Genomic DNA, 115,343 nt, shown 5'->3' on the forward strand with positions numbered 1-115,343 from the left:
TTTAAAACAACCCCGCTCGACTTGCATGTATTAGGCACGCCGCCAGCGTTCGTCCTGAGCCAGGATCAAACTCTCCATTAAAGACCAACCGAAGCTGGTTTATAGAAAGAGCGATATGCTCATTTTGAAACTGACGAGATAAAATATCTCATTGTTCGCTTCCATTTTATACAGCCTGACGGCATGTACCAAAATCTCAGCGTTGGATTTTGCAAGCAAAATCCGTACTCACTCGTTGTTCAGTTTTCAAAGATCAAACCTGCATCATGTCTTGCGTTTGTTTTTACTTTCTTTCACCACCGCAACTCAGCGGCGACTTAAATAATATATCATGTTTTCTAAGGCTTTGCAACACTTTTTTTTAAGATAATTTTTCGAGCATTTTCATTCTGCTTTGTGTTGCTAACTATCTCAGAAAAGACAGCTATAAGAATATATCATATTCTCCTGTTACTTAGCAACATTTTTTTTGATTGATTTTCTATGTCCTCACCTCTAATCGAAAAGAGAAGACTGTCATTCCGTTTTCGAGGAATAACAGCCTTTCTATTTTACATTTCACTCTTTTGGGTCAATCATAAGCTGAACTCACTTTCATGGAGTTTACCTTCACTTTTAATCCCCTTTTGTCAGTCCTTAATCCAGGGATTTTTGCGAGAGCGGGAACTACGGGCAGTGGAATGGGAAGCTGTTGCTACCGTCTTGCGGGAATTTTGATTTTTAGCAGTACTATTTTTACCTGAAACCTTGGCTTTGGATGTCTCTTCTTTGGCTGTATTGCCTGAGGTATCTTTCCCCTTGCCTTTACGCACGTTGCTATCTTTATGTTTGGGAGAAGAGTTAACTTCGTTTTGGGATCCAATATTCAGATTTTCGCCATTTCCCTGCGTTCCGGAGAAATCTGGTACTGACTCCACGTTCCCCTCCCGGCAGCCGCAGTCAGGCAAAAACATATAGGGAGTGGTATACCCCTCTAATGGATTCACAGGTGCATTCTCATGGGCGAACGGGTGATGCGGGAGATTCGCGGATTGTTGCCCTTGTAACTGGCTATAGTCCGATACATACCCGCCCATAGGCAAGCTGTGATGGGGGGATCCCCATTCATGACCCCACTGACTGCCTTGGACTGCACTCTCAGGATGTTGCGGGTAACCTTGATGGATAAATGGAGGATAGACAGGATAGGATGTATTCTCAGCCGCTTCATAGCTTGGATGATACCCCGGGCACATGCAGTCCGGATAGACAGGATATGGTGTCGGTTGAACATTTATAGGCGCTGTTTGTACAGCTCCCCAACTCCATGGGTGCTCACAGTCTTGCTGATATCCCTGGTTGGGGGCTACCGAAGGAGCCCATTGCTCTGCAAAGGAAGTATTTACTGGCGCATTCCCCCATGGCTGGGCAACCCCGATGCCTGGGTACCATGAGTTTGGTCCCGTATTTGTTGGTGAGTTGTAATCATGCGTTGGCTGCTGCATCGGCCATTGGGAATTTGTCGCTGGCTCCGAGTTCGTGCAACCGCAAAATTTCTCCGTTACAGGCTTCAGTTCAACATTTGCAGGCAGCTGCGGTTTTGGTTGAACTGGTTGCGAAGCTATAGGTTGAGGAGCAGGGTTTACGGGCGCCATCGGAATTTCGGGCAGTTTCAATTCAGGCAGCTTGGGAACGTTCACTATTTCCTTAGGCTGGTTCACCTGCTCTTTAGGGATAGGTGTGTTGTCTGGCTTGGGCTGAGTTAGCTCCGCTTTAGGTTGAGTCTGTTCCGCCTTGGTCTGGGGTAGGTTTTCGTTTTCATTATTTGCAGTTGGTGCTGGTGACTCTGATTCAGGCTGTGTTGGCTCTTGTTTGACACCTGTGTTCTTCTTTTGATCCGAAGCAGGATTGTTCGCCTCGCCTTTGTATTGAGGAATATTGACGGTTTCCCCGACCAGTAGAGCGTTCGGGTTTTTAAGTTGGGAATTGGCATCAATAATTAGCTTGAGCGGGACTCCCCATGCCTTGGACAACTTCCACAATGAATCACCCTGCTTGACTTTGTGCTGATAAACCGTTGATGGCTGTTCTTGCATCGCAACAGGGTCTGCCGGAATTTTGATTTTCTCGCCGATACTTAACTGATTCGGGTCAGCCAATTGGGGATTGGCCGCAATAACTTTTTCCAGTGACACATTATATTTCTGAGCAAGCAAATACAGTGTGTCGCCTTTCTTGACGATGTGTATTTTCACAGGTCACAAACCTCCTAGACATTCGTTCGGGCAGGATAGGGTAAACGCCCGGCTTCTGTTATTACATCCTATGCACTTCCCGGGCGAATGACCCCATACAAACAAAAAAATCCTCTCAACCGAATCCCCTTGCGGGCATCCAGTCAAAAGGATTCATATTTTTAGTCCTGCCACACTTTATAGCCGTCTTGATCCACGATCTTACGGAACTCGGCCAGTAACTCCAAAGTCACCGGACCCGCAACTCCAGAACCAATCGTACGACCATCTACTTCATAAGCAGCAATAACTTCTGCTGCAGTTCCCGTAAAGAACACCTCATCAGCGACATACACATCATGCAGCGTAAAAGGCTGCTCCTTGAGCGCATAACCGAGCTCGGCGCACAAGTCGATAATAGCATTACGCGTGATACCCTCAAGCGCTCCCAGATAGCAAGGCGGCGTATACAACACTCCGTTTTTGACGATAAAAATATTGTCCGCGGAACCTTCCGTCACATATCCTTGGGAATTTAGCATAATAGCCTCGCCCACACCAGCATAGTTAGACTGGATTTTCACCAGGATGTTGTTGAGGTAGTTCAACGATTTGATTTTCGGATTCAAAGCATCTGGAATGTTACGACGCTGAGAGACGGAAATCGTCTTAAGCCCAGTCAGATAAGCTTCCTCGGGATAGATGGCGAGTTGCTCCACGATAATGATAATACTTGCTTTCGGACAGCGAAGAGGATCAAGCCCAAGATTTCCAGCACCACGCGATACAACCAGACGAATGTATCCATTACGCATCTCGTTAAGACGGATCGTTTCCGCCATCGCTTCCAGCATTTCATCAGGAGACAGCGGAATGTTTAACTGAATTGATTTTGCAGAATCGTACAGACGGTCCAAGTGCTCTTTGCATTTAAAAATATTACCGTTGTAAATTCGAATGCCTTCAAATATCCCGTCCCCGTACAAAAAACCATGATCATATACGGAAACCTTTGCATTTTCCTTAGTTACATGCTGTCCATCTAGATAAATCCATTGCTCTGCCATTAAGAACCGCACCTCCGATTATTGTTCTTCTAAAATAGGTTCTACTACTTCAACATACTTGTAGCTTGGATAGGAACCAAGGATACGCACGTGGCATCCCAAAGCCTCAATCTCTGCAAATGCTGCGGGAAGCAGGACGGATTCCAAAGATTCCAAAATTTCAATGTAAAAATAGTAGTTCCCCAGTTGCTTTTTGGTCGGACGCGATTCAATCCGTGACAGATTCAACCTGCGCCACGCAAATGCAGATAATACCTGATGCAACGCCCCCGGAAAATCCTGCGGAGGTGTCACCAAAATACTGGTCCGTTGACCTTCAGGTTTACGCGGGAGGCTGATAGGCTGATGGCCGATCAGGACAAAGCGGGTAAAGTTATTATCGTGATCCGTCACCTTGCTGGCCAAAATATCCAGTCCGTGCTTGGAAGCCGCAAGCTTGGTTCCCAAAGCAGTCCAGCCTTTGCCCGGGTTATGTTTAACAATTTCGACGGCTTCCGCCGTACTTCCTGCACTCTCCAGCTCAGCCTGAGCAGCCGTAGTCTGTATGAACTCCTTACACTGCGGAAGTGCTACGGGATGAGACATAATTTTGACCACATTGCTCAAATCCAGCTCGCCCCGGTCATTAGTAAATTCATTGCGATATCCAATGAGGTTTTGAATAGAAGGGTACACCCATTCCGCCTGCATCTGAATGTCCACTTCATGTACAAGCCAATCCATATGCAGACTTACAGAGCCATCAATTGTATTCTCAATCGGAATTACACTGTAGTCAGCCTTTCCCTTGTCCACAGCCTGAAATACATCTGCTATATACTTATAAAACAGCAATTCACAGGGCGTATCCCCTATCAAATACCGAATCGCTTCATGGGAAACGGTCCCCTCCGGAAGAAGTGCAATTCGTTTCATATCGTAATTTCCCCTTTAACCAAGTCCATAAAAGGAATCTCTTTCTTATCAGTATATACTTTAACGCCTTCGCTCTCTGGGCGCAATTTTAAAACAGATGCAGTGATTCCTTCCTTGCTCATCGTTTCGGTTAAATACTGTTCCAGTTCATCTCTCCGGTTTTCCCGGCGATCCGCCAATGCCAGCAATGTCGGTCCAGCTCCGCTGAGAGCCACCCCCAAAGCACCATAATGGTGCGCTTCCTGCAAAATCTCCGCCATACCCGGCACAAGCGCCGCCCGATAAGGCTGGTGAAGCCGATCCTGCATCGCCTCAGCGATCAAATCGGTTTGGCCTGATGCCAATGCCGCTACGAGCATCGAAGCATGGCTCACATTATATACGGCATCTTTCAAGGATACATGCGCGGGTAGAACCTCTCTGGCCTTGGAGGTAGACAATTGGAAATCTGGAATGACTACCAAAACCTCCAGATTTGCATCCGGCTCAAGCCGTAAATGCTTGGCATGTTTGCCATCCCACATCGCTGTAATAATGCCACCAAACAAGGAGGCTCCCACATTGTCAGGATGCTTTTCAATAGCACTTGCCATGTCAAACAGCTTGGAATCAGACAGAGGTGAGCCGATCAGCGCATTTGCAGCCACAAGCGCACCCACAATCGCTGAAGCACTACTGCCTAAACCACGGGTAAGTGGAATATCCGAATACATTGAAATATCCAACTCAGGAACTGGTACTCCAGCCTCCTGAAAAACCATTTGTGCTACTTTATAAATCAGATTCGTTTTATCCTGGGGAATGCCGTTCATTTCGTCCCCGTATAAATGGAAAGCCGTCTGTCCGGCTTCTTTCAATTCAACCCATGCATACAAGGACAACGCCATGCCCAGTGTATCAAAACCGGGGCCTAAATTGGCGGTACTTGCAGGCACACGCACTCTTGCTGTTTTTAAAACAGTCATACAAACAATTCCTCCTGCTTTTTTTGAACTATCCCTCAACCCGATACACACTCTTGATACGGCGAATGACATCCAGAGATTCAAAATGCTCCAGAACCTTTTTCATACTCGCCTTACTAGCCAAATGGGTTACGATAATAATTTCAGCATCTGGATTGACCTCATTTGGTTGCTGCACCACAGATGCCAAACTGACGTCGAATTCAGCAAATACCTGTGTGATCTGCGCCAATACTCCGGCCTTATCATCTACATGCAGAAGTACGAAGTTTTTGAAATACACGTCCTCGTCACTGCTGATTTTTTTAGGGTTATAAGGTACGATGGCCTTAAGCCCATTCACGCCGAGCTTAAGGTTCTTCACTACAGCCACCAGATCGGCCACAACCGATGTAGCTGTCGGCATTTCTCCTGCACCCGCACCGTAGAACATGGTTTCACCCACGGCTTCACCGTGTACATAAACTGCGTTGAATACCCCGTTCACCGAGGCCAAAGGATGCTGCTTGCGTACCATCGTCGGCTGAACATTGATCGTAAATTCATCACCCTGACGCTCCGCAATGCCAAGCAGCTTCATTTCATAGCCCAGTGTTTTGGCAAAAGCGATATCTTCACTGGATACCTTTGTAATACCAGTAACGCTTACGTCCTTAAGCTCTACATCCGAACGGAAGCCGAGCGTACCGAGGATAGCCATTTTACGGGCAGCATCCAGTCCCTCCACGTCTGAAGTCGGATCAGATTCCGCGTATCCAAGCTCCTGCGCTTCCTTGAGAACTTCCTCGTAAGAAGCCCCCTCCTGACTCATTTTGGTTAAAATGAAATTGGTTGTACCGTTCACAATCCCCATAATACGAGTAATGCGATCGGAGGAGAAGCCTTCAATCAGCGTACGAATAATCGGAATACCGCCCGCTACACTTGCTTCATAAAAAATATCACACTGCTTTTCCTGCGCCTTCGCCAGTACTTCAGAGCCGTGCAGAGCCATTAAGTCCTTGTTCGCTGTTACGATATGCTTGCCGCGCTCCAGCGCTTCCAGAATGTACTTCTTCGTCTGATCCACGCCACCCATGACTTCGATAATAACATCAATCTCTGGATCACGGATGACCTCCCACGGGTCCTCTGTAAGCTTGGCGGGATCGACTTCAATGGAACGATATTTCTCTATATTTTTAACAGCTATTTTTTCAATAATGATCGGCGAACCGACTTGCCTGCTCAAATCTTCTTGATTTCCTTCCACGATTCGAACGACTCCCGTTCCTACCGTTCCTAATCCTAACAATCCTACTTTGACCGGTTTCATCCATTCCCCTCCTGCTAACTTATATCTGATGAGCTTTATAGCTCTTAACCTTGCCCGATCAGGCGAACGCGCTTCACACCGGAGATGGTTTCCAGGCCCTCCAGCAGAACCCCAAGCTCTTCACTGAGTCTGGACATTTCTACCGAAATGACTACATTGGCTCTGCCTTGCAGCGGGATGCTCTGCTGGATCGTTAGCACATTGCCTCCGTAATCTGCCACCCTGCCGAGAACTCTGGACAGCATGCCGGATTGATGCTCCAGATCAATGGAGATATTGACAATTCGCTCACGCTCCAACTGGTTGACCAAATGAATGCCATCCTTATATTTATAAAAGGCACTTCGACTTAGCCCAACTTGCTCCACGGCGTCATGCACGGTTTTAACATCTCCCGAAGCAAGCAGCAGCTTGACCTGGATCGTCTTAACGATAGCTTCAGGCAAAATATCTTCCCGTACCAAGTAATAGCGCTCTTTCACGAACGTCCTCTCCTCAAAGACTTATGTTTTTGTATAGAGGACATTATATCGAAACTCCTGACAATCGGCAAGCTAACTGTAAAAAAAACGGCTACTGCCGTCTATAGGGTTTCCTATAGCGTAGTAACCGTCCATACTTCAGACAAGTATTTCATTTTTAATAATAGCTGCTGCCTTCTACGAATTCAAACTCGAAATCGGCAATGCGTACAGGCGTTCCATCAACGGCACCACGCTTGCGCAGCTCAGCATCCACACCCATGTGGCGCAATGTTCTTGCTAACTTTAGAATCGCATCGTGCGAATTCAGCTGCATACGCTTCATCATGCGCTCGATTTTGACACTGTGCACCACGAATGTATCGTTTTCACGTACAATGGTGAAACCTTCATCCTCTGCCTTATCCAGCTTAAACACCTTACGTTCATTCACTTCCGCTACTTCCTCAACAACTGGCTCGTCCGGTATTTGATCCAACAGATCAGCAGCTCGATAGAGCAATTCCTTTACGCCTTGGCGTGTCAACGAGGAAATGGGCATAATTTCGAGATCTGGACGAACTGAAGCGATTTGCTCCTTGAATTGAGCCAGATTTTCTTCCGATTCCGGCATATCCATTTTATTCGCCGCCACAATTTGTGGACGCTCGGCTAATGTCGCGTTATATTGCTTTAATTCGTCGTTGATTTTAGTCCAATCCTCAAACGGATCACGACCCTCAGAACCCGCCATATCCACGACGTGAATAATAATACGTGTCCGTTCAATATGCCTCAGGAATTCATGTCCCAGTCCTATGCCTTCATGAGCTCCTTCAATCAATCCAGGCAGATCGGCCATAACAAAGTTGCGATGGTCGCCTACATCCACAACCCCCAAATTCGGGGTAATCGTTGTAAAGTGGTACGCGCCAATCTTTGGTTTTGCGGAGGAGACAACTGACAGCAATGTAGATTTCCCTACGCTAGGGAAACCAACCAAGCCTACGTCGGCCATTACTTTAAGCTCAAGGGTAATATAACGTTCCTGTCCCTCTCCGCCGTTCTCAGCCAGCTCAGGCGCTGGATTGTTTGGTGTGGCAAAACGGATATTTCCGCGCCCCCCACGTCCGCCTTTGGCCACGATGACCTGCTGACCATGACGTGTCATATCTGCCACTACTTCACCCGTATCATCATCCATGATGACTGTACCCGGAGGTATGCGTACGATCATATGATCCGCATTGGCTCCATGCTGGCTTTTGTTGCGGCCTTTTTCTCCACGTTTAGCTTTAAAATGCCGCTGGTACCGAAAATCCATTAAGGTACGCAAGCCTTCATCGACGCGGAAGATCACGTCTCCACCGTTACCTCCATCACCGCCACCAGGGCCGCCTTCAGGAACGTATTTCTCACGGCGAAACGCAATCAGCCCGTCTCCACCGTCGCCGCCCTTAACAAAAATCTTCGCTTTATCTACAAACATGGTTACACCTTCCTTATGTCTGACACTGCATCCGAATTTGAAGCATTTCTCCCGTAGGAAGCTTCTCTGTTCGAATGCGTTCACTTCCGTGTCCGGATCTGACCTGCTTTAACAAATTCAAATCAGCAGGTACGTCACTGCCTTCAAACCGGACGATAACATCATTCTGATCCATACCGAAATAAAGTGTCAATCTGCGCACTTCTCCCCAGGACGACCGGCCCCCGCCATATTGATACGCACGTACCGTTTCTATGACGGCCGAGGCAAGCGACTCGCCGTCTTCGGGAGACATGACAGCGTCCAACTTTAAATGCTCCTCAACCTGAACCATCAACTGTAAATTTCCGGCGTTCACGCGAAAAGATTGCAAATAAAACACCAACGAGGGAATACCCAGCTTTGATATTTTACTGTCCTCTGCCACGCGCCCTTTTATTGTTTCCACATAAGCAGCCGATTTATCATGCTTATTCATACGAATATAGCCATAAAGCACCTGCAAGTCATTCATCCAGTCATGCCGGTGATGATTGAGAGCTGCGATAGCTGTACGCTCCAAAGAACGCAAAGCAGCTTTCCGCTCAGCTTCAACCTGTCTCTGTATATACCACATGCTAAAACAGGCGGCAATAACGGACCACGCGGCTAATATGATAATCGTTAGTGCTGCAGGATAGAGCAGTGAAAAAACCAAAGGAATCAGAATGGAACCCAACGCCAGATGAGGCGCTCTTATCCGCTGGAACATGGCTTCTCTCCGTTCTGCGATAATTAAAATGGATTAATAAAGAACCTTAATCCAGTATAGCACAGACTGACTTTCCAGTTCATTACCATCATACAAAAAAGCCTCCGACAAAATTGCCGGAGGCTTTTCAGCGTGTCTAAGCCGCTATTAAGCTTCTACAGTAGCTGCTACTGGAGCAACGTCGATCGGGTAGATGCTCACCTTTTTGCGATCACGGCCCCAACGTTCGAACTTCACAACGCCGTCCACTTTCGCGAACAGAGTGTCGTCCTTACCGATACCCACGTTCGTACCCGGGTGAATTTTCGTTCCGCGTTGACGAACCAGGATGCTACCGCCGGTAACTGCTTGACCGTCAGCACGTTTCACGCCAAGACGTTTCGATTGACTGTCACGTCCGTTTTTCGTGGAACCTACACCTTTTTTCGATGCGAATAATTGAAGATCCAATGTCAATTTCAACATGATGTCTACCTCCTTCTTTGTTTATTTTCTATTTGAATATACTTACCGTATGATTCAGCAATACTTGTCAACATAATCACCATGGATTCCAGCAACAGTTGTACCTGTGCGTTCACATCATGATGAACTTCAGGGGGAAGATACGCGCTCAAAAAGCCGTTTTCCATTTCCGATTCCATATCAACGTTTGTAAGAGCTTCAATCGAATTGACAGTTCCTACAGTTACCGCTGATACGCCGGCACATACGATATCCTCGCCAGATTTGGCATAATTCGCATGACCTTTAATGGAAAATCCCTGTATGCTGCCATCCTCCAGTCGTGTAATATGCACGATAATCACTTATCGCACCCTCTTACGCTTGGATTTTTCCAATCGTCACTTTCGTGTACGGTTGACGATGACCTTGCTTCACATGGTAGTTCTTTTTAGGTTTGTATTTGTATACAATGACCTTTTGGCCTTGACCATGTTTCTCAACTGTAGCTGTTACAGTAGCTCCGGAAAGAAGCGGTGTACCTGTTGTCAAGCCATTGTCGCTAGATACTGCCAGAACACGGTTGAACGTTACAGTTTCACCATCGGTAGCTTCCAACTTCTCGATGAACAATACATCGCCCTCTTGAACTTTGTATTGCTTACCACCTGTTTCAATAATTGCGTACATTTGCTTGCACCTCCTTATGTCTCAGACTCGCCTAATCGCAGGTGACAACATCCCTGAGGATGCTGTACTTCAGTACCTGATTGGAGCGGTTACAGCATGTGCAGCCAATCTTACGCATGACACATACTAAAAGATTGTAGCATAAGCTTCGTCCACATTCAACCTCTAGTTTAAAATGATTTTGGAAACGCATTGCCTTATAAAATCGTCTTTTCCTCACGCACCTTTTTTCGGGTCATTTCCAGAAGACCTAGCCGTGTCCAGCCAACGACATATGATTTGGTTCGGTCTTTTTTCAGCCTAGACTCCAGCACAGAGGACACTTCACGGCGGTTCTCCTCTTGTTCCATGTCAATAAAATCAATGATGATAATGCCCCCGATATCACGCACACGCACCAGTCGGGCAATCTCTTCAGCCGCTTCGATGTTAGTCCGGGTCACCGTCTCTTCCAGATTGCTGCCCCCCGTAAATTTCCCTGTGTTCACATCAATGACAGTCAGTGCCTCTGTATGGTCGATGATGATATATCCGCCGCCCTGAAGCCATACTTTTCGCGCAAAATCACGTTCCAGTTGCTCATGGATGCCATAGGCTTTAAATATGGTCTCTTCTGCACCACGAAATATGCGCACATGAGCTTTCTGCGGACTGATTTGACGTAGTAATATCTCCGCTTCCTTTGCCTGTTCCTCACTGTCAATAATCAGCTCATCCTGCTCCGGTGTAAACACATCCCGAATCAAACGCTGGACGATGCTCAAATCCCGGTGCAGCTCACATGGAGCCGAGTGTTCAGTAGCTTTACGCTGAATGGCTTTCCATTGCTGACGCAACTGGTTCAGGTCATTTTCAATCGCTTCTCTGCTCATTTCCTCCGAAACTGTACGGATAATGACTCCTTCTTCACCTGTTCGAAGCTGCTCTCCCATCGCTTTCAGACGAGCCCGTTCTCCCTCACGCTCGATCTTTTTGGATACAGCCACATAATCGGCGCGAGGCATGTATACAATCCAGCGACCCGGAAGTGAAAAATGAGTGGTTACTCTGGCCCCTTTGCTACCCACGGCCTCTTTCAACACCTGTACTACAATTTCCTGTCCCACCTTCAACAGCTCGGAAATGGACGGCTTCACCTCAGGTTGCTTTTCCAAATGGGCGTGAAGTACGTCATCCACATATAAAAAGGCATTCTTTCGCTGTCCAATGTCAACAAAGGCGGCTTGCATTCCCGGCAGTACATTGACGACTCTGGCTTTGAAAAAGGAACCCAGAATTCCCCGCTTTCGTGGCAATTCAGCTGCATATTCTACCAATCGTCCCTCTTCCAACAGTGCCATTTGGGTCATCTGTTGCTGGCATTGTACAATCATTTGCTTCATGGTTTTTCAACCTCTCTGGATACAGCCTCTTTCCTCAACTCCATAAAAACTTCTAACTTTTCTATTTAGGTTTAGTTTTTCCGCCCTCCGGCGGGCGCGCTGCAAAATAAGAGCGAATAAGGCGTTGCTCAGGCAATACAGCTACTATCCGTCCCTGCTCATTCATGACATAAATCATATGGTATCGGTCCCTTTTGAAAAGACGCAAAACAGGCTCCAAATGTTTCATAGGCAAGGATACAATTGGCAAGGCAATACTTCCCTTGGCCGCCTCGCGGTAAAAGAGCTCGTCCCTTCCCAGCAAAAAACGTATAAAACGATAGGGGATATTACGATAATCCACAATATTAGAATAAAGCAAAAAAATCCCTACCGCCAGCAGATTTAAATGCACAGGTCCATTTTGCCTTAATAACGGCGAAATACCATAGATACAAAATAGCAGGCTGGTCACGATGCTGGCTCGAAAAGTCCAAACTAGAGTACGGTGATACGGGATGAATAAGCTCATCAGCGCCTGCATTATTTTCCCGCCGTCCAGTGGTAAAATCGGGAGCAGATTGAACAGTGCAATGACGGCATTTCCCTGAATCATATAATTTATATATTCATGCTCCACCCCGCTCACATTTCTGAGCAATAGAAGGATGACAATCATAATTCCGTTTTGCAGAGGACCCGCCAGCGCAATGACAATCTCCTTCCACGCGTTGAGCTTCCCCTGATCGTCAATGACGGCCACCCCTCCAAAGGGTAGCATCTGTATGGTCAGCACCCGCGCCCCCAACAACGTGGCTGCTGTCGCATGCCCCAGCTCATGAATGAACACCAGCGTAAACAAAGTCATGATCTCGATAAAATGTCCTGTCAACACAGAGGTTAGCATCACCAGTACGAACAGTGGATGCAGAGACAAAGTCACACCCCGGACATTAATCAAGGGCTACCACTTCCGCCGGATCAATATACTGATTTCCTCTCTGCACCGCAAAAAACAGAGTCGCCGCCTCACTGCCACTATGGCCTGCTGGCAGCACACCGACCTCGTCCCCCTCCTGGACCCAATCATTCACCTTTAAGGTAGAGCGGGATAGACGTCCGTACGTTACCGTAATACCTCCAGTGTGACGAATCGTAATTGTAATTCCACTTTCCGGGTGATTAAATATGTCCAGCACACGTCCCGCATCTATACTTTTGACAGCGATTGCCTCATTACCAGCAGCATTGGGTGCAATTTCCACTCCTTTGAGACTTAGCGCAAATGGCTGTGTTATATTTCCTTGAATTGGCGGAGAGCCTTTGCGGACTGCGTTTACCTTGTGTGTCTCAGGCTCCTCTCCAAAGATCGGTAAAAAGGACGGGGCCCCATCAAAATAAGTTTCATACCATTGTCCGGCGGCTGCAAAATCCATATCCTTATTTAAGGCATCTGCGATAAACATTCTCAAATTGACGGCATAGGGAACATCCCAGCGAAATAATCCCCACACCAACCCAAATAGCATTGTAGCGAACACAGACCTGCGCCAAAAAGAAACCCAAAAAGACGGACGCCGGTTCTCCCCAAAAGATTGCTGCCAGCGTTGTCGTTCATTTTTCCATTCGGTTTCCGGGTCTCTGGGTCCGTTAGTACTGACTGCTGGCATCGGCTTCATTTCCTTGTTCCTGTACCTGTCCTGATTCATGCCTGAGGAATACTCTTCCGCTTTGTTTCTCGCGATCAGCTGCTGTATGCGTTCTTCTCTGCGCTGCTTGATTCCGGAGTTTTTATTCATCCTGTTCCAGCCCCCCAGCGAGGTATGTTTGGTACATCTTATGAGGACGGGCTTCAACTTATGTTGTCCGGTTCGGGATTACGTATCTGAAAATGAAAAAATCCGACGCAAGCGCACCGGATGTGATTGAATATATAGCAGCTATGTAGTGAGCCTTATATTAAGAACTAGGAATTATAGAAGTTAAAAAGACAAACCAAAAACACTTAAATAAGTTTATTACTTATTTAAGTGTTAGTTATTAAGATGAAAGGACTACGCGGCTTAAAAAAGCCTGTAATTCTTCGTACGTATCTTTCCTCTACATCCATACTCTTACTTAAAACAGTGTAGGAATTTTGCAGGCAGTAGCGAAGCGGGTGATTTGAATCTGAAGAAGCGAAGCGTTCGCCTTTGCCATGGGATTCTTACCACTAAACGTTTTACAAATAAAAGAATCCCGTGGCAACAGCGATCGTAAGATCAAATCACACGCGGAGCCGTCTCCAGCCATAACTCACTGTTTTCTTCATCCACCCATACCAAAAAATTTTTTAAAGCGAGTCATCACGCTTTTCTTCTGATCCAGCTGCATGAGCGGCACTGTGTCACCCAAAATCCGTCTAGCAATGTTACGGTAGGCAATCGCTGCCTGTGAATCCGGATTCATGACGGTAGGCTCTCCTGTATTGGCTGACTTGATTACCATTTCATCATCCGGCACAATCCCAATGAGGTCTATGCTAAGCACTTGTAAAATGCCGTCAATATCCAGCATATCCCCGGATTTGACCATGCTGTTACGGATACGGTTAACCACCAGTTTTGGTGAGATCACATGCGAGCTTTCCAGCAATCCGATAACCCGGTCAGCATCACGCACAGCAGCGTTTTCCGGTGTCGTTACGACAATGGCCTGATCCGCTCCGGCAATAGCATTTTTGAAGCCTTGCTCAATACCCGCAGGACAGTCAATCAATATATATTCAAAATCCTTTTTAAGCTCCAAAATAATATCCTTAACCTGCTCCGGCGTTACGGCACTCTTGTCCTTAGTTTGAGCAGCAGGCAGCATATACAGCTCCTCAAAGCGCTTATCCTTGACCAGAGCCTGATTTAAACGGCAACGACCTTCCGCTACATCGACCAGATCATAAATAATCCGGTTTTCCAGACCCATAACAACATCCAGATTACGCAAGCCGATATCCGTATCCACCAAGCACACCTTTTTGCCGAGCAGTGCCAGCGCTGTTCCTATATTGGCTGACGTCGTCGTTTTGCCGACGCCGCCTTTTCCTGAAGTGACGACGATAGCCTCTCCCATGTGCTACACCCCTTTGAACACGTTAAAATCGCGGCCCAGACGCACAATATTACTCATTTTATCTATTTGCATGGCGCCGTCCTTGAGATACGCAAATTCCATTCCGGATTCACGCGTCTCCCATTCATCGGGTGGACGACTGATCATTTCGGAAATTCGCAGCTGTGTTGGTGCAAAATAGGAGGCTGCGATAATTGCCTCGCCATTCCCCTCCATCCCCGCATGTGCCATACCTCGCAGGGCACCGAGGACATAGATATCACCAGTACACGTTATAATTCCACCGGGGTTCACATCTCCCAAAAAGAGCAAATTCCCGTTATGATGAAGCACCTGGCCTGAACGGATAATCCCTGTCACGGTGTGGATGGGAGCTTTCCCCTGCACTTCTGAAGGCAGCCCGGGTGATTCGACAGACCGTATGAGCAGATTCCCCTTCTGTCTCAAAATCTCCAGAATGCTTTCCTTCTGTTCCTCCGTCACTTCCCGGCTTCCCAGCTTAATGTCTACATGAATAATCGGGCCGGTTAAAATATTTTGATGACTGTGCTCCAGCTTGAAACGCAGCTCACCCAGCAAATCCTCAAACTCGCATTGATCGTCCAGAAGGAATACCAGGCCGTCTTTGATGCCTTTAATCGTGACATGATTCGATTTCACCGCCATTAGCCTGTCCCTCCTATCTCAATCATTTCGTCCCCGGAACGTGAAATCCCTGCTAACCCGGACAAAATGTGTGTAAAAAGACCTAGACCTTCTCTTCCTTTTTCACACGGATATCCAAACGCTGCAATTGCTTGCGGACTGGGACGTAAATGATGAGGGCGAACAGAAAATGGATAAATAAATCAGGAATCATATATTGTGCCAGCGCCCAATCAAAAGTCTGATGATTCAACTGGAACAGATGATCAATGGCAAAAAGCATGGAGTCCAGCAGAAAACTGCCGATCAGCACAGCTCCCATCATAATAGGCATTGGCGCACGTCGAGCTGTAAATACCAGCCCCAGCAAATAAGCCGACAATCCCATTGCAAAAGAGTAAGGTCCGATAATAAACCCGTAATACACAACGTCATGAATAAGCCCAAAAACAATACCCAGTACCAATGCCGTATGGCGACTATAATATACGGATACGAACAAAATGACAACATACACGAAATTCGGAACCATTCTCGGATGCCAACTATCCGGAAGAAGCCACGGAAGAATCGTTCCTTCAGCTATAAACAGTACAAACAGCAGCAGTATTAAAACCTGACCGCGTATCTTCATTATTCCGGTACCTCAGGAGTGTAAAGAACGAGCAATTCTTTCCAATCCACGAAGCTGGCTGCCGGTTTGATAATCGCTGTACGTGTTTGTCCGAACTCGCCAACCTGGATTTTTTCTACCGTGCCGATCAACAGATTTTTACGGAACTTCCCGCCTGCTCCGGACGTAATGATCTGATCACCTTTTGCGATTGGATCATTTTCCTCAATGCGAGTCATTTGAAATCTGTTCGTAGCCGGATCATAACTTTCAATCATACCAAACGAATTATTTTCCTTGCCCAGTGCTGTCGCCGCAATAGCATAAGAATTTGGATTTTTAGGGTCTAATGTAGTCAATAGCGTAACTGTAGAAGTGAAATTCGCTGTGCGACTAATAACCCCTACAAACCCCTCAAGTGATCTGACTTCCTGACCAACCTTGGCCCCATCCTTTTCACCAATATCAATGACAAGCGTTTTGGAATCATTACTGACGCTATTTACCTGTGCAATCCGATAATCATATTGATTTTTGGACTTTTGCGTTTGGGTGAATTTCAGTTCTTGCTCAAGTCTGGCGTTTGTCTCTTTCAAGTTAGAAGTCTGAATCTGCTCGGCGGTTAACTGCGCTACAGCAATTTTCAACCGTTCATTTTCGCTATAAATGCTCCGCATATTCCCGATATCTTCAAAGAAGCCCGCTATTGCTGAAGCGGGCCTGTAAAAGATACCTTGCACAAAGCCAATTGAATCTCTGGCGAACTTTTCCGGCCAGGTTAAGGAATTTCTCTGTCCAAGTGTAATCCCCATAAGGGCAATAAACAGAACGATTCCGATCAATAGAATAAATAGTCTTTTATTGCCAAACAGCTTAAACAGTTCCTACACCCCCGATTCAACGTTTGGAACGGACGGCGGAACTGCTGCGCGATTTGAACAAATGAATATTTTCCAGCGCTCTGCCTGTACCGATTGCCACGCAATCCAGAGGATTTTCCGCTACGATAACCGGCATCCCAGTTTCAGCCGCCAACAACTTGTCCAAGTTACGCAAAAGTGCTCCGCCACCAGTCAATACGATACCTCTGTCCATAATGTCCGCCGCCAGCTCGGGAGGGCATTTTTCCAGTGTCACTTTGACTGCTTCCACAATTGCATTCACTGTATCGGACAACGCTTCACTGATTTCATCCGAAGTAATCGTAATCGTCTTCGGCAAACCTGTTACCAGATCACGTCCACGAATTTCCGACGTCTCCACTTGTTCCAGCGGCATTGCGGACCCGACTTCCATTTTCAACTGTTCTGAAGTCCGCTCACCAATCATCAGATTATATTGACGCTTCACGTATTGGATGATGGACTCGTCCATTTCATCACCAGCCACACGCACGGAACGGCTCGTCACAATCCCGCCCAGAGAAATAACCGCTACCTCGGTTGTACCTCCGCCGATATCAACAACCATACTACCCGTTGGCTCCCATACGGGAAGATCAGCGCCGATTGCAGCTGCAAACGGCTCCTCAATCGTGTACGCTTCCCGCGCGCCCGCTTGCTTCGTTGCATCTTCAACAGCACGCTGCTCCACCGCAGTAATGCCTGAAGGCACACAAACCATCACGTTCGGATGACGTGGAAACAAAGAACGTTGGGCTTGCGCCTGACGAATAAAATATTTGATCATCGTTGCAGTCGTGTCAAAATCCGCAATAACGCCATCCTTCATCGGACGGATCGCACGGATATTCCCCGGTGTACGACCAATCATTTTTTTTGCAGATTCACCAACCGCTTCAATGGTTTTTGTGTCTGTACGTAATGCGACTACAGAAGGTTCACGAACCACAATCCCTTTTCCTCTTACGTATACCAGCGTGTTTGCCGTCCCCAAGTCAATTCCTAAATCTTTTGTAAAGCCACCCAGCATGATGTTAATCTCCTTTTCTCTTCCCTGAAATCTGTTATCCATGTATAAACGGTTTATTCAGGCCGGCCTAGCCGGTCGGATTTAAATGTTTGATTTAAATAGTATATTATATCAGACCTTGTTCCTTCAAACTTACGAAGGTTCCGTCCCCGATCACGATATGATCGAGCACGTCGATGCCCACGATGTTGCCCGCTTCCATCAGGCGACGGGTCAACTGGACATCCTCCGGGCTTGGCTTCGGATCACCGCTCGGATGGTTATGAGCGCAAATAATCGAAGCACTGCTGCATTTGATCGCTGCCCGAAATACTTCACGAGGATGTACGATGGCGGCATTCAGGCTGCCCATGGATAGCGTTTCCTGGGCAATGACATGATTTTTAGTATTCAGGAACAGGCATACAAAATGCTCCTTCTGCAAATAACGAAGCTGCTCAAACAGCAAATCTGCCACGTCCCGTGGGCAACTGATCACCGGGGTCTCCAAATGGCGTGACAATGCCAACCGTCGCCCCAGTTCGATACCCGCTTTGAGCTGTATCGCCTTGGCATTGCCAATGCCTTTAATCTGGGTCAATTCGGTCATACTCATATCCACCAGTTGGCGCAAGTTCCCCGCCTGCTGCAAAATACGCTGCGCTAAATGCACCGATGACTCATTTTGTGTTCCCGTACGCAGCAATATTGCCAGCAACTCCGCGTTGCTTAAAGCTTCCGCCCCATATGTCATCATGCGCTCTCTTGGTCGTTCTTCATGAGGGAGGTCGCGAAGCATCAGTGTTGGCGACTCTAACATATGTTTATCCCCTTTAAGGTTGCAACACGCTCACTCCGAATTCGGACAACATGTCCGACAGCAGGGAAAGCGGCAATCCTACGACGTTAAAATAACAACCCTGAATAGATTCCACCAGCGTAGCACCCAAACCCTGAATGCCGTACGCTCCCGCTTTGTCAGACGGTTCGCCCGTATTCACATATGCCACAATTTGCTCATGGCTCAAAGGCTTCATCGTAACCTCCGTTTGGCGGTGTCTGACAAGCGTTTTGCCGGTTACGGTATGTATGCAGGCCACCCCAGTGAATACAAGGTGGGTTCTTCCCTGCAATGCTGTCAGCATGCGAACCGCGTCCGCATGGTCGGCAGGCTTACCCAGTACCAAACCATCCAGCACGACTATGGTATCACTGCCAATTACTAATCCACCTTCTTCGGATTGGCTGGCAATGTTCACGACCACTTCGGCTTTGCGTACCGCAAGGGTCTCCACAATTTGCTGAGGCGTCCAGCTCTCAGGCGTGCTTTCATCCGCATGACTCGGCATCACGTCAAAGGGTAGTCTAAGAAATGAAAGCAATTCCTTCCTTCTCGGTGAAGTCGATGCCAGAATAATGCGGGGCGTAATTTTCCCGTCCATAAGGGAAGCTCCTTTTCATCAGTTAGAGCCTGCGGTACAGCCAGAACGCGGCGATGATGCCGATCAGACTAAGCAGGCTCAATTCAAAATTTATCGTTATATTGTAGCTGATAATATCCAGATCCGCTCTCGGCGACCAGGATATCGTAGTGGGGTGGGTCAGAAAGGAAAGGAATTTGATCGATTGAAGGGCTTTGGCAATCCATGCACCCAAGAGCCAACCGAGCAACAAAAACAGTATAAGCATTCCTACATTTTTTTTCATCCTGATCTTCCCTCGCCATTTTTTGACACCTTCATTATTATACGGTGATTTCAACTGCAATACAAACAGAAATCCGGCATGGGGAACTATTTCCAGTTCCTTGCCGGAAAACATTGAGAATCTATTGTTTTATAAATTGTATAAATTCCTTCTCATGCAAAACATATTCCATCATCGAAGACTGAATTTCCCAAATGTGCTCCTTGGCTGTGTTCTTGTTATATTCTCCAAGTGCCGAGACTGCACTGTTCATCGCCTTTTCCAGCGTGGATGCGGAAGCAGCCGCTTCCTTCGGCAGACCGGAGGGAAGCGCAGCGATATTTTGTGTCCACTGCTGATGCAGATCGTTCAGTTCCTTCATTTCGGTGGCATTTGCCTTACCTGATCCGCCTGCTTCAAGCAAGGATGAGGAAAGCCCGCTCAGCTTGCCGACCAAAGTGCTGCTTAGCTGAAAAAAGATAGTGAGCTTTTCACCATCGCCCCCATAAGCTGCTTTTTCGAATCCAGGCAGTTGAAGCTCACGGACATACAGCTCAACTCCTTGTGTTTTCAGTTGATTGCTGAGCAGCTTGGCCTGTTCCCTGTCTGGCGATATTCCTGCATAGACTCGGTTCTGATCCTCGGTGTCCCCACCGGCGGCAATGCCTGCCTTCAACAGCTCTTCCTTTGCTTGCAAAGCCCGTTCAGGGGTGCTGAATACTCCGTATTGCAGCAGGTAATAGGTTTGTGGGGGGACCTGAGCCGATACAACTGTAACAGGAGCGGAATTCTCTTTTACAGATGGTGTATGTGTACTAACTGATTCTTTAAAAACCGGTATAGCCTCCTCTGTTGACGGATCTGATCCAGGAACAGCTCCACCTCCGTTAAAAAGCAGCAACATGATGTATCCAAACATCCCCCCGGTCATCAACGCACTGGCTACTGAGCCAATCAGCTTCCATCTGGAGGGATGGGGCGGACGCTTTCGGTACTCTTGACTGGAACGATGAGTTTCTTCTTCATCCTCTTCCGTACGATCTGGCAGAAAATCCGTATCTGACCAGGAAGCTGCTGATCGCCCAAACGGATCATCCCATCCTTCCTTCACGATGGGGGCAGGAGCAAAACGCCGCCTCGTACTAGGTCTATTCACGCCCGAAGGCTCGTTAATTTCTGAAATTCGTTCAGTCCCGTTGTTTGCACCTATGCCGCTAATTCTTTCCATTCTTTCATGCTGGTTAGCAGCTTGATACTGTTTCTCGCTTTCAGACCGTTCTGCTTCTTTATTTGTTTCACGCTGCTGGCTAGTTATCGGCCTGTTTTTGTATGGAAGCACCTGTAGCTTTTCCTCACGGCTTGTCTCCGGCGTCTGTTGCTCAAACCGGAATGTCATCTTTGCCTTGTTCACGGATGCACTCCCTCCTTGTCCCATACTTCCTCATAGTCTGTTGTATGAGTCAGGAAGAGAAAATATGCCCTGGACATTACAAAAAAGGGTATCCCGAAGACACGTTTCGTGTTCGGAATACCCTTGATGGTAGTATTTCATCAGCGTAACACTTTATGCATCTTGTTACACTTGCTGCTCGCGCAGATGACGTGCTAGCGCGTCGCCTGCTTTCCAGATATCTCCCGCGCCCATTGTCAGCACAAGATCGCCCGGCTGAAGACGATCCTTCAACTCGTCGATAACAGCTTCCTTGGTTGGCAGATAGATGGCATTCGCGTTGCTGTTCTGGACGATTAAATCCACGAGTTTCGAAGAATGCACACCTTCAATTTGTTTTTCTCCCGCTGGAGAATAAATGTCGGTAATAATGACTTCATTCGCCTCACTGAACGCACGACTGAACGCATCCAGCAGGAAAAAAGTACGGCTGTAGCGTTGCGGCTGGAACACAGCAATAATACGCTTACCAGTCACTGTAGCTGCACTAATCGTAGCCTCAATCTCTGTTGGATGATGAGCATAGTCATCAATAACAAGAATGTCATTGCTTTCGCCTAGCACCTGAAAACGACGCTTCGCTCCGTGAAACTCCACAATAGCCGCAGCAATTTGCTCAAATGGGATGCCTGCTTCCAAGCAAGAAATTACACTAGCCATAGCGTTGTACAGATTATGTTTACCCGGTACAGACAATTCGATGGTTCCAAGCGCCGTCCCTTTGCGATTCATGGTAAAGCTTAAACGACGGTCACCCAACTGGATATCCGTTGCCGTATAATCTGCTTCATGCTCGACTCCATAGGTAATGACTCGAGTCTGAATCTGAGGCAGCATTTCCCGTACGTTCTGATCATCAGCACATACGATAGCCGCGCCATCCGGCCGGATTTGACCCAAGAACTGTACGTAGGCACTTTTCAGACGATTAAAGTCGCCATCATAATTTTCCAAATGATCGGCTTCAATGTTGGTTACGATACCTTGCCAAGGATGATATTGCAGAAAAGAACCATCGCTCTCATCCGCCTCGGCAACGACAAACTCGCTTTTGCCTGCTTTGGCATTCGTCCCCAAATTCGTGATTTCGCCGCCAATAATGTATGTTGGATCGACATTACATCTCTCCATAACCAGAGCGATCATCGAGGAGGTTGTCGTTTTGCCGTGCGCTCCCGCAACAGCTACTCCCTTACGCTCGTTAAGCAACCGTGCGAGCATCTGGGAACGATGCAGGGTCGGAATATTCAATTCCTCTGCTGCCACCCGCTCCACATTGTCACGGGACAGTGCCGTCGAATAAACGACAATGTCCGCGCCTGTAACGTGCTCAGGCGTGTGCCCGAGATATATTTTTGCGCCTTTCGCCGCCAGTTTTTCTGTCAGCTCCTGTGATGCCACATCTGAGCCTGTCACGGTATATCCCATCTCCAGCATGACCCGAGCAATCGCGCTCATCCCGTAACCGCCGATACCGATAAAATGAACATGTTCCGAAGTAATCAACAAATTTCACCAACCTTTTTCCGAATCGGTTTGATACATAAGGGTAGCCCGTACATCCGCAATGAGATACAGTGTTCCGGACACCACCCCCAGATCCTCCGCTTCCGTATGTGACTGAAGCAAGCGAAGAGCCTTTTTCCAGTCACCTTCTACAATAATTTTCAAATCCGTTTTGGCATAGGACGGCCGCAGCTTCTCCACGAGATGAGCCAGTTCAGCGGCATTCATTTTGCGGCGGAAATCGGGCTCGGTCAGGATAAGCGTATCCACTAGTGGCAGTATATGCTGCAAGTATGCTTCATGATGCTTGTTTGACAGCATACCCATCATTAAAACCATTTTTCGGTACGAATACAGTTGGGGAAGACTCTTTGCCAGCGTCTGCGCCCCTTCTGGATTATGAGCACCGTCAATAACAATTCGCGGCGAACTGCTGACCTGTTCCAGACGACCTGCCCAGGCTGCTTCTCTAAAGCCCTCCAGTAGTTCAGCGTCATCCAGCACAAAAGCCATATACTGACGAAGCACCTCAAGCGTCATCAAAGCTCCTGCCGCATTAGCACATTGATGCTCGCCTAACAACGTGATGCCGATTTCCATGTGTCGGAAGGGTCCCGCAAACGAAAAAGTCTGTCCTGTTTCGTCCCCATTCAGCCGTTCATACGTAAACTGTTCTCCTGCTAGATACAAGGTAGCTCCCTGCATTGCCGCCGTTTCCCGTATAACCTGAATAGCCTCTGGCTGAGATACACAACTAACAACAGGTACGCCTGGCTTGATAATTCCAGCCTTTTCGCCTGCGATCTGTTCGAGTGTATCCCCTAAAATATCCGTATGGTCATAGCCTACATTCGTAATGACCGAGACGATAGGACTCACGATATTAGTTACATCCATCCTTCCCCCGAGGCCCGTCTCCCATACCACAACATCTGGAAAAGTCACCGTTGCATAATATAAAATAGCCAACGCTGTCGATACCTCAAACATCGTGGGTGATCCCAAATCACTGGCCGCGATTTCCTTGACCAACGGATACAAACGATTGGCAAGCAAGACCAGTGTATCATCGGGAATATCCGTCCCGTTGAATTGGAATCGGTTCGTAAACCGGGTGATATACGGAGACGTAAAGGTTCCCACATCATAACCGCATTTCAGCAGAACAGAGGTTAAGAAAGCACAGGTCGAGCCCTTGCCGTTGGTTCCCGCAATATGCACAAATTTAAGATGCCGTTGCGGATCCCCCAACATGCTCATTAACTTCTCAATCCGTTCCAGTCCGGGTCTGATTCCGAACGGAATCAAACCGTTAATCCATTCCACTGCTTCATCATAGCTTTGTAAAGGAGCCACTCCCCCGCCCCTGATTGTATCTGACATCCTCTTCACCTTCAGGTCATTTTATAGTTAGTGGAATTATCCCTTGAGTTCTTCAATCCGTGCGATAACTTTGGCGCGCTTATCCGAATAATCGGCTTTCTTGGCCTTCTCTTCCTCGATGACTTTGGCTGGTGCCTTCGCCACGAAGCCTTGGTTGGACAGCTTTTTCTCCACGCGCTCCACTTCACTGTTCAAATGCTGAAGCTCTTTTTCCAGTCTGCTAATTTCCTGGGCAATATCAAGCAGCCCGGCTAACGGCAGGTATAGCTCTGCTCCGCTGACTACAGAAGTCATGGCTTTATCTGGAACAGAGAGTTCCAATCCCGTGTCGAATTCAGACGTATTACAGAATCGACGTACATATTCCCCATTGCGGTTAATGATATCGAGAACGGCTTGATCGCCGGGTTTTACGAGCAATTCGATCTTTTTACTCATCGGCACGTTCACTTCAGAACGGATATTCCGCACTGCGCGAATCACGTCGATCAGCAAATTCATTTCAGCTACCGCATCCTTGTCCTCGAAAGCCGAATCGTAAACAGGCCAAGCGGCCAGTGTAATCGTTTCGCCTTCATGCGGAAGATGCTGCCATATTTCCTCGGAGATAAACGGCATGAACGGATGAATCATGCGCAGTGTCCGATCCAGCACATACGCCAGTACGGACTGTGTTTTCTTTTTCGCCTCTGCATTCTCGCCATACAGGGAAAGCTTCGCAAACTCGATGTACCAGTCGCACAAGTCATCCCAAATAAAGTTGTACAGAAGGCGGCCTGTCTCGCCAAATTCATAAGCATCTATTAGACGCGTGATATCGCGTGAAGTTTCGTTCAAACGGTGAAGGATCCAGCGATCCGCTGTGCTCAAATCACCGGTAATGTCGATATCGGCCGCAGTGACCCCTTCCAGATTCATCAGCGCAAAGCGTGACGCATTCCAGATTTTATTGGCAAAGTTACGTGCCTGCTCTACCCGTTCCCAACGGAAGCGAAGGTCCTGTCCAGGCGTGCTGCTGGTAGAAATCATATACCGCATGGCATCCGTGCCATATTGGTCGATTACGTCGAGCGGATCAACACCATTGCCAAGGGATTTGGACATTTTTCTACCTTCCGCATCACGAACCAGTCCGTGCATAAGCACGTCCTTGAACGGAATCTCTTCCGTAAACTCCAGTGCGGTAAAGATCATCCGCGACACCCAGAAATAGATAATGTCATACCCTGTAACCAGAACATTGGTCGGGTAGTAGCGTTGGAGATCCTCAGTCTGCTCAGGCCAACCCAATGTCGAAAACGGCCACAAACCAGAGCTGAACCATGTATCCAGCACGTCCTCATCCTGTTTCAGCTTTCTGCCAGCATATTCAGGCAAGGTTGTAGGATCCTCTGCCGATACAATAACTTCTCCGGTTTCTTCATCGTACCAAGCCGGAATACGGTGTCCCCACCACAATTGACGGGAAATACACCAGTCACGCACATTTTCAATCCAGTGCAGATAAGTACGCTCAAAGCGATCCGGGACAAAGTTTACACCATTGCCAGCCTTCTGCACTTCAATCGCTTTGGCTGCCAGAGGCTTCATTTCCACGAACCATTGTGTAGACAGATAAGGTTCTACAACCGCACCTGTACGCTCGCTGTGGCCCACCTGATGCACATGCTCCTCGATACGGAGCAGCACGCCCTGCTCTTTCAGGTCAGCGACGATTTGCTTACGGCAATCGCTGCGATCAAGACCCTGATATTTGCCTGCTTCGGCGTTCATCGTACCTGTTTCGTCCATAACGGTAATCTGTGGCAACTGGTGACGTTGCCCCATTTCAAAGTCGTTCGGATCATGAGCTGGCGTAATTTTAACCGCACCGCTACCGAAGTCTTTTTCTACGTAGTCATCCGCAATGACCGGAATTTCCCGCCCGATAATCGGAAGCACGAGTGTTTTGCCGATCATATGCTTGTACCGTTCATCCTCAGGATGTACGGCTACCGCTGTATCGCCCAGCATGGTTTCAGGACGCGTGGTGGCTACAGTGATAAACCCACTGCCATCTTGAAGCGGATATTGCAGGTGATACAGATTTCCGTTTACCTCTTTGTATTCCACTTCAATATCTGATAGAGCCGTACGTGCAGCAGGGTCCCAGTTAATGATGCGTTTACCGCGATAAATCAGGCCCTTCTTGTACAGCTTGACGAATACTTCGCGAACGGCTTGAGACAACCCGTCATCCAGCGTAAAACGCTCACGCGAATAATCGAGAGAGAATCCCATTTTTTCCCATTGATTATGAATGTTGTCCAGGTAGAGATCCTTCCATTCCCAAACCTTCTCCAAAAATTTCTCGCGTCCCAGATCGTAGCGCGTCAAGCCTTCCTCACGCAGCTTCTGCTCTACCTTCGTCTGGGTGGCAATGCCCGCATGGTCTGCCCCTGGCAGCCACAATGCGTCATAGCCCTGCATCCGCTTGGTGCGGATAATAATGTCCTGCAAAGTAAAATCAAGAGCATGTCCAATGTGCAGCATGCCTGTAACATTCGGTGGTGGAATAACGATTGTAAAAGGCTCTGCCTCTGGAAGTCGTCCAGCGCGGAAATACCCCTTCTCCATCCACGTTTTGTACCATTTTTTCTCGGCTGATTTTGGATCGTACGTTGTTGGCATTTCCAAGGTTGTCTTGTTGTCTTGTTCTGACATATCAGGATACCTCCATGATTTTTCAATTGGCAAATAAAAAAAGCCCTTCATCCTCAAAGGACGAAAGGCTGTTCTCTCGCGGTACCACCTTTGTTTCACCCCTAGTGTATGTATCCACTGATCCATTACACATGGTGTGACACTTATGCAGATAACGGCTGCGGACCGGCCTTATTCTACCGTGAACCTCGTACCTTCCGTTGGGATTAAATGAGGGACCGTTCGAACAGGCGACTCCCGGGTGACTTCGGCCAGTAGCTTCCTGCGGAACCTCACAGCGCTGCAATTCCACTCTCTGAAGGGCTTGCTGCCTACTCTTCCCGATCTCAGTCTTTCAATAGCTATACCACATCATACATTTCCCATTGACTATAGTCAACACCCGTTGCTCATTTTCCAATGACCGAATTAAGGGATGTACAATACCTGCCCTTCTTCTACATGATGCTCTGCCAGCTTGTTATACAGTTGAAGCTCCCGTGTGCTGAGTTGATAGCGATCAGCGATCGTTTCTAGTGTATCTTCACGCTGAACGATGCATAATCGGACCTTGCGGAACGGCGTTTCATCCTGTGTATGGAAAAAAAGGTTTTTCCATTTGGCATCCTCACGCTCTTCTTGGGCTTCCTGCCCCTGCGGTTCTTGCTCCAGTTGCTGCTGGTATTCCGCTTCCTTCACCGAACGACTGGATTGTAGCAATGATGAGTAGACCACCGGGTCCGGCTCGTCTGCTTTTTCGTTCTTTTTGCTGTTCAGCGCCACGCGCATCTCCGGTTTATCGTCTGCAACAGTGTCCTGGGACACAGCGTCCACCTGCTCTAATGTCTCACGTCTAAAATCATCCACCTGACCTGCTTCCAGCTGCGGCTCCAGATAGATCTCTGGCTCCGTCGCGTGATGCGGTTCAGCCAGCAAAGGATCATAGACCACATTGGGAGCTGTGGAGGATATTTTCGGCTCACTTCCCGTCCATGCTTCCTCTTGCTGAAATCCCCATACTTCTGGTGTCTCATGCTCATGCTTTACCTCGGAAGTGCTGTCTTCAACAGCTTTACCCGTCCAAGGCTCATAGATCCGGTTCGGGTCTACAGCAGACTCGTAAGCTTGGTGTTCCGGTGATGACTTCTGCTCCCCATACTCCTGTGATGGCTGTTCCCAGGAAGCGTACTCCTGCTGAGCTGGCACCCTGTATGAAGATTCAGACTCCGTCGTATGATCGGATACAGAATTCTGAGTGGCATAAGTTTCTTCCTGACGCTGCTCTGCATTCGCGGAAAAGGGGCGAGCGGGATGTTCAGGTGCGTGCACCACCGTAAATTCCTCATCCAGCCAAACCGCTGTCTCCTCCGCATGGGAGCTTTCCACCCCGTGCAGGGAGAGAACACCTGTAATATTCAGACTACGTAATGATAGCAGGTCCACATCGAAATTCTCAATCTCAACTGAAATGTCTTCCAATCTTCCTACCCGATTCAGTGGAATCGTAATTTCCACAGGGATCAAATGATGAAGCTCATTCATTACCTGTTCAGGTGTGCGGTACACGCCCTCCAGCAGCAAATGCCCTCGCAAAGCGGCATGGTCGCCGTGGGTTACAACCTGAATGCGTGGCAGAAGCTCAATTTCCTCCAACTCAGCAATCCCGGCAGCTTCCTCCGTCAAATGAATGCGTTCATAAATATCAAAACGCAAGCCTTGCGGCTGATCATTCTGTTGTTTGTTCAAGGATGGCATCCTCCTTTGGGCAGCCTCCGCACATCCTCTGACTCCTGTCAGGCGCACGGAAACTCCATATTGCAAACCGTTTCTAGGTTCAAGTATATGCGCCAAAATAGAAGGCATGCCATCTTTTATAGCTGTTGATGCAGCTTTTGAAAATCATCCGGCCAAGCATCTTCCACAGTAATCGTTTCACCGCTCAGCGGATGACGGAAGGTAAGACGCTCTCCGTGCAGCGCCTGCCTGCCAAAATCAGCAGCCCGTCCCCCGTATAATACATCCCCCAATAACGGATAGCCCGCATGGCTAAGATGAACGCGAATCTGGTGCGTTCGGCCTGTTTCCAGTGTTAAATATACGAGGCTAACCGCCTTTTGACCGCTCCCCCACACTTCACCAAGCTCCACATGGGTAACCGCGCTCTGTCCGGTCGAAGAAACACGGCGACGCTGCTTGTGATGCCTGTCCTTGCCAATCGGCCAATTCAGCGTCCGCAGTGATGAAGGGACTTCACCCCGTACCAAAGCCACATAACGGCGACCGATATCTTTGGCCCGCATCTGCTCGTCCAGCTTGAGCAACGCGAATTCATTTTTGGCATACAGCACCGGGCCTGTCGTATCCGTATCCAGTCGATGCACATGCCGTACTGCCGCATGGATGCCATTCATCTCATAATACGATGCGACCGCATGATCCAACGTCAGTGGTCCCTCTTTTACAGCTCCGTCCGGATGTACCGCCATACCCGCCGGTTTGTGTGCGACCAAGCAAAAATCATCCTCATACAGCACCTTCAAATCATACCAGCGAGGAATCACGCCAAGGTTTGTAACGGGAAAAAGGGCCAGCCGCAGCCGGTCCCCCGCAAGTTCAATCTGCTTTTCATGTCGCAGTCTGCGCCACAGCTTGTCCGGTAGCTCCAAACGGTTCAGCAACCAATGATCTACAGCATCGGTGTAATGTTCACCCTCTGTGATTTCCCGTCCCGGTGTGACTTCCAGCCACGGTCCCCGTCTTTTCCAGCCGCCCTGCCAGCTCATAGATGTTTGAGCGCGCGATAGTTCGCTTCAATGGTAGCATCAATATCTTCCACCGTATGCACACCCGACACAAACATGCCCTCAAATTGGGATGGCGCCACACTGACCCCCTCGTTCACCAATTCGGTAAAGTAACGGCGGAAGTGGTCCTGATTACTTGTTTTGGCTGTATCAAAATTGACAACCTTCTCCTCCGTGAAAAAAGGACAAACCATGGAACCCACACGGTTGATCGTGACAGGTATACCCAACTCACGTGCATTACGCTCGAATCCGGCCTGAAGCCGGGCTGCCCGTTCTTCCAGTCGATCATATACTTCTGGCGTCAGCAATTTAAGCGTCGAATAGCCTGCTGCCATAGCCAGCGGATTTCCGCTAAGCGTACCCGCCTGATAGATCGGACCGGAAGGAGCAATCTGTTCCAGAATATCGCGACGTCCGCCATAAGCACCTACAGGCAGACCTCCGCCAATGACTTTACCCAGGCATGTGAGATCCGGGGTCACACCAAAGCGACCTTGAGCTGAATGAAGTCCTACCCGGAATCCGGTCATGACTTCATCAAAAATCAGCAGGCTTCCATACTGCCGGGTTACTTCGCGCAGTCCTTCCAAAAATCCGGGTTGTGGCGGTACGACTCCCATATTTCCGGCTACTGGCTCGACAATAATGGCGGCAATTTCCTCGCCAAATTTTTCAAAGGCCAGTTTCACCGAAGCCAAATCATTGTAAGGAACGGTGATCGTGTGTGAAGCCACGACCTCAGGTACACCGGGGCTGTCGGGCAGACCCAGTGTTGCCACACCAGAGCCTGCTTTAATCAGCAAGCTGTCCGCGTGACCATGATAAGAGCCTTCAAATTTAAGGATTTTGCTGCGGCTCGTAAATCCGCGTGCGAGTCGAATCGCACTCATCGTCGCCTCGGTTCCCGAGTTGACCATACGAACGATATCCATAGAAGGAACACGCTCACAAACGAGCTTCGCCATTTCGGTTTCCGCTAACGTCGGCGCTCCGAAACTGGTTCCTTTGACAACTGCAGCCTGTAAAGCCTTAACGACCTCAGGATGCGCATGTCCCATAATGAGCGGTCCCCATGAACATACATAGTCAATATAGGATTGACCGTCGATATCATATACCCGCGATCCTTCTCCACGGTCGATATAAACAGGCGTAATGCCGACGGATTTAAAAGCCCGGACCGGACTGTTTACGCCACCCGGAATATATTGCTTTGCCTCATCAAAGGCTACTTTGGAGCGCGCATCCTCGCGCACTGTTCGTTGTTCGTTGATCATTCTGATCACTCCTGTCTTCTGGAAGATACGTTTATTGCTTCAACCATCTTGCCGCATCCTTGGCGGAATAGGTAATAATCATGTCTGCACCTGCGCGCTTCATGCTCGTCAGAATCTCCAGCACCATCGCTTTTTCATCAATCCAGCCTTGAAGAGCTGCCGCCTTGACCATCGCGTATTCACCGCTGACGTTGTAAGCCACCATAGGCAGATCAAATTGATCCTTAATCGTGCGCATCACGTCCAGGTACGAAAGGGACGGCTTCACCATCAGCATGTCCGCACCTTCCAGCACGTCGGATTCTGCTTCTCGCAATGCTTCACGCGCATTGGCAGGGTCCATCTGATAGGACTTGCGGTCACCGAATTGCGGTGCAGAATCTGCCGCTTCCCGGAAAGGCCCATAAAAAGCAGACGCATATTTGACGGAATACGACATAATCGGAATATGCGAAAAGCCTTCCTCATCCAGCCCTTGTCGAATCGCCTGCACAAAGCCGTCCATCATATTGGATGGCGCGATAATATCAGCGCCCGCTCTCGCCTGGGAAACGGCTGTACGTACCAGCACCTTCAGAGATTCGTCATTCAGCACTTCACCACATACCTCACCATCATGCTCATGCATGTGGACCATACCGCAGTGCCCATGATCCGTAAACTCGCACAAACAAGTGTCAGCCACAACCAGCAGCTCGGGATAACGAGACTTGATCAGACGTGTAGCTTCCTGAACAATACCATCGTCAACAAAAGCCGAAGTACCCAAGCTATCCTTCGTCTCTGGAATGCCAAACAGGAGCACAGCAGGAATGCCAAGCTCACTAATTTCTTTCAGTTCTTCTTCCAATTGATCCAGAGAAAATCGGTACACACCCGGCATGGAGCTGATTTCCCGCTTCACTCCTGTACCGAATGTTACATAGATGGGCTGGATAAAATCAGCTGGATTCAATACCGTCTCACGTACCATACTGCGGATAGCAGCAGATTGACGCAAACGGCGATGTCTGGTAAAAGGAACACTCATGATTGCAAACCCCCAGTTTTTATACATTCATTTGGTGAAATATAATTATGATGTCACAGCGCTTGATTGTTTCCAGTCACATAGCGATTGAATCAGGCTTTCAATAGTTGCCTTTTCCGCCATGAAGCTGACGGTCAGGCCCGCTTGGGTCGCTGTTTCTCCGGTGAGAGGACCAATCACAGCGATCGTCACTCCCTCCAGCAGCGACAGCGGATCTTCGACTCCCATCTGCCTAAGTGCTTCCAGAAAAAAGGTTACTGTTGAGGAACTGGTAAAAGTAATCGCATGGATGGCACGTTCCTCAAGCAGCTTGAGTAGTTCATCATCCTGTGCGTTTGCCGCCAGCACGGTTTGATACAAATCGGCCTCGGTCACCTCAAGTCCAAGCTCTCTCAGCTTCTCCGGCAGCCAGGACCGAGCTAGATCGCCTCTTGGCAGAAATACGTTCTGCCCTGCCTGCAAATCCTGCTCAAACGCTTCGAGCAAGCCCTCTGCCTGAAAGGGACCTTCAATCTGCTCCGCTTCAATTCCGTGCGTGCGAAGTGCCGCCGCTGTAGCCGGTCCGACTGCGGCAATACGCGCCTTAAACAGCGAACGCACATCCTTGCCTTGTTCCTTCAGATGAGTGAAAAAGTATTCCACTCCGTTAACGCTGGTAAAAAACACCCAGTCGTATTCAGGCAATCGTGCAAACGCCTCAGTAATTTGCCGTTTCGTTGGCTCGTCCGTAGGGATAACCGTCTGGATGACGGGAAATTCATAAGGCTCGCCGCCAAGCTCTTCAATCCGATGAACCAGACTGCTGGCCTGGGCGCGCGCACGTGTAACCAAAATCCGCTTGCCAAACAAAGGCATATCCTCAGCCCATTTTAACTGTTCACGCTGATTAACCACTTCTCCGACGACGATAACGGCGGGAGGCTGAAAATTCGCGGCTTTCACCTTGGCCTCAATATCTGCCAGGGTACCCACCAGTGTATCCTGCTCCGCCCGGGTTCCCCAACGGATTAAAGCAACGGGTGTGCTTGGCGATTTGCCGTGTTTCATCAGTTGCTCACTGATATAGCCGATCTTCGCCACACCCATCATAAAGATCAGTGTGCCCGTTGCGTTCGTTACTTTATCCCAATGAATACTCTTGTCGAGCTTGTCCGGACTTTCATGCCCCGTAATGATAGACAGCGATGAGGCCATATCCCGGTGTGTAACCGGAATGCCCGCATAGGCGGGTACGCTGATTGCTGAAGTGATGCCGGGTATGATTTCATAGGAAATACCATGTTTACGCAGCAGCCCGGCTTCCTCTCCAACCCGACCAAAGATGGTGGGGTCTCCCCCTTTGAGCCGAACAACCGTTTTTCCTTCCAAGGCCAAGTCCACCAGCAACTGATTAATTTCCTCTTGCTTCATGGTGTGACGATCCGGCAACTTGCCGACATATATTTTTTCGGCACCTGGCTTCATCAAACCCAAAAGGCGAGGGCTTGCCAGTCTGTCATAGACAATAACATCACCCAGTTGAATGCATTCCCAGCCCTTGACCGTAATCAGTCTTGCGTCACCGGGTCCTGCGCCTACTAAATATACCTTTCCTGCCATTCCATCATCCCCTCACCTGCGCCAGGATCTGTTCCGCTCCTTTGGCGATCAAGCTGGCCGCCACCGCTTCTCCCAGCTTTTGCGGATCATTTCCCTGGAGCGTTTCCTTCAAAATAACTTCGCCATCCGGCGAGCCTACCATGCCCGTGAGGCGGATTTCCTGGTCAGCCCAGACTGCGTGAGCCCCGATTGGCACCTGGCATCCCCCATTCAGCACGCCCAGGAAGGTTCGTTCTGCCGCAACCGTAGACGAGGTATCCTCGTCGTTGTACAGGCGCAGCAATGCCAGCAGCTCTTCATCGTCTGCACGGCACTCAATACCGAGCGCTCCTTGTCCGACTGCTGGCAAGCAGGCTTCCTCCGGTATATAGGACGTGATTCGGTCTTTCCAGCCCATCCGGTTCAAACCTGCCGCAGCCAAAATAATGGCATCAAATCCTTCAGTCTCCAGCTTTTTCAGGCGGGAATCAATATTACCGCGCACAGGCTCCAATTGAAGATCCGGTCGTAATGACTTGATCTGGCTGGCTCTGCGCAGGCTGCTTGTGCCGACCTTTGCCCCTTGCGGCAGGTCCTCCAGGCTCTTGAATCCCAGGGTAACGAGACAATCCCGCGGGTCCTCCCGACGCGGCACCGCGCCGTTCACTAGCCCTTCTGGCAATTCTGACGGCATATCCTTCATACTATGTACTGCCATATCAATTTCACCAGCCAGCATGGCCTGTTCAATTTCTTTGACAAACAGCCCTTTGCCACCCACCTTGGACAACGTTACATCCAAAATCCGGTCGCCCTTGGTCAATATTTTTTTTACAACAAACTGCATATCCAGCCCATGCTCCGCGCACAATGCGTTTAAATCCTCGATGACATGCCCGGTCTGAGTTAGCGCAAGCGCGCTCTGTCTGCTACCTACCACAATTGTTCGCATGCTATTCCTCCTGATTTTGCGCAATCCATGTGTCTATCTCTTCTTGAGTCCATGCAGTAAATTCCTGACGTCGTATTTGCTCCAAAATTCCGCTACTCGCCAAACGTCTCAGCAGTTTCGCCCTTTGCTGCGGGGAAGATACGATACGTTTAATCGCTTGCCGCATATCGTACATGAAATCCAGATACGGTTCGTATTCCCTACCAAACAGCGTATCCAAAGCCGATGTAATTTCGGACGTAACAGCCGGACCTGCACCTGCGGTGGATACACTGATCGTTAGCCTGCCCCGCCGGATGATGCCCGGCGTTATAAAGTCCGCCTCTTCCGAACGGTCCGCCACATTTACCAGTATACCCCTTTGTCCGGCCTCATGCGCAACCGTATCGTTCACATCTCTCCGATCGGTCGCCGCATATACAAGAAAGGCTCCCTGGAGGTCACCCTCGCGGTATACGCGATTTACCCAGTGGAGCTGCTTATGATCGGCCAGAACCTGTAAATTCGGCGTTATATTCGGACTGATGACGGTAATGAACGCCCCGCTTTCCATCAGTCCCTTTACCTTGCGTTCCGCTATCCTTCCGCCGCCCACAATACAACAGATCTTATTTTTACAATTCAGCGAAATCGGCACAAAATGCTGCAAATGGCCATTCACTCTCCCGTCCACTGATGAAATACAGACCAGGAATTCAGCAAAAAGTTAAGAATCAATAGCGTGTAGCCCACCAATGCCCATTTTGCCATCACAAGGCCCGACTTCTGATTGAATCTTTTGCTCACTAAAAATACAATATACACGCACAGGGCTATCGCTGTCATCAATACTTTAGTATCCAGTAGCAGACGCCAGCGTTCTTCAGCAATAATAGAAATGACTGCAACTACAATGGAGACCCCAAGCAAAGGAGTACCAATCAACAACGCCATGTGGGTATACCGATCCATCATTTCCAGACTCGGCAGACGCCGGATCGTATCATTCCATTTCTTGACTTTCAATTTACGATGCAAAAATAGATAGAGCCCCGAAAACACAGCCGCTACCGTCATGGCTACAAAGCCAAGATTAGCCAAAGCGATATGGATGAGAAGCAGCCCATGCACCGTATGCCAACTTCCAAGCGGGTTGTTAATGGGCTCCATCCATATATTATTGAGCACAAGAACCGCAAAACTAATAATGTTAAGCAGCAATACCGCAAATTCCGACCGCTGATAGCGTGACAGTATTAGAGAAATCAGGACCAAAATAAATGAAAACAGAAATAAAAAATCGTAGGTCACGAAAAAAGGAAGATGTCCTTCGTTCCAGGTCCTCATTCCCATATATATAAGCTGGAGCACAAGAACGACAGCAAGAAGCCCTGTACCTGTCCGTTTGGCACTCGCATTACGGCGAATGCCATCCGAGAATACAAACAGAAGGCTCAGGGCAAAAACATAAATCATCGAATCATATATAAGCGTGCTTAAAGCCACGTCCACTCACCCGCCTTTACAGGCCAGCCGGCGCAAACGACGCTGGCGAGGCTTGGGCCTGACCGGATTTTTCATGAATACCGACCTCCGGTTTCATTAACGCGGATGCATCGCTTTTATCTACTTTCTGAGCGGCGTCCTCCAAACGATCCTCCAGAGCAAAAATGTGGCTAAACAGTTCAAGCGCCTCATTCCCCTGCTTTTGGACAGCCAGTTCCTTCACCGAATTGATCGGATCATGCATCATCTGGTTCAGCATGCTTTTCGTCAAACGGCTAATCACTTTGCGTTGTCGTTCATCCAACTCGGGAAGCTTGTTGAACAAGCTTTCGAGCGTATCCTGATGCACGGACTCTGCTTTTTCCTGTAAAGCACGAATCACCGGACGCACTCCCATCGTTTTTAACCATTGATAAAACTCGCCAAGTTCCCCTTCGATCATATGCTCAATTTTGGCAGCCTCGGTACGACGCATTTCCAAATTACTCTCCACGATGCCTTCCAGATCATCAATATCGTAAAGAAAAACATTCTGCAATTCGCCAATAGCCGGGTCCAAATCACGTGGAACCGCGATATCAATCATAAACAAAGGCCGGGACCGACGGCGTTTCATACTGGCTTCAACCCGCTCCCGATCCAGAATATATCCTTGTGCACCTGTCGAGCTAATGACAATGTCCACATCCGCCAACCGATTCATACCTTCCTCCATCGTGACCGGCGTTCCGTGAAACTTGGAAGCCAAATCTTCCGCTCTGGATAAAGTCCGGTTCGCCACAATGACCTCGGCTGCTCCCCCGCTGTACAAATGCTTAACGGTAAGCTCGCTCATTTTACCCGCACCAAGAATCAGTACCTTCTTATCGGTAAACATCCCGAAAATCCGTTTGCCAAGCTCAACTGCTGCATAGCTGACGGATACGGCGCTTTCTCCAATGGACGTCTCCGAATGGGCACGCTTGCCCAATGTGACGGCCTGCTTAAACAGCATATTAAACCACGTTGCCGTAATTTTCTGGGATTGAGCCTGAAGAAAAGCGTTCTTCACCTGTCCTAAAATTTGTGTTTCTCCGATCACCATAGAGTCCAGGCCACAAGTCACACGGAACAAATGCCGGATTGCCTGCTCGTCCTCATATATATATAGATGCTGTGTAAATTGATCGCGAGGAATACCGAACCATTGCTCCATAAAACTGCGTATAAAATAACCGCACATGTGAAGGCGGTCCACCACGACATATATTTCAGTCCGATTGCAGGTTGCGACAATTACGCCCTCCAACACACTTTTGGTGAGTTTGAGTTGTTCCAGCGCTTTTGGTAAATCTTGTTCCGCAAATGTAAAACGCTCTCTGACTTCCACAGGCGCCGTACGATAATTCAACCCAACAACGACGATGTGCATTGCAAGTTCACCTGCCTAAACTGTAATAAGAATAACCACTGTTATCATAAACTATGTTAATTATATCACAGAAGTCCGAATCTCCTCCGGCTGTTTTATGAATTGTTTATGAAAATTGGATGGCAAACTCCAACATCCAAAATGTTCTCTATCGTTTGATATAGTTTGAACCAGTCTTAAAACAAATAACCATGGAATAAATCCATGGTTATTCTTCGCATATATCTTTTCCGATAGAGCGCCCTCCATGGACGTCCTTCTTCTTAGATTTCCGGCTGTTCCTCGTCTTCGTCGTTCTCAATATAGCTGGAGATGACCGACCATAGCTCGTCCTTACCCATGCCTTCTTCAGATGAAAAGGGGATAAACAAACCCCCAGGAAGTATTCCGAGTTCCTGCTTGATTACTTTATAATGCTTCTCCCGCCGTGTTTTGGGGATTTTATCTGCCTTCGTGCCTACAACGCATACTGGGAGTCCGTTATGTCGTAACCAGTCATACATCATGATATCATCCTTAGACGGTGGATGACGCAAATCGACCATTTGAAGCACCAGCTTGAGTGGCTCCCGTTCCAGCAAGTACGACTCAATCATTTGCCCCCAGGCTTTACGGGACGTTTTGGATACCTTTGCGTAGCCGTAACCCGGAAAATCGACGAAATAGAGATCATCATTAATCCGGTAATAATTGAGCTGCTGTGTTTTCCCCGGCGTAGAACTGGTGCGCGCCAAGTTTTTACGGCTAATCAACCGATTAATCAGTGACGACTTCCCTACATTGGAACGCCCCGCCAGAGCAATCTCCGGCAAAGCGTCCACAGGGAACTGATCGGGGCCAACCGCGCTAATAATAAAGTCTGCTTTTGTTACTTTCATTGTGTCCTAATTCCTCTCTAATGTACCCTTGCCTGCTCAACCAAAGCATGCTCCAGCACCTGATCCATATGGGCAACGGGAACAAATTCAACATCCTGCCTAATACTGTCGGGAATATCTTTTAGATCCCGTTCATTATCCTTGGGAAGCAGAATTTTTTTGTAGCCTGCCCGGTGGGCTGCCAGCGACTTCTCTTTCAATCCGCCAATAGGCAATACGCGGCCGCGCAGGGTAATTTCACCCGTCATAGCTACATCCTTGGATACATGACGGTTGGTCAGCGCCGAAATCAACGCTGTAGCAATGGTAATCCCCGCCGATGGCCCATCCTTCGGAATCGCTCCCTCCGGAATGTGGATATGAATATCATTTTTCTCATAAAAGTCCGTAGCAATGCCCAGCTCAACCGCTTTGGAGCGAGTATAGCTAAATGCTGCCTGCGCGGATTCTTTCATAACGTCTCCCAGCTTACCTGTAAGAATCAGCTTACCGCTGCCGGGCACGACCGTCACTTCAATCATCAGCGTTTCACCGCCGACCTCTGTCCACGCCAAGCCTGTAACCGTACCAATCTGGTCTTCCAGCTCCGCTACACCGTAACGGAATTTGGCGACGCCTAAATAATCCTTCAGATTATCCGGTGTAATTCGAATCGGGCCTTCTCCGCCGGATACCACTGACTTCGCAGCCTTGCGGCACAGAGAAGCCATTTGCTGTTCGAGATTCCGCACGCCGGATTCACGGGTATATTCGCGGATGACACGCAGCAGCGTATCCTCCCCGATGTCCAGTTGCTCCTCTTCCAAACCATGCTCTCTCTTCTGCTTGGGCAGTAGATAACGATTGGCGATTTCGAGCTTTTCCAGCTCGGTGTAACCCGGAATGTACAATGTCTCCATCCGGTCCATCAGCGGACGCGGAATGTTGTGCGCAGCATTGGCTGTCGTCACGAACATCACATTGGACAAATCGAAGGGCAGCTCGACAAAATGGTCACTGAACGTATTGTTCTGTTCGGGATCAAGCACCTCCAGCAACGCCGCCGAAGGGTCACCTCGAAAATCAGAAGCCATTTTATCAATCTCATCCAGCAAAAAGACTGGATTAGACGTTCCTGCCGTCTTCATCCCCTGAATGATACGCCCTGGCATCGCGCCCACATAAGTGCGGCGATGACCACGAATTTCCGCTTCATCCCGCACGCCCCCGAGCGAGATGCGGACAAATTCCCTCCCCATGGACTTGGCGATGGAACGAGCCAGCGAGGTCTTGCCGACCCCCGGTGGCCCTACGAGACACAGAATCGGACCCTTAATGGTCTTCACCAGTTTGCGTACAGCCAGATACTCCAGCACCCGCTCCTTCGGCTTATCCAGTCCATAGTGGTCATCATTCAGTACCTCTTCAGCCTTGACGATATCCAGATCATCATCCGTGAACTTGTTCCATGGCAAGCTTAACAGCCAATCGACATAATTACGGATAACCCCGCCCTCGGCAGAGCTTGCAGGCATTTTCTCCAGACGGTCGATTTCCTTCTCAACCTTCTCCTTCACAGGAGCGGGCAGTTCCAGTTCACTTAGCTGATTGCGCAGTTCTTCTACTTCTCCCGCGCGACCTTCCTTCTCGCCAAGCTCCTTCTGGATCGCCTTCATTTGCTCACGCAGGTAATACTCCTTCTGCGTTTTCTCCATCTGTTTCTTCACGCGCTGGTTAATTTTACGTTCCAGCTCCAGTACCTCACGCTCGTTATTCAAAATATCCAGAAGCTTCTCCAGACGTTGAGTTACGTCGATCGTCTCCAGTATATCCTGCTTCTCCTTGATTTTGAGCGTTAGATGGCTTGTAATCACGTCAGCCAGCCGTCCGGGCTCCTCAATGTCGGATACCGCAGCGAGAGTTTCGGGAGTTACCTTTTTGGACAAGTTGATATAATGCTCGAACTGGGTCAAAACAGTACGCATGAGCGCATCCGTCTCGGGATGCACGTTTTCTGCCTCATGCAGCTCCTTTGCCAGTACCTCGTAATATTCCTCATTGTCCGTATATTGAATAATCTCGGCACGTTCCAGCCCTTCCACCAGCACCCGAATCGTTCCATTGGGAAGCTTGAGCATCTGGCGCACTTTGGCTACCGTGCCGACTCTAAAAATATCCTCTTGTGCGGGTTCTTCAATATTTACTTCTGATTGAGAACACAGGAGAATCAAATTATCTTCAACCATCGCTTTTTCCAAAGCCTTGACCGATTTTTCCCGGCCCACATCGAGATGCAGCACCATGCTCGGGTAGACGAGAAGTCCTCTTAAAGGCAGCAAAGGAAAACGACGACCTTTTGTCTTGTTGGGTCCCATCGCTTTCGCACCTCCAGTGATTCTCAGGTTCCGGATTTTACAATCCTTCACGTTGTTATCTTTCATATTTTATCAAATGTTTTATGAAAAAACCAATGAAAGGGTAGTTCATTAGCAAGATCCTGTGTCCGATATCGTCCCGTTATGCGTCCCATCGGCCTGCAACAGCGAAGATTGGGATGGGCGAAAAGTCTCAATTGGTGTGTGCACAGGTAAATCTGACGTCAATTCTTCTCCAAATACGTGCCGGAATACTTCCGTAACCGACTGCACCGGAATGACTTTCAAGCCTTCAATACTGTCAAAAAGAGACTGCCAGTTGTCCTGAGGAATGATCACCTTTTTAGCTCCTGCCTGAAAAGCAGCCTCAACCTTCGCTAATACGCCGCCAATCGGTTTGACACGACCGTGAATGCTGACCTCTCCGGTCATCGCAATTTCGTGATCCACCGGAATTCCCCGCATTGCGGAAGCAATAGCCGTTGCCATTGCAATACCTGCCGACGGGCCATCTACTGGTGTTCCTCCGGGGAAATTAATATGCAAATCGTAATTTGACGGGGACAATCCGAGCGTACGCAAAACGGTCAATACATTTTCTACAGAGCCTTTGGCCATACTTTTACGCCGCAGCGTGCGGGAGCCGCCGCCAATCTCTTCCTCATCCACCACACCCGTAATATTATAGGTTCCCTTTCCCGCAGGAACCGGAACTGCTGTAACCTCAATCTCCAGCAGCATGCCCATATTCGGGCCATATACGGCCAAACCGTTAACAAATCCGATTTGTGGCAGACCCGGTATTTTCCGGTCAGGACGCGGTTGAATTTGGCTGCTGCCTGCTACCCATTCCACATCCGAGGCGTTTAGACGTTCCCGTTTCTCCGTAAGTGCCAATCCGGCAGCAAGCTGAATCATATTGACGGCTTCCCGGCCATTTGTGGCGTAGCGCTGTACAACTTCAACCGCCTCCGGGCAAGGACCAAAGCCCAGCTTGTGGACGGCATCCTCAGCAATACGGGCAATTTCCTGCGGCTGAAGGGCACGAAAATAAATTTCCATGCAGCGGGAACGAATGGCAGGCGGCAGCTCGTGCGGCGAACGGGTCGTCGCACCTACCAAACGGAAATCGGCAGGCAAACCATTTTGGAAAATATCATGGATATAAGCAGGAGTATTCGAATCCTCCGAGTTGTAGTACGCGCTCTCCAGAAATACTTTTCGGTCCTCCAATACTTTCAACAGCTTATTCATCTGTGTGGGATGCAGCTCGCCAATTTCATCAATGAACAGCATGCCGCCATGCGCCTTCGTTACAGCTCCGGGCTTGGGCTGTGGAATACCCGCCACTCCCATTGCTCCAGCACCTTGATAAATCGGATCATGCACCGAACCAATTAACGGGTCTGCAATACCCCGCTCGTCAAAACGGGCAGTCGTCGCATCAATCTCCGTAAATTTGGCGTCTCCCTTGAACGGGGAGGACAGGTTTTTCTTAGCCTCTTCCAGCACCACACGCGCAGCAGCCGTCTTGCCCACTCCCGGTGGGCCATAAATAATAACATGCTGTGGATTCGCACTGCATAACGCTGCCTTGAGCGCTCGCAATCCGTCCTTCTGACCGACAATATCCTGTAATGTGGCAGGACGAGTGCGTTCAGCCAGCGGTTTGGTTAATGAAATGGAGCGCAGTTTGCGCAGCTTATCCAGTTCCTTGCGGGATTCCCGGTCCACTGCGCTGCGGTTCGTCTTTTGGCTCCGCAAAAGGTTCCAGAAATATAGACCGATGACAATCCCAAAAAACATTTGCACCAACAACAAAATCATAGTAAAGTCCATCGTATTTCCTCCGTTTCTCATCTCAGCATTTTGAAAAATGCCGCTAAAATGCCGTCTATGAAAAACAGTATTTCCTTTTCCCCAATAGCTAAACGGCAGTCTTCCAAAAGATCAGAGAGAAAATACAAAAACACCGCGAAGAACAGTTCTGTAGCAGAGCTGCCCTCCACGGCGTTTAAATGATAGCAATATAATATGATTATTCCTCTTTATGGGAATCGATTTTACCTATACCTTCTCGGCTGTATGACGTTCCTCGCGACCCGGAATTTTACCCGTCTCTTCATACGCCTTGACGATGATGTCAATTTCTTTTTTCAATTCGTCAACCATGTCAGCCTCGGGAACTTTGCGAATCATTTTTCCGTAACGGAACAGAAGTCCTTCCCCGCGCGCTCCGGCAATACCGATATCGGCTTCCTTAGCTTCCCCCGGGCCGTTCACCGCACAACCCAGTACCGACACTTTAATCGGCACCTTGAGTTTTGCAATATAATCTTCGACTTCGTTGGCAATTGAGAACAGATCAATATCCAGACGTCCACAAGTCGGACAGGAAATCAAAGTCGCAGCATTCGTGATCAGCCCAAAGGTTTTGAGCAGTTCCCGCGCAACCTTCACTTCTTCCACTGGATCGGCACTCAGCGAAATACGCATGGTCGAGCCAATGCCCGCTGCCAGCAAGGCACCCATTCCCGCTGAACTCTTAACGGTTCCGGTAAAGAGGGTACCCGCTTCGGTAATACCCAGGTGTAGCGGATATTTGATGATTTCGGCTGCCTTCGTATAAGCAGCAATCGCCATAGGTACATCAGATGCTTTCAGCGACACGATAATATCGTGAAAATCAAGCTCTTCCAGTATACCGATATGATACAGTGCGCTTTCTACCATCGCTTCCGGCGTAGGATAGCCGTACTTATCCAGCAAATGCTGTTCCAATGACCCGGCATTCACACCAATCCGAATCGGAATTCCCTTTTCCTTGCATGCCTTAACGACAGCTTCCACTTTTTCACGACGACCAATGTTGCCAGGATTGATACGAACCTTGTCAATTCCGTTTTCAATCGCCAGCAAGGCCAGCTTGTGGTTAAAGTGAATATCCGCTACGAGCGGAATATGGATCTGTTTTTTGATTTCCTTAATGGCTGCGGCAGCTTCCTCATTGTTGACGGTGACCCGTACAAGTTGGCAACCCGCCTCTTCCAAACGGAGAATTTCAGCGACAGTAGCTTCCACATCTGCTGTTTTGGTCGTACACATGCTTTGGATGATGACTTCATTGCTGCCGCCAATCGTCAGATTCCCGACTTTAACGGGACGTGTGTCTTGTCTTAAGAACATGTACTTTTCTCTCCCATTAACACCAAACCTCCACCCCATAAAACCTCATATGGGTTTAGTGAAGTGGAGATCCGGCTTCTCATGTTTTAGAGATCGCGAAGTATCAATCCTTAGGCGCTCTCTTCTTGTTTTTTATCCTTATCTGTACCACCGAGTTCCGGTGCGATTTTATCTTTTACAACTTGCTCATTGATGACGCAAGTCGTGATATCATCACGGGAAGGAACCTCATACATCACATCCAGCATAATGCCTTCAATGATCGCACGAAGGCCACGGGCACCCGTGTTACGCTTGATGGCCTCACGGGCAATGGCTTCCAGAGCATCTTGCTTAAACTCCAAAGTAACATTATCCAATTCGAGCATCTTCTGATACTGCTTGACTAATGCATTTTTGGGCTCAGACAAAATACGAACCAATGTGTTCTCATCAAGCGGCTCCAGCGTAGAAATAACTGGCAAACGTCCTACAAACTCCGGAATCAGACCGAATTTCAAAAGATCTTCAGGCAACACCATAGAAGTATATTCGCCCGGTTTCAAATCCTTTTGATCTGTAGTGGCATTGAAGCCGATGACTTTCTTGCCAACACGACGTTTGATCATTTGCTCCAGACCGTCAAAGGCACCGCCGCAAATGAACAGGATGTTGGTGGTATCAATTTGAATGAACTCTTGATGAGGATGCTTACGACCACCTTGTGGAGGTACAGAAGCAACCGTGCCTTCCAAAATTTTAAGCAAAGCCTGCTGCACACCTTCACCCGATACGTCACGCGTAATGGACGGGTTTTCGGATTTGCGGGCTACTTTATCAATTTCGTCGATGTAGATAATGCCGCGTTCAGCTTTTTCCACATCATAATCGGCAGCTTGAATCAATTTTAGCAAAATGTTTTCAACGTCTTCGCCCACATAACCTGCTTCCGTAAGGGAAGTGGCATCTGCAATGGCAAAAGGAACGTTCAAGATTTTAGCCATGGTTTGCGCAAGCAACGTTTTACCTGAACCTGTAGGTCCGAGCATCAAAATGTTACTTTTTTGCAGTTCCACATCATCAATTTTGTTCTGCGTATTAATACGTTTGTAGTGGTTATATACCGCTACGGACAACGATTTTTTTGCTTGATCCTGACCAATTACATATTGATCCAGAATGTCACGGATTTGCATTGGTTTCGGAATGTCTTTCAGATCTACTTCTTCCTCATGACCCAATTCCTCTTCCACGATTTCTGTGCACAACTCGATGCATTCGTCACATATATATACGCCCGGTCCAGCAACTAGCTTGCGAACCTGATCCTGAGATTTACCGCAGAAGGAACATTTCAGTTGTCCTTTTTCATCATTAAATTTAAACATAGAGCCACCCCTTTACAGATTAATCGGTCTAGACAGCACCTGGTCAATGATGCCGTATGCTTTTGCCTCTTCCGCTTCCATGAAGAAATCCCGGTCAGTATCACGTTCGATTTTTTCGAGGGGCTGACCCGTACGCTCGACATAGATTTGATTCAGCTTGGCACGCGTTTTGAGAATCCAGTCCGCATGGATCAGCATATCGGAGGCTTGCCCCTGAATGCCACCCAACGGCTGATGGATCATAACTTCGCTGTTGGTAAGCGCATATCTCTTGCCTGGCGCACCCGCTGTGAGTAGCAAAGAGCCCATACTTGCAGCCATGCCTACACAGATCGTCGATACGTCTGGCTTAATGAATTGCATTGTATCATATATACCCATGCCCGCAGTTACAGAACCGCCCGGCGAGTTAATGTACAAATTGATATCCTTCTCCGGATCTTCCGCAGAAAGGAATAATAGCTGTGCAATGACGAGATTGGCGACATCGTCATCAATCGGGCCACTCAGGAAAATAATGCGATCCTTAAGCAACCGCGAGTAAATATCGTAAGATCGTTCTCCTCGATTCGTTTGTTCCACAACCATAGGGACGAGACTCATCACGACCAACCTCTTTTCTTTATTGAAATGAACACCAGTATTCATCCACTTCCTTAAGTCCCATTAAAACGGAAGCGGCAAGCATGAAACGGGAACACCTTACAAAATATTTTAACATGTTCAGAGTCTCGTGTCATATTTGCATCCGCTCATATATGCAGTGCGGGCTGTTATACAACGTGCTTAGCCGAGACCTTCTCATATTTAACCATGTTTCGTATGTATGTGCAAATGTACAGCAGTGACTTATGTACAACAATAAAGCGCAACTCACATAATTTTCCATAAAAGACTAAAATATGGATTTCCCAAGGTAAAAATAAGGCACGTAACTTTCACTACGTGCCTTATCCCTATCTAATTGCTACGTTGCAACCTGTTTGGCATACCCCGTATATTTTATCGTTTGAATTACTCGACAGCTTCAACTTCTTTGCTGTTTTCCAACAACAAAGCGATCGTTTTGCGCAGTGAAATTTCTTCTTTCAGGTTTGCGAACGAGCCGTTACCTTCCAGAATACCGCGAATTTCTTCAACCGAACGTTTGTAAGCTTCAGCCATGTTTTTCAGCTCTTCATCAATTTCCGCTTCGGAAACTTCGATGCTTTCCGCTTTAGCCACTTGCTCCAGCACGAGGTTGTTGCGTACACGCTTCTCAGCATCCACTTTCATTTGCGCTTCCAGATCTTCCTGGCTTTGGCCGGAGAATCCGAGGAACATTTCAAGATTCATGCCTTGGCTACGCAGACGGTTGTCAAAATCGCGAACCATGTTTTGCACTTCACTTTTGATCATCGCTTCAGGAATGTCGATTGTTGCGTTCTCAGCAACCTTCTCCACTACCGCACCCTCACGGGCAGCTTTAGCTTCATTTTCCTTACGCTCCAGCAGTTGCTTTTTCAAGTCTTCCTTGAATTCAGCCAGTGTATCAAATTCACTTACGTCTTTTGCAAATTCATCATCCAGCTCAGGAAGAACTTTGCGTTTCAGTTCATGAACTTTCACTTTGAAGACTGCTTGTTTGCCAGCGAGATCAGCAGAATGGTAGTTCTCAGGGAACGTTACTTCAACGTCCTTGGAATCGCCTGTGTGCAAACCGACCACTTGCTCTTCAAAGCCAGGAATGAACGTATTGGAGCCCAGCTCCAGAGAATACTTCTCAGCTTGTCCGCCTTCGAATGGTACACCATCAACGGAACCGTCGAAGTCGATAATAGCCGTATCGCCGGATTGTGCAGCATCTTCATCAACGACAACCAGCTCGGCATGACGTTGTTGCAAACGCTCCAGCTCTTGAGCCAGCTCTTCGTCAGTTACTTCGAGTTTGCTTACAGGCACTTCTACACCTTTGTACTCACCCAAAGTCACTTCAGGCTTAACAGTAACCTTGGCTTTGAATTTGAAAGATTCGCCTTTAGCGAATTGATCAATTTCAACGTCAGGGCTGTCTACCGGGAAAATATCCGTTTTTTCTACAGCTTGGCTGTAGGCTTCTGGCAGCAGGAAGTCAATTGCATCCTGATACAAGCTTTCAATACCATAACGCTTTTCAAAAATAGGACGTGGTACTTTACCTTTACGGAATCCTGGTACACTTACTTGTTTAGCCACTTTATTAAAAGCTTTGTCGAGTGCAGCGGCTACACGATCCGCGTCAACCTCAACTTCAAGAACCCCAAGGTTCTTCTCTATTTTCTCCCAAGTTGCTTTCATTTTATGCTTTCCCCTCCAACAAAATCTTCACTTAGTTTTCATACGATCAACGCACACAAAATAACCACTATAGTATATCTAACATTACTATCTTTTTCAAGGGCAGCTCCTTGAATGACTTCACAGGTAAACGTTTCCGGCCGTTATGGAGTGTTCATTCCCGCCGCTACGAATAGACGCATCGACCGATATACCTGCTCAAAACGGAAGCGCAATGCATCGGTAATGCCATATATAGCACGGGTTTCTTCCTCGTCCTTGTTGCCACTCAGACTCTCCGATACCGTCTGATGGAGTGCTGCCGCCCAAATATCCGGCATCCCGTCCTCCTCCACCAGCATTGACCTGTAATCTTTCGTACCGTACACCGCCATCACAAACTGCGACCATAGCTCCTGCGCAAAATAGAACAGCGTAGGCTCATGCACTTCAGTCTGATCGGCCACCCGCTCCAGAATACGCATAATCGGTTCAGGAAATTCATCCGGCCGCAACGGAATAGACTCAATCTCGATTTCTGCCTTCTCATCTCCCCGGCTGATTTCGATCGTCCCTTCCATTCCGCGTCGTCGTAGTGTCTGCAAAACACGGAATTGAAGCAGAGGGTGGATTTCCCGTTCCTTAATCCAGTTAAGCAGCGCATCGTCGATTTCTGGCAGATCCAGATAAGACAGTTGTTCCAGCGCTAAAATCGTCTGTTCCGACAACGGTTCATCCATAGCCATATGTAGCAGCTTGTTGCCGTAGCCTGCATCCTGCTCCTGCTTGAAGCGCGCATGTTGGCGAGCCAGCTCTGCTTCATTGACCTCATCTTCTGCCGTAGTGTCCGTGTCCGCCCCTCTGTCGGCATACTGTGGAAATGCGGCCTCCAGCCATTGTAAAAGGGCCTCCCACTCTTCGTATTGCTTCTGTTCCTGTCCCTGACACTGCATCAAAAAACGCAGCATCGCCATCGCCTCTCCGTAACGCTCGTTTTCAAGCATTACAGTGAGTTGAATTTGATAGTAATCCAGTGTCTTCGGAAACAAAACAATATTATTTTCTTTTGTCGTCACCTTGGAGTCCTTTATTAAAGGCACCCCCTCTCCACCGCAAGCTAAAGTATTTGTAGATTATATGAGAAACAGCGGCCGAAGTCCAACCTCTCGTCTTCCACATATTCACCTGTATTCTAACATACCCTTTTATGAGGCAAAAAAAACGATAGCTACTTTGATTTTTATGCTAAAGAAAGCCTGAATACCGGATATATGCGAAATAAAGCTTGAATTTTTTTTATCCATGTGATATATTAATCTTCGCTTGAATTTTATGTCCCAGTAGCTCAGCTGGATAGAGCAACGGCCTTCTAAGCCGTCGGTCGGGGGGTTCGAATCCCTCCTGGGACGTTATCGTGAGAAGCTTCCGTAAGGGAGCTTTTTTTCGTTTCACAACCCCCGCACAAAAAAATATATTCTATTCTAATGTAGAAAAGTTCGTATCCACTTCAAAAAAACGCTGAGAATGCTATCATCTAATGTTAAATATTTTCCGACGAGCATGAACTGACGAAGTGCCACAGAAATAAAGCAGTATGCTTACATGTTTGGTACGGCAAGGGAGAATTAATAAATGAAAATCATATCTTGGAATGTTAATGGCTTAAGAGCCTGTGTGACCAAAGGATTTTATACTTATCTAAAAGAAACGAATGCTGATATTTTTTGCGTACAGGAAACCAAGCTTCAAGAGGGACAAATCCTGATGGAGAATATGGAGGAATACACACAGTACTGGAATTATGCCGAGAAAAAAGGATATTCTGGCACCGCTATCTTCACCAAAATCAAACCTCTTTCTGTGCATTATGGACTTGAAGAAAATGGGGAACCTGAAGGCAGAACCATTACTTTGGAATTTGAGAAATTTTATCTGGTTAATGTATATACTCCGAATACCAAACGGGATTTGACCCGACTGCCATACAGACTGGAATGGGAGGACCGTTTCCGCAGCTATCTGCAACAGTTGGATGCATTGAAGCCTGTCATTGTTTGCGGAGATTTGAACGTGGCTCATCAGGAAATTGACCTGAAAAATGCGAAAGCCAACCACGGAAATGCCGGATTTACGCCTGAGGAACGTGACAGAATGTCGCAGTTGCTGAGCGCTGGATTTATAGACACCTTCAGATACTTTAATCCTGACAGGACGGATGTTTATTCCTGGTGGTCCTACATGCCGAAGGTGAGAGAACGGAACATCGGCTGGCGGATCGATTACTTTCTCGTCTCGGACAGACTTCGCCCGCTGTTGATAGATGCAAGCATTGATTGCCATATTACGGGCAGCGACCACTGCCCTGTTATACTGGATATGCAAGATATTTCAGCATAGTCCCCCCTTACACAAAAATTTATGCAGTCTTAAAAGCCGTCATGCTCTGTTATTGCAGCATGACAGCTTAAATTATAATGATAATCTGTTTAAAACCCGTTATTCGCCATCACTTGCTTGAACCACAGCGCACTTTGTTTGGGTGTCCGTTCCTGCGTTTCGTAATTAATATGTACAATACCGAAACGTTTGCTGTAGCCCCAAGCCCATTCAAAGTTATCAAGGAATGACCAGACAAAATAGCCCTTGAGCTGCCCTCCCTCCCCGATGAAGCGATGGCATACCTTTAAATGCTCCTCAATGTAGCGCTGACGTCCAGTGTCCTCAATCTTCCCATCCATCAATTCGTCCTTCATCGCTGCTCCGTTTTCCGTAATCAGAATGGGCAAGCCCTTGGTAAAATCCTTCTCAATCCGAGTTAGCAGCTTATAAAAGGATTCGGGGTGAATCTCCCATCCCATATCCGTTACCGGTTCCTCGAAGCGAACCTGCTCTGCCTGAAGCAACGAAGCGTCTGTAGCCGCTCGAATGACGCTGCGGGCGTAGTAATTGATGCCCAAAAAATCCCCCGGCTGCTGAATCAGCTCCATATCACCAGGCTGTACAAAATCCAAGCCGTTCAGATACGCCCCGTACCATTCCACCATATCCTCTGGATATTTCCCGTTAAACAACGGCTCGGCAAACCAACGATTGATAAAGCCATCTCGGCGGACGGTAGCGGCTACGTCCTCAGGTCGCTCAGAAGCAGCATCCACATGTTCCATGTTCAGTGTAATGCCTATCTTACCTGTCAGACCCTTTTCCTTGTGCAAATGGATGGCAATGCCATGACACAACAGGACATGGTGAGCGGCAGTAAAGGCTTCGTTCCAGTTCTCATGGCCGGGAGCATGTTCACCTGTACCATAGCCCAGGATAGAGGCACAATAAGGCTCGTTGATCGTGTTCCACCAGTTTATGCGTTGTCCAAACCGATCCATGATTACAGAGGCATACGTCATAAAATGCTGGATAATCCTTCGATTTGTCCAACCCCCTCGTCCTCGATCCACTGCGGAAGATCCCAGTGATACAGTGTCAGCATCGGAATTAGCCCGGCCGACTCAATCTCATCCAGCAGGCGCTCATAGAAGAGTAATCCCTGTTCGTTAACCACGCCGGGTGCAGGAATAATGCGCGGCCAGGCCACGGAAAAACGGTAATGTAGAAAGCCAAGCTGCTTCATTAACTGCACGTCTTCCTTAAAGCGGTGAAAATGATCACAAGCCATATCTCCGCTGTCATCGCCTATCACCTTCCCGGGTGCTTGACAGAAAGTATCCCAAATGGAAGACGTTCTTCCTCCCTCAGCTACACCACCTTCAATTTGATAAGAAGAGGTCGAGGTTCCCCACATAAAAGTGGCTGGAAATAAAAAGGTATTCTCACTCATACTTGGTATCATCCTTTCAGGATTTAAGACTTCACAGCTCCGGCCATTGCACCGCCAACAATAAAGCGCTGGAGGAAAATATACAAAATAACCAGCGGTAGTGTAACAATCAGGATACCGCAAGCGAGCAGCGGCCAGTTGTTCATGTATTGTCCGTAGAAGGAGAACAATCCCTTGGTCACTGGCTGATATGCGGGATCAGACAAATAAATGGTAGGACCTATAATATCGTTCCACGCCCCGATGGCTGTCAAAATAATGCCTGTGGCCAACACCGGCTTCATCAGCGGTACAAGAATCGTAAACAAATAGCGGGAATATCCGCACCCGTCCATTGCAGCCGCTTCATCCAGCTCACGGGAGACAGACTTGATATATCCCACAAACATCAGGAAGGCAATACCGGTACCCGTTGTTTTTAACAAAATAAAACCAAGCTGGGTATTGTAAAGTCCCAGACTATTAATGAGAGCAAATTGCGGAATCAGCGGGTTCGGAAGATACATGGATATCAGGAAAAACACATAAAAGAAGGTGCTGAACTTAACGTATCCCCGCGCCAATGGAAAAGCTGCAAACACGGATATCACCAACGTTAATAGCGTAGATACGCCCGTATACAAAATACTGTTCCACATGTACTGAGAGAAATTCCCTTTTTCCCAAGCATCCATGAAATTCTCCAAGCGCAGACTCTTGGCTATAGCCACAGGATCAATCAGATACTCACTTTGAGTCTTCATCGATACATTAAAGAGGTAGAATAGCGGGAATAAATATAACGAAAGCATGAGCAGTACGATGATGTAGCTCAGTAATTTTGTTCCTTTGGTACTGCTCATTACATTTCCACCTCTCTTCTGCGCAAGTAATACAGAGCAATCATCGACACCGTAAATACGAACAGGAACTGGATCATAGCTACTGCGGAAGCAAGGCCGTAATCCGACGTCCCGGAGCCGAAGGCTGTTGCATACACATCAAACGCAAGTGTCGTCGTGTTGAATTTACCACCTGTCAGCACATAAATAATGTCAAAGGTTTGCAATGCACCAATAATGGACAGCAGCATATTGACTGTAAAGGACGGCGCAATCATCGGAAAGGTAATGTTTTTGAACGCTTTCCACCCAGAAGCGCCATCCATATACCCTGCTTCATATAAATCATTGGGAATGGATTGGAGTCCGGCTAAGAAAATAGTCATCGAGTAACCCATGTACATCCAAATTTGCACAAAAATAATCAGTTCAAATGCAATATCATAGTCCCCGAAAAAGTTGGAGCTGGTTCCAAAAAAGTTCATCATGGCTTGCGCAGGACCGCCAAGCGGATTGGCAATCAGCTGCCAGATCAGTCCGGATACCGTTACCCCAAGCACAACGGGCAGGAAAAATACAGCGCGGTAAAACACATCACCCTTGAGCTTTTTATTAATAATGACGGCCATGAACAGCCCTACTGCATTTTGAATCACAACCACAGCTACGGCGAAATATAGGGAACGACCAATAGATGCGATTCGATCTCCAGAATCGGAAGAGGTAAAAAAGGTCATATAATTCTCGAATCCAACAAAATTCCACGTTTGTCCCGGAACCCCTGAAGCATTTGTAAAGGAAAACAGTACGGTTACCATTGAGGGACCAAAGCCAAGAAGCAAATAGAGCAGCACCGGAATACTCAGCAAAAGATACGGCATTAACCGGGCCGCACCCTTTCCGAAGGGATACATGGGCCTCACACCTTTTTACATTATTATGGGAGCTTTACAGTTGCCAATTTGCGCTCATGTAAAACCTTTTGATTTATTTAGGGGCTGCCGCATCCCAGTCTGCCTGGGATTTTTGGGCAAGCTCCAAAGGCGTCTTTAGCGGACCGGCAGGCGTCAGAAATTCAGCATGTACGCTGGCATCCTTAATGTACTGTCCAACATTCTTACGATTGATAAACAGCTGATCCCAAGAGAGCTTGAAGTTCTCCAGTGAGGGCTGGATTTCATTAACAAATTCACTACTTATCTTCACATCAGGCTGTGTCGGCAAAAATCCGGCGGCGTTCACAAAATCCGTATAGTTCTGCTTTTCGGAAAGCATTTCAAGCCATTTGATCGCATAATCCTTGTTTGGCGACTTTTCCAATACCATCCATGTCATATCGTACTTGCCTGCAAGGTTCTTATTTTTTGCCGGATCATTGCTGCCTGGAATCGGGAAATAACCAAATTTCATCTCTGGATTGGCTGTCTGGATCGTCGTTGCATCCCACGTGCCATCTGCAATCATAGCTACACGCCCTGTAGCAAACAAGCTTGGCAGGGTTCCATAGTCAATCCCCATAAATCCACCAATGGCGTTGTTCATCAAAATTTGTGTTTTTTCCAGCACCTCAAGCTGGACGGGATCTGTCAGCTTCGTCTTCCCTGTCCACAGCCCTTTAATATATTCCAGCTGATCATCATGGATAGAGGCTTGAAGCCCTTGGACTGCAAGATTAATAGGCCAAACATCCTTACCGCCGAAACCAATCGGTTCTACGCCGTTGTCCTTGAGCACCTTCATAACATTTACCAGCTCATCCCAAGTTGTGGGCACAGCAAGATTATATTTTTCAAAAATCTCTTTGTTATAGAACAGACCTGTAAGTGCCACCTTACCCATATTTACACCGTATACCTTGTCCTTATAGGTCATGGCATTTTTGACATCTGTAGGATTATAGTTTTTTATAAAAGCTTGATCCGACAGATCGGCTATTAGTCCTCCGTCAATCCATTGCTTCCACATCGGATCAGCTGCTCCCTTGGACCATTCCTGCGGAGCGCCTACGAAGCTGAATTTCAGAGGAATAATGTCTGCATCACCGGATGAACCAGCATTCATACGTGTTTGCATCAGTTGATCATACGTTGAGTCAGCAGGAACTGTCGTATACTCTACCTGAACATCTGGATACTTCTCTTCAAACTTTTTATTAAATTCCTTTATATAGTTATTAATATTTTCCTGTTGCCAATGAATAATCTTTAACGTGACCTTCTTATTCCCCTCCTGTGCAGTTCCGCTACCTTTACCGCAAGCGGCCAATACCACGATTAAAGCGGTTACAAGAAGTAAAGAAAAACTCTTTTTTAGCATTGCAGAATCCCCCCATAACATTTTAGAATACATACATCCACACATTACGAAAGCAGTTTCGTTGTTTACATTTACCATTATGTAACGAATGATCTGTATTTGTAAATAGAGATTTGTGAAATATCAAAAAAAAGATGAACCACCACTAAATTAAACTTATTTTTCCATATTATATTAAAATATATCCTAAAAGCACTGTTGACTCTCCTCTATGAGGTAGCATAGAATACGAGTAATCATTAAATTTAGAATGCAAAGTCAATTCAACTAAACCAGTTTAGTTTTGGAGGATTTCATGAATATAAAAACAATAGCGAGTATGGCAGGCGTTTCTGTAGCAACGGTTTCAAAAATTATAAATAATTATACGGATATCAGTGAGGAAACCCGGCAGCGGGTGCTTAAAATTATGGAGGAAACAGGCTATAGACCCTCCTCCTCGGCTAAAACGCTTGCTACCAAAAAATCAAATCTGGTAGGCGTTATATTCGCTGGCAAGCTGAATGTCGATTTTAGCCATCCTTTTTTTGTAGATATCATTAATGTCTTCAAAAAACAGATTGGCTTGCTCGGTTACGACCTGCTGTTTTTTTCGAATGAAAAATTTCTGGACAATGGAGAGGACTATTTGGCTCGTTCGAAATATTTTTCAGTGGACGGGTGCATTATTATTGCCGGAGATGAAGTGGAGAAGAGCGTTTTTGATCTCGACGCCAGCCCCATCCCCTGCATTGGTGTCGATATTGAACTAACCGGATCCAGTTCCTGTTACATTATGTCCGATAATCAGAAGATCTCAATGAAGGTTGTTGAGCATTTTTACATGAATGGTTACCGAGATATGGGTTTTATTGGAATTGAACGCCCATCCCTGGTAATTAAGGAGAGAGAAGAAGCCTTTATCACTTCACTAAAACGGTTTAGTCTTGATGTCAGACCCGAATGGATCGTGTATGCTAAGGACTACGCGGCGGAAGATGGATACCAGATAGCGAAGGCGTGGATCCAGCAAGGAAATTTGCCAAGGGCTATTTTTGCGGCTACCGACCTGCTTGCCTTTGGTGTCATCCGTGCTTTCAAGGAAAGCGGCTTGAGGGTACCCGAGGATATTGCTGTGGTGGGATGTGATGATATAGAAGCCTGTCGTTACACCGATCCTCCACTGACCACTGTAAAACAAGATAAACAAAAAATAGGACGACTAGCCGCTATGGTGCTATTTGACCTGATGAATAAACAAATGGAAACGAAATGTATTAAAGTAGAACCGGAGCTAGTCATTCGGAGCTCCTGCGGAGCCCGGCAAAATTGGAACCATACGAAGGTTAAGGGCTAAGATAAGTTGGGCTAATAACATATCTCATAGAGTGTGCCAGCTTTCTATAACTCTTTAACGAAAAAAGGGAGTCACCTCAGTGTTACATGACTATGCCCCGTAAGATGGACACTTTGAGAGAAAGTGTCCATCTTACGGGGCATTTAAGTTTTAATCAGAGTAAACAACAGTGGTGGAGCGGATAAAATATAACGCCCAATTCAACTGTCTTACGTGTAACCGAAAAAGACATTGCGTTGCTCTAGAAGAGATCCTTCGTTTAAGCTATTACTTGTAGGCCATTGTCGCCTTCACAGCCTTTTTCCAGCCTTCATACAAACTGCTGCGCGTTTCTTCATCCATACCGGGGGTAAAAGATCGCTCCACCCTCACACGCTTGCGCAGCTCATCCATGCTCTTCCAGTATCCAATCGCCAAACCTGCCAGACATGCGGCTCCCAGTGCTGTTGTCTCATGGATCACAGGCCGTTCTACTGTGGCATCCAGAATATCGCTCTGGAATTGCATCAGAAAATTGTTCAGCACGGCTCCCCCATCCACTCGCAATGTCTTCACGGCAATGCCGGAGTCAATTTCCATCGCGGCAAGCACATCTTTCGTCTGGTAAGCAAGTGCCTCCAGTGTTGCACGAATAAAATGTTCTTTTGTGGTCCCCCGTGTCAGGCCAAACATCGCTCCACGCACCTCGCTATCCCAGTATGGACTGCCCAGGCCGACAAAAGCTGGTACCAGATACACCCCTTCCGAAGAGGGAACGCGGGCTGCATAGGCTTCACTGTCTTTGGCTTCACGGAACATACGCAGACCGTCACGAAGCCACTGAATCGCCGAGCCCGCTACAAAGACACTCCCCTCCAGCGCATATTGCACCTTGCCTTCCTCCAGCCCCCAAGCGATGGTCGTAATAAGTCCGTGCTTGGATTCCACGGGTTGATCGCCCGTGTTCATCAGCATGAAGCAACCTGTGCCGTAAGTATTTTTGATCATCCCTTTTTCGTAACAAGCCTGACCAAATAGAGCCGCCTGCTGGTCACCCGCTGCGCCTGCAATCGGTATATTTTGACCAAAGAAATGATAATCCACCGTATGCGCATATACCTCGGAGGAAGGCCGTACCTCAGGCAGCATGTTTTTTGGCACACCGAGAATGTCCAGCAGTTCTTCGTCCCACTTTAGCTCATAAATGTTATACATCAGTGTTCTGGCTGCGTTGGAATAGTCGGTCACATGCGCCTTGCCGCCGGACAGCTTCCAGATCAGCCACGAATCAATCGTACCGAACAGCAAGTCGCCTCGTTCTGCCTTTTCCCGCGCACCTTCTACATGATCCAGTATCCACTTCACTTTTGTGCCTGAGAAATACGGGTCAATCAACAGCCCTGTTTTACTGTGGAATAGCTCCTGATGCCCTTGCTGCTTCAGTTCTTCGCAGATCTCGGAGGTTTGGCGCGACTGCCATACAAGTACGTTATACACAGGAAGTCCTGTATTTTTGTCCCATACGGCTACCGATTCACGCTGATTGGTAATGCCGATAGCGGCAATTTGGTTCGCTTTTACACCGGATTCGGATAGACAGGATGCAATGACCCCCAGAATGGAACTCCAGATTTCATTCGCATTCTGTTCTACCCAGCCGGGATGAGGAAAGTATTGCGGAAACTCCCGCTGAGCCGAGTACACCACATCCCCTTTACTGTTAAACAAAATCGCTCTTGAGCTTGTCGTTCCCTGATCCAGTGACAAAATATATTTTTCCATCGTTAATCTCTCCCCTGTAATCCACTCATTTTATGCTGTCATTTTATGAGCTTTATCACTTTTATAAGTACGGCTGAAACGAAAGGTAAGCATAAGCACCACTACAATCATACCCAACACAATCCAGAAAGCTGGAGTCATATTCCCTTTAAATACGGTCTGGTAAAACAACCCTCCGAAAGAGCCCCCCAGCAACGGACCTACAATTGGCACCCAGGCATATTTCCAGTTCGATGTGCCTTTACCGGGAATCGGCAGCAACCAATGCACAAGACGCGGGCCCAAATCTCTAGCCGGATTAATAGCATAACCTGTAGTCCCGCCGAAGGACAAGCCAATGCTGACAACCAGAAAACCCACAATGAGTGGATTCAATCCCTCAGCGAAGGAGTTGGCACCGAATGACTGCAAAGCAAGAACAAAGATGAAAGTACCTATCATTTCACTAATCACGTTAGCGAATGGATGATCCATAGCCGGTCCTGTAGCAAATACACTGAGTTTGGTTGCTGTGTCCTCCGTCTCTTTCCAGTGGGGCAAATAATGCAAAACCACAATCACGGCACCCGCCATGGCCCCAAGAAGCTGAGCTGCAATATAGCCCGGAACATCCCTCCACGGAAAAACTCCCTGAAATGCAAGCGCCAGCGTCACCGCCGGATTTAAGTGTGCTCCGCTGATCTGACCAACCGCATATACCGCAACGGCGACCGCGAGCCCCCACCCCAATCCGATCACAATCCAGCCAGAGCCGTGGGCAAATGATTTTTTCAGGGACACCCCTGCGCACACTCCGCCACCTAGGGCAATAAGGATCATCGTCCCTATGAATTCGGCTGCGTATGGCGACATACAACCTACCTCCTCAATAGATCAACCGATTTTCAATCGCTTTCACCGCGCACAAAAAAAGAAAAGCCATCACAAACCGCCCCCTGTGCTCTAACATGGGATGTCTGCGTGGCTCTCTTGTCTCCGTCACGATTATTAACTTAAATTTGATATTATATAAGCATGTAAGCGATGTCAACTGCGTACAGATTATTTTCGGTACGCGATCCGAAATTCTGAAAGATGAAATACAACGGTTGATGTAGTAATCCGACCCCTGAGCTTAGGCACGTGTGATCTTCATGTAAGAGACGCACGCGCTTTTTTAAGTCAGCATTTTGCATCATTCGATTTCCAACGCTCGAAAGTACAATAGATAGACCAACTAAACCGTTTCGATCTATAGATTGCTGATTTGAAATCGCTCTTGGGATTGTTGCAAAATGCTCAAGTGGATATACGTTTCAAATTTTTTGTTTTTGGTTAAGGCATATGCACATAAATGGATAACAGATTCATATGATGGAGCTAAACCATTCACAACTTGTTCAGCAGGTAGACCAACTCAGACAGCAAGGAGGGAAATGACGTGAAGACAGTACGATGGCTGGTGTTATGTCTTGCTTTCCTCACTATGTTTAGTGGTTGTAGCGGCCCTCTGTCCTCTGAAAGTCATTCATCTGAAAGCAATTTGCCAAACCACAAAAAGATAACGCTTACATTATGGTACTGGAACCGTTCTATTGACGATGAACTACTCGCTCGTGCCGAAAAGCAGTTTCCCGACATTAAATTGAACACCCAAAAAATCGGCGGTGATTTCAAAGCCAAGCTCAAGACGACTCTGGCAGCCCGTTCCGGTGAACCGGACATCGTAGCTTTGAACGACTGGATGGTAGAGTTATTTCCTAGTGCGGATCGTTTTTATGATTTGAGAACACTGGGAGCAGATCAATTCAAGGATCAGTATTTGGAGTGGAAATGGAATCAGGGCATTACCCCTGATGGCAGCATGATTGCCTTTCCCATGGACACAGGCCCTACCGCCCTCTTCTATCGCAGTGATCTCTTTGAACAGGCGGGTCTGCCCAGTGATCCTGAAAAGGTCAGTGCTACGATTCGCACATGGGACGACTATATGGTTGCCGGAAAACAGCTTCAGCAAAAGCTCGGAAGTCGTTCGTTTTTAGCTGATAATATTGTAAACGTTTACAATCAGATGCTTGCTCAAAATACAGACCTGTACTTCAAGCCGGACGGCAGCTACATCGGTAATCAATCCCCTCATATCCGTTTGGGCTGGCAAACCGCCGTGGCTTTTCACAAGAAGCATCTACTCGCCAATGCGGATGGCTGGACCCCCGAATGGAATGCTTCGGTCAATAACGGAAAAGTTGCCTCTTTTATAGGTGCAATCTGGATGAAGCAAGTTCTCACGGAGGCTGCGCCGGATACTGCGGGCAAGTGGAGAGTCGCCCGTGCCCCTGGAGGGGACGGCAATTTGGGTGGATCTTTCATTTCCATCCTCAAATCCAGCAAACACCCCAAAGAAGCCTTTGAAGTCCTGACCTGGCTGCAAAACCCGGAACACCAGTTGGAAGCCTACCAAAAAATCGGGCTGTTCCCGTCCACTCCTGGCGTCTATGACGATCCTGCCATGGAGACACCCGAGCCTTTCTTTGGCGGTCAGGCCACCGGACTGATCTTTGCCGCCTCCGCACGTAATGTCAAAAGCAGCTATTTCGGCGAGCGTTATCCTGTCATTCACGGCATTGTGACACGTCGCCTTGCCAATGTCGCCAAGCAGGATGCCGATCCCGATGCATTATGGACGGAAACGATGGACCGAATCGAACGGGAATTACAGCGGTAAAAAATCAAAAATTTAAAAAAGGCGTGTGGTCAATATGCTGAAAGAAATATGGAAGCACCGTGCCGTATATGCCGCAATCTCGCCGTTTTACCTGCTGTTTGGCATCTTCGGCTTGTTTCCGATTGGCTTTTCATTATATCTGGCGTTTCACAAATGGGATGGCATCGGAGATATGACCTATAACGGCTGGGGTAACTTTGGCTATCTTGTGACAGATAACGAATTTTGGCAGGCTGTGGGTAATACCTTTGCGATCTGGGTGTATTCAACGATTCCGATGCTATTTTTTGCACTGATGATTGCCTTCCTGCTTTATGCACCTTTTGTCAAAATGCGTACCCTGTGGAGGGTCGGATTTTTTCTGCCGAACGTGACATCCATTGTGGCTGTTGCCATCATCTTTGGCGCTTTATTTGCCAATAATTTCGGATTTCTCAATTACCTGCTGCAACTCCCGGGCTTGCCTATGATCCAGTGGCTTAATGTGCCGTGGGGGATCCAAATCGCCGTTTCCTCCATGGTTGTATGGAGATGGACCGGCTATAACGCGATCATCTACCTGGCCGGACTCCAGAGTATTCCGCATGTGCTGTATGAAGCTGCGAAAATAGATGGAGCAACTGGAGCGCAAGCTTTCTTCCGCATCACCATTCCTATGCTTCGTCCGGTCATCCTGTTTACCGTAATTACGTCTACCATTGGCGGAATGCAGTTGTTCACCGAGCCGCAGGTGCTGGTCGGTAATGACGGTGGTGCCGGAGCAAGTGGCATGACCATTGTGTTGTATCTGTATCGTGAATCGTTCATTAACAACTATTTTGGATATGGTGCAGCCGTCGGATGGGGCATGTTCCTCATTATTGCCCTGTTCTCCATCGTGAACTGGAAGCTCGTACAAGGCAAAAAATAACGGCAGAAAGGGGGTTCTACAACATGATGCAGGCACGTGTAAAATCCGTTATTTTATATACCGGGCTGTCGACGGGAATGATTCTGTCGATGTTTCCTTTTTACTGGCTTATCGTCATGGCTACCCGTACAACTTCGGACATCTATCGTTTTCCACCACAGTTATGGTTTGGAAGCCACTTCTGGAGCAATGTGACGAGAGTATTGCAGCAGATTGATTTTGCCGGAGCTTTTTTTAATACGCTTTTTGTAGCCAGCTCCGTTACCCTGTTGGTGCTGTTTTTCGATTCACTGGCCGGGTTTGCATTCGCCAAGTTTGATTTTCCGGGCAAAAAAGCATTATTCATCATTCTGCTGGCTACGATGATGGTCCCTTCCCAACTGTCGCTTGTCCCCTCCTTTGTCATGATGGCCGCCTTTGGATGGGTGGGCACGTTCAAAGCTCTAATCATTCCGGGGATGGTGAATGCCTTCGGCATCTTCTGGATACGCCAATATGCAGAGGAATCCATTCCAAAGGAGTTGCTGGATGCAGGACGGATGGATGGATGCAGCTTTTTTCGGCTGTATTGGAATGTGGCGCTCCCGATTCTACGTCCTGCGTTCGCTTTTCTCGGCGCATTCACCTTCATAGGAGCATGGAATGATTATTTATGGCCGTTAATCATATTAACCGATGAGCGCAAATTTACGCTCCAGATTGCGTTGTCCCAATTAAACGGTATTTACAATACGGATTATGCGATGGTCATTGCTGGCACCCTGTTGGCTGTACTGCCGCTTATCATTTTATTTCTTTTCATTAGCCGCCAGTTTATTTCCGATCTTGCAGCTGGAGCAGTCAAAGATTAGATTTACTGAGTCAGCTTTATCCTGCTCTAAAACGCAAAAAGGGAGTGTCCTCCCAGCCTGTAATGGCTGAGGGACACTCCCTTTCGTTATCCTGGCAAATGATCTTGCAGAGTCAATATTCTTAAATCCGGATATATCGGACTTTACGAGCTGACTGTTTGTCCTTTTTCTTCTATTTCTATGGCTGCTCCTGCACTGGCACCTGCAAGTATTCCCTTTTTCTTGTCAGGATACAAGGAATCCATATAGGTACGGGTTTCTGCAACTACAATTCCCGACAAGCCGAGCAGTGCAATCAAGTTCGGGAAGGCCATCATGGCGTTAAAGATATCTGCCAGCAACCAGATCGCATCCAGCTTAATAAACGCGCCTCCGGCAACCAGCGCAATGAACAGATAACGGTACGGCTTAATCCATTTGACACCCAGCAAATATTCAACACAGCGTTCTCCATAGTAGTTCCAGCCAAGCATCGTGGTGAACGCGAACATAATCAGAATGATTGTGAGCAGTTCCGCACCAAGCGGGAATGCGCTGGAGAAAGCTTGCTGCGTCATCAAGCCCGCATCGGTAGGACCGCTCCATACGCCGCTAACCAGCAGCGTCAGCCCGGTCATCACGCAAATAATCATCGTATCTATAAACACACCTGTCATGGAAATCAACCCTTGCTCCGCAGGCCATTTGGTTTTGGCGGCTGCGGCTGCAATCGGTGCGCTTCCCAATCCGGCCTCATTGGCAAAAATCCCTCTGGCTACCCCGCTGCGCATCGCCAGCATAATCGTAGCTCCGGCAAATCCACCCGTCGCAGACGTCGTCGAAAACGCCGAATGCAGCACAAGCGCGAGTGCGGCAGGAATCTGATCGGCGAACCGAATCAGTACGATCATACAGATCAACACGTACAAGCCTGTTTTGAAGGGAACAACTTTGGTCGATACCTTGGCAATGCTCTTGAGCCCTCCAATAGTAACGAGTCCCGTAAGGGTAGCAATAATCAATGCCGTTACAATTGGTGGAACACCGAAGCTGTTTTCGGTTGAGGATACAATCGCTTTGACCTGAGGAAATGTTCCAATCCCGAACAGCGCTACCAGCATCCCGGAAAAAGCAAACAGCATCGCCAACGGTTTAAAGCGGCGTCCAAGCCCTTTTTCAATATAATACATAGGGCCGCCGGAAAATTGTCCATTCCGATCCTTCACCCGGTATTTTACTGCAAGTACACCTTCCGCATATTTCGTCGCCATCCCGAAAAAGGCTGCAACAACCATCCAGAACAGAGCACCCGGTCCGCCCAGTTTTATCGCTGTCGCGACGCCGACAATACTTCCTGTACCTACTGTAGCCGCCAGCGCCGTACTCAGGGCCGCAAAGCTGCTGACATCCCCACTACCTTCATTTGGGGCCTTTCCGATCAGCTTGATCGCCAGAGGCAGGCGGAAAACCTGCAACATTTTCAACCGTATGGTCAGCCACAGACCTGTTCCCATAACGAGAATGATCAGTGGGGCCCCCCATATCCAACTGCTAATCGTTTCTAACACATGTACCAAATTCATTTCAACCCGCTCCTCCTGCATATTAAAAAACAAAAAAGAGTCAAATCCGCTGATTCGACTCCTGGAGAGGTTAAAGGCACGAAAAAATACAACCATCTTGTGCAGGATTCAGCCACTAACAGCTCATAAAAAAGCCTAGGGCATCCCCTGTCACAGGTTATTCGCGTCTCTGTCCTTTTGCCTGAGAGTTTAAGCAGATGATATCTGCGGTGCACCTTCGGCGCCCAATTAAGGGTCTCTCCAGAGTTCTGTCCGTTTACGGTCCCGCTTGTTGCTGTAATCAGCCCAAGCACCTGAGAGTTTTGCCCCTTCGGTCGGAACTTACGTTCCATCTCCCGCAAACATCAACCAGACATATGAAATTGTTTTTTATTATACAGAAAACTTTCAGCTTTTTACAAGTGAAAAATTTGTGAAGTCGTTTGGTTATCTTAAGATGAGCCTATAAAATAAAGGCGGGCGCAGCCAGATTCATCCTCATGATGTTCTCTGCCGCACCCGCCCCCAGGCCATATTGGGTTATATTCAGTTAGCTTGGATTACAGTTCTTCGCCGTTGGTGGCAATTACATTTTTGTACCAGTCAAAAGAATCCTTCTTGGAGCGCTTCAGTGTTCCGTTACCGTCATCGTCCAGATCAACATAAATAAATCCGTAACGCTTGGACATTTCGGAAGTGGACATACTCACAAGGTCGATAGGTCCCCAGCTAGTGTAACCGATCAGATCCACACCGTCCGCAATCGCTTCCTTCATTTGAGCGATATGTTGGCGCAAATAATCAATGCGATACGTGTCGTGAATGGAGCCGTCTTCTTCCACCTTGTCATATGCACCCAAGCCGTTTTCCACGATGAACAGCGGCTTTTGATAACGGTCATATAATGTGTTCAGCGTAACACGCAGGCCGATCGGATCAATCTGCCAGCCCCAGTCAGAGGATTGCAAATATGGATTTTTCACGCCGCCAATCAGGTTCCCCGCTGCTTTCTCGCCTTCCGGACCTGCAGAGACAGTCAAGGTCATGTAATAGCTGAATGAGATGTAATCGACCGTGTTGTTTTTCAGAATTTCGGCATCGCCGGGTTCTGTGTGCAAAACAATATTATTTTCTTCAAAATAACGGTTCATATAATTTGAATATTCCCCACGGGCATGTACATCCGTAAAGAACAGATTCATCTGGTTTTCATGCTGACTTTTCAGCACGTCTTCCGGGTTACACGTATGTGCATAGCTTTCCATACGAGCCAGCATACATCCGATTTGAGAGCCAGGAATAATCTCATGGCCTCGTTTTGTCGCCAATGCGCTCGCCACAAACTGGTGATGCAGGGCTTGATAGATCGCTTGCTGCTTGTTATCTACACGATCAATGACCACACCGCCACCTGTGAACGGACTCATCGTCATCACATTGATCTCATTAAAAGTCAGCCAGTATTTCACTTTATCCTTATAACGTGTAAACACCGTTTCGGCATAATTTACGTAGTGCTGTATTACTTCGCGACCGAGCCAGCCATTATATTTCTGTGTCAGACCTAGCGGTGTTTCGTAATGGGACAATGTCACCAGTGGCTCTATCCCATACTTGCGCAGCTCGTCAAATACATTATCGTAAAATTGCAGTCCTGCTTCATTCGGCTCCGCATCATCACCATTCGGGAAAATCCGCGACCAGTTAATGGACATGCGGAATACCTTAAAGCCCATTTCCGCAAATAATGCGATATCTTCTTTGTAATGATGGAAAAAGTCCACACCTTCGCGCTTTGGAAAACGGGCATTTACCTTACCAGACAAAATGTCTTCGAGTCGCTCGGACGAAATCTCTATAGCATGATCGTTTGTGCGCTCTGCTTTGGGTACATAAGCAATCACGTCCGCACTGGACAATCCTTTTCCATCTACGTCAAAAGCGCCTTCCAATTGGTTAGCTGCGGTTGCCCCGCCCCACAGAAAGTTTTTCGGAAATCCTTTTAATATCTTAGTCATAGTATGAGAGCCTCTTTTCTTATTGGATATGTTAAACACTTGTGGAGTATTCCATAACGACCTGAATGGACCAGCCTTTGCCATCCTCATTGTAAGCAACTTCACATGGGTTGGCAGCTACTAGTACTTATAATACATCCCCTCCTTCTTTAGTTATTTTTGTCCATCTTCAAAATAAATGCCATTTTGATGGCGCAGTTCATTGCTGATCTTCTGAACCTCAATGCTCAATGACTTCAATTCTTCGTAGCGGTCTTTGTCCTTTTCGGCAATGATCCGATAAAATTCCTGAGCCTCGTAAAACATGAAATGATGAGTTTCAGGAGTACTTACAGTATCTGTTTCCTGAGTACGGACATCCAGAACCGATACGTCCGTGATACCAGAGACACCACTGGAGATCATAGTGGCCTGGTCCCCGTAAATTTCAACACGGTTGGTGGTTACAGCATTTTTGGCCAGTTGGATCACCAGTGTAAAATCGGGATACGACAGTAGGATCGGGCCGCCCAAATCCACGCCATTCTCATGCTTTTTGGCACGGTACAAGCCTGATGTAGGGGCTCCAAGCAAATCAATGGCAAAATACAGCGAATACACACCCAGATCCATTAATGCACCCCCGCCATAAGACAGAGAAAAGATATTAGGAGTATCTCCTGAAAGCAACTGATCATACCGGGAGGAAAATTGCATGGAGTACAAGGTGCCACCCTGGATATTGCCCACGCGCTTCAAGTTGTCCTTAAGGCGCAAAAAATTAGGCTCATGGATATGACGAACCGCTTCCAGCAGGTAGCAACCATTTCGGTCAGCCAACTCGTAAGCTTCTCGCAATTCCTGTTCTGTCAGGCTGATCGGTTTTTCGACAATCGCATGTTTGCCATGCTCCAAAAAAAGACGCGCTTGCAGCATGTGCAAGGAATTGGGCGTAGCAATATAAATGGCATCAATATCGGATTGAGCCATCTCTTCCAAACTGTCATACAGCGTAATGTTTTCAAGCTGACACCCGGCGGCAAAAGCTGCGCCTTTGTCCTTATTTCGAACAAAGAGTGCTGTAATTTCCCAGCCGCCAGCTTCCTTCACGGCTTTAACCCATTCTGTGCTGATCCATCCAGTTCCAATCATTCCGAGCTTCATATGGCGTAACTTCCTTTCTTGATGGCGAGCCTATCGCCGGAAATCAACGATTGACGGGGAAGGCTGCTTAAAGCCGCTTTCCAATATTTCGATTGTCAGCAAAATATCCTCGTCCTTAACCAGCTTGGGTGTTCCGTGCACAATGGACTCGTACAACGAGTCATACAATTGTCCATAATCTCCTATTGGCGTAGGAAGTGTTTCCTCGATAGCTTCACTACTTCCGGGCGGAACGTATTTAAGTTTGCCATAGGAAGCGGGATTATCCAGTCCGAAACCTTCCGCATCCGGGGTCTTGCCGGCTTTCAGCCAGGTTTCCTGCTGATCATCTCCCCATTTGACAAAGCTGCCCTTCGTGCCGTGAATAGTGAACTGCGGGTAAGGCAGGCACACCACAAGAGAAGTTTTTACAATCACTTTTTTGTCCGGGTAATATAATATAGTTTCATTGTAATCATCAGCGCCATGAGGAGTACGGATAGACTTGATGTCATATCCGACTTGCTCCGGTCTGCCAAATAAGGCGATGAGCCTGTCCAGCGTATGAACACCGAGTCCGTAGTACATTCCGTTAACAGGATTGCCGCCGGGCATACTGGCATTGGGACGGAAATAATCGTAATGGGATTCAATTTCGACGATGTCTCCCAGCTTTCCGGAATGGAGTGCTTCCTTGAACGCCAGATAATCGCTGTCAAACCTCCGGTTTTGATAAGGCATGATGATGAGATTATTTTCCTTGGCGAATTGGATCAGTTCTTGCGCTTGCTCAAGGTTTTCACAAAAAGGCTTTTCCACCAGCACATGCTTGCCATGGGATAGAGCCAATTTTGCATATTCATAATGCGTAGAGGAAGGCGTACATACAACGACGAGTGATATTTCCGGGTCGCCCAGAACGTCCGTAATTTGATCCGAGAACTGAATGTCGGGGTAGGCCGTTTCCATATCCTCCCTCACTTGGCGTGTGAACACTCTCGATACTTGAAAGGCGTCCCTGATCTGAACATAGGGCAGATGATATCTGGTTGTACTTTTGCCAAATCCTAAATATGCAATTTGAATCGTCATTTCGCAAATCCCCTCGTTTCCTAAAGGCTTAGCTTTACGATATCGCAAGTATTGCCAGAATAATACCACAACATGAGGAACGTTTTTTTGAAATGCATCGACAGATGCTATAAAATAGACGTAATGCCCTCATAAGCATCCTAAACGTTGTAACGCGTTTCATGTCAAATATTTTTCATATGTGAGGAGAAGCAGCATGTCGAATCTTGATCAAATTGCCAAACTGGCGGGCTTTTCCAAAGCTACGGTATCCAGAGTGTTAAACAAGTCCCCCCATGTGAGCCGGGAGACGAGAAGTAAGATTTTAAAAATCATGCAGGAGCTGGATTACGTTCCCAACCGGAACGCCATTTCCTTATCCAAGGGTCAGACCCTTCAAATTGGCATCATCACTTCAACCATTAATGAAATTGTTCTCGCATTTCTGAATAGCTTTGTAGAGGTGGCGGGCCAGTACGAATTTCAAACGATAATTTATACTTCGGGAGAAGACAAGAAGAAAGAGCTTCAGGCCTTCGAAGATCTGAAAAGAAAAAAGAATTGATGCGCTGGTCATCATTTCCTGTGTAAATGATACCGATTTGTTAAGCACTTATTGCAAGTATGGCCCGATCGTGTCGTGGCAACGAATGGATCATACCGATATTCGCTCCGTCGCCATGGACCAGTACGAAGGATACATGCTGGCGCTAAAACACTTGATACAAAAAGGCTATACTCGTATAGCCAATGCCTTTGGCCGCCCAAGCAGCATCAACACCCACAGCAGACAACGAGCCTATGCGTATATCATGGAGCAGCATAATCTTCCTGTATTGCAGCATTGGAATCAATCTTCCATCTATAACATCCGTGATGGTGAGCAGGTGGTGCGCGATTTGTTACAGTATCGGGACGAATTCCCACAGGCTATTCTGTGCTCCAACGATTATGTGGCGGTTGGTATTCTCTGCGAAGCACGCAGACAACTGCTGAGCGTGCCGGAAGATCTGGCGATCGTCGGGTTTGATAACACGGAGCTCTCGCATACGATGGGCATTACAACCGTTCAGAATCCAATCGAGGCTCAGGCGCAAAATGCCTTTTACATGCTTTCCCCTCAGCTCGTAGGTCGCCAAATGGAGCTGCAACCCCTGCAATACAGCCTCATTGAGCGCACGACTACATAGAGTAACGCTTAACTGAGGGGCTAGGCGAAAGGACCTGTGTTTATAATGTTTTTTGTCGAATAAGAATAAAATATGTTGAAATCGCTTTTTTTTGTGCTACAATAGCACTATATAAAGGATTGTGACCGGTGATGCGGGCAATGCCTGAGTTCAATTGAGTGCTATTGCTAACAATAGTGTTGAATTGTGCTTAGGCATTTTTTATTGGTAAAGGATGGGAGGGGGGAACTTCAATGATTATTGAGAAGGTGCTCAATAACAACGTCCTGTTGACTAAAAACGACAAAGGCAAAGAGGTCATCGTGATGGGAAGAGGCATTTCCTTCAAAAAGGTGGCTGGGGACCAAGTCGATGATGATAAAATAGATAAGATTTTCATGTTAAATGAAAACGAGTTCACGGCCAAGCTTACCGAGCTGCTAAACGATATTCCCGTATCTCATCTGGAGGTCGTGAATGAAATCGTAACCCATGCAACGGAAGTGCTGGATACGGAATTAAGCGATAATATTTATTTAACGCTGACCGATCATATTCATTTTGCGATACAGCGGCAAGAGAAGGGGCTCGCGCTCCAAAACGCGATGCTGTATGAGATTAAGCGCTTTTACAAGAAAGAATTTGAGGTTGGGCTGGATGCTCTGCAAAAAATTGAAAATACGCTTGGTGTGAAGCTGGGCGAAGACGAAGCGGGCTTTATCGCATTGCATATGGTGAATGCTCGGATCGACGGTAACGAAATGAAGTCTACGCTGAAAATGACCGAGATTGTTCAACATATATTGAATATTATTACGTATCATTACGGTATTGTGCTGGACGAGTCCTCTTTTAGCTATTCGAGATTTTTGACGCATTTGCAATATTTTGCGATGCGGGTGATTCGTAAAGAGGTCATTCACAGCGGCGAAGAATTTTTGTACAACCAGGTAAAGCAGACATATACCGAAGCTTTCGCTTGTGCGCAAAAGATCAATGAATATCTGGAAAAAACATACGATCAATATTTAAGCAAGGACGAATATGTATATCTGACCATTCATATTCATCGAGTGACCGAGCGAAATAATATTGCGGAATAACATTGCCAAGTAACAAGTCGAATCATAAATCTGTCTAAAAACTTCATACCTTCATCGTTCATGGATTGTGACTGGTAAGGCAGGCAAAACCTAAACTGATGGTGAAATCGGCGTTTCCTCTATGGAGAGGGTGCGTTGTTTTTACCACGAGTTTAGGTTTTTCTTGTTTACAAGGTTAAAAAGATGCACGCCGGCGCATCTTAGCAACATGAAGTAAACAGAAAGTCCTATCCATAACAAGAATAACTCATAAGGAGTTCTGAACATGAGCGATAAAGAGCTATCCAGAAAAATAGTGACCCTCGTTGGCGGCGAAGAGAATGTCAATTCGGTATTCCATTGCGCTACACGCTTGAGATTTAAATTAAATGATCGTACAAAAGCAGACAAAGCTGCATTGGAAGCAACGCCCGGTGTCATTACGGTGGTTGAAAGCAGCGGCCAGTTTCAAGTTGTCGTCGGCAACAATGTAGGTCAAGTATTTGAGCATATGATGGCAGAAACGAATTTGCAGGATGCCGAAAATGCAGGTGAGAAAAAGGAAGAGTCTTCCGAAAAAACTAACTTTCTTGGTAAAGCCGTCGATGTCATTTCCAGCATTTTTTCGCCTCTCTTGGGCGCTCTTGCCGGAGCCGGTTTGCTCAAAGGGATTCTGGCATTAATTTTGTCACTCCATTGGATTAATGATAAAAGCGGTACGTATCTGATCCTAAGCGCTGCTTCGGACAGCGTATTTTATTTCCTGCCAGTATTTCTGGCTGTTACATCATCCCGTAAATTTAAGACAAACACCTTTGTATCGGTGGCAATCGCCGGAGCTCTGGTCTATCCGGCGGTTATAGCAGCGGTAAGCAACCCGGAAAGATTGGCGTTTCTGGGTATTCCGATCATTCTGATTAATTACAGTTCCAGTGTTATTCCAATTATTCTCGCAGTCTGGGTTCAGTCCTATGTGGAACGCTGGTTCAATTCCTTTATCCATCAATCTGTGAAAAATATTATCGTTCCGATGCTGGTTTTGCTGGTCGTTATTCCGTTGACATTCCTGGCCTTTGGTCCAATAGGTAACATGATCAGTCAAGGCTTGGCTAACGGCTTTACCTGGGTATACAATTTAAGCCCACTGGTCGCTGGTGCTGTTGCCGGGGCATTCTGGCAAGTGTTTGTTATTTTCGGCGTGCATTGGGGCTTCGTTCCGGTCATGCTGTCGAATATTGCAACATTGGGTTATGACACGATGCTTCCGATGCTTACAGCAGCCGTACTTTCTCAGGCTGGTGCAACATTGGGCGTATTCCTGAAATCCCGAAATACTCAAATGAAGGCTTTGGCAGGTTCCTCTACGCTGGCGGCTGTTTTTGGGATTACAGAACCAACGATTTATGGCGTAACTTTGAAATTGAAAAAGCCATTTATTTATGCTTGTATTTCCGGTGGTATTGGCGGGGCTATTATCGCTTCCGGCGGAGCGACTGCAAAATCCTTCTCCCTGCCTAGTTTGTTGGCATTGCCTACTTATTTTGGTGCTGGATTCTTGTGGCTTGTCATCGGCTTGCTCGTTGCCTTTGTACTTGCAATGGTGCTAGTTATGGTATTGGGCTTTGATGATCCAAAAGAAGAAACTGTCAAAGCAGCACCAACACCTGAGAAGAAAGAAACTGTGATTGAGAAGGAAATTCTCGTAAGTCCGCTGCAAGGTAAAGTGTTGCCACTCGAAGAATCTTCTGATGTCGCTTTTGCCTCAGGGGCTATGGGTAAAGGAATTCTGATTGAACCTACAGAGGGCGTACTGACTTCTCCTGTAAACGGAACAATTACGACGGTATTTCCGACCGGACATGCTATCGGTATTACTTCCAATGACGGAGCAGAAATTTTGATCCACGTTGGCGTGAATACAGTGAAGCTGAAAGGACAATTTTTTGACAAGCGCGTAAAAGAAGGCGACATCGTTACTCAAGGACAACTGCTGCTCGAATTTGACATTGAGCAAATTAAAGCCGCAGGTTACCCGACGGCTACGCCGATCATTGTGACGAATTCTGCTAAGTACCTGGATGTTCTGAAAACAGCAGAATCTGAAGTGAAACGTGAAGACTACTTGATGACAGTAGTTATCTAATCATGAATTAACACAGTAACATTACCTCACGTATAAAAGAAGCTTCCCTTGCGGGGAGCTTCTTTTGCGTTCCTTCCACAGCAGCTTATATTCGCCCTCAGCCAAGCACTTTACAAATATATCCTTTTTTATGTTTATGTCATGATTCGTAGAAAAAAAGTAAAAATGAGACAAGTATTACAGCTAAAAATGGAAATATCGTTTATGGTGTGTATAAGACTGTTAAATAAAGGAGGATTTCTGTGAAAAAAGGATATATTATCGGTTTAAGCGTGATTGTGCTGCTCGTCATTGCTATCGCTATTTCGGCTGTGTTCAAGTTTCAGGATCTCGAGCAGGTTGTTCAGCAGAAAGACAAAGAGATTCAAGCGAGTAAAAGCAATTATCCCGAAATATACGATCACTTGAATGCGGTTACAATTGAGGGTTTTAAGAAGATGATCCAGCAGGACCAAAGTGTGTTTGTTTATGTCGGCAGACCCAGCTGTGGTGACTGCAACCGCTTTGAGCCTAACTTTAACAAGATGATCGAGCAATACAATTTGGGCTCCAAAATCACTTTTTTGAATGTTCACAAAATTCATAAGAACAAGCCAGAATGGAATAAATTCAAAGAGGAATACAATGTAAAGTACACCCCCACCATTGCGGAATTCAGACATGGCAAGCTGGTAGATAAAGTGGAATGGACACCTGAAAGAGATCTCAGTACGGATGTGGTAAAAGAGTGGCTGATTTCCAAGAAACTGATTTTATAAGCATCGTCCTATACCGTGTCTTACGGACAAGCTTACATGCAGAAAAAGGTATTCACGCGTTCACCGCATGGATACCTTTTTGGGGAATTTTCAGATGATTTAAGGTTTTGAAGAAAAACAGTTCCTAACTCGCCTTCACTACCTTATGATAGCATCGTCTGTACCGGCTGGGTCCTATTATTATAGATTTACTTCATACGATATCTAGTGTTAAATGGAGTCGGGAAATTCGTATCTAATAATATCGGTTTCTGACACAATATGCCCAATTTGAGATTCGATGAACTCCAAATCCCCCTCGACAGCACCTATATAATGCTTCGTACCCGACTCTACGACGATAACCTCACCGGGGTTGACCGTTTGCATTATTCCATCGATACAGACGCTTCCCACCCCGGACACAATAGTCCAAACCTCTTTACGGAACTGATGCTCATGATAACTGATAAATCTTCCAGCAGAGATGACTACCCGTTTGGTGACTGTCTGTAAGCCGCTGGTCGCTTGTTGGTGGGACAACACCGTTTGTTTCCCCCAAAAACGCTCCTCAAAGCGAGGGCCAATCTCAATTTCCGTCACCATATCCTTAATCCCTGTGGACGACTGTCGATCGGTCACCAGCACACCATCCGGTCCGGCAACGACGATGATGTCCGGGACATTCCATATGCTAACTGGAATCTCCAGTTCATTGATAATATGCGAATCATGAGAAGCTTCCGAAATATAGCCCGGGCCGCTCAGCTCCGAGCTCCTTTCCCGCACCAGCGAATCCCACGTTCCTAAATCCCTCCACTCCCCATGATACGGAAGCACCGAAAGCTGACGGGTCTGTTCCACCACCGCAATATCGAAGCTTGTTTTGGGTAATTCCGCATAATTTGTCGAAAGAGATTCATAGTTCGATGATAGACCCTTTTGCTCCAGCATGTCCAATAAAAAACCAAGCCTGAAAGCGAACACACCGCAATTCCATAGTGCTCCTTCCCGGATCAGCGCCTCCGAACGAATCAGATCCGGCTTTTCCACAAATGAGCTAACCCTGAGATACGGCTGATTGGGGGAGGGAGATGACGAAGGAACAATATAGCCATATTTGTCAGAAGGCTCCGTTGGAACAGCTCCCATGAGTGCGATGTCACTCCCGGATTGCTCCAATATAGATGGAAGCCTGCGTAAATGCTCGAAAAACTCATCCCCCGCATATCCGTCCACCGGCATGACCCCTACAATCTCGTCGCGCGACGCACCTGCCTGGTCATGTAAGTAGGCCGCAGCCAAGGAAATGGCCGGAAATGTATCCCGCCGGGTTGGCTCCTCAATTACCACAGCGTCCGCCCCAATTTGCCCACGGATCAGCTCAGCTTGAGTTCCACTCGTTGAAAAATAGGCCTCCCCTGCCAAATTTGCTTCAGATAACTGCCGCCAAATCCGTTGCAGCATACTTTCAGGTCGTTCGTCATGACGCAGAATCGTAAGAAACTGCTTGGGGCGACTCTCATTGGACAAAGGCCAGAGACGTTTACCAGAACCTCCAGATAATAAAATCATACGCATTTATGCAACCTTCTTCCTCTAAATTAATAAATACATGCCACCTGGCACTGTTCGTTTTTCATAAATCTGCCGATTACATAAGTATGCATAAATCGCAATTTATGCATGATTACATCATGTATTTGTATACTTGTTTGTACAGGAGCTGTCAGTCATGTCCATTAAAATACTTATCATTGAAGATGAAAAAAGTTTGGCAGATATGATCGCCCTTCATCTTCAGGAAGAAGGTTATCATACCGAACTTATTTACGATTCCAAACAAGCACTTCCGACACTTATGCGTTTTAAGCCTGATATTATTGTGACCGATCTTATGTTTTCCGGTATGGTCGAATGCGCGCTAATCGGCCAACTCCGTCAATATACGACGGTTCCTGTGCTGGTGATCTCCAACAATACCCTTTTGAATATAAGAATTAAAGCATTGGATGACGGAGCGGACGATTTTTTATGCAAGCCATTCAACCTGAGAGAGCTAAATGCTCGTATCAAAGCCTTACTGCGCCGCTCTGGCCGCAACATACCTGCCGAGTCCCAAGCCATAACCAAAAAACTCAAAAAAGTGCGGGTCTGGGTGAATGATTACCGTCGCAGCCTGTTGGTCGATGACCGGGAGGTTGAAGTGACTCAAATTGAATTTTCCATTATAAAAGAGCTATCCTGCTATCCGGGGAAAGTCTTTACCCGCAGCGAGCTGATGGATCGGATTAAAGGCGGAGACGGTGCCTATCTAGATCGCACGATTGACGTACATATCTCCAGTCTCCGCAAAAAAATCGAACGTGACCCCAAAAATCCTCAGCACATCCGTACCGTCTGGGGCCGGGGGTACAAATACGAGATGTAGCCGTGCCTTCTAATGGCTACTGAATTGCATCATGGTAACTTCCTTCTATGGAATCTTTCGTTTTTTCCATCGCCGATAAGGAAGAAAACAAGCCGCTCCACCAAGTATCCCAAGTATGAACAGGATCCAGCCAAAACGGTAGGCGGAAGCCAGAATAATGACGACCTTGCCGCTTCCGCTGCCACTGGTTATAAATCCGGTAGTCACTCCGTTCACCGACAGACGGGCACGCTGGGTTTCACTTCCCAGTCTGAATTCCCACAGTGGATTGGGCGACTCGGTTTCCCGAATCAACACCTGCTGATGCGTCGGATTATACAGCGTAAAGCTGCGTTCCATGGAATTTTCACGAGAAGCCCGAATACTTTCTGAAGCATGGGGAGCCGTAAAAAAGGTTTCCATATCCGTCCCCTCAAACAGCGTAAGCTGATCCACTGTAATCATCGCCTGATAAGGGATGATGGAATAATTCTTCATTTGAAATAAGCCTGACTGCTTCTTATGCGCATGTGCCAAAATCTGAAACTGCATAAAGACGCTACCTGCCGGAGCCTTCACAATCTGATCATAATGATTCCATTGCTCCTTATCTCGCTCCTCCACCTCGTTAATATAAGAGGTCTGGAGGATTTGGGAGGCTTTATTCAAAAAAATAACCTTCATATGCCGACTTCCAATTTGTTCTGACCGCGCATCCAGTTGTACGGCATACTCTTGTAGCGGCTCAGCCTTCATCTTCTTCGACGCATATATATTCCAATCACATGAATAGCTCGGTGCGTAACGAATGGACAACCCCTCGCCGCCTGATGACAGACTCGTCTTGCCAGGCTGAATATCCGCCACGCAGCCTACATCATTGGTTAAAGATTCCTTCGTGTTATCCTCTGGCATAACCGCCACTTCCTGCGCAGCCATCCGATGAATATCTCCATACCCGCTCATGGACGGCACCTGACTGTCCAGCACCAGCGTTAAGCGATACTTCCCTTTGGTTAAAAACAGATTCTTGAACTCTATACGTCCATAATCGTTCAGCAGACCAGGAATTTGAATGATTTGTTTGGCAAAGCCATCCTGATTCGGCACCGTTTCAATGATCTGTTTTTCGGATGAAGAGGTAACGGGCAACCGCGTATACGATTCACCTGTATGGATCGTTCTTGTCAGTACCTTGCCTGTCTCTTCATTCGTCCACTTCATTGTCAATGCCCCATGATACCCGGCAGGTAGATCAGCTAAAATAGCTGTGGAATAGGTTCCGGTTTTGGCGATCTCCACATCCCTGCTTAATGTACCTTGCTGATAGCTGATTCCCCGTCCCATGCTGAGCCTCGGCAGAGCACGCTCTGACTGTACATTTCCTTGGGCGTTAAAATCGCTCTCAGCCTCCAGAGTGAAAAAGAGCTTGCCTCGCTTCAATGCCTGCTCCACCGGAAAAGATAGCTCATCCAGTTGGTCTACAGGTACAATCGCAAATTGATTGACCGCATTAAAGCCTTGCAGGTTATTCACCGTAATCGGGGTATCCCCTTTGGGAAAAGCATGCTCCCCCAGGTCGACCCATTGGAACTGATTCAAGCCTTCATCATGGGTCTTGATGTCGACCACTCCACCCGGCAGCGTAACTTGCAGCTTCCCGCCTGCCTTATTCATAAACACTCTCGCATATACATGCGAGGTTTGCGGCTGTTCCAGCTTTTTGTGCATCGTAAATGCGTTAGGCTTACTATATTGTCCCAAATCACGCAATTGGATATCATGAATCCACCAGTAGTTCTTTTGCTGCGGGCGTTGCAGGGTTAGCAAATCCATTCGCATCCAGTAGCTGCCCGGCGGGGACACATATTCCCCGTAAAATTTTACACCGTCAAAATCATATCCCTCCGAAGGCGCCACGACATAGCTAACCCCCAGCTCACGCATCTGCTTATCATAAAATCTCATTTTAACATGCATCTTGTTCGTGCCGCGTCCAGAGACGGTGATCTGAAACTGATACGGGTTATTTTCCTTGGCTTCCAGCAAACCGGATCTGGCGACCTGCCATATATTACTCGGGTCTCCCTTCATAATCTCGCCGTGCAGGGTTGGCACATCATTCAATTCCTCACGCGGGTTAGCCTCCACGCTGAACAACTGCGGATTATCCGGCTTGAAAAAGGTTTCGGTCCGCAGCATGGAATCAAAATCCACGACTGTTTTCCCCTCAATGCTGCTCATCTGATAAGGGGCCACATCCAGCTTCTTACTGGCAAAGGTGACAGCAATTCCAGCGTCCATTTCCATATCAAACGGGAAATTCCGTATATTTTGGGACGATAAATACCATAACCAATCGTTGGTCGAGGCAAAGGTTTTGGACCATTTTAAAAAGGCGTTGCCATCTTCAATGACATCAAACGGACGCAAATAATCCTCTGCCGGAAGCTGTGACAACAGCAAATCGTTAAAGGAGGCCGCTTCCACATAATCCCCCTTGTTGACCGTCTGAATGGTTTTTAGCTCAGGCTTTAACGCACTGAATAATACGCCGAAGCGACTAAAATCGAATCCAGGCAGATGGCTGTAGCTCTCCAGTCGGCTAAACCCGTAAGGTGTTACAATTTTGCTCGTTAATATGTTCATATAAGGGGGCGGCTGATCCAGATTAAATATGGAAAAAAGCCCGTTCTTGTACGTGCGTTTCAGCCTAGTCTGACCCTCCAGCTGAGACAGGTGGAAATCCTGCCGCTTCTCCTGTCCCTCATATTCGTCATGGTAGACCAGCTGATTGACCCCAAAAGTGGAGAATAGCCAGCCTAACCGGGAGCTTAGTCCGTTGTCCAGCAAATACTCCAGAAAGTTCATATAGTATGTAATCCCGGGGTCGTTGCCTTCATGATGGAAAATCGTATTTTTAGGAGATGAGTACACCTGAAAATCCCCGGTTGCCTTCTCGGTTGCTGTCTTACCCTTATTCCATTTAGGCGTGGCTACGCCGTTAAAGCTCTGAATCATATTGTCGGCAATCGGGAAATACAAGGCTTTGCTGTCGAAGCGGTCCGGGTCTGTCAGCTTTTCAGCCATTTCGCTGTAAGCCTCCGGCACTTGAACCGGCTTGTAATACCCCTCAATGAATTGGGTACGCAAGGGAGCAAAATACACGCCAAGGCACAGGACGACAATGACCAGCACCAGCCTTTTATACACTCGTTGCAGCGGCGATGAGCCGAACCATTCCATAATCTGAACCACGCCGAAGGTCAGCAATACCCCGAAATTAAGGGCAATCAGCCCGATAAACTTGTTGGGATCACGGAAAACCGAGCCAATCACAGGGGTCTTCGTCACCAAAATGACAAACCACTTGGCAATGGACGGAAAGGTTGTCCCGGTGGCTAAGACGAGAAATAATAACGTAAGCAGCGAAAAGATGAGAATGATCGGATTTTTGTGTGAGCGCGTCACCATCGCATAGCCAATCAAGAGCAGTAAAAACCCTCCGCCCACATAAAACATCGCAGGCAGTGAGGAAAAGGAAAACATAGGCCACCAATAGCTCAGCAAATAGCCCACATTGTATAAGCTGCTGTTACGACTGAACAGGGACAAGGTATCGACGACGTTGATATTATGCTGCGACGCCTGAGCGTCCATCACCATACTGCCGAGATACAGGGACAACCAATAAAAACTGAGCAGACCGAAGAACACGCCAAAAATGATCCCTTTACGCAAAAAATTGCCGTATAACGGCTGTAAATAGGTGCGACCGGCCTTGCGGTGCGTCCAGGTCAGTTTGATCAGTAAGAGCACGGTGAACAAGCCCAAATAAATCATGCCGAAGAAAAAATAATGAATCGCAGCGGCGCTGACGGTAAATACCGCCGCCAACAGGAACAAGTCTATCCAGTTCCGCTGGTACAGCTTGTGGGGATTATAGTTTTTAATTTGCTGAATTTGAAATTTGGGATCAACCGCACTGAAAAAGAAGCGCAGCATCAACGGAAACAAGCTATATCCACAGAGCAAATAAATATGCTGAATGCGGAAAATAACCCACGGATTCAGTGCATAAAACAGTGCGCCGATCATGATGGCAAAAATGCGGGTTTTCGTAAAGCTCGGCGAATAATACACACTGACCAGCCGCTTGGCAAAGGCATACATCGAAAATGCCGAAACAAACAACAGACCCGTGATAAACGACTTCAGCAATACCGGGCCGCTTTCTCCGAATAGCAACGAAAGTCCATAGAAGGGCAAGATATAAAGGATACGGGGAGCATTGAACATGGTAGAGGTAGACCACCGTTCGTTCCATACCCCCATAATTTCCTCCAGATACCGATGAGAGGTGGCTCCAAAGGCAATATCACTAAATACGATTTGCCCCGGTCCATAGATAGGCGCAAGATATACGCCAATCGCAGCCAGCATCAGCAAGATTGCTGCCATATCATAGCGATATCGAAATATCCATTTTCTCACCATGCCTGGCCCCCCTCCTCTCTTGAAATTTCCGATTATCTTCTCAAACGAACGATTGCCTGCAAGCCTTGATCCGTATTACGCAGCTTTAAGCGGCCACTGATCGTCTTTAGATAGGCATCCATATGATACAGGCTGAACGTATGCTCTTGCGAGTTTTGGGAATAGTCCGGCTGGAAATAGCTCCAACGCATCTTGTCATCGATACCGCCGCCCGTATCCTCAATGGTAATAACGATTTCTCCTTCTTCCAGCCGCGAGCTGACCTTAAGCACTTGAGTCTGCCGCTTGGTGCGCAGACCCGTTCGGCTTCGATGCTGATCCTCTGGTAGCTCATCCGCTTGTCCCATCGCCTGTACCGCGTTTTCCAGCAGTCCCTGAATCGTCTTGTACAGCAACGGTGCTTGGGCTGCAATGGACGGAACAGGCTCTTGCCGCAAGATGACCTGAATATCCTTCATGTTCAACGAACGGTTCGCCCATTTCAGCGATTCTGACAACACTTCATTCATATCTGTGAAACTGATTCCGCTATTGTCGTGCATCTTCTCTTCCAGCTCGTCACGCAAGGTGCGGACTCCAGTCAGCAGACCTCCCAGCGAGGATTCCTGTTTGAGACGTCCCTGAATGAAATTTTCATTCAGCTCACGGAAATATTCCAATTCCTCATGAGTTGCTCCCTTTCCCTGACTGGAAGCTGCCTCAAAGCGGTTCGCCAGATCATGATAAAAGCCTAACAGCTTCAAATCGTCTCCGCCTGTCAGGCGGGTAGTCTGCTCTTGCAACTCTTGTAGCTGCTGCTCAATCGTCTGCATTAACGGCAAGTAATATGTATCCTGCTGCTGACGCATATCTTCATCCCGCCGTTGGTCCCACACCTGATTATTCACGAGCGCATCCTTCACGACCCGTTTGCGAAACTGTACGAGCATGGCCCACAGCATAAACAACAGCACAACCATGACCAGCGACACCTTTTTGCGAAAAGAGCTGATCCGCTGGGCAGTGTCCTGACCAACATCCTTAACGGAAATGTAAAGAGCCTCCTCCCCCATGCGGCTGAACCCTATTCCGTGCTTCACTCCCTGATCTTCAACAACGCCCGTATTGCCCTCCAGCAGCCTGCGGGTCACACCCGTAATGTCTGTCCGATTGATATCCGGTGTGTTGAGGGAAGCTACGACCTTGAATTGATTATTATAAAATAAAGTCTCATGCTGATTGACCGGTTTACTCTTGATAATACCGCTGAACATACCGGAGTCAATGGTACGCACCATAAATCCGCCCGTCTGCGCCCCCTGAATCCTGCATACGATATACTGCGCAGGCTGATGATCCTCTGTCACAAAGGGGCTTACAGCGCAGCCGTTTTGCAGCAATTTAATTTGCTGTATCGCGCTTTTCATCTCACGGTTGTCACGTCCGGCGATTACGCGATACTGTTCATCCAGCACATAAAATGCTCCGCTTTCACGCTTAAAGCCCTCGGTATACTGACGCGTCCCCTGATTCAGTATGTTTTTGCCAAGGCTGGAGGCCAGCTCATTCAGTTCAGCCTGCCATGCCGCGTAATGCTCGGATATGTGGCTGGACAATTCCTGCACTTCATACCGGAGCTGCTCGTCCTGAATGTCTGCCAATTGACCGTTGAATTCCCGAACAATAAACCACTGAAGCGCAATGGCCATAAGCACGGTTACGCCCAGAACAAGCAGGTACAGGATCAGCTTTTGCCAACCCGGTTTCAACAAAGCCCATCGCTTCATGCTTCCCTGTCTCCTCCATTCGGTTCAAGTTGGCCCAGAATAGCCTGCATCAGACACTCCAGTTCGTAGTTGACTAGCGGCAGCCGTGCGCACAGCAGCCGGGGAGTCCGGCGCTGGAGTGCAGCAAACCTCGCAGCGGTTTCCGTTGCCCCATCCGTCAGCAGCAGCAACTCGCAGGTTTTTGCAATATATAAACGATCCAGCTCTTCTTCGCTATACTCGCGCAGATCAACAATGTAAATATCATGACGATCATCCATATGCTGAAGTGAGCTGGAGACGGTCAGGGTTACTCCCGCATGCCGTGCAGCATGATACTGGTGAAGCAGACGCATTCCTTTTTCCCAGAGCTCATGCTCAGCCGAGTCGAATCGTTCACAAAAAAGACGCAGCGCTCGTTCTGTATTGACATCTTTCAAAAATGCCAAAACGCTGATATTATACATGTAGTTCCTCATTTCTTACTTCCTGATTGGAGTTGCGCAGTTCTTATGACACCCCAAAACATTCTATTTGTTGACGACAGCCCTATGGTTTTGTCCCTGCTTGAACGGACATTGTCGGAAGAAAGGTTCACCTTACATACCGCTCATACCACCAAAGAAGCCTTGCAGGTGCTGGAGCAGCACCCGATTGATGTCGTGGTTTCCGATCTGCTTATGCCTGGTCTGGACGGGATTACCTTCCTTCGCATGATCAAGAAGGATTATCCCCATATCGTGCGGATCATTTTGTCAGGTCACCTGCATACGCAGACCATTTTATCCGCGATTAATCAAGTGGGCGTATTCCGCTTTTTGACAAAACCACTGGAGCTGGATGATGACACACTGAAAAAAATCCTATACGAGGCGCTTGATGAAGCCAAGCTCAACCGAAACCGCCTGTATACAGACCAGAACGCGGCTTCCAACTTATCGGTATTTTTAGACAGTATTCTGAATGCTCCATACCGACCTTATGTGCTGCTTAATGAGCAAGATTTCGTAACCGCTGTACATGTTGCACTCGCTGAGCTGTATCCTGTCGGCTGCTCGCTTCGTCATCCTGAACAGGAAGGCATTCAGTTAACTGCACACTCACTGTATATACCGTATGATGAGTCGGAATCTTCCGATCCCGACCTGTATACGCTGGATACGCTGACCCTGGGACGTTCATCCTTACGCCTTATCCGCCTTAGCGAGATCGCCTGAGTGACGGGCGCCGCCCTTCAACACGGCGGCTGCCCCAATCACGGTCAGGCATGCATACATCCACAGCATCCCCGCCGTTAGCAGCGGGTGACGAATATAGCTTTTCAGATTGCTCCATGTATATAGCACCGGACGGAAAAAGTACCACCGTTCCAGCGCCTTCCGCAATCCCCCCTCCTCAGACGACATCGTACGATCCATCACCGAGAAGTAATAGGCTTTTTTACGTAATACATCACGCAGATAGACCTGTTTTTCATCATGATATACACGTGTAAATACCGCCCGCCGGATGACTCCGCCAGACTCTATATAACGCAGGGTCGGCTGTATTTCTTCAAAAGCAATCTGCTCTGCGTTAAATCCGCCTGTCGATTCATAAGCGCTCATTCGCCAGAAGCGTGCTGCTTCAATCGAACGTTTTCCCAAGGTGTCACCCGCGTTGTTAATCACATTCCGCTCAAAGACTTTGACTTTGGAAAAAAAGTTGGTCGCTTCCGAATAGGCCTCCTCGGGAACGACCAATGCGCCGATGTCCTGATGATGGTCAAAAAAGTCGATGCTCTGCTGAATCAAATGCTCGGCTAAAATCATATCGGAATCCAATACAAGTATGTATTCGGCACCCAAACGTCCGGCTTCCTCAACCGCCTTGACTCTCGCGACTCCCCGCTCTCCATGAGGAAGCTCCAATATCGTTACGGGTACTGGACTCCCTGCAGCTAGCGTACGAATCGTCTCCACCGTCTGATCCTCCGAGCCGTCATCGGCAATCACGATATGCAGATCCTTGTAATTTTGCCACATACAGCTCCGCAAACAAGGCTCTATCGTCCGTTCATTGTTGTACGTGGAGAAGAGAATGACCACTTTGTCCACTCTGTTCCGCCTCCTTTACCCAATCTCCCATCAACTGCTCAAATGCAGCCGCCGTATGATCAAAATGAAATCCCAGCGCATACTGATACGCCCGCTCACGCATGGCCATATAGTCTTCGCCGCCGTTGGCTGCTCTTTCCATTTGTTCAGATAATCCCCGGACGTCGCCGTGGAAGCACAGATATCCGCTTTTCCCAAAATCCGTCGCGTCCACCAGTCCGGGTGAATTACTGACGATGCTGGGAGTCCCCACAGCCGCTGCTTCGGTAATCGTCAAGCCCCAGCCTTCACGCAGGGAAGGGAAAACGAGCGCGTGGGCGCGGCTCATCAGTTCCAGCTTATGCTCTTCTGAGACGAATCCGTAAAAGGTAATATCCGCTTGTGATTGTCCCTGTTCATCCGGTTCTCCGTAGGTCAATCCATACCGTTTCATAATCGGCAATAATTGTTCTGCCACATAGGTTTTATCGGTTTTTCCAGCGATCCATAACATAGCCTGAGGAAATTTTTTCTTAAGCTCTCCAAAAGCTTCAACCACCAGATCAATGCCTTTATATTTCACAAAGCGCCCGGCGTACATAAAGGTCGGATTGGACTCCTTGGTTAAGAATTGTTCCCGAGGCCAGTGTTCAAACTCAATGCCTTCAGGCAACAGATGAACACGATCCGGGTGAAAGCCCAGCTTGAGCAGATCATAACGGGTAGACGGGGATACGGTAATTGTCCGATCCTTACGAGCAAGCTTGAGCATCAAGGGCTCCAGGCGATATCCGATATGGTTCAGCGGAAAACCAGCATTTTCAAACCATATTTCCCTTGTTAGCTGATGTATAAAGAAAATTCGCTTGGGCGCCTCCACCCAGAAACGGGTGAAAAACTGATGCGTGTTCGCCTGATTAATCACATAATCAATATGCTTACGATGATGGCGATAATAGCGCATGGCATAATAAATGACGCTATAAATGTTTCCTTTTCGGATATACGTAATTCCGTCTATGATTTCTTCCTCGGGCATCCCCTCAAGCCTGGGCGAAAAATGAATAAACTGAAAACGGTCTTGCTGTGAGCGTTTGAGCATTTCGTGGGTGAAAATTTCGGCTCCCCCGCTTTTAGGCGAACGAATGTCACGCCAGGAGAGCAACAGAACTACGGTTTTACCATCCTGTTCAGGTATTGTATTCACGGGTTGAATCCCCCCTTATCTTTATTTTGAACAAATATACATAGGCATCTACCACAAAATAGAGAGACATGGCGCCGTAAACAATCAATTCAGATAGCAGAAAGTCATACGGGTTTTGATGTGCAATATGAAAGGCTGCCAATAAAGTCGCAGCTCCAGCCAGCAGCCCGAACATAAATTTGCGTCTGCCCACCAGCACATGCACATGAACAAAGAACAGCACGATAGAAAACAGCCAATACACCCATCCTCCCAGCGGAATATAGGCTTCTGCCGACTGGTATGAAGACCCGAATAGTACGGGAATAGAGGGCGGGAATACAAAGGTGGTGCCCACATATACACAGATAGCTGCAACAGCCATTAATCCGGCATAGACGGCAACCAGCTTGCCCAGGGCTTGGCGATCATGACCCTGCGCACCGAGCTTTGGAATAAAGGCGGCAATCAGGCTGTACGACACGTAATAGACCAACTGGCTGTATTTCAGCGCAATCGCATAGCCACTGGCCTGTTCGGGAAAGTAATGCTGCACATACAGCATGTCAATGGAGATGCAGAACAAAATAAATAAATTCGTAATAAGACTATCCGTAAAATCCTGGCCTAGTGATTTCCATAGCCCGGAAGGTATACGTTCCTTAGTGTGACCGAGTAAGGATAAGCCCCGAACCGAAACAGCCCAGCCGTGAAGCAGCGACAGCAGCATCCCCCCACAGCTTGCCAGCAGCAAAGCCTCCAGCTTCAGCCCTGACGCAGCCAGTATAAAAAACAGGCTCAGCTTTCCTAAAACCTCCAAGTAATAGTTCACATTCAGCGCCAGCATGCGTTCCCTGCCCTGTAGATCTCCACGGCACGAGCTGACGAGAATATGCAGCCCTACCAAGCCATACAGCATGAACAGCGGGCCAGACTCCACGCCTAATAGCGAGCGCAGCAGCGGATGAAACGCCAGCAAAATGACTATGGCAAGCACGGTTAGCAACAGTGGTGCTTTTAGCAATAGGGAACCGAGTGGCAGGCTACGCAATGGAAGCTTCCTGTCTCCTTTGGAGACCAGCTTGGCTGTTAATAGCTGAATAGACAGGCCCAAAACAGACAAAAGTGCAAAGAGGGCCAGCAGCGCATTCGCCTGACCATAAGCTTGTCCGGTAAGATACCAGCTCGCTGCAATATGGAAGAAAAAATTAAAGCCGTTCAGCAGCACATTAAATACAGGAAACATCAATGTTCGCAAGCGATTTGTCACGTGCTTATCTCACCCGCCGATCCAGTCGCCAAATATCAATGATGGAGCGCAAGAAACGAATGGAATCCTTCCAGACATGGATGTGCGATCCGTCCCGGTCAATACATTTGACTGGTAATTGCAGCACCCGAAGCTGGAGCCGCTTGGCGATAAACATCATTTCCAGATCCAGCGCCAGCCCGAGCTGTTCCTTCAAATGCGGGAACATACGCTTCACAGCGACCGAGCTCATCACTTTAAGCCCTGTCTGGGAATCCACCACGCCTGTCGGTAAAAAGGGCCGGGAAATGACACGTTTGCCGAAACTGACTACAGATCGTAATAAGGAACGGTTTTCAGCTGTCATGTCCTTGGTTCCAATCACCACATCATAGTAGCCCTGCTGAACGACATTAATCATTCTGGCAATATCCTCAATAAAAAAGGAATCGTCCGCATCCACAAATACGTAGTAATCCGCGCCGATGGTGCGCATCCCTTCCAGATACGTTCCTGCCTTGCGGGTATTGCGTCCCAGTTCCCTGGTTTGAAGCAGCGGACTCAGATTCTGATTAATCCGGTTCACGGACAGGTCTGTCGCCGCCTCCAGCGCTTTGATCAAGGCATTCGTCCCATCATGACTGCCATCATCAATGAGATAAATAGAGCCCTCCACAATATGACTGCGGATAAAGGCTTGCAGCCGTTCAGCAAACTTCTTGACATGAACAAAACGCTGCTCCTCGTTATATACAGACAAGATGAAGGCAATATGCCGGCTTTTGGCCGAATACTCGGGATAGAGCAAGCTTTGAATTTCGGAAAGCATCTCTTCGTTGTCATTGGCTTGCCAAAAAAGCAGGCGCAAACGGCCTATTCCGGTAATCTGCACCATATGCTGATCACTGAACGGATGCGATACATCCGTCACCAGTAACAGCGGCATCTGCGGAAAGCGACTACGAATCTGATTCGCTACCCGTACAGCCTGTCCAGGCTCCCTGTAATCAATCAGGCAGCAGCATGCGTCTTCATAGACTGAAGTGGCCTCCTGATCCTCGCACTGTATATATTCGTAAAAATAAATCACATTGGGATAATCAATAGCCCTGTGGTTATCGCTAAAAATGGCTATAGGTCCCTGCACACAAACATCTCCTTTTTCTCCGGGTAGTTCTATTTTCTTAAAAAGGAATTAAAAATGTTTGCTTATAGGGATTAAACATGGTTGCAAATTCTTCATAATTTTTTAATAAAATAGCTCACACATCTTGATATATATGGATAATGTCGAAATGAGACTGATATTTCACATTTAGCAGAAAACAAGCATTTAGACCTACTTTTCCCTGTAAAAATAAGTGTAAAAAGACCTTACACCCCATTCTTCATATATAGTTCTTTTTAATCAAAAACAGAATTCATTATGGTTATTTTGTCATAGAAAACTAGGCGAATAAATCAGATTCACACGCCCATACTATGGAGAACGTGTCATCTTTCGTTACGAATGGTTATCAATATGAAGTGAAAGAAGGTTATTTCTATGGAAGCATTTTATGTAAATAAGGACGGGTCATTATCCACCCCGCTGCGGGGAAAGGATATATTAGCCAATCCTCTTTTGAACAAGGGGGTCGCTTTTACCGAAGAGGAACGCAAAGAACTGGGTCTTGAAGGAATTCTTCCGCCGACCATCCTTTCTCTGGAGAAACAGAGCGTCCGGGCGTACCAGCAATTTTTGGCACAACCGACCATGCTGCGCAAAAACGCTTCCCTGAATGACCTTCACAATCGAAATGTCGTGCTGTACTATCGGCTGCTAACTGACCATTTGAGTGAGATGCTGCCCGTAGTCTACACACCTACGGTGGGGACCGCGATTCAGGAATATAGTCATGAGTACAACCGCCCTGGAGGCGTGTATTTGTCGATAGATGACCCGAACGGCATCGGACAAGCATTCTATAATTCTGGCTTGAGTGGTGAGAATGTGGATCTGATTGTAGTGACGGATTCCGAAAGTATTTTGGGGATTGGTGACTGGGGCGTGGGAGGCATTAATATTGCGATTGGCAAGCTGGCTGTGTATACAGCTGCGGCTGGTATTCATCCCGGGCGGGTGCTGCCGATTGTGCTGGATGTGGGCACGAATAATGAAAAGCTGCTGAATGATCCGCTGTATATCGGCAATCGCCATAAACGGGTTCGCGGAGAGGCTTATAACCAGTTTATCGATACCTTTATCAGCAAAACGTTAGCTCAATTCCCGAAGGCGCTTTTGCATTGGGAAGATGTGGGCAGCGTGAACGCACGCCATATTATAGGAAAATACGGCCAAAGCATTCTCACCTTTAACGATGACATTCAAGGCACAGGAGCGGTAACCCTGGCTGCAATTCTTTCGGCAGTAGGCGTCACCAAGATTCCGCTGCGTGAGCAAAAAGTACTTGTGTTCGGCCCGGGGGCAGCGGGAGTCGGCAATGCTGACCAAATTCGCGGAGCTATGATCGTGGACGGCCTTGCAGAGAAGGATTCCTTCAAGCCGTTTTGGGCCTTTGATTATCGTGGATTGCTAACGGACGATATGGAAGATGTACTGGATTATCAGAAGCCGTATGTGCGCAACAAAGATGAAGTCAGCTCATGGACCCGGTCTGATGACGGAAAAATACCGCTGCTTGAGGTCATCCGTCAGGTGAAGCCTACCATATTGATCGGAACCTCCGGTGTAGCGGGTGCCTTTTCTGAGGAGATTATCAAGGAAATGGCGAAGCATGTAGAACGCCCGATTATCATGCCCATGTCCAATCCTACAAACCTTGCAGAAGCGGTACCTGAGGATTTGATTCAGTGGACAGATGGCAAAGCCTTAATCGCTACCGGAAGTCCCTTTGAGCCCGTCACCTATAACGGTACAGAATTTGAGATTGGACAGGCAAACAATGCCTTTGTTTTCCCGGGACTTGGTCTGGGCGCAATTGTAGTCAAAGCCAAAAGGATCACCCCTGCCATGTTTACAGCCGCAGCAGATGCCGTTGCCAAAGGCGTAGATTCGAATAAGCCTGGCGGTGCGCTGCTCCCTCATATCCGAAAATTACGGGATGTTTCATACGCTGTTGCGGTTGCGGTAGCGAAGGCCGCGATTCAGGATCAGGTGGCTCAGGCACGCATTGCAAATATCGAGCAAGCCGTTCGGGATGCGATGTGGAAGCCGGAATATGCGAAGGTAAAAGCAGTGGAAAACGTAATACACCACCCGCATTAAGAGGGCTTTCAGGAGGAACAATCCATGAGTGTCGGACATATCTTTTATATTTTGGTGCCTATTTTCTTCGTCATTATTTTAGGGTGGTTGGCAGGCCATTACAAAAGCTTCGATGCCTCTTCCTCGAAAGCCCTAAATTCACTGGTTACCAAATTTGCGCTACCCGCGCATTTATTTATCGGCATTACGACCACCAGCAGGAAATCTCTTATCGAGCAATGGCCTTTCTTGCTGGCTCTGTTCATTGGTATTGTCGGCTTTTATGCCGTCCTCCTGCTGGTGGGTCGGTTTGCGGTGAAGCAATCGGTAAAGGATGCATCCATGTTTGCTTTGAACTCGGCACAGCCGACATTTGCCTTTATGGGCATTCCAGTGCTGGGTGCCATCTACGGTTCCTCTGCTGTTGCCATTCCGATTGCGATTACCGGGATCGTAGTCAATGCCGTTCTTGATCCGGCGGCTACCATTATAGCTACCGTCGCCAGCCGGAACTCAGGGAAAGAGCGGAATGGTCACCTCGGAAAGCTTATTTGGGACTCCATCCTCCACGGTTTAAGAGAACCACTGGCGCTGGTGCCGCTTATTGGTGTTATTTTGACCTTGTTCGGCTTCCACTCACCGGATTTATTGAACAAATCATTCAATCAAATCGGTGATATTACGTCCGGGGCCGCTTTATTCGCGGTCGGTGTGACCATAGGCGTGCGCAATATCAGTTTCAGCATAACCGCCATTGCCATCGCGCTGTTAAAAACGATTGTACAACCTCTATTGATGCTACTGCTTGCCTACCTGTGCGGTCTTTCGTCTGCCGATACGGTAAAAGCCGTATTGCTCGTTTCCTTCCCTGGCTCAGCCGTCGCTGCCATGATTGCTACACGTTTTGAAAGTCTGGAATCGGAAACAGCCTCTGCTTTCGTCATCAGTGCGGTCATTTCTCTTGCTACACTGCCTGTACTCATTTCCCTGCTGATGTGAATTCATGCGTATAGATAGAGCTGACTTTCTCCATAAATAGAGAAAATTACATTTATTCTTCAATTCCAAGCAATTCGGATACTTGTTTTCTATATCTCGTAGCCCTACGTGTTCCGTGAATGAGATTGGACAATCTGGTGGTCGGAATATGGTATGTAGCACAAAACGTTTTCTGATCCATTCTTTTCTCAACCAGTTTTTGTTTGATCTCCCACCCAAAAGGGGTTACAGCATTTCGTCGATTCAATTTTATTACCTCCAAGCCTGGTTTTTGAAATCATAGTATGATGCAACACGTAATACACATTAGCTTAATGATCTGATCTGCCCGTTTGGTAATGATTCAACAGATCATCCAGTTTCTTAGATTGTTCAATTACTTTGGGATGTGTTAAAAATCCGTACTTTTTCTGGACTTGATACAGTTTCCTCCTAGCTCTTTCGACACGAAGTAAAGTCACACCTTGATTCATCAGCATGATCCCTCCTATATGTCATATTTTAGAATAAAAAGACGTTTTTTGGATTTGCGAATGATGCTCCTAGCAAAAAAGGAGCTGTTCCAAAAGTTCGCATAAGCTGGGAAGCCTCAAATTCTACGCAAAAGAACCTCCGTCTCCACTACTAAAGTGGGGACAGAGGTTCCTTTGGTATAGTTGCTGATCTGTTCATTTCTCTCGTTTCGACAATGCAAAATTGATTACCTCTCCAATTATAATCGAAGTCAAAATGATATAAAGCATCATAATATCAAACTTATATCCAAGGACGTAGAATATGCCTATACCTAAAGCATAACTTACTATAATCCCTACGTACCGCTTTAGTAATTTAGTCATGGTGTACAGCCTATAGGGGAGGGCTGTGAACTAAAGAATTTTCCGGTGTCAAACACGCCAGTTACTTTCGTCCGTGAAGCACTCTCATAAAATATCACATGATGTGCGTAAGGTATGACTCCACATGTTCGAGGATACGAATATTGATATACCGTAAAGTAAGCTACAGTATTCATCCCAGCCGAAATACTAATCACAGTAAGAATGGTTGAAACAGGTACTTTAGTAATCGTTGAGATTATCCCTGCACCTATAGAAATCCCTACATTTACCCAATTATAAGAATAATCAAACTTTCCAGCAAAAGTTCCACCAGAAGGAACATCGTTTAATGAAAAATCTGAATTAATTTCTTTAACCATTAATTCATCCTGCTTAACTCCATCAATCAGAAGTTTTTGATCTTGTGGGAAATATTCAATTTTAGTTGTTTTTCCATTTTCAACAACCGTAGTGATTCGGTGATCATCATTTTCAAAGTTTGTTGTGATAACAGCTTTACCTTTTTCAGTCTGTACAACTTCTGTTTGGACCAAATTTTCTTCTGACGTGGTAATTTGTTCAGCATTACTTACCGAAGGTAAAACAGTTGCGCAGAGCAATGCTGATGCCAATAAGGGGACGAACACTTTCTTAAAAATTTTCATAATAATTCTCCTCCTATACAAATATTTCAAACAGTTATAAATATTACACTTTGTATAATGAGAAGTAAGGGGGAATTTGTCGAACAATAAATCAATTAAAAAAACAACCTTCTTTTAATAAAAAGTATTTAATTAACAATAAATTTAATTTCCGCCCCGTCCGGATACTCTTCAAGCTTATGACCTACCCAACTACCAGCTCCTCAGTTATCACTAGGGGTTATGTATCGAATCTATTTACTTCCTAAAGATAAGATGGTTATGATTGATTTAGGCACAGATAGAACTATTGATTCATATAAGCTTAAAAGTGATTCAAAGAATATGAGAATAAGCTTTTATAATCGGGGTGTAGGTTATGAAGGTGCATTTGCAACGAATGTAGGGGATGGAGATCTCAAAACGCTTCCTGATGAAAAAAGTTTCTAATGTAATCGAACCAACATAACCAACTGGTGAACGCGCTATTCTGACTGTAACAATGGACAATGGATTTGATAATTCCTTTAATAACTGTGATTAACAACGACGAATAACAGAGGAAGAATGAAAAGAAAGTGGTATTTAAGACCAATGGTCATAATTTTAATGATCATTATAACCCCGCCGATAGGCTATTTGAATGTATTCTTCAATAGGAAGAAATTTGAACCCAATGAACGATTAGGCTATTTGGCAATAGCCACAGTATTTGCTGCCCTATGGTTAACTAAATTTCTACCGCATTCATGGCGAATTCCCGCTATAATAGTTGTTGCACTTATTGGGATATTCATATTCAGAAAAAAGTAAATAATAAAAACAATCCCCGTTACCTTAATTGGTTGGCGGGGATTGTTTTTATTTACGTTTAAGCTCCACCAATTTGATCACGAAGCTCAATGCTATGACCGTAAGTTTGAACAGGCATACTGAAGATAAACAGAAAGCTAGTTGCTATTACTAGAAGCACCATTTTTTTCAACATTGTTTACCCACACCTTTTCAATAAGATTGAAATACTCCGCTTTAGTTTCAGGAACCGCATGGGCTTGAAAACGAACGAACAATCCCATACAGTTTATAAAATATGTCTCATTATTTAGTATATTCGCTTTTATCGATGCATTCATCAAATGTTTAAAGCCAACAGCATAAATCCCTTTGTGTAAATAGTAATAAGCTAACTCATAATCAAAACGTGCATACTGGTCTGGCACAACTTGTTGGGTATACATGTCAGCAGATGGTCGCTGTTGAGCAAAAGAATCAATCTCCGTTTTAAACCGCTGGAGTATTTCATCCACATTTATCTGATATTGGTTAGTCGCCATTAAAACATTCAATAGCTTGGTAATCATCTCTTGATCCGTTCCATCTGTGGCTGCAATATACTCAACATAATCCAGAAGCACACTTGTATCTCCAGAAAGAAGTTTATTTACAAATACATTACCCTCTGCCCAGTGCCCAAACAAGCCGATCCAATGCAGGGTATCCTCGTCCGTCTCTTTGACCCAATCTAAATTAACGTAGGCGTATGTATAATCTAGAGCTTGTTGATAATCGCCTTGGGCTTCACAGACACTTGCACACAACAGGTCAGCATAAGTGATGTACACAAACATGGGACGACTCAGCCTTTTATCATGCTCCACGCACTTTTGCTTCTTCTGCTGATGTTTCAAAGTATATTGAATTTCCGCTTTCCCCTTCATTTTTCTCGCTGTTTCATCCAGCTTGTCCCATTCACGCAATGAACGATACACATTCGCCAAATCTTTCAACGCATCAAGTTGATCTATTTCATCCAGTCGTTCGACAAAGGGCTCAAATAGCGTAGCTGCCCTGAGATTTCGGGTCTGATCGTCTCCAACCTGAATTGTAAACATACGATACTGACAGATGGCCAGACGTTCAGAGTGCTGGTACTTCTCTCCTTCCGCAACCCCCTCATAGAGCAACAACGCAGCAGCGTGCCGACCTTGTGCGAATAAAATTTCCGCTGCATCAAATAGCTTCGGGGAATATAGCAGCTTGTCCATGATATGACCAACTACACGCTTAATCGCTTCCAGCTTATCCAGCTCAGCACAGCGATACAATACTGGCTCAATTCGCCGCCAATCCGGGGAACGTTCGATGATGTAATGATCTATGTATCGTTCGTAAAAAAAGCCTTCGGGTAATCCCATAGCCAGCGTGATTCGATCAAGCTGATGTATAGCCACAGGACGATGCTTAAGAATCCAATTATTAAGTGTTCTTTGATGAACACCTGAACACTCGGCAAATTGTGCCAATGTCAAGTCATTTTGCTTTAGATATTCTTCCAACTCCGCTAAAATCGTAGGTGTATGTTCCAAGTCACAACCACCTTTCATACAAAAAATCCAAATTTTATAATCTTATCTCAGATTATTGTCCAAATATTGGCATGTGTCAATATACTTTTTCTTGATATTGGCATATCAAACCAAAGCCCTTTCCCCAAATCAGGTAGTCGCTCTCTCCACTAATTTAAACTCCAAATGATGTAACGTTTCATCCAGCCCTTCAAGGGTGTTGCGAATCATGATGAATGCGTTCTCAGCTTGTTTATCAATCGGGTAATGAATCGTTGTTAAATCAAGCAAATGCGAAATTTCCGTGTTATCAAATCCGACCACCGCACATTGATCCGGCACAGAAACGTCGAGCCTGCGTGCTTCGGTCAGCAGTCCTGCTGCCAAATAATCTGTAGAACAAGCGAAGGCATCCGGTTTGTCCGTTTGTTCTATCCACCAATGGGCGATATTTTCACCCTCTGCTATTGAATTTAAACCATAAAAATGCGGGAAGGCCTCAGCGTCCAGATCATATTTTTCACAAAAATCATGATAGGCCCGGATGCGTTCCTTCGTATTAAGCCCCCGCATATTGCCATACACATTTACAATTTTCCGGTATCCTCGGGCATACAAATGCTCCAGCGCCAGCGTATAGCCCTGATACTGATCCATGAATACAGACGGGATTGCCTCTATGGTCACACGCTGCCATGTCACAATCGGACCATATTTGGTATAATGCTCGATCACACTCCACTCATTGACGCGAATCATACAAACCAAGGCATCCAACTGCTTTCTTCGCAACATTTCCAGTGCTTCAAGCTCCCTTTCCTTATCCCCATTCGTAATAAAAAGGGCTATATTAAAGCCATGCTCCTGAGCATACATCGTAAAACCACGCACAAATAAATTCAATGAATCATTAAAAGAAATTGAAATAATTCCTATGAGCTTTGTCATGCCCGTTTTTAAAGAAATCGCATTCAAATTAGGAACGTAATCCAGTCGGTCTATGACCTCCTGCACACGCTGTCTTGTCGGTTCACTCACATACGGGTGGTTATTAATGACACGGGACACCGTTGCCGAGGATACACCCGCAAGCTTTGCAATCTCATGGATATTCGCCATAGTCCTCACCTCGTTCTCTCTATTTTAGCATGTCTTTGCGCTAAGCCTCCAGAATCTCATCACACCCCCAAAATTGTTTTTTTCAACCCCCTTGACCTGTAATGCATTACAGAGATTACAGTGAAATAGAAGCTTGAGAAAGCGGTTTAAAAAAATGTACTCAGGAGGCAACAATCATGAAAAAAGGCTTAAAGATAGCAACTATCGGTGGCGGCTCCAGCTATACTCCGGAATTAGTAGAAGGCTTCATCAAACGTTATGCAGAGCTCCCTATTCGGGAATTGTGGCTGGTAGACATTGAGGCAGGACGCGAAAAGCTGGAAATTGTAGGGGCCATGGCCAAACGAATGGTGAAAGCGGCAGGCATTGATTGTGAAGTACATTTGACGCTGGATCGTCGTGAAGCCTTGGTAGATGCCGATTTTGTAACAACACAGTTTCGGGTAGGCTTGCTCGAAGCCCGGATTAAAGATGAAAGTATTCCGTTAAAACACGGTATGATCGGTCAGGAAACCAACGGTGCCGGAGGAATGTTCAAGGCCTTCCGTACCATTCCTGTCATCCTCAGTATTGTCGAGGATATGAAAGAGCTGTGTCCGAATGCGTGGTTGATTAATTTCACCAACCCTGCAGGGATGGTCACCGAAGCCGTGCTTCGTTATGGTCAATGGGACAAAGTCATCGGATTATGTAATGTTCCAATCGGCGCGATCAAGAGTGCATCCGCTGTGCTGGACAAACCGGAAGAAGAACTGTTCTTTAAATTTGCAGGAATTAACCACCTTCACTGGCATAAAGTATATGACAAAACAGGGACCGAATTAACTGAGCAGGTGATTGAAGGACTGTACGCGCCTGGCGCAAAACCGGAAAAGGTCGTTGAAAATATTAGAAACATGCGTTTCCTGTATGATCAAGTGCGTCATTTGAAAATGCTGCCTTGTCCATACCATCGTTATTACTACATGACAGATAACATGCTGAAGGAAGAACTAGAGGAAGCCAAAAATGAAGGAACTCGGGGTCAAGTCGTCAAACGTCTGGAAGAAAGCCTGTTTGAACTGTATAAAGATCCTAATCTGGATTACAAACCGGAGGAACTATCCAAACGCGGCGGCGCGCATTACAGCGATGCAGCCTGTGAAATTATTAATTCCATCTATAACAACAAAGGCACACTGATGGTGGTTAGCACACGTAACAATGGTGCAATTGATGATGTTCCTTATGACAGCGCGATTGAAATTACCAGTGTGATTCGCGCACATGGTGCAGAACCTGTAAACTTTGGCAAATTCCCGCCTGCACAGCGCGGCTTGCTGCAAGTGATGAAGGCGATGGAAGAATTGACGATTGAAGCGGCGGTAACGGGGGACTACGCAACAGCTCTGCAAGCCTTCACCCTGAATCCGCTTGTACCAAGCGGTGACATCGCCCAAACGGTGCTGGATGAATTGCTGGAAGCGCATAAAGAGCATTTGCCACAATTTTTTGCGCATAAGGCGAAAGCAACGGTATAAAACAAAAGCAGAGCTTTTCCTATCACTTAATTGATGTTCCACGTTCTGAGGTTCGAAGCTATTGAATCCAGTAAAAGAGGCCGTGTCAGACACGGCCTCTTGGTATTTAATTATTCTCCCACAGTAACTCGTAGCTAATCCATCGCTCCAACTCCCGGGATAGAGCCACGTATTGTGGCTTAATTCAGATTATTAATAGGCAGTCCAACCTGCATCGGCAGTAATCACTGTAGCGTTCACAAAACCTGATTCATCCGAAGCAAGGAATAAAGCCACCTGTGCTATTTCCTCCGATTTTCCAAGACGTGGATTAATAGCCATTCCCAATTGCTGTCTGGAAGCACCAAATTTATTTAGATTAGTTATCGTTGAATTGATGTTAGTTTCCACACCACCTGGAGCAATTGCATTACAACGTATTCCTTGTGGAGCATACATGTAGCCTGTATTTTTAGTAAAACCAACAACTGCATGTTTAGAAGCTGTATAAGCTCCACCAGCTCGCCCACCAAACAACCCACCTGCAGAAGCTACGTTCACAATGACACCTTTTTGTTTTTCTAAAAAGATAGGTAGAACTTTACGAGTAGAACGCATAACACTGGTTGTATTAATCGCAAAAATTCTTTCCCACTGGTCATCTTTAATATCGCCTGCCGGTTCCATGTTATCCATAATTCCGGCATTGTTTACCAGAATATCTACTGTACCATAGGTGTCAACGGTCGTATCAATCAGATTCTGAATATCTTCTTCTTTTGCAACATTAGCAACTACGACGATAGCATCTCCACCATTAGCTTTGATTTCTTCTACCACATTAGTAGCTGCATCTGCATTAATATCGGACACCACTACCTTGGCCCCTTCTTGTGCATAAAGCTTGGCAATAGCTTTACCCATACCGGAAGCTGCACCTGTGACTACTGCAATTTTGTCTTGAAGTCTCATTTCTATCCTCCTCGTCTGCATCTGTATCCTGTATAATGTTCGACAGTTGTTCATCAACTTTTACAATTATAGTATAAAGAAGCACATCAGCTAAAATCATCAAACGCTACTTATTTTGCTCACTAGCAAACACTTTTATACATTAATGTCTATTAAATAGGGGGACATTTTATAAGAACTATCAGTCTATCGAAGCTCTGCTTAATGAAATTATAGACGATGTCACTACTGATTAATCGCATCATATCGTGAACCCTGTGAGCATAACTGGAACACAAAAAAGCTCCCTTACGGAAGCTTCTCTGTTATACGTCCCAGGAGGGATTCGAACCCCCGACCGACGGCTTAGAAGGCCGTTGCTCTATCCAGCTGAGCTACTGGGACAAAATGGTATTCGTTGGAACCTTATGTATTCAGCGCATTGATTATTATATCATATTTTTGCTAACTGTCAAAAGCATTTTTTTATCGTACAAGTAAACAGGCTGCAAAAGGAATCATTTGGACGCTGACGGGGTATTATGTACAAAAGGCCATGCTACGAAGGAGGTATATAATCCGTGAGAGGTCTATTGTCATCACTTTGTTATTTCAGTATTTTTTTCGCCCCTTTTCTGTTGCCTGTTATTATATGGATTGCGGTACGGGACGAGTATGTTCAGGGACATGCGAAAAAGGCTATTTTATCGCACATTTTCCCTATTATCGCGGCGATTCCGCTATTGTATTTTATTGCAACGGCGAATCATGCAGGTTCTGTAGTCGGGTTTGTGCTGCTATTCGCTGTGGTCTATCTCGGGGTATTTGTCTACAACATCTACAAAGGTATCATGACACTCCGTGAAGCCGCTTAAATCTGAAGAAGAAGCCTCCTGCATTCCGCGAATTAAGCGGGATACGGAGGCTTCTTTAAAAATTTTTAATGGACAAATTTATTTATTACCAAAGCGTCTAGGACTTTTTGGTACTTCATGCCTTACATTTTTCTCAAGCACTTCTTCCGCAAATTCATTGTTATGAATATAACTGCTGCCTTTGTTCTTCTTGTACTTCGCTTTGCCGTCTATGATTTCCCCCTCCTTTCACGCTGATCCCGCGATGGCGCTGGAGCCCAAATCAACAAAAGCCGAGGCATGGCGCATCCTATTCTCATACGCCGAACTCCTTGGCAAATTCCGTGCTGAGCTGCCCATAGGAAAGTAACTCCCTTTTAAACTTTTCCCGTTCTTCCCCAGCCGTAATGTGAGTGGAGTCGGTAAAAGCCTTATCCGTCACTTCCTCAAACGCAGAATGCAGGTTATTGTCGTACCAATCCAGCGCCAGATCGGCATCATTACGAATGATGCGTACCATGTCATAGCCTTCCTGACCGTCCTGCTGATTGGTGGCGGTAATGTAGACCAGCAGTTCCGGGTCATCTGCTGCGCCGGGCCGTACCTCTACCTCTGCGCAGCGCACTCCGTCAAGTTCGGTGAAGCGGCGTATTTTAGCATCCTTGATGTAGTACATTTGCCTTCCTCCTTCCTTGCGAATACACGGGTTGCCCCATTTGTAGTTTTCGGAACGGACAGACATTTTATGCTCCTTTTCGGCATATATACTGATGAACTGGGGATTTAGTTTTTGTTTCATCCCAACACTGGATGAACACGACAAAGAGAGGATGAACAGACATGTGCGGAATTACTGGTTTCATACAGTGGAACGGAGACTTAATGCATCAATCGGAGCTGCTGCTCAATATGACGCGAACGCTCTCTGATCGCGGACCGGATGCTGCGGGCACCTGGATATCCAACCCGTGTGCCTTTGGACACAGAAGACTGAGCGTCATGGACCCGGAAAACGGCGCCCAACCCATGATCCGGCAGCTTGAGGATATCACTTATACGATTGTATATAACGGGGAAATATATAACGCGCCTGAGCTGAAAAAAGAGCTGCAACAGCGAGGGCATATTTTCCGTACACAATGCGACACAGAGGTATTGCTCGAAGCCTACATGGAGTGGGGCCCGGATTGTGTGGATCGGCTGAACGGCATTTTTGCCTTTGCGGTCTGGGACAGTGAGCGGGAGCAGGTGTTTCTGGCACGGGATCGGCTGGGAGTGAAGCCGTTATTTTACAGCCAAGCCGGAGATGTATTCGTATTTGGCTCGGAGCCCAAAGCGCTGCTTCAGCACCCTTCGGTAGAAGCCGCAGTCGACGCCGAGGGTTTGGCTGAAATTTTTATCATCGGGCCTGCACGCACCCCCGGACACGGCGTCTATTCGTCCATGAAGGAGCTGCGCCCCGGACATACGCTAACGTACAGCCGCGACGGTGTGCGCATTCAAGCCTACTGGAAGCTGGAAAGCTTTGCGCATGAGGATAACACCGAAGAAACAGCGCTCAAGGTACGCGAGCTGCTGCTGGATACGGTGGAGCGGCAGCTGATTTCAGACGTTCCGGTATGCACCCTACTGTCGGGCGGTCTGGATTCAAGCGCACTGTCCGCGCTGGCTGTCGATTATTACAAGCGTACCGGGCAGGGACAAGTTCATACGTATTCAGTCGATTATGTGGATAACGACAAGCATTTTAAAGCCCATGCGTTCCAGCCCGGAGCCGATGCCCCATGGATTCAGCGGATGGTCGATGAGTTAGGCACGAACCATCACTGGATCGAATTCGATACGCCCGAGGTCGTAGCAGCGCTGAACAACTCCACGCTAACACGGGATTTGCCCGGTATGGCGGATGTGGATTCGTCGCTGTATCTCTTTTGCCGGGAGATTAAAAAGGGAGCCACTGTTGCTATTTCCGGTGAGGCGGCGGATGAAGTGTTTGGCGGATATCCGTGGTTTCATCGTGAGGAAATGCTCAATTCGGGTACGTTCCCGTGGGCAGTCGCTCCCGACATGAGAGCCAGTCTGCTGTCTCCCGAGGTGCGGGACTGGATCAAGCCCTTGGAATATTTGAACGACCGCTACTCGGAAGCCGTAGGAGAAGTGCCAAAGCTGCCGGGGGAAACAGATAAAGCCGCGCAAATGCGCGTCATGTCCTATTTGAACATCACCCGCTTTATGCCTACTCTGCTGGACCGTAAGGATCGGATGAGTATGGGAGCCGGACTGGAAGTACGGGTGCCGTATTGCGACCATCGGCTGGTGCAGTATGTATGGAACATTCCGTGGAGCATTAAAATGACGGGCGGGCGTGAAAAAGGTATTTTACGCAAGGCGCTGGAGGGTGTATTGCCGGATGATGTGCTGTATCGCAAAAAAAGCCCATATCCCAAAACGCATAACCCTTCCTATCTTGCTGCTGTGAAAAAACAGGCGCTGGATCTATTGGATGATTCCTCCTCCCCACTGCTCAAGCTGATTGATGCCCAAAAAGTACGGGATATCGCGGCCTCACCGGAGGCATCCACCAATCTGCCCTGGTTCGGTCAGCTGATGTCAGGGCCTCAATTGTTCGCGTATTTGGCTCAAGTGGATAACTGGCTGCGCACTTACAAGGTAGCGATTCGGTAAGCGTTAGTCGTAACCTGACATAACCTTCCTCAAGGCAAAACGTGAATAGCTTGAGTTGTATGGAAAATAATAAATGTCAAAAAGCCTATCCGCAGCTTGGTACCATCCCCATCAAATTAGATACTCAAAAAATCCCACATGAACCATGGATAGAGTGAACTGGAGGGGATATGTGCATAACACGGTTTACTCAATTATGACTGGATCGGGAAAGGAAACTAAAAAACACAAACGGATCGTTTGTGTTTTTTAGTAATTAGTTCGACCAAAAAATTACTCTTGAATTTTTTTTACAATTTCCATCAATTCATCAAGAGTGGCATTAAAAGAGGAAACAGTATAAAAGTGATCTTTCGTAATCAGATGAACAACCTTTCTTGCTTGCCCGTCAACATAAACAGCAGTATGGTCGTTGATTTTAGTCGACTCAACCTTTTCCTCTTTATATGATTCTTTCAAACTCTCAATAGTAGCCTGTTTATCCATATGGGATTCGGTTTGAATGACCATAATTTCTTTTCCATCATTCCCGCGATATGATTGTCTAATAACCAATCCATTCTCGCCTTTTAGTGCTGTTGTGTTTAATGGTTTCAAACTTACGTCCCCAGCCGCTGCTGTTTTAAGCGAGGCTCCCTGCGCTAGATTAGGAATATGGATATCTTCTGCTGGTACATCAGATATGTTTATGAGTCCTTCGATATCAGTAGAGCTTTCAACTACTGTCTCTGCTGGTGTTTCCATCGGCGCTTGTGCTGTTGAAGCATCAATCGCTTCTGCTTTGGTCTCAACCGGAACCTGTGATGGAACTTCCGATTCGGCAGCATAGGAATTATATACAAATGCACCACTACCTATTACGAGTGCGCCACCTAATGCTACAGCAACTAATTGTTTTTTCAAATTAAACCCCTCCTATTAATATACTGTACCTGAAGTAACGGTCCTATTATTGGTTTTATACAAAACTGCATATCTCATACCACTACCACTATCTCCTGTCCCATAAAACACGTAATAAGTCGAACTGTCAGGAGTAGATAAGAAGAAAGATCTTCCTGGAACTTCAACAGAGACATTATAGTTCATTCTATTCCAAGTCCCCGAACCAGCTATTCCATCTGCTGTTAGTCCTTTAGCACTTTGAAAATTTTGGAGCCCTGATTTCACACCGCTACCAAAACTTCCATCAATCGTTCCTACGGTTCCCTGTTGTCCATAGGCCCATAAATTTGCTTGTAATGCTCTCACATATCCCCCGCTGTCGCCTTGGCGCAAAGTAGGGAAACCACTAAAATCACTGGCAGCACTTGCTATGCTTGAAAGCCCGAGACAAGAATGGACTTTATTAATCAGACTGATTATGTAAAAGGTTATTTGTATGTGTTTTATGACTAATAAAGAACGTACAAAATACAGCTACACTATTAATAGCTGCATATTGCATTTGGTTGTCTTCTCTTACATTATAAGTTTATTTTTGTAATTCTTCAACAAAACTATGGGCAATTCCCCCAATCTATCAGGGGCACGCTGCGGAATTGAACCGCACAAGGGGTCCGACCAGGCTGCTGCTGTTTCAGCTGGTTAACTGGTTCCTTGCGCCAGCGCCTGCCATTAAACCCCAGACTAATCTGAGGTTTAATTCTGGGTAAGCTTGATGGAAATGGAAAAATCAAAAGTCTATACATGATTATACCCCTGTCTACTTGACAGGGGTATAATCAGCTATCCTTCATTATTGTTATATGTTAGCTTAATTATTTAGCCGTTCAATAAAACGGTGAGGCAACAGACGCATCTAAAGGTTACTCAAGCCCAGCAGCTACATTGCTAAAAACTATGCCTGCGGATTCCCAAGCTTTTTCGCCAAGTCACGCAATGCTACGCCTCGGTGGCTAATGGCTTGCTTTTGTTCCAGCGTCAGCTCGGCCATCGTCTTTTCAAACTCAGGCAAATAAAACAACGGATCATAGCCAAATCCCCCGCTGCCTGCGGTTTCCGTTGTAATCCAGCCCTCCACCGAGCCAGTCGATTCCAAGGTCTCCCCTGTCTGCGGATTATACAGAATCAAGGTGCAGACGAATTGAGCCGGGCTTAGCAAAGGCTGTCCGGTATCATCACCAAGCTGCTTCGATTCCAGAACGTCGAGCAGCTTGATATTGTTTTCGTGATCGCTGGCACCTTCTCCGGCATAACGGGCCGAGTATACGCCCGGTGCACCGTCCAGCAAATCCACACACAGGCCGGAATCATCAGCCAGCACAGGCAATCCGAGCACATCTCCGACCGCTTTGGCCTTTTTCAAAGCATTCTCGGCAAAGGTTTTACCATCCTCAACGACATCAGGGATGTCAGGATAGTCGTACATGCTTTTGACTTCCTTGCCAAACGGAGCAAAGGCATGTGCGAATTCACGCAATTTTCCTTTATTCTTCGTAGCGACAATAACAACCGGACCCTCCAACAGCATCAGGCCCCAGCCCCCGCACGTCCTGCTCCGATCTTGTCTGCAATCGGTCCGAGTACTTCTTTTTGACGCTCGATCATTTGCAGAATTCCTTGTTCACCCAAGCTGAGCAGTTGATCCAGCTCTTGACGGTCGAACGGACTTTCTTCACCTGTACCTTGCAGCTCGACATACTTGCCGCCGCTGGTCATCACGAGGTTCATGTCTACCTTGGCCTTGGAATCCTCTTCATAGTTCAGATCGAGCAGCGCTTTGCCGCCAACAACCCCCACGCTGACGGATGCCAGAAAATCAGTAATTGGAAAAACAGGCAGCTTGTGCTGTAGCGCAATTTTATTCACAGCAATCGCCAGCGCTACGAAGGAACCGGTAATTGAAGTCGTGCGTGTGCCGCCATCCGCCTGAATCACGTCACAGTCCAGCGTAATCGTCCGCTCACCCAGCGCCTGCAAATTCACAACCGAACGCAGCGCTCTTCCGATCAGACGTTGAATTTCCATCGTCCGGCCTGTCAGCTTCCCACGTGCAGCTTCGCGCTGATTACGCGTATGAGTCGCCCGTGGAAGCATGGAATACTCTGCCGTCACCCAGCCCTTCCCTTGTCCCTTCATAAAGGGTGGAACGCGTTCTTCCACGGTAGCTGTACAGATGACTTTCGTCTCGCCAACCTCTATAAAAACAGAGCCCTCCGCATACTTATTTACTCCTGCTGTCAATTTCATCGGGCGCAGCTCATCACCGTTTCGTCCGTTAGATCTACTCATGCTTTTTCCTCCTACGTCGTATGCAACCTGTTCTTATACGTTTATTTTACCAAAGTGTGCAGGCAAAAGCACCCCAAGGACGATTCGTCGCCCTTAAAGAGGAATTTCGTTAATGTGCTGCGGCTTGGTTACAGGCTCTCCATAATTCTGATTATTTTGTCCAATCACACTTTTTTCACCGTTCAGCTCAATCCGAATTTTGGTTTTAACCGCATCCTCTGAATTGTCTGCCGCCGTCAGCACGACCGATTCCAGAAACTCGGCAGGCACCGCTTCTCCCTTGGCGAACATATCATCCGAGAGCGATACCGTAATCACGTTATCCTTGGAGCGTTCCACGGATTTCAGAGCCGTCTCCCCTGTCATGACTTCCTGTAGTCCGTCCTGGGTCTGCGGCCCCTGGATCAACTGATGCAGCGCGGACTGAACACGATCTTTTTCCGGGCTGACCAGCCGTGTTACAGGCACATAATATTGAACTCCAGCGGGAGATGAGGATGAAAAATATACCGTGACCGGACTAGAATCTAGCGGCGTTACGCCATGACCAACCTCCAGATTAATGCCTACTGCGCGGGTCAGCGGATGATCCAGCGGTGTGCCGCCAACAGGCATTTCGTTCAGCTTTTTGCCATCCACCCAGATTTGTACACTTTGAATATCGGGACGGTCAGTCAGGGTCCAGGTCAAGCTCTCCATTAATTTGCGTTCTTCCTGTGCCTTGTAGCTCCCAAACGATTTGTTGAATTCGACGACTGCCAGCTTGTTCTTCTTGTCCACCGTCACACTCTTCACTTCTGTACCTTGGGGCAGCACGCCCTTGAAACCCTCCGGCAATAATCCGGCATACGGCCCGCCCTCCACCAGCGTTTCCAGCGCCGACTTGGCATCCGCCTGCACATCACCTGTAGCAATCGGTAAGGATACCGGGGCTAGCAAACCGTTATGATCCTGTAAAAATACAGCTCTCAGCTGTCCAGTGCTGATGGGAGCTTTTCCTGTCACCGCCTTAATCATGGACTGCTCCGTCGTGGATGGCGGGGGATCAATAGATGCCGATTCATTGCCGAAAAGACTGCATCCGGACAACAACAACGGCAGGGACAGCAGCCCTACTACAGACGTTACGCGCAATGGATGTTTTATGTTCATAAATGAAGTTCCTCCCTAACAATTTTGTACAGATTGTACTAATATGTATACGAGCCTCGCGTAAAAAATAACTACTTTTTCATCCGACTGGACACACTGGTCATAATTGCAGTAGAAATCAGGAACGATACGAGGAGGGAAACTTCAACTTTATGGACAAGAAAAAAGCACCTTATAGCCTGAATAGTAAAAAGGTAGCCGATGCCACCCGCGAATGGCTGCACAAGCGTGGTGTAAACATTACGGAGATCGCAGAGCTGGTCATGCTTTTACAAAAAAAATATTACCCGAATTTAACGGTGGAAGAATGTATTGAGAATGTGGAAAAGGTGCTGATGAAGCGCGAAGTCCAAAATGCGGTGCTTACGGGCATCCAACTGGATATCCTTGCCGAGCAAGGCGCTCTCCTTCCCCCATTGCAGGATATGATTGAAAATGATGAAGGGCTGTACGGAGTGGATGAAATTTTGGCCTTTTCCATTGTGAATGTATACGGCAGCATTGGATTTACGAATTACGGTTATGTCGATAAACTTAAACCGGGCGTGCTGGAACGACTGAACGATAAAAGCCTGGGGCCGATCCATACGTTTCTGGACGATATTGTCGGGGCCATCGCTGCTTCGGCCAGCAGTCGTATTGCTCATCGCAAGCAAGCAGAACGCGAGCAGGAGCTTGGGGAGGAAAGCGCCCCGGATACAACTCGTTAATTAACGACACGTTAGATAACGACGGTTAGAAAAGAATAGATATATGCAGGGTAAGAGGAGAACAAGACATGGCAAACGTGACCGAAGGAAATACATTCCGCACCATGAAGGCTGACGATTATGATCAGGCACTTCCGCTGTGGAATGGGATTTTACTATATTCCAGAGGGCTGGAGTAGCGTCTGTGCGCTTGACATGTATGTAAGCAGAAATGCCAGGTCTGATCTTCAAATGAGAAGCGATCAGACCCGGCGCATGGGGAAAACTAATGTGATTTATACAATCTAAATTTTATTTTGTGGGCGCAGTGCACGTTCTACAATTCCCAGCGTGGATTGGCGAGAGAAGAACCGGGACACCTGAGCTACCCAATAGTTTTGGCGACCGGAAATGATGTGACTACGCCCCTTTTCAAATGCTCTCAGCGCGTTCTTCACAACGGTTTGGGGAGTTTCCCTAATTCCAATTGACGCTTCACTTGCGCCAACAATATCAAAAAACGGCGTTTCTGTTGAGCCTGGGCAAAGGGCCAGAACTTTAAGCCCCCGTTTCCGATTTTCTGCCCATAGCGCTTCAGTAAAAGAAAGCACAAATGCTTTGGTTGCTCCATACACCGCCATATACGGATCGGGCTGAAATGCGGCTGTGGAAGCCACATTGATTAATCCGCCATCCCGGTTACGCAATAAATCAGGCATAAATGCATGGGTGATATCGACTAAAGCAGCCACATTGAGCATGACTTCCTCATGCTGCCGTTCTCCTGAAACCTGCTCAAAGTATCCATAGGTGGCAAAGCCGGCATTGTTAATCAAGAGATCCACCTTTAGATGATGTTTTTGAACCTCCTGATGTAATGTTTGCGGTGCTCCTATCACAGAAAGATCAAGTGCGATGACTGTTGTCTTTACATTGTATTTAGCAGAAAGCTCTTTAGCCAACGCCTTCAACTTCGTTTCATTACGTGCAACCAAAATGAGATTGCATTTTTGAGCTGCCAGCGAATAGGCAAAGGCTTCGCCAATACCGGATGATGCACCTGTGATCAGAGCTGTTTTGTTTGCGTACATAAACATGATTATGAACCTCCATAGTATCGTTGTTTTATTTAAGAAACATTGTTACCATTGTTCCAAAATGAACCGAAGTCACCTATTATGACGACCTCAGTACACCTTATATCTTAAGATTGGGATGAGGATGTTTTAAATGCTGCGAGCATATTCTTCAGTGTAAATACATACACCCCTTGAGCCATATCTACATCTGAAAAATGACCTGCAAACTGAAGATGTATGACTCCATGTAAAGCAGACCAAAACATGCGGACAACTAGCAGCGGATCATGTTCTTCCAGTTCACCCTGCTCCATAGCATGTGCTACGGCTTCCGTGATTCGAGAAAGGGCCGTAGTCGTGCCCTCCAGACTCTGTTCATCCGGTTTAAAATCAGATAAAGCCCCGCCAAACATCATTTTGTAATAGGCTGAATGAAGCTGTGCAAATTGCCAATATGCCCAACTTAGGGCTTCCAGATCAGCGAGTACGTTATCGGTGCTTGGAACTTGTTGAAAGGTTTCGGCCAATAGCCGACATCCATCTAGGTACATCTCATTGGCGAGACCATCCTTGCTGCCGAAAATACTGTAAATAATCTTGGTGGAACAGCTTAATTTCTGGGCAACTCGTCGTACAGTCACGGCCTCAGGCCCTTCTTCCGCAAGAAGGATACATGCGGCATCAATGACATTTTTACGTAGCAATTGCTGCTGCTGTAGCTTCACTTCCGAATAGGTTTTATAGGGATGCGATGGCTCGGACATTTTTTAATGCACTTCCTTACTATTTTTAACATAGAGTTTGAACGTGATCTTTTCGGAAACAACGTTACCAACAAGAATCATAGTATTCTAATTCTGAATTTTTGTCAAATATTAAACTCGCTACAGCATCAATAGGCAATGCCTACCCGTGTGTGTAGAAAATCGCTGCTACTCAACTGACGATAGGTAAAATCGGCCGTGTCAGCGGTCATAATTTGTGTGCCATCCTCGGGCAGCAGATCCTTTTCCACGCGATATATGCCCGTCCGTGCTCCGTCCGGCAGCCATGTCGGGCAGACTATCGTCCAGTCCAGCGCCGAATCGCGCAGCAGTTCGTACACCCGGCGGTGTTCCTCAGCCGCACGGGTGCTGCGCCGCCGGGGCTCGGAGGATTCATACCGATACAAGCCCGGCTCCGTCCGGCTCTGTAAAATCCCTGCCGTCCCCACTGTAATGAGCCGGGGAACGGACTGCTCCTGCATAAGCCGGATCAGCAAACGGATATTCACGGATAAGGTCGTGGTTCCATCCGTATTCAGCGCGCTGATGACAGCCGTCGTCCCACCCTCCAGCGCTTGCGCTACATCCTCAGCGTTGGTGGCATCTCCTTGTACGATCTGGAGTAGCGTCCCATATCTTAATATGTAATCCTCCAGCTTGTCCGGTGAACGAACAAGAGCTGTAACAGTATGACCGTCCGCTAATGCATATTCCAGAATAAAACGCCCCACACGTCCGGTAGCCCCCAGCAGCAGCAAATTCATAAAAGCCTCTTTCCCGGCATGGATGCCGTTGTCCTTCTATTACTTTCCGCCATTACTTTCCGCGAAGCGGGTAGAAACGTGCGATAGGGTTCGTCTCGCTTATAGAGGCCCGACCGCGTCGCTCCAGTTCCACCAGATGGGCCAGTGTCTCGGACATGGCAAACCGTAGCTGATGAATCCCCAGTTTGTCACTAAATACAGCGATACACAGCTCATAGGCTGTACTGCCCTCTGGCTGGATCAACTCATGGAACTTGTCCAGCCGTTCTTCATGATGCTCCAGCAGCGCCTGCGTCCGTTCACGAAAATAACCAAACGGATTACGGTGCCCCGGATATGCCCACGCTACCTCCAGCTCGCCAAGCCGCTGCAAACCATTCAAAAAAGACTGCAAGGGCTGGGGGTCACTTCCCGGCAGCAGACTGATATTAGGCGAAATCCTTGGCAAAACCGCGTCACCGCACAGAATAACGCCGCTATTCGGCTCATACAAAGAGACATGTCCGGGCGCATGCCCCCCTGTCTCAATGGGCAGCCAGCCGCGCCCACCCAATTCCAGACGTGCATCCTCCCCGACAGGAATAACAGTGATATCAGGCTGTGGATTCACTTGCAGATGAGCCTGCTGCATGTGCAGTTCCAAGGCCGATACCTGCTCCACAGGAAAGCCGTGACGGACAAAAAAGCTTGGCAGCCTCTGCTCCATCGGCATAGAGATATCCGCTTGTGAATCTGGCTGGCCCCACATCACCATCGCTTCCTTATGGCTTCGCGCTGACATATGTACACGAGCCTGACTTTGCTGCTGCATCCAGCCCGCCAAACCATAATGATCCGGGTGATGATGAGTCACCACAATGTCCGAGATATCACCAAAGGACATCCCCAGCTCCCGGAAGACATGCGCCCATTCTTCCTCCGTATCCGTACTGCGCGGGCCGGGGTCTACGATCGTAAATCCGTCTTGCCCCTTCAGCACATAGCTGTTCACCCAGCGCAGCGGAAAGGACATGGATATTTTGACCTGAAAGCCTCCGTCGATCCGTTCACACGGGGTCAGCTCCGGCATCTTCATGGCTTCCCAACCGCCTTTCCGTATCAAGCACGCACACCGACAAAAATCATTCGGGGCGATGCATTTTCAATATATTCATCTTCGTTATAGCTTCCATGTACCTGCTCTACAGACAGTCCCGCTTCCTCCAGCAAAGCACGGAATTTTTCATACGGATACAGCTTGACGCGCTCATGATACACACGTGCAGGCTCTTCACCCGCTACTACTATTGAACGAATGGCAATCTGTTTTTTCACAAATCCGTCCTCGATAACCCGATGCTCCTCAATCTGACTTCCTTCATCCTCCCGTGACGAATGCGGCATCAGATGAGCGGCTACGTACGCAGGATTCAAATAATCTATAATAAAACGTCCGCCCGGCTTCAACAGCCGATAAATTTCTTTTAATACTCTAAGCTGCTCCGCGTCCTCCTCAAAGTAACCGAAGGAAGTAAACAAATTTACCACCGCATCAAAGCTTTCCTCCAGCGGCACCTCTCTCATATCGCCCTGATGCCAGCTAACCCGTCCTTCAGGATCGGAAGCATGTGCTTCACGCAGCAGCACACCGGACAAATCCACGCCCGTTACCTTATAGCCGGCATCTGCGAGCGCAAGCGAATGACGTCCCATACCACAGCACAAATCCAATACGCTGGATCCCTGCGGCAATTTGAGCCAGGAGATCATTTTCTGCACTTCCTGATAGGCTCCCTGAAAGTCGCGATGCTTGTATACTAATAAGTAATCTTCCCCAAAGCTCTGCTCATACCATTCTGCCATATTGTTTCTCCTCCATGAACTCATTTCGCTCTATTACATACTATATTAGCTTTTTCAAACTGGAAACTCAAAAACATTACGATTAAGCAACATGTTACAATAACCATATTTATGCTTAAATATTCATAGGAACTTCATACCAGCTTCATGCGATTCACCCCATTTTATCATTAAAATGAATCAAGGGAACGCCTTTTGATGCTATTCATGAAGGAAAGGAGCGACAACGTTATGATTCAAATCGGACTGACGGGTTGGGGCGATCACGATGATCTGTATCCAGTCGGCACCAAAGCCAACCAAAAATTAAGCGTCTATGGAAGCCATTTTTCAGTGGTGGAGATGGATAGTTCTTTTTATGCTGTGCAGCCCACAGATCGTATGGCACGCTGGGCGACCGAAACCCCTGACTCATTTTCATTTCTCGTCAAAGCCTATCAGGGCATGACCGGGCATACGCGCGGCAAACAGCCTTATTTCAAAACAACTGATGCCATGTACGAAGCATTGCATACATCCATACAGCCTCTCCGCGAAGCAGGCAAGCTCAAGGCTGTGCTGTTCCAATATCCACCCTGGTTCGACTGTACACGTGAGAACGTCGCCGTGCTGCGTGATACGAAAAAAAGGATAGGAGATGTCCCATCCGTACTTGAATTCAGAAATCAAAGCTGGTTCACACCCGAGTTTCGAAAGCAAACGCTGGCATTTATGCGTGAGGAAGGCTGGATACACAGCGTATGCGACGAGCCGCAGGCGGGACTGGGGTCCGTCCCGATTGTGCCGCAGGCTACGGACAGCAATATGACAGTGGTACGTCTCCACGGACGGAATGTGTCCGGCTGGAATCAAAGCTCCGCACCCAACTGGCGAGAGGTTCGTTATCTGTATCGGTATAATGAGAGCGAGCTGGCCGAATGGAAAGACCGTTTGCTGGAGCTGGAGCAGCAAAGCCGCGAGGTGTGCGTTATTTTCAACAACAACTCAGGTGGAGATGCCGCCGCTAACGCCAAGCAGCTCATGACCATGCTCGGCATGGAGCCTAAGCCTTTTCCACCCCGCAAGCCACCCGAGGAGGACAATGGACCGGAACAGCTTGAACTATTTTGAAGGGCGGGCTGAGGATGAAAGGTTTTGAATAGCACTCCTGAGCTTGAGTTCGTTATCCAGCAAATGCGGGTCCTCAGGCAAGTATCGCAAAGCTTTTTGGTTATGCTCATATGAAGCGTCCAGCTTGCCCAGATTGGCACAGCAATGGCTAAGTCGTACATGCGGCAGCCAGGAGTAGCAGGGCAGCGGAACAGCTCTCAAACCAGATACGCCCCGCTGCTCCAGTGCTTTTTCGTACCAGTAGGCGGCTGTGCTCCACTCTTTTCGTGTGAAGAACCAGTCACCGATCATGCAGCACAGATCCGCTTGCGGCACATCATATCGGAAGGAGCGCAGCAAACTATCCAGTTGTTGCTCCGGCTGCACGAGATGAAGATAGCATTCCGCCAACCGTACGCAAGCCGTAATCCGGTCCTCCCGATAGCCACTCGGCTCTCCCAGCAGGCGATTGAACGCCTCTGCCGCCTCGACATATTCCTTACGATCAAAGCACTCATTCGCGTAAAAATACAGCAGACGTCCCTCCAGCTTGCCGCTTTCGCTGATCCAGCGGGCAAGGATACGTTGATTACGGAGCGTGTGATCTTCCATGCGGCGGTGCGTTACAGCCACATCTGAATGGACGATTCGCCCCTCGGGTATCACCAGATCCTCATGCAGACGCCCTGCCCAGCGGTATTGACGCTCCCGCTTCACGAGACGAATACGGCGCGAGGTGAATAATGGCTCCCCCTGCTCACCTTCCGCCAGATGGAGTGGCATCACCACCGCGTCAATGTCCATAGACAAATGCCGCTTCAAGGAACGCAGGCGCTCCCGATCCGGCTCCAGCAGCACATCGTCCGCATCCAGCCACAGGACATAGGAACAGGTCGCCTTGTCGAACGATTCGTTACGGGCGGAGGCAAAATCGTCGTTCCAGTCGAATGTATACAGCCGATCCGTATAACGGGCTGCAATCGTCTTCGTCTGATCCGTGGAACCTGTGTCCACGATGATCATTTCATCCATCAGGTCCGCCACCGAATCCAGACAGCGGGCAAGTGTCTGCTCCTCGTTTTGCACAATCATACACAAGCTGATGGTGACGGGAGGTTTAGTTATAGAGCCTTCCGCACTACAGCTATGCGTCTTGGGCATTTCCGTCGTCATGACTTCAACCCATCCCCTTTACCGTTGGCTGTATTCCCGGTCTATTTCCCGGTAGACCCGCCATCAGTATATGCACCTTTCCCTTCATTCTGCGCCTTGCCCGCCTCTTCAGGACGTGCAGCCCTCTCCGGTGGCAATGCCCGTTCCTCCATGTGTCGGATTCGCTGTACCGCCTTGTCGAGCGCTGCCTTGCGCTGATTCATTTTGCGAACATGCTGCTGCTCCACCAGCCGGAATTGTTCCTCATCTAGCGCCATCCAGCGGGCCAAATGCTCTGCCCCCGGATTGGCTTCGCGCAGCTCTTTCGCTTTTTTACGGCCTGCGAAGCACAAATATTTGTGATGCACCTCCAGCGCTTGTTCATCAACATAAGGAAACAGCACACTGGACAGGCTCCCGGCATAGTAGGTCCACTTGTGATCGTGAAACGGATGATATCCGTAGGGTACAGAAAGGACGAGCGTCCCTTTTTTATGAAGCAAACGGTAGGCTTGTGCAAGCAATGTATGAGGGTGTGCGTAATGCTCCAAAATCTCACCTAAAATAATCGTGTCAAATCCACCGGGCGGACGTTCGAATTGAGAAATATCTTTTAACTGAAAATGAACTCTTCCACGAACAGGTGCAGATTCCTGGCGAAGTTCTTTTTTGCATATGAAATGCTGCCCTCTTCCAAATCAATGGCCGTTACCTCAAAGCCTTCCCGCCCGAGCAAAATGGACGTGATCCCCTGACTACATCCAGCATCCAGCACGGTATGACCCTGCACATGGCGGCAAATCCAGTGGATTCTGTTACGGGTAGCCTCATGAGATTCCTCCGAGTTAATCTGCCCGTAATAGCGCTCATTTACCTGATCACGGTTAGCCAACAGCGGCGCCCCCTCCAGCACCGGGATTCCCCAGTATCACGACATGACCACCTGTGCAATTCACCGTCGCGTTGCGTGTATCGAACACCAGCGGAGCATGGTCGACTAACTGCTGGTAATCCAGGGCAGAATGATCCGTCGTGATCACGACGATATCTGCACTTTCCCACAGGCGGGTGTTCGCCGCACGAGATTGGATGACCTCGCCGTTCAGCTTAAAGCTCTTTACATACGGGTCGGTGAAGCTCACCGAAGCGCCCATTTCCTTTAAGTGCTCAAACAGGACAAGAGCAGGGGATTCCCGAACATCATCAATGTCTTTTTTGTAGGCTACGCCCGCCAGAACGATCTCGGACTGGTTCACAGCTTTACCTTCCTGGGCGAGCAGGGTTTCAATTCGCTCCGCAATATACAGCGGCATACGCCGATTCATACGGTCTGCCAAATCCACAAACTCCAGCTCAAGCCCATGCTGCTCGGATTTCCATGACAAATACAGCGGATCGACCGGAATACAGTGACCCCCGATGCCAGGCCCCGGATAGAACGGCATATAGCCGAAGGGCTTCGTTGCTGCCGCATCCAGCACCTCCCATATGTTGATGCCGATTTTCTCACAGGCCGCTGTCAGCTCATTGACCATCCCGATGTTGACACTGCGAAACGTATTCTCGAACAGCTTCGCAGCTTCCGCGACTGTTGTCGAGCTGACTGGAACCATTTGCTCCAGAAAGGAGCCGTAAAAGGCTACTCCTGCTGCCAGGCAATCCGGAGTACAGCCGCCAATCACCTTGGGCGTGTTCCGAATGTTAAAATGAACACTGCCCGGATCGACGCGCTCTGGTGAAAAACACACGTAAAAATCCTGGCCTACCGTCCAGCCCCTTCGCTGTTCAATCACCGGGCGGATCAGTTCCTCCGTCGTTCCCGGATATGTGGTACTTTCCAAAATCAGCAGCGTCTGTTTTCGCAAATGGGGGATAGCTTGGTCGATAGCCGTTTCTATATAGGACGTATCCGGCTGATGGTCATCCGTCAGTGGCGTAGGCACGCAGATGACGACGATATCCGAATGCTCCAGCACCTTGATATCCGTAACCGGATGCAGCCTCTGCCCGATCAGACCCTCCAACGCATCATCGTCAATATCTATGATGTACGATTGTCCTTGAAGCAGCTTGGCTACTTTGACCGGATCGGAATCCACACCATACACGTCGTAACCGGCTCGTGCCATTTCCACAGCCATCGGCAGTCCCACGTAACCGAGGCCGATCACCGCAACCTTTACCGTGCCTTTAGTTATTTTTTCCATAAGTTGCAAAATACCCACCTCTTTCATCGTTACTCCACACCTCGCAATAGCTCAGCAATGCCTGCGCGGTCCATTAACTCATCGTCCGAGCGGTATTGATCAAAGCTCACCCGTTCCAGCCCGCCATATTGGCTCAGTAATCGCTTGTCTGCTTGCTGTGGGAGAATGACAAAATAACGATCATCATAGCGGTACGTGTGCGGCACCTCATAAGGAGAAATCAGAACTTCGTGCAGCTTTTCCCCACCGCGTATGCCGATTTCTTTTACTTTCAAAGATGGCTGGCCCGCCTGCTCCTTCATCACTTCCGCCAGATCTGCAATGTTGCAGCCCTTCATTTTCATAACCAGCGTCTCTCC

Annotated in this window: 98 protein-coding genes, 2 tRNA genes, 1 rRNA gene, 4 pseudogenes, 2 riboswitches and 1 other annotated feature (2 of these 108 cut by a window edge); of the genes and pseudogenes, 20 read left to right on the forward strand and 85 right to left on the reverse strand. The window is 47.5% G+C overall.

The window, feature by feature from the left end:
* The 44 genes from QMK20_RS19840 to QMK20_RS20055 form a co-directional block, all read right to left on the reverse strand.
* A 16S ribosomal RNA gene (locus tag QMK20_RS19840) occupies nt 1-81 on the reverse strand (it extends 1,477 nt beyond the left edge of the window).
* Nucleotides 82-629: 548 nt separating this feature from the next.
* Nucleotides 630-2,234, reverse strand: coding sequence for a LysM peptidoglycan-binding domain-containing protein (locus QMK20_RS19845; protein WP_283652987.1), 1,605 nt, complete (start codon nt 2,232-2,234; stop codon nt 630-632).
* Between the two features lie 161 nt (nt 2,235-2,395).
* Nucleotides 2,396-3,280, reverse strand: a complete 885-nt coding sequence (gene ilvE, locus QMK20_RS19850; RefSeq protein ID WP_149094823.1) for a branched-chain-amino-acid transaminase — start codon at nt 3,278-3,280, stop codon at nt 2,396-2,398.
* Between the two features lie 18 nt (nt 3,281-3,298).
* Entirely contained in the window at nt 3,299-4,195 is an 897-nt protein-coding gene (pheA, locus tag QMK20_RS19855; protein WP_283652988.1) for a prephenate dehydratase, read from the reverse strand.
* Nucleotides 4,192-5,160 (reverse strand): homoserine kinase, encoded by a 969-nt coding sequence (gene thrB, locus QMK20_RS19860; protein ID WP_283652989.1) that lies wholly within the window; start codon nt 5,158-5,160, stop codon nt 4,192-4,194. The genes pheA and thrB overlap by 4 nt, the downstream gene beginning before the upstream one ends.
* A gap of 28 nt (nt 5,161-5,188) precedes the next feature.
* Nucleotides 5,189-6,475, reverse strand: a complete 1,287-nt coding sequence (locus tag QMK20_RS19865; protein WP_283652990.1) for a homoserine dehydrogenase — start codon at nt 6,473-6,475, stop codon at nt 5,189-5,191.
* A gap of 44 nt (nt 6,476-6,519) precedes the next feature.
* Nucleotides 6,520-6,957, reverse strand: coding sequence for an ACT domain-containing protein (locus QMK20_RS19870; RefSeq protein WP_007431685.1), 438 nt, complete (start codon nt 6,955-6,957; stop codon nt 6,520-6,522).
* A gap of 157 nt (nt 6,958-7,114) precedes the next feature.
* Nucleotides 7,115-8,425: a GTPase ObgE gene (obgE, locus tag QMK20_RS19875; RefSeq protein WP_283652991.1), complete on the reverse strand. Its 1,311-nt coding sequence runs from the start codon at nt 8,423-8,425 to the stop codon at nt 7,115-7,117.
* A gap of 13 nt (nt 8,426-8,438) precedes the next feature.
* A complete protein-coding gene (locus QMK20_RS19880) occupies nt 8,439-9,176 on the reverse strand; it encodes a Spo0B domain-containing protein (protein ID WP_283652992.1) in 738 nt (245 codons plus the stop codon).
* A gap of 147 nt (nt 9,177-9,323) precedes the next feature.
* Entirely contained in the window at nt 9,324-9,641 is a 318-nt protein-coding gene (gene rpmA / locus QMK20_RS19885; protein ID WP_014277581.1) for a 50S ribosomal protein L27, read from the reverse strand.
* 5 nt (nt 9,642-9,646) lie between these two features.
* The gene (locus QMK20_RS19890; protein WP_283652993.1) at nt 9,647-9,985 is read right to left on the reverse strand and encodes a ribosomal-processing cysteine protease Prp; all 339 of its coding nucleotides are present in this window, start codon (nt 9,983-9,985) and stop codon (nt 9,647-9,649) included.
* Nucleotides 9,986-9,998: 13 nt separating this feature from the next.
* Nucleotides 9,999-10,310, reverse strand: coding sequence for a 50S ribosomal protein L21 (gene rplU / locus QMK20_RS19895; RefSeq protein ID WP_014277583.1), 312 nt, complete (start codon nt 10,308-10,310; stop codon nt 9,999-10,001).
* 13 nt (nt 10,311-10,323) lie between these two features.
* Nucleotides 10,324-10,411, reverse strand: a sequence feature (ribosomal protein L21 leader region).
* 96 nt (nt 10,412-10,507) lie between these two features.
* Nucleotides 10,508-11,692: an Rne/Rng family ribonuclease gene (locus tag QMK20_RS19900; RefSeq protein WP_283652994.1), complete on the reverse strand. Its 1,185-nt coding sequence runs from the start codon at nt 11,690-11,692 to the stop codon at nt 10,508-10,510.
* A 61-nt stretch (nt 11,693-11,753) separates the two neighbouring features.
* On the reverse strand, nt 11,754-12,632 hold the full coding sequence (locus tag QMK20_RS19905; protein WP_283652995.1) for a M50 family metallopeptidase: 879 nt from the start codon (nt 12,630-12,632) through the stop codon (nt 11,754-11,756).
* The gene (locus QMK20_RS19910) at nt 12,625-13,470 is read right to left on the reverse strand and encodes a M23 family metallopeptidase (protein WP_283652996.1); all 846 of its coding nucleotides are present in this window, start codon (nt 13,468-13,470) and stop codon (nt 12,625-12,627) included. The genes QMK20_RS19905 and QMK20_RS19910 overlap by 8 nt, the downstream gene beginning before the upstream one ends.
* Nucleotides 13,471-13,978: 508 nt before the next feature.
* Nucleotides 13,979-14,776, reverse strand: coding sequence for a septum site-determining protein MinD (minD, locus tag QMK20_RS19915; protein WP_014277587.1), 798 nt, complete (start codon nt 14,774-14,776; stop codon nt 13,979-13,981).
* 3 nt (nt 14,777-14,779) lie between these two features.
* Nucleotides 14,780-15,442 (reverse strand): septum site-determining protein MinC, encoded by a 663-nt coding sequence (minC, locus tag QMK20_RS19920; RefSeq protein ID WP_014277588.1) that lies wholly within the window; start codon nt 15,440-15,442, stop codon nt 14,780-14,782.
* Nucleotides 15,443-15,524: 82 nt separating this feature from the next.
* On the reverse strand, nt 15,525-16,055 hold the full coding sequence (mreD, locus tag QMK20_RS19925; RefSeq protein WP_283652997.1) for a rod shape-determining protein MreD: 531 nt from the start codon (nt 16,053-16,055) through the stop codon (nt 15,525-15,527).
* A complete protein-coding gene (gene mreC / locus QMK20_RS19930; RefSeq protein ID WP_327204664.1) occupies nt 16,055-16,882 on the reverse strand; it encodes a rod shape-determining protein MreC in 828 nt (275 codons plus the stop codon). The genes mreD and mreC overlap by 1 nt, the downstream gene beginning before the upstream one ends.
* Before the next feature lie 49 nt (nt 16,883-16,931).
* Nucleotides 16,932-17,966, reverse strand: coding sequence for a rod shape-determining protein (locus QMK20_RS19935; RefSeq protein WP_283652998.1), 1,035 nt, complete (start codon nt 17,964-17,966; stop codon nt 16,932-16,934).
* A 106-nt stretch (nt 17,967-18,072) separates the two neighbouring features.
* Nucleotides 18,073-18,765: a RadC family protein gene (gene radC, locus QMK20_RS19940; protein ID WP_149094815.1), complete on the reverse strand. Its 693-nt coding sequence runs from the start codon at nt 18,763-18,765 to the stop codon at nt 18,073-18,075.
* Between the two features lie 13 nt (nt 18,766-18,778).
* The gene (locus tag QMK20_RS19945) at nt 18,779-19,387 is read right to left on the reverse strand and encodes a Maf family protein (protein WP_283652999.1); all 609 of its coding nucleotides are present in this window, start codon (nt 19,385-19,387) and stop codon (nt 18,779-18,781) included.
* A 22-nt stretch (nt 19,388-19,409) separates the two neighbouring features.
* Entirely contained in the window at nt 19,410-19,652 is a 243-nt protein-coding gene (locus tag QMK20_RS19950) for a DUF4321 domain-containing protein (protein ID WP_044645689.1), read from the reverse strand.
* A gap of 121 nt (nt 19,653-19,773) precedes the next feature.
* On the reverse strand, nt 19,774-21,042 hold the full coding sequence (locus QMK20_RS19955; RefSeq protein ID WP_283653000.1) for an SPOR domain-containing protein: 1,269 nt from the start codon (nt 21,040-21,042) through the stop codon (nt 19,774-19,776).
* Between the two features lie 165 nt (nt 21,043-21,207).
* Entirely contained in the window at nt 21,208-22,587 is a 1,380-nt protein-coding gene (murC, locus tag QMK20_RS19960; RefSeq protein WP_283656315.1) for a UDP-N-acetylmuramate--L-alanine ligase, read from the reverse strand.
* 6 nt (nt 22,588-22,593) lie between these two features.
* A complete protein-coding gene (locus QMK20_RS19965) occupies nt 22,594-23,970 on the reverse strand; it encodes a bifunctional folylpolyglutamate synthase/dihydrofolate synthase (RefSeq protein WP_283653001.1) in 1,377 nt (458 codons plus the stop codon).
* Nucleotides 23,971-24,006: 36 nt separating this feature from the next.
* Nucleotides 24,007-26,673, reverse strand: coding sequence for a valine--tRNA ligase (locus QMK20_RS19970; RefSeq protein ID WP_283653002.1), 2,667 nt, complete (start codon nt 26,671-26,673; stop codon nt 24,007-24,009).
* Nucleotides 26,674-27,081: 408 nt separating this feature from the next.
* Complete coding sequence (locus QMK20_RS19975; RefSeq protein WP_349361865.1) at nt 27,082-28,398, reverse strand: LysM peptidoglycan-binding domain-containing protein; 1,317 nt, start codon at nt 28,396-28,398, stop codon at nt 27,082-27,084.
* Nucleotides 28,399-28,523: 125 nt separating this feature from the next.
* Nucleotides 28,524-29,435 (reverse strand): RluA family pseudouridine synthase, encoded by a 912-nt coding sequence (locus QMK20_RS19980; protein ID WP_283653004.1) that lies wholly within the window; start codon nt 29,433-29,435, stop codon nt 28,524-28,526.
* Nucleotides 29,432-30,736: a glutamate-1-semialdehyde 2,1-aminomutase gene (gene hemL, locus QMK20_RS19985; protein ID WP_283653005.1), complete on the reverse strand. Its 1,305-nt coding sequence runs from the start codon at nt 30,734-30,736 to the stop codon at nt 29,432-29,434. Before hemL ends, QMK20_RS19980 begins: the two co-directional genes overlap by 4 nt.
* A 31-nt stretch (nt 30,737-30,767) precedes the next feature.
* Nucleotides 30,768-31,766, reverse strand: coding sequence for a porphobilinogen synthase (gene hemB / locus QMK20_RS19990; protein WP_283653006.1), 999 nt, complete (start codon nt 31,764-31,766; stop codon nt 30,768-30,770).
* 45 nt (nt 31,767-31,811) lie between these two features.
* Nucleotides 31,812-33,365, reverse strand: a complete 1,554-nt coding sequence (gene cobA / locus QMK20_RS19995; RefSeq protein ID WP_283653007.1) for a uroporphyrinogen-III C-methyltransferase — start codon at nt 33,363-33,365, stop codon at nt 31,812-31,814.
* 4 nt (nt 33,366-33,369) lie between these two features.
* Complete coding sequence (hemC, locus tag QMK20_RS20000; protein WP_283653008.1) at nt 33,370-34,296, reverse strand: hydroxymethylbilane synthase; 927 nt, start codon at nt 34,294-34,296, stop codon at nt 33,370-33,372.
* A gap of 1 nt (nt 34,297) precedes the next feature.
* Entirely contained in the window at nt 34,298-34,945 is a 648-nt protein-coding gene (locus QMK20_RS20005) for a precorrin-2 dehydrogenase/sirohydrochlorin ferrochelatase family protein (RefSeq protein WP_349361969.1), read from the reverse strand.
* A gap of 8 nt (nt 34,946-34,953) precedes the next feature.
* The gene (gene ccsA / locus QMK20_RS20010) at nt 34,954-35,781 is read right to left on the reverse strand and encodes a cytochrome c biogenesis protein CcsA (RefSeq protein WP_283653010.1); all 828 of its coding nucleotides are present in this window, start codon (nt 35,779-35,781) and stop codon (nt 34,954-34,956) included.
* A 16-nt stretch (nt 35,782-35,797) separates the two neighbouring features.
* Complete coding sequence (gene hemA / locus QMK20_RS20015) at nt 35,798-37,192, reverse strand: glutamyl-tRNA reductase (protein WP_283653011.1); 1,395 nt, start codon at nt 37,190-37,192, stop codon at nt 35,798-35,800.
* Nucleotides 37,193-37,455: 263 nt separating this feature from the next.
* Nucleotides 37,456-38,070 (reverse strand): ribosome biogenesis GTP-binding protein YihA/YsxC, encoded by a 615-nt coding sequence (gene yihA / locus QMK20_RS20020; protein ID WP_283653012.1) that lies wholly within the window; start codon nt 38,068-38,070, stop codon nt 37,456-37,458.
* A gap of 17 nt (nt 38,071-38,087) precedes the next feature.
* On the reverse strand, nt 38,088-40,424 hold the full coding sequence (lon, locus tag QMK20_RS20025) for an endopeptidase La (protein ID WP_283653013.1): 2,337 nt from the start codon (nt 40,422-40,424) through the stop codon (nt 38,088-38,090).
* A 111-nt stretch (nt 40,425-40,535) separates the two neighbouring features.
* On the reverse strand, nt 40,536-42,263 hold the full coding sequence (gene lonB, locus QMK20_RS20030; RefSeq protein WP_283653014.1) for an ATP-dependent protease LonB: 1,728 nt from the start codon (nt 42,261-42,263) through the stop codon (nt 40,536-40,538).
* Nucleotides 42,264-42,491: 228 nt separating this feature from the next.
* Nucleotides 42,492-43,610: a flavodoxin-dependent (E)-4-hydroxy-3-methylbut-2-enyl-diphosphate synthase gene (ispG, locus tag QMK20_RS20035; protein ID WP_283653015.1), complete on the reverse strand. Its 1,119-nt coding sequence runs from the start codon at nt 43,608-43,610 to the stop codon at nt 42,492-42,494.
* Between the two features lie 110 nt (nt 43,611-43,720).
* A complete protein-coding gene (gene clpX, locus QMK20_RS20040) occupies nt 43,721-44,977 on the reverse strand; it encodes an ATP-dependent protease ATP-binding subunit ClpX (RefSeq protein WP_025684004.1) in 1,257 nt (418 codons plus the stop codon).
* Between the two features lie 12 nt (nt 44,978-44,989).
* Nucleotides 44,990-45,580, reverse strand: a complete 591-nt coding sequence (gene clpP, locus QMK20_RS20045; protein ID WP_044645652.1) for an ATP-dependent Clp endopeptidase proteolytic subunit ClpP — start codon at nt 45,578-45,580, stop codon at nt 44,990-44,992.
* Nucleotides 45,581-45,991: 411 nt separating this feature from the next.
* Nucleotides 45,992-47,293 carry a trigger factor gene (gene tig / locus QMK20_RS20050; RefSeq protein ID WP_283653016.1) on the reverse strand — a complete coding sequence of 434 codons (1,302 nt, stop codon included), beginning with the start codon at nt 47,291-47,293 and terminating at the stop codon, nt 45,992-45,994.
* 143 nt (nt 47,294-47,436) lie between these two features.
* Complete coding sequence (locus QMK20_RS20055; RefSeq protein WP_283653017.1) at nt 47,437-48,372, reverse strand: hypothetical protein; 936 nt, start codon at nt 48,370-48,372, stop codon at nt 47,437-47,439.
* 234 nt (nt 48,373-48,606) lie between these two features.
* Here QMK20_RS20055 and QMK20_RS20060 point away from each other — a divergent pair.
* Both QMK20_RS20060 and QMK20_RS20065 read left to right on the forward strand, forming a co-directional pair.
* Nucleotides 48,607-48,681 (forward strand) — tRNA-Arg (locus QMK20_RS20060).
* Nucleotides 48,682-48,904: 223 nt separating this feature from the next.
* A complete protein-coding gene (locus QMK20_RS20065; protein ID WP_283653018.1) occupies nt 48,905-49,669 on the forward strand; it encodes an exodeoxyribonuclease III in 765 nt (254 codons plus the stop codon).
* An 89-nt stretch (nt 49,670-49,758) separates the two neighbouring features.
* On the opposite strand, the pseudogene QMK20_RS20070 reads toward QMK20_RS20065, so the two are convergent.
* From QMK20_RS20070 to QMK20_RS20085, 4 genes and pseudogenes are all read right to left on the reverse strand, one after another.
* Nucleotides 49,759-51,104, reverse strand: a pseudogene (locus QMK20_RS20070) (GH1 family beta-glucosidase).
* A gap of 23 nt (nt 51,105-51,127) precedes the next feature.
* Entirely contained in the window at nt 51,128-51,946 is an 819-nt protein-coding gene (locus tag QMK20_RS20075) for a carbohydrate ABC transporter permease (RefSeq protein ID WP_283653019.1), read from the reverse strand.
* Nucleotides 51,946-52,839 carry a carbohydrate ABC transporter permease gene (locus QMK20_RS20080; protein ID WP_137059973.1) on the reverse strand — a complete coding sequence of 298 codons (894 nt, stop codon included), beginning with the start codon at nt 52,837-52,839 and terminating at the stop codon, nt 51,946-51,948. Before QMK20_RS20080 ends, QMK20_RS20075 begins: the two co-directional genes overlap by 1 nt.
* A 73-nt stretch (nt 52,840-52,912) precedes the next feature.
* The gene (locus QMK20_RS20085) at nt 52,913-54,241 is read right to left on the reverse strand and encodes an ABC transporter substrate-binding protein (protein WP_283653020.1); all 1,329 of its coding nucleotides are present in this window, start codon (nt 54,239-54,241) and stop codon (nt 52,913-52,915) included.
* 295 nt (nt 54,242-54,536) lie between these two features.
* Between QMK20_RS20085 and QMK20_RS20090 the strand changes: the two genes are divergently transcribed.
* The gene (locus tag QMK20_RS20090; RefSeq protein WP_283653021.1) at nt 54,537-55,577 is read left to right on the forward strand and encodes a LacI family DNA-binding transcriptional regulator; all 1,041 of its coding nucleotides are present in this window, start codon (nt 54,537-54,539) and stop codon (nt 55,575-55,577) included.
* Between the two features lie 267 nt (nt 55,578-55,844).
* Here QMK20_RS20090 and glpK read toward each other — a convergent pair whose 3' ends face one another.
* Both glpK and QMK20_RS20100 read right to left on the reverse strand, forming a co-directional pair.
* Entirely contained in the window at nt 55,845-57,338 is a 1,494-nt protein-coding gene (gene glpK, locus QMK20_RS20095; RefSeq protein ID WP_283653022.1) for a glycerol kinase GlpK, read from the reverse strand.
* A gap of 30 nt (nt 57,339-57,368) precedes the next feature.
* Nucleotides 57,369-58,190, reverse strand: a complete 822-nt coding sequence (locus tag QMK20_RS20100; RefSeq protein ID WP_283653023.1) for an MIP/aquaporin family protein — start codon at nt 58,188-58,190, stop codon at nt 57,369-57,371.
* 568 nt (nt 58,191-58,758) lie between these two features.
* Here QMK20_RS20100 and QMK20_RS20105 point away from each other — a divergent pair.
* Genes QMK20_RS20105 through QMK20_RS20115 form a run of 3 tightly spaced genes read left to right on the forward strand, consistent with a single transcriptional unit; the run spans nt 58,759 to nt 61,803 of the window.
* A complete protein-coding gene (locus QMK20_RS20105; protein ID WP_283653024.1) occupies nt 58,759-60,042 on the forward strand; it encodes an ABC transporter substrate-binding protein in 1,284 nt (427 codons plus the stop codon).
* 34 nt (nt 60,043-60,076) lie between these two features.
* A complete protein-coding gene (locus QMK20_RS20110) occupies nt 60,077-60,952 on the forward strand; it encodes a carbohydrate ABC transporter permease (RefSeq protein WP_283653025.1) in 876 nt (291 codons plus the stop codon).
* Between the two features lie 23 nt (nt 60,953-60,975).
* The gene (locus QMK20_RS20115; protein ID WP_283653026.1) at nt 60,976-61,803 is read left to right on the forward strand and encodes a carbohydrate ABC transporter permease; all 828 of its coding nucleotides are present in this window, start codon (nt 60,976-60,978) and stop codon (nt 61,801-61,803) included.
* 143 nt (nt 61,804-61,946) lie between these two features.
* Here the strand turns inward: QMK20_RS20115 and QMK20_RS20120 are convergent, their stop codons facing one another.
* The 4 genes from QMK20_RS20120 to QMK20_RS20135 all read right to left on the reverse strand — a co-directional run bounded on the left by QMK20_RS20120 (nt 61,947) and on the right by QMK20_RS20135 (nt 67,576).
* Nucleotides 61,947-63,365: an alanine/glycine:cation symporter family protein gene (locus QMK20_RS20120; protein ID WP_283653027.1), complete on the reverse strand. Its 1,419-nt coding sequence runs from the start codon at nt 63,363-63,365 to the stop codon at nt 61,947-61,949.
* A gap of 159 nt (nt 63,366-63,524) precedes the next feature.
* Nucleotides 63,525-63,619, reverse strand: a riboswitch (glycine riboswitch).
* Between the two features lie 17 nt (nt 63,620-63,636).
* A riboswitch (glycine riboswitch) is annotated at nt 63,637-63,713 on the reverse strand.
* A 191-nt stretch (nt 63,714-63,904) separates the two neighbouring features.
* Nucleotides 63,905-65,362 carry a glycoside hydrolase family 1 protein gene (locus QMK20_RS20125; protein ID WP_283653028.1) on the reverse strand — a complete coding sequence of 486 codons (1,458 nt, stop codon included), beginning with the start codon at nt 65,360-65,362 and terminating at the stop codon, nt 63,905-63,907.
* A 153-nt stretch (nt 65,363-65,515) separates the two neighbouring features.
* On the reverse strand, nt 65,516-66,505 hold the full coding sequence (locus QMK20_RS20130; RefSeq protein ID WP_283653029.1) for a Gfo/Idh/MocA family protein: 990 nt from the start codon (nt 66,503-66,505) through the stop codon (nt 65,516-65,518).
* A gap of 30 nt (nt 66,506-66,535) precedes the next feature.
* Nucleotides 66,536-67,576: an oxidoreductase gene (locus QMK20_RS20135; protein WP_283653030.1), complete on the reverse strand. Its 1,041-nt coding sequence runs from the start codon at nt 67,574-67,576 to the stop codon at nt 66,536-66,538.
* Nucleotides 67,577-67,772: 196 nt separating this feature from the next.
* Between QMK20_RS20135 and QMK20_RS20140 the strand changes: the two are divergent.
* The 4 genes and pseudogenes from QMK20_RS20140 to QMK20_RS20155 all read left to right on the forward strand — a co-directional run bounded on the left by QMK20_RS20140 (nt 67,773) and on the right by QMK20_RS20155 (nt 72,707).
* Nucleotides 67,773-68,745 (forward strand): annotated as a pseudogene (locus tag QMK20_RS20140) (LacI family DNA-binding transcriptional regulator).
* Between the two features lie 233 nt (nt 68,746-68,978).
* Nucleotides 68,979-69,827 (forward strand): BglG family transcription antiterminator LicT, encoded by an 849-nt coding sequence (gene licT / locus QMK20_RS20145; protein WP_137059994.1) that lies wholly within the window; start codon nt 68,979-68,981, stop codon nt 69,825-69,827.
* 265 nt (nt 69,828-70,092) lie between these two features.
* Entirely contained in the window at nt 70,093-71,949 is a 1,857-nt protein-coding gene (locus tag QMK20_RS20150; RefSeq protein WP_044645625.1) for a beta-glucoside-specific PTS transporter subunit IIABC, read from the forward strand.
* 242 nt (nt 71,950-72,191) lie between these two features.
* Complete coding sequence (locus QMK20_RS20155; protein ID WP_283653031.1) at nt 72,192-72,707, forward strand: thioredoxin family protein; 516 nt, start codon at nt 72,192-72,194, stop codon at nt 72,705-72,707.
* Nucleotides 72,708-72,917: 210 nt separating this feature from the next.
* Here the strand turns inward: QMK20_RS20155 and QMK20_RS20160 are convergent, their stop codons facing one another.
* On the reverse strand, nt 72,918-74,267 hold the full coding sequence (locus QMK20_RS20160) for a sugar phosphate nucleotidyltransferase (protein ID WP_283653032.1): 1,350 nt from the start codon (nt 74,265-74,267) through the stop codon (nt 72,918-72,920).
* A gap of 154 nt (nt 74,268-74,421) precedes the next feature.
* Here QMK20_RS20160 and QMK20_RS20165 point away from each other — a divergent pair, with 154 nt between their 5' ends.
* Nucleotides 74,422-75,117: a response regulator transcription factor gene (locus QMK20_RS20165; protein ID WP_283653033.1), complete on the forward strand. Its 696-nt coding sequence runs from the start codon at nt 74,422-74,424 to the stop codon at nt 75,115-75,117.
* 45 nt (nt 75,118-75,162) lie between these two features.
* On the opposite strand, the gene QMK20_RS20170 is transcribed toward QMK20_RS20165, so the two are convergent.
* The 3 genes from QMK20_RS20170 to QMK20_RS20180 are packed head-to-tail and all read right to left on the reverse strand — an operon-like array spanning nt 75,163 to nt 81,805.
* Nucleotides 75,163-79,590, reverse strand: coding sequence for a hypothetical protein (locus tag QMK20_RS20170; protein ID WP_283656316.1), 4,428 nt, complete (start codon nt 79,588-79,590; stop codon nt 75,163-75,165).
* A gap of 35 nt (nt 79,591-79,625) precedes the next feature.
* A complete protein-coding gene (locus QMK20_RS20175; protein WP_283653034.1) occupies nt 79,626-81,359 on the reverse strand; it encodes an ATP-binding protein in 1,734 nt (577 codons plus the stop codon).
* Nucleotides 81,356-81,805, reverse strand: a complete 450-nt coding sequence (locus tag QMK20_RS20180; protein WP_283653035.1) for a hypothetical protein — start codon at nt 81,803-81,805, stop codon at nt 81,356-81,358. Before QMK20_RS20180 ends, QMK20_RS20175 begins: the two co-directional genes overlap by 4 nt.
* 45 nt (nt 81,806-81,850) lie before the next feature.
* On the opposite strand from QMK20_RS20180, the gene QMK20_RS20185 reads away from it, so the two are divergent.
* Complete coding sequence (locus QMK20_RS20185; protein WP_283653036.1) at nt 81,851-82,555, forward strand: response regulator; 705 nt, start codon at nt 81,851-81,853, stop codon at nt 82,553-82,555.
* On the opposite strand, the gene QMK20_RS20190 is transcribed toward QMK20_RS20185, so the two are convergent.
* Genes QMK20_RS20190 through QMK20_RS20205 form a run of 4 tightly spaced genes read right to left on the reverse strand, consistent with a single transcriptional unit; the run spans nt 82,523 to nt 86,995 of the window.
* On the reverse strand, nt 82,523-83,434 hold the full coding sequence (locus tag QMK20_RS20190) for a glycosyltransferase family A protein (protein ID WP_283653037.1): 912 nt from the start codon (nt 83,432-83,434) through the stop codon (nt 82,523-82,525). The two genes, QMK20_RS20185 and QMK20_RS20190, sit on opposite strands and share 33 nt — an antisense overlap.
* On the reverse strand, nt 83,394-84,620 hold the full coding sequence (locus tag QMK20_RS20195) for a glycosyltransferase family 4 protein (protein WP_283653038.1): 1,227 nt from the start codon (nt 84,618-84,620) through the stop codon (nt 83,394-83,396). The genes QMK20_RS20190 and QMK20_RS20195 overlap by 41 nt, the downstream gene beginning before the upstream one ends.
* A complete protein-coding gene (locus tag QMK20_RS20200) occupies nt 84,604-85,869 on the reverse strand; it encodes an MATE family efflux transporter (protein WP_283653039.1) in 1,266 nt (421 codons plus the stop codon). Before QMK20_RS20200 ends, QMK20_RS20195 begins: the two co-directional genes overlap by 17 nt.
* A gap of 4 nt (nt 85,870-85,873) precedes the next feature.
* Nucleotides 85,874-86,995 (reverse strand): glycosyltransferase family 2 protein, encoded by a 1,122-nt coding sequence (locus QMK20_RS20205; RefSeq protein WP_283653040.1) that lies wholly within the window; start codon nt 86,993-86,995, stop codon nt 85,874-85,876.
* Between the two features lie 399 nt (nt 86,996-87,394).
* On the opposite strand from QMK20_RS20205, the gene QMK20_RS20210 reads away from it, so the two are divergent.
* Nucleotides 87,395-89,116, forward strand: coding sequence for an NAD-dependent malic enzyme (locus tag QMK20_RS20210; RefSeq protein WP_283653041.1), 1,722 nt, complete (start codon nt 87,395-87,397; stop codon nt 89,114-89,116).
* A 24-nt stretch (nt 89,117-89,140) separates the two neighbouring features.
* Nucleotides 89,141-90,094 carry an AEC family transporter gene (locus tag QMK20_RS20215; RefSeq protein ID WP_283653042.1) on the forward strand — a complete coding sequence of 318 codons (954 nt, stop codon included), beginning with the start codon at nt 89,141-89,143 and terminating at the stop codon, nt 90,092-90,094.
* A 52-nt stretch (nt 90,095-90,146) separates the two neighbouring features.
* Here QMK20_RS20215 and QMK20_RS20220 read toward each other — a convergent pair whose 3' ends face one another.
* From QMK20_RS20220 to QMK20_RS27740, 4 genes and pseudogenes are all read right to left on the reverse strand, one after another.
* Nucleotides 90,147-90,341, reverse strand: a complete 195-nt coding sequence (locus QMK20_RS20220; protein ID WP_283653043.1) for an XRE family transcriptional regulator — start codon at nt 90,339-90,341, stop codon at nt 90,147-90,149.
* Between the two features lie 64 nt (nt 90,342-90,405).
* Nucleotides 90,406-90,573 carry an aspartyl-phosphate phosphatase Spo0E family protein gene (locus QMK20_RS20225; protein WP_082067123.1) on the reverse strand — a complete coding sequence of 56 codons (168 nt, stop codon included), beginning with the start codon at nt 90,571-90,573 and terminating at the stop codon, nt 90,406-90,408.
* Between the two features lie 356 nt (nt 90,574-90,929).
* Nucleotides 90,930-91,580, reverse strand: coding sequence for a hypothetical protein (locus tag QMK20_RS20230; RefSeq protein ID WP_283653044.1), 651 nt, complete (start codon nt 91,578-91,580; stop codon nt 90,930-90,932).
* 128 nt (nt 91,581-91,708) lie between these two features.
* Nucleotides 91,709-91,813 (reverse strand): annotated as a pseudogene (locus QMK20_RS27740) (NucA/NucB deoxyribonuclease domain-containing protein); the annotation flags it as partial.
* Here QMK20_RS27740 and QMK20_RS20235 point away from each other — a divergent pair.
* The gene (locus QMK20_RS20235) at nt 91,803-92,009 is read left to right on the forward strand and encodes a hypothetical protein (RefSeq protein WP_283656361.1); all 207 of its coding nucleotides are present in this window, start codon (nt 91,803-91,805) and stop codon (nt 92,007-92,009) included. The pseudogene QMK20_RS27740 and the gene QMK20_RS20235 sit on opposite strands and share 11 nt — an antisense overlap.
* A gap of 500 nt (nt 92,010-92,509) precedes the next feature.
* Here QMK20_RS20235 and QMK20_RS20240 read toward each other — a convergent pair whose 3' ends face one another.
* Nucleotides 92,510-93,925, reverse strand: a complete 1,416-nt coding sequence (locus QMK20_RS20240) for a helix-turn-helix domain-containing protein (protein WP_283653045.1) — start codon at nt 93,923-93,925, stop codon at nt 92,510-92,512.
* A gap of 129 nt (nt 93,926-94,054) precedes the next feature.
* Nucleotides 94,055-95,023 carry a LacI family DNA-binding transcriptional regulator gene (locus QMK20_RS20245; RefSeq protein ID WP_283653046.1) on the reverse strand — a complete coding sequence of 323 codons (969 nt, stop codon included), beginning with the start codon at nt 95,021-95,023 and terminating at the stop codon, nt 94,055-94,057.
* Nucleotides 95,024-95,199: 176 nt separating this feature from the next.
* On the opposite strand from QMK20_RS20245, the gene QMK20_RS20250 reads away from it, so the two are divergent.
* Nucleotides 95,200-96,543, forward strand: coding sequence for a 6-phospho-beta-glucosidase (locus QMK20_RS20250; RefSeq protein ID WP_283653047.1), 1,344 nt, complete (start codon nt 95,200-95,202; stop codon nt 96,541-96,543).
* Between the two features lie 192 nt (nt 96,544-96,735).
* Here QMK20_RS20250 and QMK20_RS20255 read toward each other — a convergent pair whose 3' ends face one another.
* Both QMK20_RS20255 and QMK20_RS20260 read right to left on the reverse strand, forming a co-directional pair.
* Nucleotides 96,736-97,494, reverse strand: coding sequence for an SDR family oxidoreductase (locus QMK20_RS20255; protein ID WP_283653048.1), 759 nt, complete (start codon nt 97,492-97,494; stop codon nt 96,736-96,738).
* Nucleotides 97,495-97,804: 310 nt separating this feature from the next.
* Nucleotides 97,805-97,878, reverse strand: a tRNA-Arg gene (locus QMK20_RS20260).
* A gap of 176 nt (nt 97,879-98,054) precedes the next feature.
* On the opposite strand from QMK20_RS20260, the gene QMK20_RS20265 reads away from it, so the two are divergent.
* A complete protein-coding gene (locus QMK20_RS20265) occupies nt 98,055-98,348 on the forward strand; it encodes a magnetosome magnetite crystal formation protein family (RefSeq protein ID WP_283653049.1) in 294 nt (97 codons plus the stop codon).
* Nucleotides 98,349-98,643: 295 nt separating this feature from the next.
* Here the strand turns inward: QMK20_RS20265 and QMK20_RS20270 are convergent, their stop codons facing one another.
* On the reverse strand, nt 98,644-99,003 hold the full coding sequence (locus QMK20_RS20270; protein WP_283653050.1) for a hypothetical protein: 360 nt from the start codon (nt 99,001-99,003) through the stop codon (nt 98,644-98,646).
* Between the two features lie 164 nt (nt 99,004-99,167).
* Here QMK20_RS20270 and asnB point away from each other — a divergent pair, with 164 nt between their 5' ends.
* Nucleotides 99,168-101,012, forward strand: coding sequence for an asparagine synthase (glutamine-hydrolyzing) (gene asnB / locus QMK20_RS20275; protein WP_283653051.1), 1,845 nt, complete (start codon nt 99,168-99,170; stop codon nt 101,010-101,012).
* Between the two features lie 273 nt (nt 101,013-101,285).
* Here the strand turns inward: asnB and QMK20_RS20280 are convergent, their stop codons facing one another.
* From QMK20_RS20280 to QMK20_RS20300, 5 genes are all read right to left on the reverse strand, one after another.
* A complete protein-coding gene (locus tag QMK20_RS20280; protein ID WP_283653052.1) occupies nt 101,286-101,915 on the reverse strand; it encodes a DUF4367 domain-containing protein in 630 nt (209 codons plus the stop codon).
* A gap of 15 nt (nt 101,916-101,930) precedes the next feature.
* Entirely contained in the window at nt 101,931-102,263 is a 333-nt protein-coding gene (locus tag QMK20_RS20285) for a peptidoglycan-binding domain-containing protein (RefSeq protein ID WP_283653053.1), read from the reverse strand.
* A gap of 589 nt (nt 102,264-102,852) precedes the next feature.
* Nucleotides 102,853-103,485, reverse strand: coding sequence for an XTP/dITP diphosphatase (locus tag QMK20_RS20290; RefSeq protein WP_283653054.1), 633 nt, complete (start codon nt 103,483-103,485; stop codon nt 102,853-102,855).
* On the reverse strand, nt 103,485-104,246 hold the full coding sequence (gene rph / locus QMK20_RS20295) for a ribonuclease PH (RefSeq protein ID WP_283653055.1): 762 nt from the start codon (nt 104,244-104,246) through the stop codon (nt 103,485-103,487). Before rph ends, QMK20_RS20290 begins: the two co-directional genes overlap by 1 nt.
* Nucleotides 104,247-104,339: 93 nt before the next feature.
* Nucleotides 104,340-105,398: a GerMN domain-containing protein gene (locus QMK20_RS20300; RefSeq protein WP_283653056.1), complete on the reverse strand. Its 1,059-nt coding sequence runs from the start codon at nt 105,396-105,398 to the stop codon at nt 104,340-104,342.
* A 152-nt stretch (nt 105,399-105,550) separates the two neighbouring features.
* On the opposite strand from QMK20_RS20300, the gene QMK20_RS20305 reads away from it, so the two are divergent.
* Nucleotides 105,551-106,108, forward strand: a complete 558-nt coding sequence (locus tag QMK20_RS20305) for a phosphatidylglycerophosphatase A family protein (RefSeq protein ID WP_283653057.1) — start codon at nt 105,551-105,553, stop codon at nt 106,106-106,108.
* Between the two features lie 284 nt (nt 106,109-106,392).
* Here QMK20_RS20305 and QMK20_RS20310 read toward each other — a convergent pair whose 3' ends face one another.
* From QMK20_RS20310 to QMK20_RS20330, 5 genes are all read right to left on the reverse strand, one after another.
* Entirely contained in the window at nt 106,393-107,184 is a 792-nt protein-coding gene (locus QMK20_RS20310; protein ID WP_283653058.1) for an SDR family NAD(P)-dependent oxidoreductase, read from the reverse strand.
* A gap of 107 nt (nt 107,185-107,291) precedes the next feature.
* Nucleotides 107,292-107,930 (reverse strand): TetR/AcrR family transcriptional regulator, encoded by a 639-nt coding sequence (locus QMK20_RS20315; protein ID WP_283653059.1) that lies wholly within the window; start codon nt 107,928-107,930, stop codon nt 107,292-107,294.
* Between the two features lie 128 nt (nt 107,931-108,058).
* Nucleotides 108,059-108,694: an NAD(P)-dependent oxidoreductase gene (locus QMK20_RS20320; protein ID WP_283653060.1), complete on the reverse strand. Its 636-nt coding sequence runs from the start codon at nt 108,692-108,694 to the stop codon at nt 108,059-108,061.
* Nucleotides 108,695-108,746: 52 nt separating this feature from the next.
* Nucleotides 108,747-109,769 (reverse strand): MBL fold metallo-hydrolase, encoded by a 1,023-nt coding sequence (locus QMK20_RS20325; protein WP_283653061.1) that lies wholly within the window; start codon nt 109,767-109,769, stop codon nt 108,747-108,749.
* 23 nt (nt 109,770-109,792) lie between these two features.
* The gene (locus QMK20_RS20330; RefSeq protein ID WP_283653062.1) at nt 109,793-110,536 is read right to left on the reverse strand and encodes a class I SAM-dependent methyltransferase; all 744 of its coding nucleotides are present in this window, start codon (nt 110,534-110,536) and stop codon (nt 109,793-109,795) included.
* A 231-nt stretch (nt 110,537-110,767) separates the two neighbouring features.
* On the opposite strand from QMK20_RS20330, the gene QMK20_RS20335 reads away from it, so the two are divergent.
* Complete coding sequence (locus QMK20_RS20335; RefSeq protein ID WP_283653063.1) at nt 110,768-111,646, forward strand: DUF72 domain-containing protein; 879 nt, start codon at nt 110,768-110,770, stop codon at nt 111,644-111,646.
* Here QMK20_RS20335 and QMK20_RS20340 read toward each other — a convergent pair.
* The 4 genes and pseudogenes from QMK20_RS20340 to QMK20_RS20355 all read right to left on the reverse strand — a co-directional run.
* On the reverse strand, nt 111,638-112,750 hold the full coding sequence (locus tag QMK20_RS20340) for a glycosyltransferase family 2 protein (RefSeq protein WP_283656317.1): 1,113 nt from the start codon (nt 112,748-112,750) through the stop codon (nt 111,638-111,640). The two genes, QMK20_RS20335 and QMK20_RS20340, sit on opposite strands and share 9 nt — an antisense overlap.
* A gap of 89 nt (nt 112,751-112,839) precedes the next feature.
* Nucleotides 112,840-113,552: pseudogene (locus QMK20_RS20345) on the reverse strand (class I SAM-dependent methyltransferase); the annotation flags it as partial.
* 109 nt (nt 113,553-113,661) lie between these two features.
* The gene (locus QMK20_RS20350; RefSeq protein WP_283653064.1) at nt 113,662-115,011 is read right to left on the reverse strand and encodes a nucleotide sugar dehydrogenase; all 1,350 of its coding nucleotides are present in this window, start codon (nt 115,009-115,011) and stop codon (nt 113,662-113,664) included.
* Between the two features lie 2 nt (nt 115,012-115,013).
* On the reverse strand, nt 115,014-115,343 hold the 3' portion of the coding sequence (locus QMK20_RS20355; protein ID WP_283653065.1) for a polysaccharide biosynthesis protein. It continues 651 nt past the right edge of the window; 330 of the gene's 981 nt are visible here — the last part of the coding sequence; its start codon lies beyond the right edge, outside the window; the stop codon is at nt 115,014-115,016.

It is taken from the genome of Paenibacillus sp. RC334 (assembly GCF_030034735.1).
GTDB lineage: Bacteria > Bacillota > Bacilli > Paenibacillales > Paenibacillaceae > Paenibacillus > Paenibacillus terrae_A.

Coding starts and splice junctions, on each gene's coding strand:
- QMK20_RS20100 (WP_283653023.1), bottom strand. CDS start 58,190: ATGTCGCCATACGCAGCCGAATTCATAGGGACGATGATCCTTATTGCC.
- mreD (WP_283652997.1), bottom strand. CDS start 16,055: ATGAAGATACGCGGTCAGGTTTTAATACTGCTGCTGTTTGTACTGTTT.
- QMK20_RS20125 (WP_283653028.1), bottom strand. CDS start 65,362: ATGACTAAGATATTAAAAGGATTTCCGAAAAACTTTCTGTGGGGCGGG.
- hemL (WP_283653005.1), bottom strand. CDS start 30,736: ATGATCAACGAACAACGAACAGTGCGCGAGGATGCGCGCTCCAAAGTA.
- QMK20_RS19965 (WP_283653001.1), bottom strand. CDS start 23,970: ATGTCAGATACAATCAGGGGCGGGGGAGTGGCTCCTTTACAAAGCTAT.
- QMK20_RS19900 (WP_283652994.1), bottom strand. CDS start 11,692: ATGAAGCAAATGATTGTACAATGCCAGCAACAGATGACCCAAATGGCA.
- QMK20_RS20130 (WP_283653029.1), bottom strand. CDS start 66,505: ATGAAGCTCGGAATGATTGGAACTGGATGGATCAGCACAGAATGGGTT.
- QMK20_RS20225 (WP_082067123.1), bottom strand. CDS start 90,573: ATGCTGATGAATCAAGGTGTGACTTTACTTCGTGTCGAAAGAGCTAGG.
- QMK20_RS20230 (WP_283653044.1), bottom strand. CDS start 91,580: ATGAAAATTTTTAAGAAAGTGTTCGTCCCCTTATTGGCATCAGCATTG.
- QMK20_RS19980 (WP_283653004.1), bottom strand. CDS start 29,435: ATGAGCTGGCAGGGCGGCTGGAAAAGACGGGGACCGTGGCTGGAAGTC.
- tig (WP_283653016.1), bottom strand. CDS start 47,293: ATGAAAGCAACTTGGGAGAAAATAGAGAAGAACCTTGGGGTTCTTGAA.
- hemB (WP_283653006.1), bottom strand. CDS start 31,766: ATGAGTGTTCCTTTTACCAGACATCGCCGTTTGCGTCAATCTGCTGCT.
- QMK20_RS20115 (WP_283653026.1), top strand. CDS start 60,976: ATGATGCAGGCACGTGTAAAATCCGTTATTTTATATACCGGGCTGTCG.
- lonB (WP_283653014.1), bottom strand. CDS start 42,263: ATGGACTTTACTATGATTTTGTTGTTGGTGCAAATGTTTTTTGGGATT.
- QMK20_RS20185 (WP_283653036.1), top strand. CDS start 81,851: ATGACACCCCAAAACATTCTATTTGTTGACGACAGCCCTATGGTTTTG.
- QMK20_RS20300 (WP_283653056.1), bottom strand. CDS start 105,398: ATGAACATAAAACATCCATTGCGCGTAACGTCTGTAGTAGGGCTGCTG.
- QMK20_RS20335 (WP_283653063.1), top strand. CDS start 110,768: ATGATTCAAATCGGACTGACGGGTTGGGGCGATCACGATGATCTGTAT.
- yihA (WP_283653012.1), bottom strand. CDS start 38,070: ATGAAAGTAACAAAAGCAGACTTTATTATTAGCGCGGTTGGCCCCGAT.
- minC (WP_014277588.1), bottom strand. CDS start 15,442: ATGGCGGTGAAATCGAATCATGTCACGATTAAAGGCATCAAAGACGGC.
- QMK20_RS19935 (WP_283652998.1), bottom strand. CDS start 17,966: ATGCTGGGTGGCTTTACAAAAGATTTAGGAATTGACTTGGGGACGGCA.
- QMK20_RS20065 (WP_283653018.1), top strand. CDS start 48,905: ATGAAAATCATATCTTGGAATGTTAATGGCTTAAGAGCCTGTGTGACC.
- clpX (WP_025684004.1), bottom strand. CDS start 44,977: ATGTTTAAATTTAATGATGAAAAAGGACAACTGAAATGTTCCTTCTGC.
- QMK20_RS20210 (WP_283653041.1), top strand. CDS start 87,395: ATGGAAGCATTTTATGTAAATAAGGACGGGTCATTATCCACCCCGCTG.
- QMK20_RS20270 (WP_283653050.1), bottom strand. CDS start 99,003: ATGTACTACATCAAGGATGCTAAAATACGCCGCTTCACCGAACTTGAC.
- QMK20_RS20315 (WP_283653059.1), bottom strand. CDS start 107,930: ATGTCCGAGCCATCGCATCCCTATAAAACCTATTCGGAAGTGAAGCTA.
- QMK20_RS20350 (WP_283653064.1), bottom strand. CDS start 115,011: ATGAAAGAGGTGGGTATTTTGCAACTTATGGAAAAAATAACTAAAGGC.
- QMK20_RS20310 (WP_283653058.1), bottom strand. CDS start 107,184: ATGTTTATGTACGCAAACAAAACAGCTCTGATCACAGGTGCATCATCC.
- QMK20_RS20175 (WP_283653034.1), bottom strand. CDS start 81,359: ATGAAGCGATGGGCTTTGTTGAAACCGGGTTGGCAAAAGCTGATCCTG.
- thrB (WP_283652989.1), bottom strand. CDS start 5,160: ATGACTGTTTTAAAAACAGCAAGAGTGCGTGTGCCTGCAAGTACCGCC.
- glpK (WP_283653022.1), bottom strand. CDS start 57,338: ATGGAAAAATATATTTTGTCACTGGATCAGGGAACGACAAGCTCAAGA.
- QMK20_RS20075 (WP_283653019.1), bottom strand. CDS start 51,946: ATGAGCAGTACCAAAGGAACAAAATTACTGAGCTACATCATCGTACTG.
- QMK20_RS19880 (WP_283652992.1), bottom strand. CDS start 9,176: ATGTTCCAGCGGATAAGAGCGCCTCATCTGGCGTTGGGTTCCATTCTG.
- ispG (WP_283653015.1), bottom strand. CDS start 43,610: ATGTTCTTAAGACAAGACACACGTCCCGTTAAAGTCGGGAATCTGACG.
- QMK20_RS20245 (WP_283653046.1), bottom strand. CDS start 95,023: ATGGCGAATATCCATGAGATTGCAAAGCTTGCGGGTGTATCCTCGGCA.
- QMK20_RS19910 (WP_283652996.1), bottom strand. CDS start 13,470: ATGAATAAAAACTCCGGAATCAAGCAGCGCAGAGAAGAACGCATACAG.
- QMK20_RS20160 (WP_283653032.1), bottom strand. CDS start 74,267: ATGCGTATGATTTTATTATCTGGAGGTTCTGGTAAACGTCTCTGGCCT.
- clpP (WP_044645652.1), bottom strand. CDS start 45,580: ATGAGTCTCGTCCCTATGGTTGTGGAACAAACGAATCGAGGAGAACGA.
- QMK20_RS19865 (WP_283652990.1), bottom strand. CDS start 6,475: ATGAAACCGGTCAAAGTAGGATTGTTAGGATTAGGAACGGTAGGAACG.
- asnB (WP_283653051.1), top strand. CDS start 99,168: ATGTGCGGAATTACTGGTTTCATACAGTGGAACGGAGACTTAATGCAT.
- ilvE (WP_149094823.1), bottom strand. CDS start 3,280: ATGGCAGAGCAATGGATTTATCTAGATGGACAGCATGTAACTAAGGAA.
- QMK20_RS20110 (WP_283653025.1), top strand. CDS start 60,077: ATGCTGAAAGAAATATGGAAGCACCGTGCCGTATATGCCGCAATCTCG.
- QMK20_RS20290 (WP_283653054.1), bottom strand. CDS start 103,485: ATGCTGTTGGAGGGTCCGGTTGTTATTGTCGCTACGAAGAATAAAGGA.
- cobA (WP_283653007.1), bottom strand. CDS start 33,365: ATGGCAGGAAAGGTATATTTAGTAGGCGCAGGACCCGGTGACGCAAGA.
- rpmA (WP_014277581.1), bottom strand. CDS start 9,641: ATGTTGAAATTGACATTGGATCTTCAATTATTCGCATCGAAAAAAGGT.
- QMK20_RS20180 (WP_283653035.1), bottom strand. CDS start 81,805: ATGTATAATATCAGCGTTTTGGCATTTTTGAAAGATGTCAATACAGAA.
- QMK20_RS20135 (WP_283653030.1), bottom strand. CDS start 67,576: ATGACGATTCAAATTGCATATTTAGGATTTGGCAAAAGTACAACCAGA.
- QMK20_RS20215 (WP_283653042.1), top strand. CDS start 89,141: ATGAGTGTCGGACATATCTTTTATATTTTGGTGCCTATTTTCTTCGTC.
- QMK20_RS20305 (WP_283653057.1), top strand. CDS start 105,551: ATGGACAAGAAAAAAGCACCTTATAGCCTGAATAGTAAAAAGGTAGCC.
- hemC (WP_283653008.1), bottom strand. CDS start 34,296: ATGCGAACAATTGTGGTAGGTAGCAGACAGAGCGCGCTTGCGCTAACT.
- pheA (WP_283652988.1), bottom strand. CDS start 4,195: ATGAAACGAATTGCACTTCTTCCGGAGGGGACCGTTTCCCATGAAGCG.
- QMK20_RS20090 (WP_283653021.1), top strand. CDS start 54,537: ATGAATATAAAAACAATAGCGAGTATGGCAGGCGTTTCTGTAGCAACG.
- rph (WP_283653055.1), bottom strand. CDS start 104,246: ATGAGTAGATCTAACGGACGAAACGGTGATGAGCTGCGCCCGATGAAA.
- hemA (WP_283653011.1), bottom strand. CDS start 37,192: ATGCACATCGTCGTTGTTGGGTTGAATTATCGTACGGCGCCTGTGGAA.
- QMK20_RS20150 (WP_044645625.1), top strand. CDS start 70,093: ATGAGCGATAAAGAGCTATCCAGAAAAATAGTGACCCTCGTTGGCGGC.
- QMK20_RS20330 (WP_283653062.1), bottom strand. CDS start 110,536: ATGGCAGAATGGTATGAGCAGAGCTTTGGGGAAGATTACTTATTAGTA.
- QMK20_RS19945 (WP_283652999.1), bottom strand. CDS start 19,387: ATGGACGGGAAAATTACGCCCCGCATTATTCTGGCATCGACTTCACCG.
- QMK20_RS20255 (WP_283653048.1), bottom strand. CDS start 97,494: ATGAGACTTCAAGACAAAATTGCAGTAGTCACAGGTGCAGCTTCCGGT.
- QMK20_RS20165 (WP_283653033.1), top strand. CDS start 74,422: ATGTCCATTAAAATACTTATCATTGAAGATGAAAAAAGTTTGGCAGAT.
- obgE (WP_283652991.1), bottom strand. CDS start 8,425: ATGTTTGTAGATAAAGCGAAGATTTTTGTTAAGGGCGGCGACGGTGGA.
- lon (WP_283653013.1), bottom strand. CDS start 40,424: ATGGGACCCAACAAGACAAAAGGTCGTCGTTTTCCTTTGCTGCCTTTA.
- QMK20_RS19950 (WP_044645689.1), bottom strand. CDS start 19,652: ATGAAAAAAAATGTAGGAATGCTTATACTGTTTTTGTTGCTCGGTTGG.
- radC (WP_149094815.1), bottom strand. CDS start 18,765: ATGTTAGAGTCGCCAACACTGATGCTTCGCGACCTCCCTCATGAAGAA.
- QMK20_RS20080 (WP_137059973.1), bottom strand. CDS start 52,839: ATGTATCCCTTCGGAAAGGGTGCGGCCCGGTTAATGCCGTATCTTTTG.
- QMK20_RS20320 (WP_283653060.1), bottom strand. CDS start 108,694: ATGAATTTGCTGCTGCTGGGGGCTACCGGACGTGTGGGGCGTTTTATT.
- rplU (WP_014277583.1), bottom strand. CDS start 10,310: ATGTACGCAATTATTGAAACAGGTGGTAAGCAATACAAAGTTCAAGAG.
- QMK20_RS20250 (WP_283653047.1), top strand. CDS start 95,200: ATGAAAAAAGGCTTAAAGATAGCAACTATCGGTGGCGGCTCCAGCTAT.
- QMK20_RS20085 (WP_283653020.1), bottom strand. CDS start 54,241: ATGCTAAAAAAGAGTTTTTCTTTACTTCTTGTAACCGCTTTAATCGTG.
- minD (WP_014277587.1), bottom strand. CDS start 14,776: ATGGGAGAGGCTATCGTCGTCACTTCAGGAAAAGGCGGCGTCGGCAAA.
- QMK20_RS19970 (WP_283653002.1), bottom strand. CDS start 26,673: ATGTCAGAACAAGACAACAAGACAACCTTGGAAATGCCAACAACGTAC.
- QMK20_RS20120 (WP_283653027.1), bottom strand. CDS start 63,365: ATGAATTTGGTACATGTGTTAGAAACGATTAGCAGTTGGATATGGGGG.
- QMK20_RS20235 (WP_283656361.1), top strand. CDS start 91,803: ATGTATCGAATCTATTTACTTCCTAAAGATAAGATGGTTATGATTGAT.
- licT (WP_137059994.1), top strand. CDS start 68,979: ATGATTATTGAGAAGGTGCTCAATAACAACGTCCTGTTGACTAAAAAC.
- QMK20_RS20325 (WP_283653061.1), bottom strand. CDS start 109,769: ATGAAGATGCCGGAGCTGACCCCGTGTGAACGGATCGACGGAGGCTTT.